This window comes from Aeromonas sp. QDB20, assembly GCF_027707805.1.
GTDB lineage: Bacteria > Pseudomonadota > Gammaproteobacteria > Enterobacterales > Aeromonadaceae > Aeromonas > Aeromonas dhakensis.
Genome location: NZ_JAPCJC010000006.1, coordinates 208,954 through 324,296 on the forward strand (window position 1 = coordinate 208,954; position 115,343 = coordinate 324,296).

General features: G+C 62.6%; 105 protein-coding genes and 2 tRNA genes (2 of these 107 only partly in view). 41 read left to right on the forward strand and 66 right to left on the reverse strand.

The annotated features are described in order from the left end of the window. From PG897_RS10115 to PG897_RS10135, 5 genes are all read right to left on the reverse strand, one after another. On the reverse strand, window positions 1–512 hold the 5' portion of the coding sequence (locus tag PG897_RS10115) for a L,D-transpeptidase family protein (RefSeq protein WP_043170235.1). It extends 415 nt beyond the left edge of the window; the window shows 512 of its 927 coding nt (coding positions 1–512); its start codon is at window positions 510–512; the stop codon falls past the left edge of the window. A gap of 276 nt (window positions 513–788) precedes the next feature. After that, window positions 789–2,072, reverse strand: coding sequence for a nucleotide disphospho-sugar-binding domain-containing protein (locus PG897_RS10120; protein ID WP_270828976.1), 1,284 nt, complete (start codon window positions 2,070–2,072; stop codon window positions 789–791). Then, entirely contained in the window at window positions 2,072–2,947 is an 876-nt protein-coding gene (locus PG897_RS10125; protein ID WP_043170239.1) for a TauD/TfdA dioxygenase family protein, read from the reverse strand. Before PG897_RS10125 ends, PG897_RS10120 begins: the two co-directional genes overlap by 1 nt. A 10-nt stretch (window positions 2,948–2,957) precedes the next feature. After that, entirely contained in the window at window positions 2,958–3,932 is a 975-nt protein-coding gene (locus PG897_RS10130; protein WP_042006910.1) for an L-tyrosine/L-tryptophan isonitrile synthase family protein, read from the reverse strand. 525 nt (window positions 3,933–4,457) lie between these two features. Then, entirely contained in the window at window positions 4,458–5,306 is an 849-nt protein-coding gene (locus PG897_RS10135; RefSeq protein WP_043170246.1) for a patatin-like phospholipase family protein, read from the reverse strand. 140 nt (window positions 5,307–5,446) lie between these two features. Here PG897_RS10135 and PG897_RS10140 point away from each other — a divergent pair, with 140 nt between their 5' ends. The 3 genes from PG897_RS10140 (at window position 5,447) to fumC (ending at window position 9,324) form a co-directional block, all read left to right on the forward strand. Next, window positions 5,447–6,811: an endonuclease/exonuclease/phosphatase family protein gene (locus PG897_RS10140; RefSeq protein ID WP_201881989.1), complete on the forward strand. Its 1,365-nt coding sequence runs from the start codon at window positions 5,447–5,449 to the stop codon at window positions 6,809–6,811. Between the two features lie 316 nt (window positions 6,812–7,127). Then, complete coding sequence (gene pepE / locus PG897_RS10145) at window positions 7,128–7,856, forward strand: dipeptidase PepE (RefSeq protein WP_019839529.1); 729 nt, start codon at window positions 7,128–7,130, stop codon at window positions 7,854–7,856. A gap of 73 nt (window positions 7,857–7,929) precedes the next feature. Beyond that, window positions 7,930–9,324, forward strand: a complete 1,395-nt coding sequence (gene fumC, locus PG897_RS10150) for a class II fumarate hydratase (protein WP_019839528.1) — start codon at window positions 7,930–7,932, stop codon at window positions 9,322–9,324. A gap of 67 nt (window positions 9,325–9,391) precedes the next feature. On the opposite strand, the gene PG897_RS10155 is transcribed toward fumC, so the two are convergent. Next, a complete protein-coding gene (locus PG897_RS10155) occupies window positions 9,392–9,766 on the reverse strand; it encodes a DUF1090 domain-containing protein (RefSeq protein WP_017765149.1) in 375 nt (124 codons plus the stop codon). Between the two features lie 177 nt (window positions 9,767–9,943). Here PG897_RS10155 and PG897_RS10160 point away from each other — a divergent pair, with 177 nt between their 5' ends. Both PG897_RS10160 and PG897_RS10165 read left to right on the forward strand, forming a co-directional pair. Then, on the forward strand, window positions 9,944–10,297 hold the full coding sequence (locus PG897_RS10160) for a DsrE/DsrF/TusD sulfur relay family protein (protein ID WP_270828980.1): 354 nt from the start codon (window positions 9,944–9,946) through the stop codon (window positions 10,295–10,297). 134 nt (window positions 10,298–10,431) lie between these two features. Next, on the forward strand, window positions 10,432–11,514 hold the full coding sequence (locus PG897_RS10165) for a protoglobin domain-containing protein (RefSeq protein WP_010633118.1): 1,083 nt from the start codon (window positions 10,432–10,434) through the stop codon (window positions 11,512–11,514). On the opposite strand, the gene PG897_RS10170 is transcribed toward PG897_RS10165, so the two are convergent. From PG897_RS10170 to rlmE, 16 genes are all read right to left on the reverse strand, one after another. Next, window positions 11,508–12,728 (reverse strand): MFS transporter, encoded by a 1,221-nt coding sequence (locus tag PG897_RS10170; protein WP_324648622.1) that lies wholly within the window; start codon window positions 12,726–12,728, stop codon window positions 11,508–11,510. The two genes, PG897_RS10165 and PG897_RS10170, sit on opposite strands and share 7 nt — an antisense overlap. Before the next feature lie 125 nt (window positions 12,729–12,853). Further along, window positions 12,854–14,992: a polyribonucleotide nucleotidyltransferase gene (gene pnp / locus PG897_RS10175; protein WP_005298164.1), complete on the reverse strand. Its 2,139-nt coding sequence runs from the start codon at window positions 14,990–14,992 to the stop codon at window positions 12,854–12,856. Window positions 14,993–15,159: 167 nt separating this feature from the next. After that, entirely contained in the window at window positions 15,160–15,429 is a 270-nt protein-coding gene (rpsO, locus tag PG897_RS10180; RefSeq protein ID WP_005298162.1) for a 30S ribosomal protein S15, read from the reverse strand. 143 nt (window positions 15,430–15,572) lie between these two features. Next, window positions 15,573–16,523: a tRNA pseudouridine(55) synthase TruB gene (truB, locus tag PG897_RS10185; protein ID WP_019839525.1), complete on the reverse strand. Its 951-nt coding sequence runs from the start codon at window positions 16,521–16,523 to the stop codon at window positions 15,573–15,575. Between the two features lies 1 nt (window position 16,524). Beyond that, entirely contained in the window at window positions 16,525–16,959 is a 435-nt protein-coding gene (gene rbfA, locus PG897_RS10190) for a 30S ribosome-binding factor RbfA (protein WP_005298154.1), read from the reverse strand. Between the two features lie 55 nt (window positions 16,960–17,014). Continuing rightward, on the reverse strand, window positions 17,015–19,717 hold the full coding sequence (infB, locus tag PG897_RS10195) for a translation initiation factor IF-2 (RefSeq protein WP_005298153.1): 2,703 nt from the start codon (window positions 19,715–19,717) through the stop codon (window positions 17,015–17,017). A gap of 20 nt (window positions 19,718–19,737) precedes the next feature. Beyond that, window positions 19,738–21,240 carry a transcription termination factor NusA gene (nusA, locus tag PG897_RS10200; RefSeq protein ID WP_005298150.1) on the reverse strand — a complete coding sequence of 501 codons (1,503 nt, stop codon included), beginning with the start codon at window positions 21,238–21,240 and terminating at the stop codon, window positions 19,738–19,740. Window positions 21,241–21,254: 14 nt separating this feature from the next. Then, complete coding sequence (gene rimP / locus PG897_RS10205) at window positions 21,255–21,713, reverse strand: ribosome maturation factor RimP (RefSeq protein WP_005298148.1); 459 nt, start codon at window positions 21,711–21,713, stop codon at window positions 21,255–21,257. 166 nt (window positions 21,714–21,879) lie between these two features. Then, a tRNA-Met gene (locus tag PG897_RS10210) sits at window positions 21,880–21,956 on the reverse strand. Between the two features lie 92 nt (window positions 21,957–22,048). Further along, window positions 22,049–22,133: transfer RNA gene (locus tag PG897_RS10215), tRNA-Leu, on the reverse strand. Between the two features lie 7 nt (window positions 22,134–22,140). Next, a complete protein-coding gene (gene secG, locus PG897_RS10220) occupies window positions 22,141–22,467 on the reverse strand; it encodes a preprotein translocase subunit SecG (RefSeq protein ID WP_010633113.1) in 327 nt (108 codons plus the stop codon). Then, the gene (gene tpiA, locus PG897_RS10225; RefSeq protein ID WP_005298144.1) at window positions 22,468–23,232 is read right to left on the reverse strand and encodes a triose-phosphate isomerase; all 765 of its coding nucleotides are present in this window, start codon (window positions 23,230–23,232) and stop codon (window positions 22,468–22,470) included. It lies immediately after the preceding gene. A 131-nt stretch (window positions 23,233–23,363) separates the two neighbouring features. Then, a complete protein-coding gene (glmM, locus tag PG897_RS10230; RefSeq protein WP_005298142.1) occupies window positions 23,364–24,698 on the reverse strand; it encodes a phosphoglucosamine mutase in 1,335 nt (444 codons plus the stop codon). A gap of 17 nt (window positions 24,699–24,715) precedes the next feature. Further along, window positions 24,716–25,561, reverse strand: a complete 846-nt coding sequence (folP, locus tag PG897_RS10235) for a dihydropteroate synthase (protein ID WP_043170258.1) — start codon at window positions 25,559–25,561, stop codon at window positions 24,716–24,718. Between the two features lie 62 nt (window positions 25,562–25,623). Then, on the reverse strand, window positions 25,624–27,573 hold the full coding sequence (gene ftsH / locus PG897_RS10240; RefSeq protein ID WP_017765155.1) for an ATP-dependent zinc metalloprotease FtsH: 1,950 nt from the start codon (window positions 27,571–27,573) through the stop codon (window positions 25,624–25,626). 45 nt (window positions 27,574–27,618) lie between these two features. Beyond that, a complete protein-coding gene (rlmE, locus tag PG897_RS10245) occupies window positions 27,619–28,248 on the reverse strand; it encodes a 23S rRNA (uridine(2552)-2'-O)-methyltransferase RlmE (RefSeq protein WP_005298136.1) in 630 nt (209 codons plus the stop codon). Between the two features lie 97 nt (window positions 28,249–28,345). Between rlmE and yhbY the strand changes: the two genes are divergently transcribed. Both yhbY and PG897_RS10255 read left to right on the forward strand, forming a co-directional pair. After that, entirely contained in the window at window positions 28,346–28,642 is a 297-nt protein-coding gene (yhbY, locus tag PG897_RS10250; protein ID WP_005298134.1) for a ribosome assembly RNA-binding protein YhbY, read from the forward strand. Between the two features lie 105 nt (window positions 28,643–28,747). Next, window positions 28,748–29,341, forward strand: coding sequence for a hypothetical protein (locus PG897_RS10255; RefSeq protein ID WP_010633109.1), 594 nt, complete (start codon window positions 28,748–28,750; stop codon window positions 29,339–29,341). A gap of 47 nt (window positions 29,342–29,388) precedes the next feature. On the opposite strand, the gene greA is transcribed toward PG897_RS10255, so the two are convergent. From greA to pomA, 3 genes are all read right to left on the reverse strand, one after another. Beyond that, complete coding sequence (gene greA / locus PG897_RS10260) at window positions 29,389–29,865, reverse strand: transcription elongation factor GreA (protein WP_005298120.1); 477 nt, start codon at window positions 29,863–29,865, stop codon at window positions 29,389–29,391. A 154-nt stretch (window positions 29,866–30,019) separates the two neighbouring features. Beyond that, complete coding sequence (locus PG897_RS10265) at window positions 30,020–30,916, reverse strand: flagellar motor protein MotB (RefSeq protein WP_005298118.1); 897 nt, start codon at window positions 30,914–30,916, stop codon at window positions 30,020–30,022. 8 nt (window positions 30,917–30,924) lie between these two features. Next, window positions 30,925–31,683 (reverse strand): flagellar motor protein PomA, encoded by a 759-nt coding sequence (pomA, locus tag PG897_RS10270; protein WP_005298116.1) that lies wholly within the window; start codon window positions 31,681–31,683, stop codon window positions 30,925–30,927. Window positions 31,684–31,902: 219 nt separating this feature from the next. On the opposite strand from pomA, the gene xseB reads away from it, so the two are divergent. From xseB to dxs, 3 genes are read left to right on the forward strand one after another with little or no spacing between them, the layout of a single operon-like run. Next, the gene (xseB, locus tag PG897_RS10275; RefSeq protein WP_016351725.1) at window positions 31,903–32,154 is read left to right on the forward strand and encodes an exodeoxyribonuclease VII small subunit; all 252 of its coding nucleotides are present in this window, start codon (window positions 31,903–31,905) and stop codon (window positions 32,152–32,154) included. Next, window positions 32,155–33,045: a (2E,6E)-farnesyl diphosphate synthase gene (gene ispA / locus PG897_RS10280; RefSeq protein WP_043170260.1), complete on the forward strand. Its 891-nt coding sequence runs from the start codon at window positions 32,155–32,157 to the stop codon at window positions 33,043–33,045. It begins immediately after the preceding gene. Between the two features lie 21 nt (window positions 33,046–33,066). Next, window positions 33,067–34,932, forward strand: coding sequence for a 1-deoxy-D-xylulose-5-phosphate synthase (gene dxs, locus PG897_RS10285; protein WP_043170261.1), 1,866 nt, complete (start codon window positions 33,067–33,069; stop codon window positions 34,930–34,932). 78 nt (window positions 34,933–35,010) lie between these two features. Here dxs and PG897_RS10290 read toward each other — a convergent pair whose 3' ends face one another. From PG897_RS10290 to glyA, 15 genes are all read right to left on the reverse strand, one after another. Continuing rightward, window positions 35,011–35,952 carry an ABC transporter permease gene (locus PG897_RS10290; protein ID WP_010633105.1) on the reverse strand — a complete coding sequence of 314 codons (942 nt, stop codon included), beginning with the start codon at window positions 35,950–35,952 and terminating at the stop codon, window positions 35,011–35,013. Window positions 35,953–35,956: 4 nt separating this feature from the next. Further along, window positions 35,957–36,931, reverse strand: coding sequence for an ABC transporter permease (locus tag PG897_RS10295; RefSeq protein WP_010633104.1), 975 nt, complete (start codon window positions 36,929–36,931; stop codon window positions 35,957–35,959). Between the two features lie 99 nt (window positions 36,932–37,030). Then, a complete protein-coding gene (locus PG897_RS10300; protein WP_043170263.1) occupies window positions 37,031–38,587 on the reverse strand; it encodes an ABC transporter substrate-binding protein in 1,557 nt (518 codons plus the stop codon). A gap of 59 nt (window positions 38,588–38,646) precedes the next feature. Continuing rightward, entirely contained in the window at window positions 38,647–40,371 is a 1,725-nt protein-coding gene (locus PG897_RS10305) for a dipeptide ABC transporter ATP-binding protein (protein ID WP_043170265.1), read from the reverse strand. Window positions 40,372–40,881: 510 nt separating this feature from the next. Further along, a complete protein-coding gene (locus tag PG897_RS10310; protein ID WP_201881997.1) occupies window positions 40,882–41,376 on the reverse strand; it encodes a phosphatidylglycerophosphatase A family protein in 495 nt (164 codons plus the stop codon). Further along, on the reverse strand, window positions 41,373–42,332 hold the full coding sequence (gene thiL / locus PG897_RS10315) for a thiamine-phosphate kinase (RefSeq protein ID WP_010633101.1): 960 nt from the start codon (window positions 42,330–42,332) through the stop codon (window positions 41,373–41,375). The genes PG897_RS10310 and thiL overlap by 4 nt, the downstream gene beginning before the upstream one ends. A 196-nt stretch (window positions 42,333–42,528) precedes the next feature. Further along, complete coding sequence (gene nusB / locus PG897_RS10320) at window positions 42,529–42,942, reverse strand: transcription antitermination factor NusB (protein WP_005298096.1); 414 nt, start codon at window positions 42,940–42,942, stop codon at window positions 42,529–42,531. Between the two features lie 14 nt (window positions 42,943–42,956). Next, window positions 42,957–43,427, reverse strand: coding sequence for a 6,7-dimethyl-8-ribityllumazine synthase (ribH, locus tag PG897_RS10325; RefSeq protein ID WP_005298094.1), 471 nt, complete (start codon window positions 43,425–43,427; stop codon window positions 42,957–42,959). Between the two features lie 131 nt (window positions 43,428–43,558). Further along, entirely contained in the window at window positions 43,559–44,668 is a 1,110-nt protein-coding gene (ribBA, locus tag PG897_RS10330) for a bifunctional 3,4-dihydroxy-2-butanone-4-phosphate synthase/GTP cyclohydrolase II (RefSeq protein WP_010633099.1), read from the reverse strand. A gap of 141 nt (window positions 44,669–44,809) precedes the next feature. Further along, the gene (locus PG897_RS10335) at window positions 44,810–45,463 is read right to left on the reverse strand and encodes a riboflavin synthase (protein ID WP_017783741.1); all 654 of its coding nucleotides are present in this window, start codon (window positions 45,461–45,463) and stop codon (window positions 44,810–44,812) included. Between the two features lie 54 nt (window positions 45,464–45,517). Beyond that, on the reverse strand, window positions 45,518–46,627 hold the full coding sequence (gene ribD, locus PG897_RS10340; RefSeq protein WP_201885151.1) for a bifunctional diaminohydroxyphosphoribosylaminopyrimidine deaminase/5-amino-6-(5-phosphoribosylamino)uracil reductase RibD: 1,110 nt from the start codon (window positions 46,625–46,627) through the stop codon (window positions 45,518–45,520). Window positions 46,628–46,723: 96 nt separating this feature from the next. Continuing rightward, on the reverse strand, window positions 46,724–47,173 hold the full coding sequence (gene nrdR, locus PG897_RS10345) for a transcriptional regulator NrdR (RefSeq protein ID WP_005298086.1): 450 nt from the start codon (window positions 47,171–47,173) through the stop codon (window positions 46,724–46,726). A gap of 122 nt (window positions 47,174–47,295) precedes the next feature. Beyond that, entirely contained in the window at window positions 47,296–47,628 is a 333-nt protein-coding gene (locus PG897_RS10350) for an NIPSNAP family protein (protein WP_042049653.1), read from the reverse strand. 78 nt (window positions 47,629–47,706) lie between these two features. After that, window positions 47,707–48,180, reverse strand: a complete 474-nt coding sequence (locus PG897_RS10355) for a hypothetical protein (protein WP_042049652.1) — start codon at window positions 48,178–48,180, stop codon at window positions 47,707–47,709. A gap of 81 nt (window positions 48,181–48,261) precedes the next feature. Further along, window positions 48,262–49,515 (reverse strand): serine hydroxymethyltransferase, encoded by a 1,254-nt coding sequence (gene glyA / locus PG897_RS10360; protein WP_042049650.1) that lies wholly within the window; start codon window positions 49,513–49,515, stop codon window positions 48,262–48,264. Between the two features lie 420 nt (window positions 49,516–49,935). Between glyA and PG897_RS10365 the strand changes: the two genes are divergently transcribed. Then, the gene (locus PG897_RS10365; protein ID WP_017765166.1) at window positions 49,936–50,223 is read left to right on the forward strand and encodes a hypothetical protein; all 288 of its coding nucleotides are present in this window, start codon (window positions 49,936–49,938) and stop codon (window positions 50,221–50,223) included. Window positions 50,224–50,259: 36 nt separating this feature from the next. Here PG897_RS10365 and torS read toward each other — a convergent pair whose 3' ends face one another. Then, window positions 50,260–53,070: a TMAO reductase system sensor histidine kinase/response regulator TorS gene (torS, locus tag PG897_RS10370; protein ID WP_201881999.1), complete on the reverse strand. Its 2,811-nt coding sequence runs from the start codon at window positions 53,068–53,070 to the stop codon at window positions 50,260–50,262. 70 nt (window positions 53,071–53,140) lie between these two features. Between torS and torT the strand changes: the two genes are divergently transcribed. Together torT and PG897_RS10380 are read left to right on the forward strand one after the other, a co-directional pair. Further along, on the forward strand, window positions 53,141–54,193 hold the full coding sequence (gene torT / locus PG897_RS10375; RefSeq protein WP_201882001.1) for a TMAO reductase system periplasmic protein TorT: 1,053 nt from the start codon (window positions 53,141–53,143) through the stop codon (window positions 54,191–54,193). A gap of 22 nt (window positions 54,194–54,215) precedes the next feature. Then, a complete protein-coding gene (locus tag PG897_RS10380) occupies window positions 54,216–54,620 on the forward strand; it encodes a GFA family protein (protein WP_017765169.1) in 405 nt (134 codons plus the stop codon). 20 nt (window positions 54,621–54,640) lie between these two features. On the opposite strand, the gene torR is transcribed toward PG897_RS10380, so the two are convergent. Next, window positions 54,641–55,354, reverse strand: coding sequence for a two-component system response regulator TorR (gene torR / locus PG897_RS10385; protein WP_010633089.1), 714 nt, complete (start codon window positions 55,352–55,354; stop codon window positions 54,641–54,643). A gap of 155 nt (window positions 55,355–55,509) precedes the next feature. On the opposite strand from torR, the gene torC reads away from it, so the two are divergent. From torC to PG897_RS10420, 7 genes are all read left to right on the forward strand, one after another. After that, window positions 55,510–56,676 carry a pentaheme c-type cytochrome TorC gene (gene torC / locus PG897_RS10390; RefSeq protein WP_201882003.1) on the forward strand — a complete coding sequence of 389 codons (1,167 nt, stop codon included), beginning with the start codon at window positions 55,510–55,512 and terminating at the stop codon, window positions 56,674–56,676. A 27-nt stretch (window positions 56,677–56,703) separates the two neighbouring features. Next, window positions 56,704–59,196: a trimethylamine-N-oxide reductase TorA gene (gene torA, locus PG897_RS10395; protein WP_043170281.1), complete on the forward strand. Its 2,493-nt coding sequence runs from the start codon at window positions 56,704–56,706 to the stop codon at window positions 59,194–59,196. A gap of 98 nt (window positions 59,197–59,294) precedes the next feature. Next, window positions 59,295–59,963, forward strand: coding sequence for a molecular chaperone TorD (gene torD, locus PG897_RS10400; protein WP_043170283.1), 669 nt, complete (start codon window positions 59,295–59,297; stop codon window positions 59,961–59,963). A 4-nt stretch (window positions 59,964–59,967) separates the two neighbouring features. Continuing rightward, the gene (locus PG897_RS10405; RefSeq protein ID WP_043170285.1) at window positions 59,968–60,336 is read left to right on the forward strand and encodes a hypothetical protein; all 369 of its coding nucleotides are present in this window, start codon (window positions 59,968–59,970) and stop codon (window positions 60,334–60,336) included. Between the two features lie 169 nt (window positions 60,337–60,505). Continuing rightward, window positions 60,506–61,648, forward strand: a complete 1,143-nt coding sequence (locus tag PG897_RS10410; protein WP_025201255.1) for a hypothetical protein — start codon at window positions 60,506–60,508, stop codon at window positions 61,646–61,648. Further along, a complete protein-coding gene (locus PG897_RS10415) occupies window positions 61,635–62,258 on the forward strand; it encodes a hypothetical protein (protein WP_043170288.1) in 624 nt (207 codons plus the stop codon). Before PG897_RS10410 ends, PG897_RS10415 begins: the two co-directional genes overlap by 14 nt. Window positions 62,259–62,360: 102 nt before the next feature. Further along, window positions 62,361–64,811 carry a sensor domain-containing protein gene (locus PG897_RS10420; protein ID WP_043170289.1) on the forward strand — a complete coding sequence of 817 codons (2,451 nt, stop codon included), beginning with the start codon at window positions 62,361–62,363 and terminating at the stop codon, window positions 64,809–64,811. A gap of 33 nt (window positions 64,812–64,844) precedes the next feature. Here PG897_RS10420 and PG897_RS10425 read toward each other — a convergent pair whose 3' ends face one another. After that, a complete protein-coding gene (locus PG897_RS10425) occupies window positions 64,845–65,144 on the reverse strand; it encodes a hypothetical protein (RefSeq protein ID WP_043170291.1) in 300 nt (99 codons plus the stop codon). Window positions 65,145–65,314: 170 nt separating this feature from the next. Between PG897_RS10425 and acs the strand changes: the two genes are divergently transcribed. The 7 genes from acs to PG897_RS10460 all read left to right on the forward strand — a co-directional run bounded on the left by acs (window position 65,315) and on the right by PG897_RS10460 (window position 73,158). Further along, window positions 65,315–67,261: an acetate--CoA ligase gene (gene acs / locus PG897_RS10430; RefSeq protein WP_005298042.1), complete on the forward strand. Its 1,947-nt coding sequence runs from the start codon at window positions 65,315–65,317 to the stop codon at window positions 67,259–67,261. 265 nt (window positions 67,262–67,526) lie between these two features. Next, a complete protein-coding gene (gene aroQ, locus PG897_RS10435; RefSeq protein WP_005298040.1) occupies window positions 67,527–67,976 on the forward strand; it encodes a type II 3-dehydroquinate dehydratase in 450 nt (149 codons plus the stop codon). A 36-nt stretch (window positions 67,977–68,012) separates the two neighbouring features. Further along, on the forward strand, window positions 68,013–68,471 hold the full coding sequence (accB, locus tag PG897_RS10440) for an acetyl-CoA carboxylase biotin carboxyl carrier protein (RefSeq protein WP_005298038.1): 459 nt from the start codon (window positions 68,013–68,015) through the stop codon (window positions 68,469–68,471). 15 nt (window positions 68,472–68,486) lie between these two features. Beyond that, the gene (gene accC / locus PG897_RS10445; RefSeq protein WP_005298029.1) at window positions 68,487–69,827 is read left to right on the forward strand and encodes an acetyl-CoA carboxylase biotin carboxylase subunit; all 1,341 of its coding nucleotides are present in this window, start codon (window positions 68,487–68,489) and stop codon (window positions 69,825–69,827) included. A 79-nt stretch (window positions 69,828–69,906) separates the two neighbouring features. Continuing rightward, complete coding sequence (locus tag PG897_RS10450) at window positions 69,907–70,185, forward strand: YhdT family protein (RefSeq protein WP_010633080.1); 279 nt, start codon at window positions 69,907–69,909, stop codon at window positions 70,183–70,185. Continuing rightward, window positions 70,175–71,653, forward strand: a complete 1,479-nt coding sequence (gene panF, locus PG897_RS10455; RefSeq protein WP_201885149.1) for a sodium/pantothenate symporter — start codon at window positions 70,175–70,177, stop codon at window positions 71,651–71,653. The genes PG897_RS10450 and panF overlap by 11 nt, the downstream gene beginning before the upstream one ends. A 77-nt stretch (window positions 71,654–71,730) precedes the next feature. After that, the gene (locus tag PG897_RS10460; RefSeq protein ID WP_005298024.1) at window positions 71,731–73,158 is read left to right on the forward strand and encodes a PTS transporter subunit EIIC; all 1,428 of its coding nucleotides are present in this window, start codon (window positions 71,731–71,733) and stop codon (window positions 73,156–73,158) included. 2 nt (window positions 73,159–73,160) lie between these two features. Here PG897_RS10460 and PG897_RS10465 read toward each other — a convergent pair whose 3' ends face one another. Beyond that, complete coding sequence (locus PG897_RS10465; protein WP_017779917.1) at window positions 73,161–74,033, reverse strand: LysR family transcriptional regulator; 873 nt, start codon at window positions 74,031–74,033, stop codon at window positions 73,161–73,163. 100 nt (window positions 74,034–74,133) lie between these two features. On the opposite strand from PG897_RS10465, the gene PG897_RS10470 reads away from it, so the two are divergent. The 4 genes from PG897_RS10470 (at window position 74,134) to PG897_RS10485 (ending at window position 78,557) form a co-directional block, all read left to right on the forward strand. Further along, on the forward strand, window positions 74,134–75,150 hold the full coding sequence (locus tag PG897_RS10470; protein WP_043170295.1) for a zinc-binding alcohol dehydrogenase family protein: 1,017 nt from the start codon (window positions 74,134–74,136) through the stop codon (window positions 75,148–75,150). Window positions 75,151–75,676: 526 nt separating this feature from the next. Beyond that, window positions 75,677–76,555 carry a 50S ribosomal protein L11 methyltransferase gene (prmA, locus tag PG897_RS10475; RefSeq protein WP_005298012.1) on the forward strand — a complete coding sequence of 293 codons (879 nt, stop codon included), beginning with the start codon at window positions 75,677–75,679 and terminating at the stop codon, window positions 76,553–76,555. Between the two features lie 387 nt (window positions 76,556–76,942). After that, entirely contained in the window at window positions 76,943–77,920 is a 978-nt protein-coding gene (locus PG897_RS10480; RefSeq protein ID WP_043170296.1) for a D-2-hydroxyacid dehydrogenase family protein, read from the forward strand. Between the two features lie 73 nt (window positions 77,921–77,993). After that, a complete protein-coding gene (locus PG897_RS10485) occupies window positions 77,994–78,557 on the forward strand; it encodes a sugar O-acetyltransferase (RefSeq protein ID WP_043170297.1) in 564 nt (187 codons plus the stop codon). Window positions 78,558–79,106: 549 nt separating this feature from the next. Here PG897_RS10485 and PG897_RS10490 read toward each other — a convergent pair. Both PG897_RS10490 and PG897_RS10495 read right to left on the reverse strand, forming a co-directional pair. After that, a complete protein-coding gene (locus tag PG897_RS10490) occupies window positions 79,107–79,655 on the reverse strand; it encodes an NAD(P)H nitroreductase (RefSeq protein WP_024941480.1) in 549 nt (182 codons plus the stop codon). 106 nt (window positions 79,656–79,761) lie between these two features. Next, entirely contained in the window at window positions 79,762–81,783 is a 2,022-nt protein-coding gene (locus PG897_RS10495) for an NADPH-dependent 2,4-dienoyl-CoA reductase (RefSeq protein ID WP_043170299.1), read from the reverse strand. Window positions 81,784–82,093: 310 nt separating this feature from the next. On the opposite strand from PG897_RS10495, the gene sppA reads away from it, so the two are divergent. Beyond that, on the forward strand, window positions 82,094–83,938 hold the full coding sequence (sppA, locus tag PG897_RS10500; protein ID WP_201882011.1) for a signal peptide peptidase SppA: 1,845 nt from the start codon (window positions 82,094–82,096) through the stop codon (window positions 83,936–83,938). A gap of 60 nt (window positions 83,939–83,998) precedes the next feature. Here the strand turns inward: sppA and PG897_RS10505 are convergent, their stop codons facing one another. Beyond that, window positions 83,999–84,556, reverse strand: coding sequence for an NUDIX domain-containing protein (locus PG897_RS10505; RefSeq protein WP_201882013.1), 558 nt, complete (start codon window positions 84,554–84,556; stop codon window positions 83,999–84,001). Between the two features lie 6 nt (window positions 84,557–84,562). Then, window positions 84,563–85,363: a DUF2989 domain-containing protein gene (locus PG897_RS10510; protein WP_005297998.1), complete on the reverse strand. Its 801-nt coding sequence runs from the start codon at window positions 85,361–85,363 to the stop codon at window positions 84,563–84,565. Between the two features lie 197 nt (window positions 85,364–85,560). Between PG897_RS10510 and PG897_RS10515 the strand changes: the two genes are divergently transcribed. Both PG897_RS10515 and PG897_RS10520 read left to right on the forward strand, forming a co-directional pair. Next, a complete protein-coding gene (locus tag PG897_RS10515; protein ID WP_102988105.1) occupies window positions 85,561–86,991 on the forward strand; it encodes a glyceraldehyde-3-phosphate dehydrogenase in 1,431 nt (476 codons plus the stop codon). Between the two features lie 40 nt (window positions 86,992–87,031). Next, complete coding sequence (locus tag PG897_RS10520) at window positions 87,032–87,325, forward strand: YeaC family protein (RefSeq protein WP_017766723.1); 294 nt, start codon at window positions 87,032–87,034, stop codon at window positions 87,323–87,325. A gap of 255 nt (window positions 87,326–87,580) precedes the next feature. On the opposite strand, the gene ansA is transcribed toward PG897_RS10520, so the two are convergent. Beyond that, entirely contained in the window at window positions 87,581–88,588 is a 1,008-nt protein-coding gene (ansA, locus tag PG897_RS10525; protein ID WP_043170309.1) for an asparaginase, read from the reverse strand. Between the two features lie 513 nt (window positions 88,589–89,101). Between ansA and gltS the strand changes: the two genes are divergently transcribed. Next, a complete protein-coding gene (gene gltS, locus PG897_RS10530; RefSeq protein WP_005297985.1) occupies window positions 89,102–90,301 on the forward strand; it encodes a sodium/glutamate symporter in 1,200 nt (399 codons plus the stop codon). Window positions 90,302–90,486: 185 nt separating this feature from the next. On the opposite strand, the gene PG897_RS10535 is transcribed toward gltS, so the two are convergent. Continuing rightward, entirely contained in the window at window positions 90,487–92,358 is a 1,872-nt protein-coding gene (locus PG897_RS10535; protein ID WP_017780299.1) for a methyl-accepting chemotaxis protein, read from the reverse strand. A 254-nt stretch (window positions 92,359–92,612) separates the two neighbouring features. On the opposite strand from PG897_RS10535, the gene prfB reads away from it, so the two are divergent. Further along, window positions 92,613–93,711, forward strand: a protein-coding gene (gene prfB, locus PG897_RS10540) for a peptide chain release factor 2 (RefSeq protein WP_099358782.1) whose coding sequence is annotated in 2 segments (ribosomal slippage) — window positions 92,613–92,687 and window positions 92,689–93,711 — 1,098 coding nt in all. Because the reading frame shifts where the segments join, the coding sequence is not laid out codon by codon here. Between the two features lie 24 nt (window positions 93,712–93,735). Then, window positions 93,736–95,271 (forward strand): lysine--tRNA ligase, encoded by a 1,536-nt coding sequence (gene lysS / locus PG897_RS10545; RefSeq protein ID WP_043170311.1) that lies wholly within the window; start codon window positions 93,736–93,738, stop codon window positions 95,269–95,271. Between the two features lie 133 nt (window positions 95,272–95,404). Here the strand turns inward: lysS and PG897_RS10550 are convergent, their stop codons facing one another. After that, window positions 95,405–96,211 carry a PhzF family phenazine biosynthesis protein gene (locus tag PG897_RS10550; protein ID WP_043170313.1) on the reverse strand — a complete coding sequence of 269 codons (807 nt, stop codon included), beginning with the start codon at window positions 96,209–96,211 and terminating at the stop codon, window positions 95,405–95,407. Between the two features lie 198 nt (window positions 96,212–96,409). Between PG897_RS10550 and PG897_RS10555 the strand changes: the two genes are divergently transcribed. Genes PG897_RS10555 through PG897_RS10565 form a run of 3 tightly spaced genes read left to right on the forward strand, consistent with a single transcriptional unit; the run spans window position 96,410 to window position 100,708 of the window. Next, on the forward strand, window positions 96,410–98,200 hold the full coding sequence (locus PG897_RS10555) for an assimilatory sulfite reductase (NADPH) flavoprotein subunit (protein ID WP_043170314.1): 1,791 nt from the start codon (window positions 96,410–96,412) through the stop codon (window positions 98,198–98,200). Next, window positions 98,200–99,912 (forward strand): assimilatory sulfite reductase (NADPH) hemoprotein subunit, encoded by a 1,713-nt coding sequence (gene cysI / locus PG897_RS10560; protein ID WP_043170316.1) that lies wholly within the window; start codon window positions 98,200–98,202, stop codon window positions 99,910–99,912. The genes PG897_RS10555 and cysI overlap by 1 nt, the downstream gene beginning before the upstream one ends. Then, the gene (locus tag PG897_RS10565; protein ID WP_043170318.1) at window positions 99,902–100,708 is read left to right on the forward strand and encodes a phosphoadenylyl-sulfate reductase; all 807 of its coding nucleotides are present in this window, start codon (window positions 99,902–99,904) and stop codon (window positions 100,706–100,708) included. Before cysI ends, PG897_RS10565 begins: the two co-directional genes overlap by 11 nt. Before the next feature lie 91 nt (window positions 100,709–100,799). Here the strand turns inward: PG897_RS10565 and proX are convergent, their stop codons facing one another. The 7 genes from proX to PG897_RS10600 all read right to left on the reverse strand — a co-directional run bounded on the left by proX (window position 100,800) and on the right by PG897_RS10600 (window position 107,138). Next, window positions 100,800–101,801, reverse strand: coding sequence for a glycine betaine/L-proline ABC transporter substrate-binding protein ProX (proX, locus tag PG897_RS10570; RefSeq protein WP_201882015.1), 1,002 nt, complete (start codon window positions 101,799–101,801; stop codon window positions 100,800–100,802). Continuing rightward, window positions 101,798–102,952, reverse strand: a complete 1,155-nt coding sequence (gene proW, locus PG897_RS10575; protein ID WP_065016749.1) for a glycine betaine/L-proline ABC transporter permease ProW — start codon at window positions 102,950–102,952, stop codon at window positions 101,798–101,800. The genes proX and proW overlap by 4 nt, the downstream gene beginning before the upstream one ends. After that, on the reverse strand, window positions 102,949–104,145 hold the full coding sequence (gene proV / locus PG897_RS10580) for a glycine betaine/L-proline ABC transporter ATP-binding protein ProV (protein WP_201882017.1): 1,197 nt from the start codon (window positions 104,143–104,145) through the stop codon (window positions 102,949–102,951). The genes proW and proV overlap by 4 nt, the downstream gene beginning before the upstream one ends. 514 nt (window positions 104,146–104,659) lie before the next feature. Beyond that, window positions 104,660–105,154 carry a type 3 dihydrofolate reductase gene (folA, locus tag PG897_RS10585; RefSeq protein ID WP_017784135.1) on the reverse strand — a complete coding sequence of 165 codons (495 nt, stop codon included), beginning with the start codon at window positions 105,152–105,154 and terminating at the stop codon, window positions 104,660–104,662. A gap of 24 nt (window positions 105,155–105,178) precedes the next feature. Then, window positions 105,179–105,646 (reverse strand): threonine/serine exporter family protein, encoded by a 468-nt coding sequence (locus tag PG897_RS10590; protein WP_005297957.1) that lies wholly within the window; start codon window positions 105,644–105,646, stop codon window positions 105,179–105,181. A 118-nt stretch (window positions 105,647–105,764) separates the two neighbouring features. After that, window positions 105,765–106,562: a threonine/serine exporter family protein gene (locus PG897_RS10595; protein ID WP_005297956.1), complete on the reverse strand. Its 798-nt coding sequence runs from the start codon at window positions 106,560–106,562 to the stop codon at window positions 105,765–105,767. Window positions 106,563–106,796: 234 nt separating this feature from the next. Beyond that, window positions 106,797–107,138: a DUF3135 domain-containing protein gene (locus PG897_RS10600; protein WP_005297955.1), complete on the reverse strand. Its 342-nt coding sequence runs from the start codon at window positions 107,136–107,138 to the stop codon at window positions 106,797–106,799. 398 nt (window positions 107,139–107,536) lie between these two features. Between PG897_RS10600 and mog the strand changes: the two genes are divergently transcribed. After that, window positions 107,537–108,067, forward strand: coding sequence for a molybdopterin adenylyltransferase (gene mog, locus PG897_RS10605; protein WP_010633055.1), 531 nt, complete (start codon window positions 107,537–107,539; stop codon window positions 108,065–108,067). 31 nt (window positions 108,068–108,098) lie between these two features. Here the strand turns inward: mog and PG897_RS10610 are convergent, their stop codons facing one another. From PG897_RS10610 to PG897_RS10645, 8 genes are all read right to left on the reverse strand, one after another. Beyond that, window positions 108,099–108,512 (reverse strand): DUF2541 family protein, encoded by a 414-nt coding sequence (locus tag PG897_RS10610; RefSeq protein ID WP_042007479.1) that lies wholly within the window; start codon window positions 108,510–108,512, stop codon window positions 108,099–108,101. 90 nt (window positions 108,513–108,602) lie between these two features. Next, window positions 108,603–109,829, reverse strand: coding sequence for a beta-ketoacyl-ACP synthase (locus PG897_RS10615; protein WP_005297952.1), 1,227 nt, complete (start codon window positions 109,827–109,829; stop codon window positions 108,603–108,605). After that, entirely contained in the window at window positions 109,826–110,551 is a 726-nt protein-coding gene (locus PG897_RS10620; protein WP_042052118.1) for a 3-ketoacyl-ACP reductase FabG2, read from the reverse strand. Before PG897_RS10620 ends, PG897_RS10615 begins: the two co-directional genes overlap by 4 nt. A 9-nt stretch (window positions 110,552–110,560) precedes the next feature. Beyond that, on the reverse strand, window positions 110,561–111,022 hold the full coding sequence (locus tag PG897_RS10625) for an ApeP family dehydratase (protein WP_005297949.1): 462 nt from the start codon (window positions 111,020–111,022) through the stop codon (window positions 110,561–110,563). Continuing rightward, window positions 111,015–112,199, reverse strand: a complete 1,185-nt coding sequence (locus PG897_RS10630) for a beta-ketoacyl-[acyl-carrier-protein] synthase family protein (protein WP_201882018.1) — start codon at window positions 112,197–112,199, stop codon at window positions 111,015–111,017. Before PG897_RS10630 ends, PG897_RS10625 begins: the two co-directional genes overlap by 8 nt. Next, window positions 112,196–112,753, reverse strand: coding sequence for a DUF3261 domain-containing protein (locus PG897_RS10635; protein ID WP_099358795.1), 558 nt, complete (start codon window positions 112,751–112,753; stop codon window positions 112,196–112,198). The genes PG897_RS10630 and PG897_RS10635 overlap by 4 nt, the downstream gene beginning before the upstream one ends. After that, complete coding sequence (locus tag PG897_RS10640) at window positions 112,750–115,098, reverse strand: MMPL family transporter (RefSeq protein WP_201882019.1); 2,349 nt, start codon at window positions 115,096–115,098, stop codon at window positions 112,750–112,752. Before PG897_RS10640 ends, PG897_RS10635 begins: the two co-directional genes overlap by 4 nt. 50 nt (window positions 115,099–115,148) lie before the next feature. After that, window positions 115,149–115,343, reverse strand: the end of a protein-coding gene (locus PG897_RS10645) for an outer membrane lipoprotein carrier protein LolA (protein WP_201882020.1). It continues 420 nt past the right edge of the window; 195 of the gene's 615 nt are visible here — the last part of the coding sequence; its start codon lies beyond the right edge, outside the window — the gene reads right to left on this strand; its stop codon occupies window positions 115,149–115,151.

Here is a 115,343-nt window from a genome sequence, read left to right on the forward strand (position 1 = left end):
CAGACCGCAGGCAGGGTCTTGCCCTGGGCGGCATAGCGGCGACGGATGTTCTCGGTCGGGGTCCAGGTCGGGTTGGCACGCTTGCGCTCAACCTTGGTGATCCAGTTCTCCGGGGTGTTGACCCCCAGCTGGCCGATGCCGATGGGCAGTACCTGCACCACGTTCTTGCCTTTCGGGTAGTAGTAGAGACGCATCTCGGCCACGTTGATGACGATCCCTTCGCGGGGAGCGTTGGGCAGGATCAGCTGATGGGGAATGATCAGCTTGCTGCCAGCCTTGGGCAGGTAGGGGTCGACGCCCGGGTTGGCTTCCATGATGTTGGTCAGACCCAGCTGGAAGTCAGAGGCGATCTGCTCCAGCGGACGGTTGTCCGCGGGCACCACGTATTCCTGGTTCTCGCCGATCAGGCGGCTGTTGGCGGCGGGCAGCTGGTATTCAACGGCGGCAGCCTGCTGGCCGGCCAGTGCCAGCGTACATAAAAGAGCCGAAGCGGCAATGCGAAGGGGATTCATAAAATTCCTGTGTGGTTTCCTGTACCAAGTTGGCCGAAGGCCGTGTCATCCTCGGTTGCGCCGGGGCGCAAAGGTGGCGTCCGCGGTCGATTACCGAGCGCGCATTCTTTCCTGAGTCGGCCAAAATTTCAACGTCGAAAACGCTCTTTTTTGCATGAAAAAGCGCATCCGGCGCCACTGGCGCAGCCTGCTGTCATGATGGCCACGCTAGCAGCCACAAACTGAGCAGAAGCTGAACAAAAAGGGAGGCCGCCTGGCCTCCCCTTCATCACGGTATCAAGGTCGTCCGCCGAGCAGATCCGCCACGCTCGCGGCGATGGCGGCGCGGCCATCGAGCGCCGCCATCTCCTCGGCCAGCAGCCGCGCCCGGGCGCGGTAGCGCGGCTCGCCAACCACCTTGCGTACCGCCGTGGCCACCATGGCCGCCGTCGGCTCGTTGCAGTGCAGATTGATGCCGGCCCCGCTCCAGGCCACCCGGGTCGCCACCTCCGCCTTGTCCTCTCCGGTGCCCGCCACCACCAGCGGCACCCCGTGGGCCAGCGCGGACTGCACCGAACCGTAGCCGCCATTGGTCACCAGGGCGGCGGCGCGAGGCAGCGCCAGCTCGAACGGCACGTGGTCGGTGACGATGGCATTGGCCGGGATGGCATAGCCCAGCAGCGCCGGATCCCGCCCGCCGGTGGTCAGCAGCAGTTGCAGCTCGTCACCAGCCAGCCCCTGCATGGCCGGCAGCAGTAACTGCCCCAGATCCACGTTTGCCAGAGTGCCCTGGCTGACGATGACCAACGGCCGCTCATCGAGCCTCTCCCACCAGGGCGGCGGCGTCAGCTCAAGCCGGGGTGGCTGCAGTGAGCCGACATAACGGATCACCCCCTCGAGCTCCGGCCGCTCGTATTCAAAGCCGGCGCAGGAGAGCTGCAAGAAGGCATCGGGGGCCGTCACCATCACGTCGGTGAAGGGGGCCGTCAGCGGTGGCGCCCCCGCCTCGGCCAGGGCGGCATCGAAGCGCTGTTGCACCTCTCTTTGCAGTTGCCGGGTCGGCTCATCGAGCCAGGGCAGCTCGCCAAGGGAGCGGCGCAGCTCGGGGGGAATGCGTGGGCCGTAGAAGATGGCGTCCGGACTCGAGTAAGAGACAGGGTTCACCCCCAGCATCAGGATCGGCACCGGCCGGCCATGGGGCTGCTGCAGCAAGGGCAGCACGCCGTAGAAGCCGTTCTCCACCAGCAGCAGATCCACCCCCTCCGCCGCGATCAGCGCCCGCAGCTGCCTGTCGTGCTGCGCCATGGGGGCGGCGAAGAAACGCTTGAGCGCCAGCGCCATCTGGGCGGTACCGCTCAGGCTGGCCCGCTCGGGAAAGTGCCGCTCCAGCGCCCGGTAGTCAAAGTCCACCTCGGGGGCGAAGGGCACGAACTCGGCGCCGGTGTCACGGATGCGCTGCTCGAACAGGGCGCCGCACAGCATCAGCACTCTATGCCCCTGCGCCACCAGCAGACGGGCCACCGCCAGCATGGGATTGACGTGGCCCGGGGTGGCGGTGGCCGCCAGCAAAATGGTCGCCATCACGCCGCCCCTTGCGGCGCCAGCGCCGGGTTGAGGCAGACCGGGCTGGCCTGGATGTGGACCCGCTGGATGTGGCGCGCGGAGCGGGCGGTGAACCCCTCGCGGCCGTGTAGCAGGCCGAGGTTGTCGGCGATCACCACGTCTCCCCCTTGCCACTGGTGGGCATAGAAGTAGCGCGGGTCGTAGAGCCGCTGGTGCAGATCCTGCAGAAAAGCGGCCTGCTCGGCCGGCGCCACCCCCTCGATGTCGAGGGCATGCTGGTTGAGAAAACGCACTCCCTCGCGCGGCGGTTCGTTGTAGCGCAGCACCGTCTCGCCGCTCACCGGGTGGGGCACCAGCAGTGGCGAGCGCACCTGGCCGCCGTAGTGCACCACCTGCTTGATGCGATAGGTGATGTGCACCCGCTCCCAGCGGGCCAGCCGCTCGCCGTCGAGCTCGGTGAGCAGCTGGCGGGTATTGATGAAGGTGGTGCGCCCCCCTTCGTCCGCCGCCGGGGCGTGCACGCAGTGAAACAGCTGGAACTCGGGCAGGGTCGGCTTGTACATGCCGTCCCAGTGCAGCGGCACATAGCTGGAGTCGAAGATGTGATCGGTGGCGTTTTCGTGCTCCTTCACGTCCAGCACGGCGCCGAAGGGCCACATCATGATCTCGCCCCACTCCTCGCCGTAGCGGGTCAGCCGCTCGGCATCGGTGAAGCCCGACTCGAACCCGCGCAGGATCAGCACGCCGTGGCGGCGGGCCAGCTCGCGCAGCGCCTCGATAGCCAGGCTCTGCACCGGCTGGCCGTTGCGGGCCGGTTCAATCAGCAGGCCGAACGGGGCCTGTGGCAGGATGCGGCAGCGCTCGCCGCCGAGGGTAACGATGGATGCAGTCATGGGAAACTCCTCAGGCGGCGGCCTGCTTGCCGTTGATCAGGTAGTGGCTCGGACGGCCGTGGATGTGGACCAGCTCATGCTCCATCGCCAGCACGTCGCGCCGCTTCATCAGCACGAACTGGCCATCCAGGTTGGCCGCCACCCCGTGCCAGGGGGTGAGCCAGTCATCCCGGGTCGGCAGCATGTGGATGCCCATCTTCAGGCTGTGGCTCGCCTGGGGGTGGATGGAGAGGCGGATCGCCTCGGGGAAGCGCTCCGCCAGCAGGTTGCCCCAGGCGCGGCTGCGCTGGATCACCGCATGAGTGCGCCCCTTGGCATCCCGCTGCAGCGCCGTGTTGGAGAGCGGGGTGTCCGGCAGCTGGCTGTCTTCATAGAGGAAGCGGGTCATGGCGCGATAGAGGCGAATGCCCTCCTCGGTGCTTCTCACCTCCTGGGCAATCAGTTCCAGCGGCTCGGCGTAACGCTCCACCAGCTGTTCGCGCAGGGTGTCGAAGTCGCGGCTGGCGCAAAACTCGGCCATGCCCGCCACCATCCCCAGGTGGAAGACCCCGAGATGGGTCGCCCCCAGCTCCAGGATCAGCTGCTCGATATGGGCCTGATAGGCGTCGATGGCCGGATCCGCTACCCGGATGAGGTCACCGAACACGTGGCCGTCCGAGCAGATGAGGATCCGCATGCCGGGCGCGTAGTGCAGCTGGATGCGCTGGCAGAGGTGGTTGAGAAAACTGAGGGAGAGCCGCTCCGCCATGTCCGGCAGAGAGCCCAGCACCTTGTTAGGATTGGGCGACTTGGTGGGAAAGGCGGGCAACACGCAGAGGATGGTCTCGCCCCGCTCGATGAAGTCTTGCAGACGGGGGATCTGGATGGCGGCCACCTCTGCCTCCTCCTGCTGCCGATCCAGGATGGGATCGGGGAAGCGGCGGCGATAGGGCAACAGCTCGGCAAATATATTCTGGGCAATTTGATGGGAAGATAAACCACTCATTATTCCGGCTCCTTTGGCAGGATTAAAATCAATAAAGATGACTCTTTATCAATGCGTCCAGTCTCTGTTGTTATTATTTGCGTATCCGTTTGCTACCCAAACGAATCGAGAGAGGACAGTAGCCGAGATAAAGTCAGGCTATCAATTCGCCATTGATGTAAACAGCTTCAACCCTGCGCTAATAATCTTTACCGCATAAGCAATTCACATTTATCTATATGAATAAAAACAAAATAATTAATATTGAAGCGGTTACCAAAAACCCTTTTCCCAAAAAGTTCCCCAGCCTTTATTTTATTTGGTCACAAGTTGACTCAGCCATTATTTAGCAGCGCTTAATAATGATGGCGGCTCAACGGAATAATAGTGGCCATTTCGCCGAAAATATCGCAAGCAATTATTTATTCACATAATAAGCCGATGCGCCATGGCCGGGTTCCGGGATGGCGCAGACACAAAAAACCGGGTTGCCCCGGTTCTTTGCATCTCGTCCCAGCGACACTGCCTATGGTCGACCGAATCCCCTCAGGCCGGCACCGGCTCCGCCGCCAGATAGTCGAGGGCTGCCTGCCAGCCCATCCGGTAACCCTGCTCCAGCCTCGCCCGGTCGGTGGTCATGCGGCCGACCCGAAAGTTTGCCGGCGGCACTATGACCCGGATGCGGCAATCCGCCGGCGGCTGGCGGATGAAGTCGATGGCATCGTTGTAGCTTTGGTGACGCGACAGGCTGGCGCGAGCCAGCGCCGGCGTCTCGCGCAGCAGGTAGCGATGCAGGGCTGGCAGGCGCGGCGCCCGCTTGCGATAACCCAGCGGCCGGGAGAGCACCACTGTGATGTCGCGCGCCCCCTGCTCATAGGCGTGGCGCACCGGAATGGAGTCGGCCACCCCACCGTCCGTCATGGCCTCCCCGTCGATGCGCACGAAATCCCGGTAGACCAGCGGCACCGAGCAGGAGGCCTTGATCTGCTGCTCCAGCTCGGCGGCATTGGCCATGAGGTAGGCGGCCTGGCCGTCCGCTACCCGGGTGGTCACCACGGTCAGCGGCACCGGGTTGGCGGCAAAACGCGCCAGATCGAGCCGGCACTCGCGAATGGTAATGGCCCACAGCCAGTCGAGATCGAGCCAGTGGCCGCCACGCACGAACTTGGCCAGGTTGATGAACTCGGGACGGCAGGAGTAGTCGGTGATGACGTTGTGGTTGCGCCCCTGCTGGCCGGCCAGAAAGGCCGCCAGGTTGACCGCACCGGCCGACACCCCGATGCAGTGATCGAACGCCGTGCGCCCCTTGGCCAGAAACGCATCCAGCACCCCGGCGGCAAAAATGCCGCGCATGGCGCCCCCCTCGACCACCAGGGCCGTTTGTCGCCGACTCATCCCGCCTCCCCGTTTTGCTCTGTGAATGGTCTCACACTTTGGCCCATTCAGAGCCCGGCTGTCGACCGGGATCCCTATAATGGGCCCGCCTTCGCTCCCCATGAGCAAGGTATAACTTATTGATGCTACGGAATATTACAATGAAAAATATCAGCAAGTCCCTACTCGCGGCTGCCATTTCCCTCGGATTGATGGCAGGCTGTAACAGCCATAATGACTCCGAGACCCCGACCCCCATGGTTCGCTTCGCTACTTTCAATCTCTCCTTCGATCGCACCGCCGCCGGCATGCTCGCCGGTGAACTGGCCCTGAGCCGCACCGAGCAGGATGCCCTGCTGGCCCGCCTCGCCGACGGCACCTTGAACGGTGCCGAGAAGACCAAGGCCCTCGACGTGCAGCAGATCCGCAACATCGCCGAAATCATCCAGCGCACCCGGCCGGACGTGTTCCTGCTCAACGAATTCGACAATGACGGCAAGGGCAGCGACACCACGGACCTCAAAGCCTTCAACGACAACTACCTGGCCCATGCCCAGCACGACGAGGTGAAGGCCATCAGCTACCCAGTGCTGCAGAACTTCGCCACCAACACCGGCCTGATGAGCGGCCATGACCTCAACCTGGACGGCAAGGTCAACAACGGGCCGGACGACGCCTGGGGCTTTGGCAACTACCACGGCCAATACGCCTTCGCCGTGATGTCCCAGTACCCCATCGATACCAAGCAGATCCGCACCTTCCAGAAATTCAAGTGGAAGGACATGCCGGGCGAAACAAACCCCGTCATCGACGACTGCAACAATGCCAAGGCGCCGATCCCGGCCGGCCGCCAGTGCGGTGATGCTTGGTATGACGACGCCGCCTGGCAGGCCTTCCCGCTCTCGTCCAAGAACCACGCCGACGTGCCGGTGCGCATCAAGCGCGGCAACAAGGAGGAGGTGATCCACTTCCTCATCTCCCACCCCACTCCGCCCATCTTCGGCAACGCGGCGCGCCACAACGTCAAGCACAACCGGGCCGAAGTCGCCTTCTGGCAGGACTACGTGGAGACCGCCAGCTACATGGTGGATGACGCCGGCAAGGCCGGTGGCCTGCCCGCGGGTGCCAAGTTCGTCATCGCCGGCGATCTCAACGCCGATCCCCAGATTGGCGATGGCGATCTCACCGCCATTCAGGATCTGCACAACCATGTGCTGGTCAATCAGGCCGTCACCAACGGCGCCCTGATCCCGGTCAGCCAGGGCGGCCCCGAGTGCCTCGCCAGCCAGCCGGATCAGTGCAAGCGCAACAACAACCGCCCCACCCCGGAGCGCATCACCAGCAGCAGCGGCCTGCAGCTCGACCACGTGCTGCCCTCCGCCAATCTGAACGCGGTCGCCTCCGGCGTGTTCTGGCCGGCCAGCTTCGAGCCTGGCTATCACCTGGTGTATGACGCCAAGCTGGGCATCGCCAAGGGAGTCAGCTCGGATCACCGCCTGGTGTGGGTCGACTTCAAACTCGACTGATCACGCCAGACAGACCAAGGGGGCCTGCGGGCCCCCTTGTGCTTTTGTGGCCTCCGACGAAATTCAAAGAGGCCACTGACCCCGGATATCCTCTGCTCTGCAGCCTCATCGCGCCCATATGCCACCCGCTCGGCACCATGGCGCCTGTCGCAGGACCACCAGTGCCGGGCCTCTCTTTGGTCAAAAAACGGTCTCATCAGGGTACATGGCGAGTCGATCACAGAACCTGACGCCGGATCGGGCTAGAATGGGGGCTTCCGTCACCCGGCCTGGGCCGGTGACCTCTTCGCGCTTTCACTTATCGAGGACACGCTTCATGGAACTGCTTCTTCTCAGCAACGGCAAAGCCACCGAATGCCCGGGTCTGCTCGGATGGGCCCGGGATCGGGTGCAAACCCTGCTCGCCCGCAAACAGGTCAAGCGCATCCTGCTCATCCCCTACGCGGTGATCCGCAGCGACTGGGATGCCCGTGCCCTGGAGCTCAGCGAGAGCCTGGGAGTGGAGGCCATCAGCATCCACCAGTTCGACGATCCGGTGGACGCCATCCAGCAGGCGGAGGCCATCTTCATCAGCGGCGGCAACACCTGGCGCCTCAACCAGCTGCTGCACGAAAACGGCCTGGTGGTGCCCATCCAGCGCGCCGTGCGCGAGCGGGGCGTGCCCTATGTGGGCTGGAGCGCCGGTTGCAACGTGGCGACCCCGAGCATTCGCACCACCAATGACATGCCGGTCTGCAGCGCCGCCGTGCTGCCGGCACTGGGACTGTTCCCGCTGCAGATCAACCCCCACTACCTGGACGCCAGCATCAGCGGCCACATGGGAGAGACACGCGACGAGCGCCTGGCCGAGTTCTGCGCCATCAACCCGAGCGAGCACGTGGTGGCCCTGCGCGAGGCGAGCCTGCTGCAGGTCAGTGGCGAGCAGATCGAGTACTGGAGCGCCCGCGGCGAAGGCTTCAAGATCTTCAAGCACGCCGAGACCATCCAGGAGTTCAGCACGGCGGCGCCGCTGGCCGAGCTGACGCCGTTTCGCCCGCGCGGCTGATTGGCACTGACCGGCGGATAATTCGACAGGGGCGCAGGATGTCGCCCCTTTTTCGCAATGAAGGGAGAACGAGATGAAGAGCAGGAGTGAACACGACAGCTTCGGCGAAATAGCCGTACCGGCCGACCGGCTGTGGGGAGCCCAGACCCAGCGCTCCCTGCAGCACTTCGATATCTCCGGCGAGCGCCAGCCGATGGCGCTGATCCACGCGCTGGCCCGCATCAAGTCAGCCTGTGCCAAGGTCAACCACGCCAAGGGGCTGCTGCCCGCCCGCACGGCGCAGGCCATCATGAGCGCCGCCGACGAGATCCTGTGCGGCCAGCATGATGAGGAGTTCCCGCTGCGGGTATGGCAGACCGGCTCCGGCACCCAGACCAACATGAACCTCAACGAGGTGCTGGCCAACCGGGCCAGCGAGCTGCTCGGCGGCCCCCGCGGCGAGGGGCGGCTGGTGCACCCCAACGACGAGGTGAACAAGAGCCAGTCGAGCAACGACGTCTTCCCGAGCGCCATGAACCTGGCCGCCGTCACCACCCTCACCCGGCAACTGCTGCCCGCCCTGGCCACCCTGAGCGCTACCCTGGCCGGCAAGGCGGCTGCCTTCGACGACATCGTCAAGATAGGCCGCACCCATCTGCAGGATGCCACCCCGCTCACCCTGGGGCAGGAGTTCTCCGGCTGGGTGGCCCAGCTCGAGCAGGGGGAGCTCCATATCCGCGCCGCCCTGCCCCATTTGTGCGAGCTGGCGCTGGGGGGCACCGCCGTCGGCACCGGCCTCAACACCCCGCCCGGCTTCGCCGAGGCGGTGGCCGCCACCCTGGCCGAGCAGACCGGCCTGCCGCTGGTAAGCGCCCCCAACAAGTTCGAGGCGCTGGCCGCCAGCGACGCCCTGGTGCATGGCCACGGCGCCCTCAAGACGCTGGCCGCCTCCCTCATGAAGATCGCCAACGACGTGCGCTGGCTGGCGAGCGGCCCCCGCAGCGGGCTCGGCGAGCTGCTCATCCCGGAGAACGAGCCCGGCTCCTCCATCATGCCCGGCAAGGTCAACCCGACCCAGTGCGAGGCGCTCACCATGCTGTGCGCCCAGGTGATGGGCAACGACGTCGCCATCAACATCGGCGGCGCCAGCGGCAACTTCGAGCTCAACGTGTTCCGGCCGATGATCGCCCATAACTTCCTGCAGAGCGTGCGGCTGCTGGCGGACGGTATGCAGAGCTTCCACGATCACTGCGCGGTCGGCATCAGCCCGAACCAGCCCCGCATCGACGAGCTGCTGGCCCGCTCCCTGATGCTGGTAACGGCGCTCAACCCTCATATCGGCTATGACAAGGCGGCAGAGATCGCCAAGCGGGCCCACCATGAGGGGCTCAGCCTGCGGGAGGCGGCCATCGCCTCCGGTCACCTCACGGCGCAGCAGTTCGATGCCTGGGTGGTGCCGGCCGACATGGTGGGCCGGCGCGGCAGCTGAAGCACCCTGGCGGAAGAGACGAGATAAAAAAGAAGCCGGGCTGCGCCGGCTTCTTTTTATCGACAAATCAGGATTTGGTAAGCTTGCTGAGTGCGTCCAGCTCGCGCTGGGCGGCCAGCAATTTGGTCTGGGCCTCTTCCAGCTTGGCCTGCTTCTTGGCGATCTTGTCGGGCTTGCCCGTCACCCGGGCGTTCTGCAGCTCGACCAACCGCTCGTTGACCTGCTCCTTGAGCTCGGCCACCCGCTGCTGTTGCTCCTTGAACAGGCCCGCATCGGTGCAGTGGGTCTCGATATTGCGCAGGGCCCGCTCCAGCCCGGCCACCTGGTCCCCGTTGTCGTGCGCCTTGGCAATGGCCAGCTGCTCCTTGACGGCCTGCTGGCGCGCCTTGCAACCTACAGCCTCACTGCCATAGGCCTGACCGGCCAACAGCAGCATGCTCATTCCGATAACCTTCCACATAACGACCTCGTTCCCCTGTCATGTTTGATGGCCGCCTATCAGACCGTACTCGGCCGGCCGGGTCAAGGCGCGGGCAAACCGCTACGACAGAGTTTGTGCGACGTCACGCCAATGGTGGGCTGCTGGGTCTACAATGGCGACTTTCATGAGGAGTCTGTTATGAATCAAGAGATTGTCATCATCGCCAACGGCGCCCCCTATGGCAGCGAATCCCTGTTCAATGCCCTGCGCCTGGCCATCGCCCTGGGCGAACAGGGCGGTACCAGCCTGAAACTGTTTCTGATGTCCGATGCGGTCAGCGCCGCCCTGGTGGGCCAGGCCCCGGCCGAGGGCTACAACCTGCGCCAGATGCTGGAAATCCTGCTGGCCCAGGGGGTCACCATCCGCCTTTGCAAGACCTGTACCGATGCCCGCGGCATCACGGCACTGCCGCTCATCGAGGGGATCGAGATCGGCACCCTGCCGCTGCTGGCCCAATGGACCCTGGCCGCCCACAAGGTGCTCACCTTCTAGCACAAGGCAAAAATGGGCGCAGAGTTGATCTGTCACAACACTGCGCCATTTGAAAACCTGCTCCCGGCTGTTAATGTCTACACTGTCAATTACATAACAATGTGTGCGCCTTCATTTTTGCTCGGGAAACTGTCATGAACCCAACCGAACAGACGCTGCTGGAGCAGATGCGGATCACAGAGTTCGAAATCGCCCATCGCAAGGAGCTGCTGCTGCTAGACGAGCAGGATTTCCTCCTGCTCGCCAGCTATCGTCCCAAGATCGAGCCCCACATCGACGCCCTGGTCGACAAGTTCTACACCCTGCAGACCGGGATCACCGAGATTGCCCTGCTGATCGGCGATGCCGACACCCTGACCCGACTGCGGGCGGCCCAGCGCCGCTACATTCTCGACCTGTTCAGCGGCCTGTATGACCTGGAGTACGTCAACAACCGGCTGCGCATCGGGCTGGTGCACAAGCGGATCGGGGTGGAACCCAAGCTCTACCTGGCCGCCATCAACACCCTGAAAGGGCTGCTCATCGAGGATATCTTCACCCAGATCCCCAGCGAGCAGGAGCGGGTCACCATGCTCACCGCCCTCGACAAGCTGTTCCTGTTCGACATCACCCTGGTGTTTGAGACCTATATCCGTAGCCTGGTATCGGAGATCGAGTCCTCCAAGGAGAAATCCGAACTTTACGCCAAGGCGCTGGAGGAGAAGGTACGCGAACGCACCCAGCAACTGGAGGAGATGAGCCGGACCGATGCCCTCACCGGCCTGCTCAGCGTGCGCCATCTGCAGGAGAACCTCACCCGCACCCTGCGCACCTGCCAGCGTCGCTCCGAGCCTGTGGTCATCGCCTACCTCGACATCAATGACTTCAAGCAGATCAACGACACCCAGGGCCATCAGCGGGGGGACGAGATCCTGCGCATCGTCGGCGACTGCATTCGTCAGGTGTCGCGGGTGGAAGATAGCTGCTTCCGCTACGGCGGTGATGAATTCTGCCTGATCCTGCCCAACTGCAACGAGGATCAGGCCAGGGACGTCTTCCTGCCCCGTCTCAACAAGACACTGGCCGAACGGACCGGTGACGTGACCCTCAGCATAGGGCTGGTGCAGACCGGGCCGGTGCAGTTCGACGAGGGCAACAGTCTGATCCGACTGGCGGACGAGCGCATGTATGCCGCCAAGAAGGCGATGAAACAGGTCGCCCAGAAGGGTACTCACTGACCCGGGTTGGCCCGGGCCAGCTCGGGCCGTGGAATGCGGGCGCCCCACTCATAGAGCAGGAAGGTCAGCAGACAGAGCAGCGCCATCAATGCATAGAGCAGCTGCCCGTTCCACTGGGCAAGGATCCAGCCTCCCAGCAGGGCGCCGATGGCGCCACCCAGCCCGGCCAGCGCGCCGGCCCCGAAGTAGCTCCCCTTCAGATGCGGGGGCGACATCTGATCGATCAGCACGTTGAGCAGCGGGAACAGTATGGTCTCCCCCACGCTCAACATCAGCACGGCGCCGATCCAGTGCGACCACTGCTGCGGATCCCCCAGCGCAAACAGCACCTGAGCCCCCAGAAACAGGGTGATGCCGACCTGCAGGCGCACCTTGCCCGGCCAGCGGGCCAGCAGATGCAGCAGGGGAAACTGCAACAGCACCACGGTCAGGGCATTGGTGGCCACCAGGATGGCGATGAGGCTCGCCACCTCCGGGGTCCCGGCCCGGGTCAGGTACTGCACCAGCGGTGAGTGGAACTGGGAATAGACCAGGTTCATCAGCAGGTTGGCCAGCACCAGCAGCAAGAAGCCCCGATCCCGCCACAGCACCTTGATGGCCACCCGCAAGCCCAGCTCGTTGCCACGGGTCGCCGCAACCCTCCCTTGCGCAAATCCCCAGAGGAAGGCAGCCCCCAGCAGCAGATAGCTGCCGCTGAGCAGCAGGAAGGTCTGCTGCTGGGCATTGATGCCCAGGGTCACCCCCAGCAAGGGGCCGAGGGCCGCCCCCAGGTTGAGCAGAAAGTAACGCAGGTGCAGTGCCAGCTCACGGGCCTTGGCCGAAGCCAGACTATCGGCCATCAACGCCTTGCCGGGCGCATCGATGAGACCGGAGGAGAGGCCGCTGCCGAGCACCCCGAGCCCGAGCCAGAACATAGAGTGGGAAAAGCCGAGCAGACCGTAGCAGAGCACGGAGACCAGGCAGCCCGCCAGCAAGATGTTGCGCCGCCCCAGCTTGTCGGAGAGCCAGCCGCCATAGAAGCTGACCAAGGTGGAGATAGCCGCGGTCGCCCCCAGCATGGCGCCGATGGTGGTCGCCGAGAGACCATACTCCCGATAGAGCAAGATGGAGAGAAACGGCCAGACCATGTAATAGCTGGTGCGCACCATGAAGGTGCCCAGGATCACGGTCCAGACCAGGGGAGGAAACTGCCTGAGGAGGGCCCACGACATCACACTGCTCCTTGTTGCCCGTCGCGCGAGAAGCCTTTCGTTATAACAATGGGCCTCAAGAGAGACAACATCAGGCCACAAATATAAAAAAAGCCGACCCAGAGGTCGGCTTTTCACGGCTCGGCGACTTATTCGGCAGCCGGCTCTTCGACGGCAACGGCAGCCGGAGCGGCGGCAGCTTCGGTCGGGGCGTTCGCTTCCTTGATGGAGAGACGTACGCGGCCCTGACGGTCCACTTCCAGTACCTTCACCTTCACCACGTCACCGATCTTCAGGTAGTCGGCCACGTTCTGCACGCGTGCATCGGTGATCTGGGAGATGTGTACCAGACCGTCTTTGCCCGGCAGGATGTTGACGAAGGCGCCGAAGTCGGCCAGACGGACGACCTTGCCTTCGTAGATGCGGTTCACTTCGATCTCGGCGGTGATGGCCTCGATGCGGCGGATCGCTTCCTTGGCGGCATCACCATCAACGGCGGCGATGCGGACGGTACCGTCATCATCCAGCTCGATGTTGGTGCCGGTCTCTTCGGTCAGGGCGCGGATCACGGAACCACCCTTGCCGATGACGTCCTTGATCTTCTCCGGGTTGATCTTGATGGTGTGGATGCGCGGGGCGAAATCGGAGATCTCGGCACGCGGAGCCTGGATGGCTTCGTCCATCACTTTCAGGATGTGCAGGCGAGCACCACGAGCTTGCTTCAGGGCAATCTCCATGATCTCTTTGGTGATGCCTTCGATCTTGATGTCCATCTGCAGGGCGGTCACACCTTCGGTGGTACCGGCAACCTTGAAGTCCATGTCGCCCAGGTGATCTTCGTCACCCAAGATGTCGGACAGCACGACGAAACCTTCTTCTTCCTTCACCAGACCCATGGCGATACCGGCAACGGAGGCCTTGATCGGCACACCGGCGTCCATCAGCGCCAGGGAGGAACCACAGACGGAGGCCATGGAGGAGGAGCCGTTGGATTCGGTGATTTCAGACACCACGCGCACCACGTACGGGAACTCGTCGGCGCTCGGCATCACGGCAGCAACGCCGCGCTTGGCCAGACGACCGTGACCGATTTCACGACGTTTCGGGCTACCCATCATGCCGGTCTCACCGACGCAGTATGGCGGGAAGTTGTAGTGCAGCATGAAGCGATCGGCGCGGTTGCCGGTCAGCTCGTCAATGTTCTGGGCGTCACGCTCGGTACCCAGGGTCGCAACGACCATGGCCTGAGTTTCACCACGGGTGAACAGGGCGGAGCCGTGGGCACGCGGCAGTACGCCGGTGGCGACGGACAGGGCGCGAATCATTTCCGGATCGCGACCATCGATACGCGGCTCGCCACGAACGACGCGACCACGGACGATGCGGCTTTCCAGGCTGTGGAACTCTTCGCCGATCTTCTTGGCATCTTCTTCCACGCCGGAAGCGATCACTTGCTCAACCACGCGAGCCTTGATGGCACCGATGGTTTCGTAACGCACGGCCTTCTCGGTGATGCGGTAGGCTTCACCCAGCTCAGCTGTCGCCAGCTCGGCAACCTTGGCTTTCAGCGCTTCGTTGACGGCAGGCGCAGTCCAGTTCCACGGCTTGGTGCCGACGTCGGCAGCGAATTCGTTGATGGCGTTGATAACGGCCTGCATCTGCTCGTGACCAAAGACCACGGCGCCCAGCATCACCTCTTCGGAGAGGATGGCCGCTTCGGATTCCACCATCAGCACGGCGTTGGCGGTACCGGCAACCACCAGGTCCAGATCGCTCTGGGGCAGTTCGGTGGTGGTCGGGTTGAGCACGTACTGGCCGTTCATGTAACCCACGCGGGCTGCACCGATCGGGCCGCCGAACGGGATGCCGGAGATGGCCAGCGCCGCGGAGGCACCGATCATGGCAACGATGTCAGGAGAGACGGCCGGGTTCACGGACATGACGGTGGCAACCACCTGAACCTCATTGAGGAAGCCTTCCGGGAACAGCGGACGAATAGGACGGTCGATCAGACGGGAGATCAGGGTCTCGCCTTCGCTCGGGCGACCTTCACGACGGAAGAAACCACCCGGGATACGACCAGCAGCATAGGTACGCTCCTGATAGTTGACGGTCAGCGGGAAGAAATCACGGCCGTGATCGGCCTCTTTCTTGCCAACGACGGTCACAAATACGCAGGTATCGTCCATGCTGACCATGACGGCCGCAGTGGCTTGACGGGCCATCACACCGGTTTCCAGAGTGACGGTGTGTTGACCGTACTGGAATGACTTTACAATAGGATTCACGTGAATTTCCTTTTTACAATTTGGCGCTTTAAATTCGCGTGCAAGTATACTTGATTCGATGCAAAAGGTAAGCAGTGACACAAATTCTGTGATGGCGGCAACAGCCTGACGCACAATAAAAAAGGGGAACCCGGAGGTTCCCCTTTTTCGCGAAATCTGATGGTCGATTAACGACGCAGACCCAGCTTGGCGATCAGAGCAGCGTAACGCTGAACGTCTTTACGCTTCAGGTAGTCCAGCAGCTTACGACGCTGGGAAACCATGCGCAGCAGACCGCGACGACCGTGGTGATCCTTGGAGTGCTCCTTGAAGTGACCTTGCAGATGGTTGATCTGGGCAGTCAGCAGGGCAACTTGCACTTCGGGGGAGCCAGTGTCGTTGGCGCAACGAGCGTTGTCAGCAACGATTTGAGCTTTGATCTCAGCATTTAGAGACATGGTAATACTCCAGTAGAGTGTTTAAAGGTTCACAGCCAATCTCTAATTCAGCCGTGAAATGAGGGCGATATCATAATCGTCCCCGCCCCTTTTCGCAACGATAAAGACGCGCAACGGGCAAGCAACCTGATACCGCCGGAGGATCACTCCTCGTCGTGGTAGCGCACCAGACGCTTGGGCGCCACGCGTCCCTCGTCGTCGATCTCGCCAACCCCGATGAATTCGCGCTCCGGGCCGACCGTCATGCGGACCTGGCCGCTCTGCGGGCTGCCTGCCACCTGCACGGCCTGGCCCTGGTTCACATAGGCGGCCACGGCAGCCAGCATGTTCACCTCGGGCAGGGAGGCCACCGCGGTATCCATCGGCAGCAGCAGGGGATCCAGCTGCTCGCGCGGCGGAATGCTCTCAGCCTTGGCCTGCTCAAAGATGCACTCGAGCTGCTCCAGGGTCAGCATCCGCTCATAGGGGTAGCTGGCTACCTGGGTGCGGCGCAGCTGGGTGACGTGGGCGCCACAGCCCAGCACTTCCCCCAGATCGTCCACCAGGGAGCGAATGTAGGTACCCTTGCTGCAGTGCACTTCAAGTCGCACCTCATCCCCTTCAAAGCTCAGCAGTTTGAGCTCGAAGACGGTGATGGGACGGGCTTCACGCTCGATCTCGATGCCTTCACGGGCATATTCGTAGAGCGGACGGCCGTTGTGCTTGAGGGCCGAATACATGGACGGCACCTGCATGATGGGGCCGCGGAACTGGTCCAGCGCCTCGATCAGGGTACCCACGGCCACGTTCACCGGACGGGTGGAGACCACCTCGCCATCGGAGTCGCTGGTGTTGGTACGCTCGCCCAGCTTGGCGGTCACCTCATAGCGCTTGTCCGCCTCCAGCAGATACTGGGAGAACTTGGTGGCCTCGCCGAGGCAGATCGGCAGCATGCCGGTTGCCAGCGGATCCAGGGCACCGGTGTGACCGGCCTTGGCGGCGTTGTAAATCCGTTTGACCTTCTGCAACACATCGTTGGAGGTCAGGCCGGTCGGCTTGTCCAGCAGCAGGATACCGTGTACGTCACGGCCCTTGAAACGACGTCTACGAGACATCTCAGGCTTTATCCTCAGTAGTGTCATCCGGCGCGGCTTCGTCTTCTTCACGACCGGATTCGGCCATGCGACGCTTGTCTTCGCGGATGGTGTTGGTCACCAGGTTGGAGAGGCGCATCCCCTCAACCAGGGTCTGATCATAGAAGAAGCGCAACTCGGGCACCACGCGCAGGCGCATGGCGCTGCCCAGCAGGCTGCGGATGTAGCCGGCGGCTTCGGTCAGCGCCTTGAGCCCTTCCTTGATGCGCTCGGCATCATTTTCCAGCTGCAAGAAGGTGACATACACCTTGGCGTAATTGAGGTCACGGGACACTTCCACATCGGAAACGGTCACCATGCCGATGCGCGGGTCTTTTACCTCGCGCTGCAGAATGAGCGCGATTTCGCGCTGGATCTGCTGTCCGACCCGACGGGTCCGGCTAAATTCTCTGGCCATATTCTATCCTGCGATAAAAGGGGGCCGCGGCCCCCTATTTAATCTGACTCTTGGCTTACAGAGTCCGTTGGATTTCAACGGTCTCGTAAACTTCGATCTGGTCGCCTTCGCGTACGTCGTTGTAGTTCTTGACCGCGATACCACACTCGTAGCCGTTCTTGACTTCGTTGACGTCATCCTTGAAGCGACGCAGGGATTCCAGCTCGCCTTCATAGATAACCACGTTGTCGCGCAGAACGCGAATGCGGTTGGAACGCTTGACCACACCTTCGGTAACCATACAGCCGGCAACGGCGCCGAACTTCGGTGACTTGAAGACGCTGCGCACTTCGGCCAGACCGATGATTTCCTGACGGTACTCGGGGGCCAGCATGCCGCTCATGGCCTGCTTCACTTCGTCGATCAGGTCATAGATAACGGAGTAGTAACGCAGATCCAGGCTCTCGGCATCGATGACCTTGCGAGCAGAAGCATCGGCACGGACGTTGAAGCCCACCAGGATGGCACTGGACGCGGCCGCCAGAGTGGCGTCGGTCTCGGTGATACCACCCACGCCAGAACCGACGATCTTCACCTTCACTTCGTCGGTGGAGAGCTTGACCAGCGCATCGCAGATCGCTTCCACGGAACCCTGTACGTCGGCCTTGATCACCACGTTCACTTCGGACACTTCGCCTTCGGTCATGTTGGCGAACATGTTCTCCAGCTTGGCCTTCTGCTGGCGAGCCAGCTTGACTTCGCGGAACTTGCCCTGACGATAGAGCGCCACTTCACGGGCTTTCTTCTCGTCACGCACAACTGTGGCTTCGTCACCGGCAGAGGGAACGCCGGACAGGCCGAGGATTTCCACCGGCAGGGACGGACCCGCTTCCTTGATCTCGCGACCCAGCTCATCACGCATGGCGCGGACACGGCCGTATTCGAGACCGCACAGTACGATGTCGCCCTGACGCAGGGTGCCTTCCTGTACCAGCACGGTGGCAACCGGACCACGGCCCTTGTCGAGGAAGGACTCGATCACGACGCCGTTGGCCATGCCGTCAACCACGGCTTTCAGCTCCAGTACTTCAGCCTGGATAAGAATGGCTTCCAGCAGGTCGTCGATGCCTTCGCCAGACTTGGCGGAGACGTGCACGAACTGGCAGTCACCACCCCAGTCTTCGGACATGACGTTGTAGCGGGCCAGCTCGGTCTTGACGCGATCCGGATCCGCTTCCGGCTTGTCGATCTTGTTGACCGCAACAACCAGCGGCACACCGGCAGCCTTGGCGTGCTGGATGGCTTCGATGGTCTGCGGCATCACGCCGTCGTCAGCAGCAACAACCAGCACCACGATGTCGGTTGCCTTGGCACCACGAGCACGCATGGAGGTAAACGCCGCGTGACCCGGGGTATCCAGGAAGGTGATCATGCCGCTGTCGGTCTGTACGTGGTACGCACCGATGTGCTGGGTAATACCACCGGCTTCACCGGCAGCCACCTTGGCTTTACGGATGTAGTCCAGCAACGAGGTCTTGCCGTGGTCAACGTGACCCATGATGGTTACGACCGGCGCGCGCGGCTTGGCTTCGGAGGTCTCGTCACGATCGGACAGCACCGCCTCTTCCAGCTCGTTCTCACGACGCAGCACCACCTTGTGACCCATCTCCTCGGCGACCAGCTGAGCAGTCTCCTGGTCGATCACCTGGTTGATGGTGGCCATGGCACCCATCTTCATCATCACCTTGATGACTTCAACACCCTTGACGGCCATCTTGTTGGCAAGCTCAGCCACAGTGATGGTCTCGCCGATGATGACGTCACGGTTGACGGCGGCAGCCGGCTTGTTGAAGCCGTGCTTCATGGCATTCGGGGTAGCCACCTTGCCACGCTTGCCTTTACGGGCGCGCGGGTCACGGGAGTTGCGGTCGTTGCGATCGTCGTCGCGGCGACCGGCCTTCTTCGGCCCCTTGGCAGCAGCAGCGGTGCGGCGGCTGGTCTCTTCCTTGCGATCCAGTTCATCTTCAGCAGCCTGGGCGTGCTTGGAGGTGGTCACATGGTAATCGCTGCTCTCTTTGGCGCGAGCGGCTTCTTCTTCAGCCCAGCGGGCTGCGTTCTGTTCCGCCATGACGCGAGCCTCTTCGGCTTTCTTGGCGGCGAGTTCTTCAGCCTTTTGCAAAGCTGTTTGTTCCTGTTGGCGCTTCAGTTCTTCTGCTTCGCGCTTGGCCATCTTTTCTGCCTCTTGCTGAGCTGTGCTACTGGCTGCTTTGGCGGGCTGTTGAGCCTGTCGAGCCTTTTGTTGTGCCTCGATCCGCGCCTTTTCCTCAGCTTCACGACGAGCCTGCTCAGCCTCACGGCGAGCCTTCTCTTCAGCATCGAGACGAGCCTTCTCTTCGGCTTCGCGACGAGCTTTTTCTTCTGCTTCCAAACGCGCTTTTTCCTCGGCTTCCGCCTGACGCTGTTCATCTTCCAGCGCCGAGCGTCTTACATAGGTGCGAGACTTGCGCACTTCTACCTGCACTTCCTTGTTCTTGCCGCCAGTCCCCTGAACACTGATGGTGCTCTTGGTCTTGCGTTGCAAGGTCATGCGGGCAGGTGCGGCGACCTCGTCACCTCCATGCTGTTTCTTCAGGTGAGTCAGCAGAGTCTGTTTCTCAGACTCGCTGACCATGTCGTCGGCCTTGCTCTTGCTGATACCGGCATCGACAAACTGCTGGAGAAGACGATCAACCGGTGTGTCGATGTCAGTGGCAAGTTGTTTGACTGATACTTCTGCCATTCATTTTCCTCCGTTTGATCTTAACTAGACTGCTCTTCTCCGAACCAACAGATATTGCGAGCAGCCATAATCAGCTCACCGGCCTTCTCGGCGGTCAGCCCTTCGATATCAGCAAGGTCATCGATGCCTTGCTCTGCCAAATCTTCCAGGGTACCGATGCCGCGAGCGGCCAGGGCGTACGCCATTTCACGGCCGAGGCCGTTCAGATTGAGCAGTTCTTCGGAAGGTTCAACACCTTCAAAGGATTCTTCTTTGGCCAGCGCCTTGGTGGTCAGGGCGTCTTTGGCACGCTTGCGCAGCTCTTCGACCATGTCTTCATCCAGACCGTCGATGGCCAGCAGCTCGTTGACCGGTACGAAGGCGATCTCTTCCAGGGTGGAAAAGCCCTCTTCCATCAGCAGGCCGGCGAAATCGTCATCGATGTCGAGGGTGCTGGTGAACAGGTTCATGATGCGGTCGTTTTCGGCCTGGTGCTTGGCACGCATGTCCTCGACGGTCATCACGTTCAGTTCCCAACCGGTCAGCTGGGAGGCCAGACGCACGTTCTGACCGTTGCGGCCGATGGCCTGAGCCAGGTTGGCGGCTTCCACGGCGATGTCCATGGTGTGGTTGTCTTCATCGACGATGATGGAGGCCACATCGGCCGGCGCCATGGCGTTGATCACGTACTGGGCCGGGTTGTCATCGTACAGCACAATGTCGGCGCGCTCGCCGCTCAGCTCGGCGGAGACCGCCTGAACACGGGCACCGCGCATGCCGATACAGGCACCGATCGGGTCTATGCGGCGATCGTTGGTCTTCACCGCGATCTTGGCGCGGGAACCCGGATCACGGGCGGCGCCCATGATTTCGATCATCTCTTCGCCGATTTCCGGCACTTCGATGCGGAACAGCTCTTTCAGGAAGTCCGGGCTGGAGCGGCTGACGAACAGCTGGGAACCACGGGCTTCCGGACGCACAGCGTAGAGCAGACCGCGGATGCGGTCGCCCGGACGGAAGGTCTCGCGCGGCAGCATGTCGTCGCGGAAGATCACGGCCTCGGCGTTGCTGCCCAGATCCAAGATCACGTTGTCGCGGTTGCTCTTCTTGACCACGCCACTGATGATGGTGCCTTCTTTGTCCTTGAACTGGTCAACGACTTGTGAACGCTCGGCTTCGCGCACTTTCTGCACGATGACCTGCTTGGCGGTCTGGGTGGTGATGCGGTCGAAGGTGACGGAGTCGATCTGATCTTCAACATATTCACCGATCTGGATGTCCGGCTGCTCGATCTGCGCCGCTTCCAGGGTGATCTCGGCGTAGGGGTTTTCCATGGCGGCCTGATCCGCGATGACGACCCAGCGGCGATAGGTGTCGTAGTCGCCGGTCTTGCGATCGATCTCTACCCGAACTTCGATCTCGCCTTCATATTTTTTCTTGGTCGCCGTCGCCAGTGCGGTTTCCAGAGCCTGGAAAATCTTCTCGCGGGGAACCGCCTTCTCGTTGGACACTGCGTCAACGACCAGCAAAATCTCTTTATTCATATCCGATAGCCTCGTTAACCAAAGTTCGGCACTATGTTCGCTTTTTGGATATTGGTGAAAGCCAACACTTCGTCCTTACCATCTACCGTCAGAGTGATCATGTCGCCCTGCACGGCTTTGATTACGCCTTTGAACTTGCGGCGGTTGTTTGTTGCCATCCGAAGCGAAACCGCCGCCTCTTGGCCAACGTATTTTTCGAACTGGGCAACCTTGAACAGGGGACGATCCAGACCCGGGGAGGACACCTCGAGGTAATACTCCTCGGTGATGGGATCCTCGACGTCCATGATGGCGCCAACCTGATGGCTGACTTCTGCACAGTTCTCGACGCTCACGCCATGCTCGCCGTCGATGTAGACGCGCAAGGTGGAGTGTTTACCCGCACGGATAAACTCGATACCCCACAGTTCAAAACCCAAGGCAACGACAGGAGCCTCGAGCAGATCGGTCAAACGTTGTTCCAACGTAGCCAAAGTCACCCTCCGAAAAACAAAAAAAGGGCATAAAGCCCAGATAGAAATAGATTCAGAGTAAATTGCACATAACAAAAAGCCCCGATGTCAAATCGGGGCTTGGCGCTTTACCCTGATTGTCGCCTCGCAGCGACCGCCTTCCTGAGCGTAGGAAATGCGTGAAATTTGGTTGCGGGGGCCGGATTTGAACCGACGACCTTCGGGTTATGAGCCCGACGAGCTACCATGCTGCTCCACCCCGCGTCCGAAATCGTGCGAGATTATAGCCACTTCACTCTCGTCACACAAGACTGACTGGCTATAACACACCTGGTCACCCAGGCTTACTGCTTAATTGGTGCCGTGGGCGGGACTCGAACCCGCACACCCTAGAGCACTACCCCCTCAAGATAGCGTGTCTACCAATTCCACCACCACGGCAAAACTCTTACTCGGGAACGTCAGTGTCTTTCTTTACTGGCGCTTTGCTCTGCTCAACCTGTTGGGTCTGTTGCAGATTTTCCCATTCACTACCCTGTTTGACCTTGTTGCTGGACATAGAGCCAAGCACCAGGCTAATCAAAAAGAACAGAGTAGCCAAAATCGCTGTTGTTCGGGTCAGGAAACTGCCTGAACCACCGGAGCCGAATACGGTATTCGATGCCCCTGCGCCGAAGGAGGCGCCCATGTCAGCCCCTTTACCTTGCTGAATCATCACCAGACCAATCAGAGCCAGTGATACCAGCAGATAAACGACCAAAAGAATCTCGTACATTTAACTTGCACCCTTTGCCGCTTCAACAATTCCTAAAAACGTCTGGTCATCGAGACTTGCTCCACCAATCAGGCCGCCGTCAACGTCGGGCTGGGCAAACAACTCTCTCGCATTGGCCGGTGTCACGCTCCCACCATAGATGATTCTGACTTTCTCACCTATGACCGGAGTATCCTCCGCCAAGCGACCACGTATAAAGGAATGAACCTCTTGTGCCTGCTCGGGTGTGGCGCATTTACCTGTACCTACAGCCCAAATCGGCTCGTAGGCGATGATAGCATTATCGAAAGCCATCGCGCCATTTTTCTCTATGACGATATCCAGCTCTTCGGCAATCACCTCGAAGGTTCTTCTTGCCTGCCTTGCCGCACCCGACTCGCCCAAACAGAGGATTGGAACAAGTCCTGCCGACCTGGCTGCCGCAAACTTCTCTGCGACGATAAAACTGGTCTCACCAAAGAGACGCCTGCGCTCGGAGTGCCCTACCAATACGTAGCGACACCCTGCCTCGACCAGCATCTGACACGAGACTTCACCCGTGTAAGCGCCCTGTCTGTGCTGGCTCACATTCTGAGCCCCCAACTTCATCACCCTCTGCTCACCGAGCAGAGCGGCCGTGAAGTCGAGATGCACATGGGATGGACACAAGACCACGTCTACCTGCTCACCAATACCTTTCAGGCATTGACCGGCAAACTGCTCTAACTGCGACCTACTACCGTGTAACTTCCAGTTGGCTGCTACAAACGGCTTGCGATGTCCCATCGGCAACTCCCTTGCGAAAGCGGGGCTGATAATATCCAGAGGATTGTCAGCTGACAAGCGCTATTTTTAAATTTTTGAATCGTTTGAACAAGATACAACCAGGGCGGCTAAAAAGCCGCCCCATTTGTTCATTAAAACGCCGATTCAACCTGTTGTGCAATGCGTTGTGCCATATCGCGCACCTGTTGCTCGTGCTCCCCCTCCACCATCACGCGGATCAGGGGTTCAGTGCCGGACTTGCGCAGCAGCACACGGCCACGACCGGCCAGCTCCTGTTCCACCCTGGCCACTTCCTGCTGTACGGCGTCAGCCGCCAGCGGATCCTTGCCTTCGGCAAAGCGCACGTTGACCAGCACCTGCGGGAACTTGTTCATGCCGGAGCGCAGCTTGGCCAGCGGCATCTCCGCGGTACAGATGGCGGTCAGCACCTGCAGAGCGGCGACGATGCCATCCCCGGTGGTGGTCTGATCCAGGCAGATGATGTGACCGGAGTTCTCGCCACCGATGCGCCAGCCTTTCTCGTTCATCATCTCCAGCACATAGCGGTCACCCACTTTGGCGCGGGCGAACGGAATGCCCAGGGTCTGCAACGCCAGCTCCAGCCCCATGTTGGCCATCAGGGTGCCGACAACGCCACCCTTGAGGCGACCGTTACGCAGAGCATCGCGGGCGATGATGTAGAGGATCTCGTCACCGTCGATGATATAGCCGGTGTGATCCACCATCACCAGGCGATCGCCATCGCCGTCGAAGGCAACGCCGAGATCAGCCTTGCACTCCAGCACCTTGGCGGCCAGTGCCTCCGGGGCGGTCGAACCGACACCGTCATTGATGTTGAGACCATCCGGGCTGCAGCCGATGGCGATCACCTCGGCCCCCAGCTCGCGGAAAACGGAAGGCGCGATGTGATAGGTGGCACCATGGCCGCAATCCACCACCATCTTCAGCCCTTCCAGACTCAGGTTGGAGGGGAAGGTGCTCTTGCAGAATTCGATGTAACGACCGGCGGCATCGTCGATGCGCAGCGCCTTGCCAAGCTCGGCGGACTCCACGCACTTCAGTTCGTGATCCAGCTCGGCTTCGATGGCCAGCTCGACCTCGTCAGGCAGCTTGGTGCCATCAGCGGAGAAAAACTTGATGCCGTTGTCGTAATAGGGGTTGTGGGAAGCACTGATGACGATGCCTGCCTCGGCACGGAAGGTGCGGGTCAGGTAGGCAACGGCCGGGGTGGGCATGGGGCCCATCAGAATGGCCTTGAGACCGGCGGCGGAAAGACCCGCTTCCAGCGCCGACTCCAGCATGTAGCCGGAGATGCGGGTATCCTTGCCGATCAGCACCTTGCGGGTACCCTTCTTGGAGAGCACCTTGCCCGCGGCCCAGCCCAGTTTCATTACGAAATCGGGAGTGATCGGGTATTCACCCACCTTGCCGCGTACACCGTCGGTGCCAAAATACTTTCTTGCCATTGTCTGTTCTCGTTTTTTTATTTGGATATGAAATCTTGTCCCGTCATGACCATCCAGCCGGTGCGCAGAGCATCCATGGTCGCTCGCACGTCGTGCACCCGGATGATCCGGGCACCACGCTGCATCCCGACAAGGGCACAGGCCAGGCTGCCGGCCAGCCGTTCATCAACCGGGCGACCGAGCAGGTTGCCTATCATAGACTTTCGCGACATCCCGACCAAGAGCGGAAGCTGGTAATCGAGCAATGACTCCTGCTGTGCCAGCAGCTGATAGTTGTGCGCAAGGGTCTTGCCAAAACCGTAGCCAGGGTCCAGCAGCAGCTGTTCACGAGCGATGCCGGCCGTCAAACAGGCGGCGATCCGCTCGTCAAAGAAGGCTCTCACCTCCCCCAACAGATCATCGTAATGGGGCTCGGCCTGCATGGTTCTCGGTTGCCCCTGCATGTGCATCAGACACACGGGGACGTCGGCAGCGGCCGCCGCAGCCAGCGCCCCAGGTTCGAGCAGGGCTCGTACATCGTTGATAAGATGGGCCCCCGCCGCGCAGCCCTCCCGCATGACCGTTGCCTTGGATGTGTCGAGGGAGATCATCACGTCGAGCTCACGCACCATGTGCTCCACCACGGGAAGGACCCTGTCCAGCTCTTCCTGCTCGCTCACGTCGGGCGCGCCGGGACGGGTCGACTCGCCACCGATGTCGATGAGGGTTGCCCCTTCCGCCACCATCTGGCGCGCATGGGTCATCGCACGCTCCAGCTGGTTGAAATGGCCGCCGTCGGAGAAGGAGTCCGGCGTCACGTTGAGGATCCCCATGACGTGGGGACGTTCGAGGGAGAGGCTGAGCCCCTTGCTGATTAGCTGCATCTTCACTTCCATGGACATAAAGAAAAACCCCGGGGCCAGCCCGGGGTTTGTATCATCACGACTTATTTGGCAGGCAGGTCGTTGGCCTTGTCGATATCGACATCGGCAACCTGTTCCGCCTCGGTCACGGTCGGCTTGGGCTCGGGTGCCACAGTCGCACCACCCTGCGGGGTATCGCCGTGCTCGTCATGCCAGTTGCTGGGAGCACGCACTTCGCGACGAGCCATCAGATCATCGATCTGCTTGGCATCGATGGTTTCGTACTTCATCAGCGCATCTTTCATGCTGTGCAGCACGTCCATGTTATCCAGCAGGATCTGCTTGGCACGGTCGTAGTTGCGGTCGATCACCTGCTTGACCTCGGCATCGATAATGCGGGCGGTGTCATCGGACATGTGCTTGGCCTTGGCCATGCTGCGGCCGAGGAACACCTCACCATCTTCTTCCGCGTAGAGCATGGGGCCGAGACGCTCAGACATGCCCCACTGGGTCACCATCTTGCGGGCGATGTCGGTGGCACGCTCGATGTCGTTGGATGCACCGGTCGATACCTTCTCGGCACCGTAGATCAGCTCTTCCGCCAGACGGCCACCGTACAGGCTGGAGATCATGGACTCCAGATGCTGCTTGGAGTGGCTCCAGCGATCCTGCTCCGGCAGGTACATGGTCACACCCAGCGCACGGCCGCGCGGAATGATGGAGACCTTGTAGACAGGGTCATGATCCGGTACCACACGACCAATGATGGCGTGACCCGCTTCATGATAAGCCGTCATCTCCTTCTCGGACTCTTTCATCACCATGGAGCGACGTTCTGCGCCCATCATGATCTTGTCCTTCGCCTTCTCGAACTCGGCCATGGACACCACACGGCGGCTCTCGCGCGCAGAGAACAGAGCGGCTTCGTTGACCAGGTTGGCCAGATCGGCACCGGAGAAACCAGGAGTACCGCGGGCAATCAGCGCCGGGTTGACGTCATCCGCCAGCGGCACCTTGCGCATATGCACCTTGAGGATCTGCTCGCGGCCACGCACATCCGGCAGACCGACCACGACCTGACGGTCGAAACGGCCCGGACGCAGCAGTGCCGGATCCAGTACGTCAGGACGGTTGGTAGCGGCGATGACGATGATGCCTTCATTGCCCTCAAAGCCATCCATCTCGACCAGCATCTGGTTCAAAGTCTGCTCGCGTTCATCGTGACCACCGCCCAGACCGGCGCCACGCTGGCGACCGACGGCGTCAATCTCATCGATGAAGATGATGCAGGGGGAGGATTTCTTGGCCTGCTCGAACATGTCGCGTACCCGGGAGGCACCCACACCCACGAACATCTCGACGAAATCGGAACCCGAAATGGTGAAGAAAGGCACCTTGGCCTCACCCGCAATGGCCTTGGCCAGCAGGGTCTTACCGGTACCGGGAGGACCTACCAGCAGTACGCCGGTCGGGATCTTGCCGCCCAGTTTCTGGAATTTGCTCGGGTCGCGCAGATAGTCGACCAGCTCCTTGACCTCTTCCTTGGCCTCATCGCAACCGGCTACGTCGGCGAAAGTGGTCTTGATCTGATCTTCACTCATCAGGCGAGCCTTGCTCTTGCCAAACGACATGGCACCTTTGCCACCGCCGCCCTGCATCTGACGCATGAAGAAGACCCAGACACCGATCAGCAACAGCATCGGGAACCAGGAGATAAAGATGGAGGTGATCAGAGACGGCTCTTCCGGCTTCTCGCCCATCACTTTGACATTGTGATTGAGCATGTCGTTGAGCAGCTGGGGATCCGGCGCTGGGATGATGGTGGTGAAGCGTTCACCGGTGCGCTTGACGCCATTAATGACCTTGCCATCCATCCGTACTTCACGGATCTGCTCTTGGGTCACTTCTTTAACGAAGCTGGAATAGTCCAGCTGGCGACTGGTGGTATCGCTGGGGCTGAAGCTATTGAACACCGACATCAACACGACGGCGATGACCAGCCACAGGATTAGGTTTTTCGCCATGTCACTCAAATCAGTAACCTCGCAGACTGACAGTTAACGATGAAGGTTAGGGTACTACAGTTTAAAACCGGTAGCCACAATGTAGACTTCTCGTGAACGGGCACGAGACGAGTCTGGTTTACGAATCTTGACAGCAGAGAAAAGCTTACGGATTTCATTGAGATAGATGTCAAACCCCTCCCCCTGGAATACCTTGACCACGAAACTGCCGTTGGAACGCAGGACCTGATTGCACATGTCCAGCGCCAGTTCGACCAGATACATGGAACGGGCCTGATCCACCTGCTGGGTACCGCTCATGTTGGGTGCCATGTCGGACATGACGACGTCAACCTTGTCCGGACCGACCCGCTCAAGCAGGGCTCCCAGTACAGTTTCCTCCCGAAAGTCTCCCTGCAGGAAATCGACACCGGCGATGGAATCCATCGGCAGAATATCGCAGGCGATCACCCGGCCCTTGTCACCGACCTGATCGATGGCAAACTGGGACCATCCACCGGGGGCCGCCCCCAGGTCCACCACCGTCATGCCGGGCTTGAGCAGTTTGTCCTTACCCTGGATCTCGTCGATCTTGAACACGGCACGGGAACGCAGCCCCAACTTCTGGGCTTTCTTGACGTATTGATCGTCAAAATGCTCTTTTAACCAGCGGGTTGAACTGGGGGAATGTTTTTTCTGGGTCATGATTGTCGACTTTAAAAAACCACAAGGGTTATTAGTATTAAGGGCTAAGTGGGGGTAGAATACGCCCCTTTCAACCCTGACTTATGAAGAAATTGCCATGATTCTCAACAATAAACAGAAACAGTACCTCAAGGGCCTTGCCCACAGTCTGAAGCCGGTCGTCCTGCTGGGACAACACGGTCTGACCGAAGGTGTGCTGGCCGAGATCGATCTGGCGCTCAACCACCACGAGCTGATCAAGGTTAAGGTTGCGTCTGAAGATCGTGAGATGAAACAGCTGGTTATGGATGCCATCGTCCGTGAAACCGGCGCGGTGAAAGTACAGAGCATCGGCCACGTGCTGACCATCTACCGTCAGGCCAACGAGCCGAAAATCCAACTGCCCCGCAAGTAACAGGAAAGAGCATCGCTCTTTCCTCTCATTTTCTCTCTTCCCAAGTCGCTTGCCAAAGTAGTCGCCAGGCCCTTAACCTGCGATGAATACTCGTGGAAACCCGCTATGGATCACCATCAGATTCTCACCGAAGATGAACTGGCCATGCTACGGGACTTGGGAAACGATCAGGAGACGGCCGCCGGACAACCCCTGAGCGGTTATCTCGCCACTCCCCTGCTTGGCCTGTTGCAACGCGCCGACCAGCTGGTGCTGGAAGCCCGCTTCGCCGGACACCAGCTCCGTTTCCCACTGCGTTTCACTCAGGGCGATGACGGCTTCGTCGAACCACGCATCGCCGCCCCCGTCATCAAGGAGCTGGGTTACCCCCATCCGCGCACCTGGCGGCTGGATGAACAGGCCCGTTTCCAGATGGGAGAAGAGGACTACCTGGTGCACAGCCTGTCGCTGGACGGGCTGGTGGTGGAAGGCTTGCCGGCCGAGCTGGCCATGGATACCACGCTGGCAGGCACCCTGCTGATCGAAGGTCTCCCTCCTCTGCCCCTCAGCGCAGAGCCGGTCAGGCGGATCCACCGTCGCAACGGCATACAGGGCTGGGCACTGCACTTCCAGATGGCCAGAGAGGATCTTGAACAACTGCGCGGCTGGATGTTTCAGCGCCATCAGGACGCCTTCACCCAGGCTTATCAACCCCGCTGAATACAAACAGGGGAGCCGGGCTCCCCTGTTGCTGCCTGAACGCTACCTCAGAGGTAGGCGACTTCCAGGATCTCGTACTCCACGTCGCCGGACGGTGTCTTGACGATGGCGACATCGTCCACTTCCTTGCCGATCAGGGCGCGGGCTATGGGCGAATTCACGGAGATCATGTTCTGCTTGATGTCCGCCTCATCGTCACCCACGATGCGGTAGACCACCTCTTCTTCCGTCTCGCTCTTGAGCAGCGTCACGGTCGCCCCGAAGATGATACGACCATTGTTGGTCATCTTGGTGACGTCGATCACCTGGGCGTTGGAGAGCTTGCTCTCAATTTCCTGGATACGGCCTTCACAGAAGCCTTGCTGCTCGCGGGCAGCATGATATTCGGCGTTTTCTTTCAGATCACCATGTTCACGGGCATCTGCAATCGCTTCGATAATCTGCGGACGAAGCTCGGTCTTGAGATATTCGAGCTCTTCACGCAGCTTTTCAGCGCCGCGAACAGTCATCGGAGTATGATTCATAGTCGAAACCTGGGTTGCTTGAAAAGAGAAGCTGCGGCTATCAGAGAGAGCCGCAGCTGTCGGTTCGGATGAGGCATCTTAATATGAAGCCGGCACAAAATCCATGTCGGTCCCTGCGAGGCAGATCGCGCTTTGGCATCACAATTGTCTGTGACTATTTCTGCTCCTGGGCGCTGATCGGCGCAGATACCGTCGGTTTGCCCTGCATGATGGAGATCTCCACCCGCCGGTTCATGCGCCGGTTTTCCGGTGTCGTGTTGGGCACCAGCGGCTGAGTATCCGCCATGCCCTGCACCACCAGCCGGCTGCCATCAAAACCGGGCACCTTGATCATCTGGTGAGCCACCGCCACCGCCCGCTGGGAGGAGAGTTCCCAGTTGGACTGGAACAGCTCATCCTCAGTGGCCACGTTGTCGGTATGACCGGAGATGGTTATCTCGCCGGGGACATCCTTGAGCAAGGCGGCAACCTTGCGCACCACCGGCCAGAACTGGGGCTGCAGGAAGGCGGAACCCGCCGGGAAGGCGGCTTTCTCGCGGATCCGGATGATGATCTGCTGGCCCAGCGCCTCAATCTCGATCGCCCCATCCTGGATCTGCGCCTTCATCTGATCCGCCAGCGCCTTGGCCAGCGCATTGGACTGCTCCTGCTGCTGTTTCTGCGCCTCCTGCTGGGTATCGCCCCCCACCAGCTTGTCTTCGCTCTTGTCATGACCGCCAGCCTTGTCGGCGTCACCGGGCTGGAATTCCAGCTCGGTCTGGGTCATGTCGATAGTCTGCTGCATGATGGTATCGATGGGTGTTGGTTCCGGGCGACCCGGTCTGAACTCCTGGGCAATGACGGAGGTTCCCTTGGGGATGTCCTTCACCTCGAGAATGTTCTGCACCCCGAACGCCTTCTCCATGGAGCCGGCAATCTGCTTGAACTTCTGCACATCCATCTCGGCAAACGAGAGCAGCAGCACGAAGAAGCACATCAAGAGCGACATCAGATCGGCGAAAGTCCCCATGTAACCGGGCAGCCCGGGGGGTGGACATTTGCAATCAGACATACATCCCCCTATTCATCGCCATTGTTGCGTTTCGACTGGTTGAGGTAGTTCTGCAACATGGACTGGATCACCCGCGGGTTCTGGCCATCCTGGATGCCCATGATGGCGTCCAGCACCAGGCAGCGACTCAGCTTCTCCTCACCGCTGCGCAGCTCCAGCTTGTCGGCGATGGGGATGGCAAGCATGTTGGCCTCAATGGCACCGTACAGGGTGGTGAGCAAGGCTACCGCCATGGCCGGGCCGATGGATTTGGGATCGCTCATGTTGGCCAGCATGGCCACCAGCCCGACCAGGGTACCTATCATCCCCATGGCCGGCCCCAGATCCCCCAGCGACCGAAACACCTTGATGGCGATGACATGGCGCTCGGCGGTGAGCTCTATGTCTTTTTCCATCACGGCACGGATGACGTCGGCGTCGTGACCGTCCACCAGCATGTCGATGCCCTTTTTCATGAAGGGGTTGGGCACCTCGGCCGCTTCCAGCGCCAGAAAACCGCCCTTGCGGGCCGCATCGGCCAGCTCGACTGCCTTGACGATCAGATCGTCGAGCTTGTCTCCCTTGTACATGAATGCCTTGCCGGCCACCTTGAACGCCATCAGGAACTGGCCGATGTTGAACTTCATCATGGCGATAAAGATGGAGCCTAACACCGTGATGCAGATTGAAGGAACGTCAATGTACATCCCCACAGGGCCACCCAGCAGCATGCCATAGATGACCACCCCAAATCCCAGCACTATGCCAATCAGACTACCTAGATCCACATCCCTACTCCTGTCAGCTGAAATTTGTTGTATCTGTAGTTTGTTGAATTTTCTGCTATTGGCTCACCAGCGGCAAGGGCCGCTACCATTTTCCCCTTTGGAAGATGGCTTATTATCGGCCACTTTTCCGAGAGTTTAAGCCGACAGCATTTTTCTGCCTCCCCCCTGCCCGCCGTCGATGTTAAGATAAGCCGTTTTTTTCAATCCCCGAGGATGGACATGGCCAGTAAAAAAATCGACCGCCTGAGTTTTGATGCCACTCTGGAAGAGCTGGAAACCATAGTTCATCAACTGGAACAGGGCTCCCTGCCGCTGGAAGAGGCCCTCAAGCAGTTCGAACAGGGCATTCACCTGGTGCGCGCCGGCCAGCAGAAGCTGGAGCAGGCTGAGCAGAAGATCCAGATCCTGCTGACTCAGGCCGATGGCAGCGAGCAGGCAGTTCCCTTCCAGCCAGAGCAAGGAGAGGAGTGAGTGACGCTGGACGATTTTTCCCGCCTGCACCGGCAACGTATTGACGACCGTCTCTCTGCACAACTTGAATCCTTGCCGCCCATGGCCCCCCGCCTGCGCGATGCCATGCGCTATGGCCTGCTGCTGGGCGGCAAACGGGTGCGCCCCTTTCTGGTCTACGCCGTCGGCGAGATGCTGGGCGTCAAGAGCGAGCTGCTGGACGGCCCCGCCGCCGCGGTGGAGTGCATCCACGCCTACTCCCTGCTGCACGACGATCTGCCCGCCATGGATGACGACGATCTGCGTCGCGGTCAGCCGACGGTACACAAGGCATTTGATGAAGGCACCGCCATTTTGGCCGGTGACGCCCTGCAGACCCTGGCCTTCGCCATTCTGGCTGATCACCCGATGCCGGACTCGCTGCTGGGCAACCGGGTGCGAATGCTGAGCCGGCTGGCCCGCGCCTCCGGCTATCTCGGCATGTGCGGTGGCCAGGCGCTGGACCTGCAAGCGGAAGGGCGCCAGATCACCCTGGCCGAGCTGGAACAGGTACACCGCCACAAGACCGGAGCCCTCATCGAGTGCGCCGTGGCGCTTGGCGCCCTGTGCAAGGCCGACGTGGATGAAACCACCCTGAGCGCGCTGCAAAGCTATGCCGCCGCCATCGGTCTCGCCTTCCAGGTGCAGGATGACATCCTCGACATCACGGGCGATACCGCCACCCTCGGCAAGCGGCAAGGTTCCGATCTGGCGCTGGAAAAGAGTACCTATCCGGCACTGCTTGGGCTCGACAATGCCCGTGAGCTGGCTCGCGAACTGCATGGTAAAGCCTTAACAGCCTTGCAATCTTTGCCCTACAATACCGACATTCTGGAAGCGTTTGCCGATTACATCATCGAGCGAACCCACTAAACGCTGGATAACAGTAACAATATGAGCGTTGATATAAGCAATTTCCCCAACCTGGCCCTCGCGGATACGCCGGTCGAGTTGCGATCCCTGCCCTTCGAGCGACTGCCCGTGCTGTGCAACGAACTGCGTGAATATCTGCTGCGTTCGGTGAGTCGCTCCAGTGGCCATCTTGCCTCCGGGCTCGGCACCGTCGAACTGACGGTGGCGCTGCACTACGTCTATAACACCCCGTTCGATCGGCTGGTGTGGGACGTGGGCCACCAGGCTTATCCCCACAAGATCCTGACCGGTCGCCGCGATCGGATGCAGAGCATCCGCCAGAAAGACGGTCTGCACCCCTTCCCTTGGCGCGGCGAGAGCGAATATGACGTGCTCTCCGTCGGTCACTCCAGCACCTCCATCGGTGCGGCGCTCGGCATGGCCGTAGCGGCCGAGAGCGAAGGGCTGGGGCGCAAGGTGGTGGCGGTGATCGGCGATGGCGCCATCACCGCCGGCATGGCGTTCGAGGCACTCAATCACGCCGGCGATGTCCACAAGGACATGCTGGTGGTGCTCAACGACAACGAGATGTCCATCTCCGAAAATGTCGGGGCACTGAACAACCACCTGGCCCGCATCATGTCCGGCAAGCTCTACACCACCATCCGCGAGGGTGGCAAGAAGGTGCTGGCCGGCCTGCCGCCGGTCAAGGAGCTGGCCAAGCGGGCCGAGGAGCACCTCAAGGGAATGGTGGTGCCCGGCACCCTGTTCGAGGAGTTCGGCTTCAACTACATAGGTCCCATCGACGGCCACGATATCAATGCCTTGGTCGAGACCCTGCGCAACATGCGCAACCTCAAGGGGCCGCAGCTGCTGCACGTCAAGACCAAGAAGGGCAAGGGCTATGAGCCTGCCGAGAAGGACCCCATCGGTTATCACGGCGTGCCCAAGTTCAATCCGGACGAGTGCACCCTGCCCAAGGCGAGCGGCGGCAAGCCGAGCTTCTCCGCCATCTTCGGCCAGTGGCTGTGCGACATGGCGGCCAAGGATGAGCGGCTGGTCGGCATCACCCCGGCCATGCGCGAAGGCTCCGGCCTGGTGAAGTTCAGCCAGCAGTATCCGGATCGCTACTTCGACGTGGCCATCGCCGAGCAGCATGCGGTCACCTTCGCTGCCGGTCTCGCCATCGCCGACCAGAAGCCGGTGGTCGCCATCTACTCGAGCTTCCTGCAGCGCGCCTACGACCAGCTGATCCACGATGTGGCGCTGCAAGAGCTGCCGGTACTGTTCGCCATCGACCGGGCCGGTCTGGTGGGAGCCGACGGCCCGACCCATCAGGGGGCGTTCGATATCAGCTTCCTGCGCACCGTGCCCAACATGATGATCATGACCCCGTCCGACGAGAACGAGTGCCGTCAGATGCTCTACACCGGCTACCAGTGCAACGGGCCGGCGGCGGTACGCTACCCCCGCGGCAGCGGCACCGGCGTCCAGGTGGAGAGCGAAATGCAGGCGCTGGCGCTCGGCAAGGGGCGGATTGTGCGTCAGGGCAAGGGCACCGCCATCCTGGCGTTCGGCACCCTGCTGCAACAGGCCAAAGCGGCTGCCGAGGCGCTCGACGCCACCCTGGTGGACATGCGTTTCGTCAAGCCGATGGACGAGGCGCTGGTGCTCTCCCTGGCCGCGACCCACGATCAGTTCGTCACCCTCGAGGACAACGCCATCATGGGTGGCGCGGGCTCTGCGGTGAACGAGCTGCTGATGCGCAGCAAACAGTGCAAGCCGGTGCTCAACCTCGGCCTGCCGGATCGCTTCGTGGAGCAGGGTACCCAGGAGGAGATCTACGCTCTGCTGGGGCTCGATGGCGCCGGCATCCAGCGCAGCATCGAGCAGTGGCTGCAGGCTTGATCCCTCAGCACACATAGCAAAAGGGCGCCGTTATGGCGCCCTTTTCGTTTGTCTGTCTCGTTTGTTTATCTGTGACCATCAGCCCTTGTAGAGCTTGGGATTGAACACATCCCGCAGCCAGTCACCCAACAGGTTGATGACCAGCACCAGCACCACCAGGCAGATGCCCGGGAAGGCGGTGATCCACCAGGAGCCGGAGAAGATGTAGTTGAAGCCCACGCTGATGAGCGAGCCCAGCGACGGCTGATCAACCGGCATCCCCAACCCCAGGAAGGAGAGAGCCGCCTCACTCATGATGGCGTTGGCCACCTGCACCGTGGAGATGACCAGGATCGGCGACAGGCAGTTGGGCAGAATGTGGCGGAACATGATGCGCGGGGCACGAAAGCCCATCACCTTGGCCGCTTCCACATACTCCTTTTTCTTCTCCGCCAGCACCGAGGCGCGCACGGTACGGGCGTACTGCGGCCACTCGGCGATGCCGATGATCACCACCAGCATCAGGATGGCGAACTTAGAGTAGAACTCGGAACCAAACGTCGCCTGGAAGATGGCAGAGATGATGATCGCCACCATCATGGTGGAAAACGACAGCTGCACATCGGCAAAGCGCATCAGCAGGCTGTCGATGCGGCCACCGAAGTAGCCGGCCAGCAGGCCGATGACGATGCCGAGCACCAGCTGCAGCCCCACCGCGAACAGACCTATGGTGAGCGAGATGCGGGCGCCATAGAGGATGGTGCTCCAGATGTCGCGACCCTGGTTGTCGGTACCGAGCCAGAAACGCTCCTCACCCCCTGCCAGCCAGGAGGGCGGCAGTTCGGCATCCATCAGATCGAAGCTGGTCTGGTCATAGACGTTGTACGGGGCGAGCCAAGGCGCCAGCATGGCGGCCAGCACGAATACCACGAACACCGCAAAGCTGAACATGGCTACCTTGTCCCGCAGGAAGTAGTAGACGATGTCGGAATTTTTGAATCGAGCCCAACGGCTTGGGCTTGCAGTTACTGCATTGCTCATGTGCTTACCCCTTAGCGGTCAAGTTGACGGTCGGGTTGATCAACCCGTAGAGCAGGTCGACCAGGGTATTGGTCACCACGAAAATGAGCCCGACGAAGATGACGTAGGCGGTGATGAGGGGCGTATCGACCCGGTGGATCGCCTCGAGGAACAAAAAGCCGGTCCCCGGCCACTGGAACACGCTCTCGGTCAGTATGGTGTAGGCCACCATGGTACCGATCTGCACGCCGCCAACGGTAATGACCGGCAGCATGGTGTTCTTCAGGGCGTGCTGATAGTAGACCTTGTTGTTGTCCAGCCCCTTGGCGCGGGCGAACTTGACGTACTCGGAGGAGAGCTGCTCCAGCATCTCGGAGCGCACCAGCCGGATGAACAGCGGCAGCATGATGGAGGAGAGCGCTACGCAGGGCAGGATCAAATGCTTGATGCCGTCCCAGGTGAAGAAGCCCGACTCCCAGCCCAGCAGATTGTAGGTCTCGCCGCGGCCATAGGCCGGCAGCCAGCCCAGCTGGATGGAGAAGAGGTACATCAGCATGATGGCGGTCAGGAACACCGGGATCGAGATGCCGATGCTGCTCCCCGCCATGATGATCTTGGTCGGTATGCTGTGCGGGCGGATCGCCGAGTAGACCCCAAGCGGAATGGAGACCACCACGATGATGAGCGCAGCGCCAAACACCAGCTCAAGAGTAGCCACCAGCTTGTCGAGGATGACCTCGAGGGCTGGTCGCTTGAAGAAGTAGGAAGTACCCAGATCCCCGTGTACCGCGTTCTTCAAGAAGCGGCTGTATTTGACGAGGAAAGGATCGTTGAGGCCCATCTTCTCGCGCAATTCGTGGCGCTGGGCTTCGGAGACGGATTGTCCCACCAGCTCGCGCAGCGGATCCCCCAGATTGTCCTGGATGGAGAAGGCGACCAGGCTGATGACGAACATCACTATCACGGCCTGATAGAACCGTTTCAGCAGGAATGTAAACATGCTTGTCCTTCTACGTGGCCTGTGTCATGGCACAGGCTTCTGTTAGCAGGCGGGGTGGCCGGCTGACCACCCCGCCCCGTCCTTCCTTGCGACTTGCGCTTACTTGCCGACCACCAGGTCACCCAGGTAAGGGAAGTTCATTACGTTGACCACCGGCTTGATGTCGGCGTTCTTCTTGGCGCCGTAGGCCAGATCTTCCCAGTGCAGCGGCACGTAGGCGGCGTCGTCGATCAGCATGGCTTCGACCTTCTTCAGCATCTCGGCGCGCTTGGCCGGGGCGGTCTCGGCGTTGGCCTGCTCGACCAGCTTGTCAGCCTCGGCGTTGGCATAGCCGGCACAGTTGTACTGGCCCATGCCGGTCTTGGCATCCTTGGTGAAGGTCAGGAACTCGAAGAAGTTCGCGGTATCTTCGGTGTCGGAGTGCCAGCCGATCAGCTGCATGTCCGCGGCGCACTTGTCAAACTCCGGCCAGTACTGGGCCACTGGCATGGTCTTCAGATCCACCTTGATGTTGATCTTGGCCAGCATGGCGGAGACGGCCTGGGCAATCTTGACGTCGTTGACGTAGCGGGCAGCCGGGGAGATGAAGCTCATCTTGAAGCCCTTCTCGTAGCCGGCTTCCTTCATCAGCTCCTTGGCCTTGGCCAGGTCATACTGGGGCTTGAGCGCCTCGTTGTGACCGGCATAGCCTTTCGGGCTCAGCTGGCCGGCGGGGGTGCCAAAGCCCTTGTTGATCTTCTCGACGATACCAACCTGGTTGATGGCGTAGTTGATCGCCTGACGCACGCGCTTGTCTTTCAGCGCCGGGTTGGTGTTCTGGTTCAGCTCGATGATGATGGCGCGGGTACCGGACAGGGTCACCAGCTGGGTGTCCTTGCCATTCTTCACGCGTTCCAGATCGTTCGGCGCAACCGGGTAGATCATGTCCACGTCGCCACCCAGCAGGGCCGCCACGCGGGTGGCGTCTTCCTTGATGGGGACCACGGTCAGGTTGTCAACGTTGCCCTTGGAGGCCTTGTCCCAGTAGTTGGCGTTGCGCACGTACTCCAGCTTCACGCCCTGCTCGCGGAATTTGACGCTGAACGGGCCGGTACCGGAGACGTGGGTGGAGGCGTAGGAGTCGCCGTTCTTGACGATCTCGCCCTTGTCCTTGCCCGCCTCTGTCTTGCCGGTATAGAACTTGGAGTCCATCGGGAAGATGTAGGTCACGGTCTGCAGCACCAGCGGGAACGGCTTGGCGGTGACGAGATCCACTGTGTACTCATCGACCTTCTTCACTTCGGCGATGGGGTCGAAGATGGCCTTGAAGTCGACGGAGGACTTCAGACGGTTGACGGTCCACACCACGTCGTCGGCGGTGAAGTCGTTGCCGGAGTGGAACTTGACGCCCTTGCGCAGGAAGAAGCGGACGGTCTTGTCGTCAATGCGCTCATACTTCTCGGCCAGGCGCGGCTCGAACTGCAGGTCCTGGGTGTAACGCATCAGGGGGTCGAACACCAGGTGGGACATCTCCAGGGTCTGACCGGAGAGCTGCTCCTGCGGGTCCAGCGAGGTGGCGTCAGAGGCGACACCGACCTTGATGTCGACAGCGGAGACGTTAAAGGCGAAACCAGCGGCAAACAGCGCCAGTGCAATCTTGGACAATCCTTTTTTCATTGTTTTCTCCATGCTTTTGGTTTTTTTATTGACATAGATACCGGCGAGCCGGTGCTTTCCTAGCTTGCGATTTCCAGCCCCTCGCGGGACATTCCCTTGAACTCCGGCATGAGGGAGATCAGCTTGCGGCTGTACTCATGCTCGGCATTGGTAAACAGTTTCTCGGTCTCGGCCACCTCCACCAGGTGACCATGCTGCATCACCCCGATGCGATCACACATCTGGCGGATGACCGGCAGATCGTGGCTGATGAACAGCATGGTGAGGCCAAGCTCCTGCTGCAGATCCTTGAGCAGGTTCAGGATCTGGGCCTGCACCGACACATCCAGCGCCGAGGTGGGCTCGTCGCAGATGAGGAAACGGGGCCGGGTCGCCAGGGCCCGGGCGATGGAGATGCGCTGACGCTGGCCACCGGAAAACTCGTGGGGGTACTTGACCCCGGCGCCGCGGCCGAGGCCAACGTGATCCAGCAGATCCCCCACGATGCCGGCGATCTGGCTCTCGCTGCTCGCCAGCTTGTGGAAGCGGATCGGCTCGGCAATGATGTCGCGCACCTTCATGCGCGGGTTCATCGACGAATAAGGGTTCTGGAACACCATCTGCATCTGGCGACGCAGCGGGCGACGCTCATGCTCACCCTTGAGGGCGGTGAGATCGATCCCCTCGAAGAAGATCTTGCCGGTATCGGGCGGATAGAGGCCGGTGATGGCGCGGGCGATGGTCGACTTGCCGGAGCCAGACTCCCCCACCAGGCCGAAGGTCTCACCCTCGAAGATCTCGAAGCTGATATTGTTGCAGGCCCGTACATACTGGCGACGGCTCGGGAAGAAGGAGTCCTTGGTGACGAACTTCAGATCCACGTTCTCCACCCGCAACAGCGCCCCTTCATAGGCGCGTTCGTCCTGGCTCTGACCGAGCCAGTGGGTCTTGAGATCGATGCTGGTATCCGCCGCACCGGCATCCTCGATATAGGAGACCAGCGGGAAGCGCACCAGCTTCACATCCGAGCGGGGCACCGCCGAGATGAGGCTGCGGGTGTAAGGGTGGTTGGGGCGACCCAGCACCTGTTCGGTGGTGCCGAACTCCACCAGATCGCCGCGATACATGACCGCCACCTTGTCGGTGACGTTGGAGACCACGCCCATGTCGTGGGTCACCAGCATGCAGCCCACCTGCCGCTCCTTGCAGAGGGTGCGGATGAGCTGGAGGATCTGATCCTGGATGGAGACGTCCAGCGCCGTGGTCGGCTCGTCGGCGATGATGAGCTCAGGATCACCGGAGAGGGCGATGGCAATCACCACCCGCTGGCGCATGCCACCGGAGAACTGGTGCGGATACTGCTTGATGCGCAGCTCCGGGCTCGGGATCCCGACCGCCTTCATCAGCTCGAGCGCCTTGGCAAAGGCCGCGTCACGTGACAAGTCGGTGTTGGCGAGGATGGTTTCAACCAGCTGATGTTCGACGGTGAACAGCGGGTTGAGGGAGGTCATGGGATCCTGAAAGATGAAACCGATGCGCGAGCCGCGAATGGCCCGCATCTCGTTCTGGCTCTTGCCGGAGATGAGCTCGCCATTGAGGTAGATATCGCCACGGGCGATGCGACCCGGCGGGCTCAGGAGATCGATGACGGCGTTGCCGATGGTGGACTTGCCGGCGCCGGATTCACCCACGACACCGACTATCTCCCCTTTTTCGATGGAGAAAGAGAGATCCTTCACTGCGGCCAGTACCCCGTAGCGGGAGGGATACTCGATCCGCAAGTTTTTCACTTCGAGCAAGGACATGGTTACCTCTGCGGGGGACATCCGTCCCAAATAATTCGTCCGTAAATCGGCCGCAGATGCCGGTCGTGCCTTGGCGTGATCGTGAGTGTTTGATATGACGACTAAACGCTCAATCCATGAGACAACGAAACCAGCGATCCGGGCGGGTTTTTTGCATTTTTTTGGAATAACCCGCGAGTAACTTAGACGGTTTGACGGCGAGTGTAAATGATCGGGTTATACAATTTCGCAATACTTTGCTCAGTTAGCAGCCAGCACAGCAGTCATAAATGATGACTACAATCACATATCCAGACTTAATGACCACATAAATGACGTTTTAGTGCTTTTACTTTCAACAAGGGTGTAACAGGCGGGAATATTCACTATTGACACAATAGTCTCAAGCCTCGAATGAGTAGTGAATATTTATGTGAAATGATTTTTTAACGGCAGCATATGCCGATGAATGAAAACTAAACAGAGATAAATAGGGGAATGCCAGCGCTGCATTCCCCCTCGTAATCCCCGTCACCCCAGCCAGTATGCCAGCGATTGCATACAAAACAGGGCGAACAGGGCGGCGATGAGATCGTCGAGCATGATGCCGAAGCCACCGTGGATGCGGCGATCAAACCAGGAGATGGGCCAGGGCTTGAGCACGTCGAACAGGCGAAACAGCACGAAGCCGGCCAGGACCCACTCCCAGCCGGCCGGCGCCGCTATCATGGTGACGCCAAAGCCGATTACCTCGTCCCAGACGATGGCGCCGTGATCCGGCATGCCGATGGCATCGGTGGCGCTCTGACAGATGCGGATACCGACCAGGAACCCGACTACCAGCAAGGCGATGAACCAGAAGGTCGGCAAGTCGCTCACCAGCAGATAGAGGGGGATGGCGGCCAGCGTCCCCATGGTGCCGGGCGCCTTGGGCGAGAGGCCGGAGCCAAAGCCCACCGCCAGGAAGTGGAGCGGGTTCCTGAGGTTCAGCCGCTTCAGCTCGGGCTTTATCATGAACCAGCTCATGCGAAATGATCCCACCCTTTCAGCGTCAGCTCGACCGGCTGCTCGCCGTGCAGATAGTCGATGCCGGGCTCACCGGCCAGGATCCGGCCGATGCGGGTGAACTTGACGCCGCAGTTGGCCAGCGCCGTGTCCAGCGCGCCGCGATGCTCCTCCGGCACGGTGAAACAGAGCTCGTAGTCATCGCCACCGGCCAGCGCCAGCTGCCAGGCATCCTGCTCGCTCACCGCATCCTGCAGCACGGGTGAGAGCGGCAGCAGACCGAGATCGATCTGGGCCCGCACGCCGGACGCCTTGAGCACGTGGCCGAGATCCGAGGCCAGGCCGTCGGAGAGATCCAGCGCGCTGCTGGCCAGTCCGCGCAGAGCCTGGCCTGCCAGAATGCGGGGATGGGGGTGGTCGAGGCGCGGCAGCACGGCCGCCAGCTGGTTCTCGTTGAGGGTGCGCTTGGCCAGCAGGTGGGAGAGCGCCAGCGCGGCATCGCCCAGAGTGCCAGTCACATAGACACCGTCACCGGCCTTGGCACCGCTGCGCAGCAGGGCACGGCCGGCCGGCACCGAGCCCTTGACCGATACCGTGATGGAGAGCGGGCCGCGGGTCATGTCCCCGCCCACCAGCGCCACATTGTAGTATTCGGCAAGCTCGAGGAAACCTTCCGCAAAACCGGCCACCCAGGCTTCGTTGACGGTGGGCAGGGTCAGCGCCAGCGATACCCAGCGCGGCTCGGCGCCCATGGCGGCCAGATCGGAGAGATTGACCGCCAGCGCCTTGTAGCCGAGATCGACCGGATCCATGTCGGGAAAGAAGTGTACGCCGCTCACCAGGGTATCCGTGCTCACCGCCAGCTGGGTGTCGGGGGGCAGGGTCAGCAGGGCGCAGTCGTCTCCAGGGCCCATCACCACGTCCTTGCGGGCGTGGGGGACCTTGAAGTACTTATCAATCAGCTCAAATTCACCCATACAGTAAAAAGCCAGCGATTAAGCTGGCTCCTCTATTAGATGCTGTTGCGGCTCTTGCTGCGAGACCGTGCTCAAGGCTGGTCGCTGCCGGGCTCTTCATGTATTGCCATACACGCCGGCCTGGCGCTGCGCTTCACCTTGCTGACGACGGCTCGCGACAGAGCATCGATCAGCATGGAATGCTGATGAACAGGGATCAGCGCTTGTCCAGCGACTTGATCACCTTGTCCAGTACGCCGTTGACAAACTTGTGGCTGTCATCGGCGGCGAAGGCTTTAGCCAGCTCGATCGCTTCGTTGATCACCACGCGCGGCGGAACATCATCACGACGGGTCAGCTCATAGGTCGCCAGACGCAGGATCGCCTTGTCCACCATGTCCACTTCTTCCAGCGGACGGGAGAGGAAAGGTGCGAAGACCTTGTCCAGCTCGTTGCAGTGGAGGGCTACCCCGAACAGCAGATCGCGGAAGTAGTTCAGATCCACACCCTTGGTGTCCTGATCGATCTTGAACTGCTCTTCGATGTCGCCCACGTTGGCCTTGGTCATCTGCCACTGGTAGATGGCCTGGGTGGCGCAATGGCGGGCCTTGCGGCGCTCAGACGGTTTCAATGCATTTCTCCTCGTTACACGTCCAGTTCTTTCAGGACGTTGATCATTTCGAGCGCTGCCAGTGCAGCCTCTGCACCCTTGTTACCCGCCTTGGTACCTGCACGCTCGATGGCTTGTTCAATGTTTTCAGTGGTCAGTACGCCGAAGGCAACCGGAATTTCATATTCCATCATTACCTGGGCCATGCCCTTGCTGTTCTCGTTGGCGACCAGATCGAAGTGGTAGGTGCCGCCACGGATGACGGTGCCGACTGCCACGATGGCGTCATAGTTGCCGCTCTTGGCCAGTTTCTTGATGACCAGCGGCATTTCAACCGCGCCCGGCACTTTCACCAGGGTCAGGTTGCTGTCCTGTACCTGGCCTTGACGCTTCAGTACGTCCAGTGCACCACTCACCAGGCTGTCGTTGATGAAACTGTTGAAACGAGCAACGACAATCGCAACGCGCGCTTCAGGAGCGGCGATATTTCCTTCGATAACCTTCATTGGAAATCCTGTATCTGTGAAAGCAAAAGGGCCGGAGTCAAAAGTGCGCACATTCTAGCACAACAGACCCACGACAAAAAACCATGGCCGCAACGGGCGGCCATGATGATGATTTCAGCCGTATGCGGCGCTTACTCGCCGACGTACTCCACCACTTCCAGGCCGAAGCCGCCGAGGGCGTGATACTTCTTCGGCGAGCTCAGCAGGCGCATCTTGCCCACCCCCAGCGCCTTGAGGATCTGGGAGCCGACGCCGACCCGGCGCGAGGTTCCCTGCCACTTGGCCCCTTCCGGCGCCAACCCCTTGTCGGCGGCCTCAAAGCCCTTGACCCGTGCCAGCAGCTCGGCGCCGTGGGCTTCCGCCCCCAGGATCACCAGCACCCCGCCCTCGTCGGCGATGCGGGCCATGGATTTGGGCAGCGGCCAGCTGCGGGCGGCGTGGCGGTCGGTCTGCAGCAGATCGCTCAGCACGTCGTGCAGATGGACCCGCACCAGGGTTGGCTGGTCGGCACTCACCTCGCCTTTTTTGAGGGCGAAGTGCACCTGGTTGTCGATGGTGTCGCGGAAGGTGATGAGGTCGAACTCGCCATATTCGGTGGGCAGCTTGCACTCGGCCACCTTCTCGACTGTGGTCTCATGCTGGTTGCGGTACTCGATGAGATCCGCAATGGTGCCAAGCTTGATGCCGTGCTGCTCGGCGAAGATCTCGAGATCAGGGCGGCGCGCCATGGTGCCATCCTCGTTCAAGATCTCGACGATGACGGAGGCGGCCTCGTAACCGGCCAGCCGGGCCAGGTCACAACCCGCCTCGGTGTGGCCGGCGCGAGTCAGCACGCCGCCATCCTGGGCCATCAGCGGGAAAATGTGGCCGGGTTGCACCAGATCGGAAGCCTTGGCATCGGGCGCCACTGCCGCCTGCACGGTGACGGCCCGGTCGGCGGCGGAGATGCCGGTGGTTACCCCTTCGGCCGCTTCGATGGTCACGGTGAAGGCGGTCGAGAACTGGGCGTTGTTGCGGTCGACCATCAGCGGCAGCGCCAGCTGCTTGCAGCGATCCCGGGTCAGGGTCAGACAGATGAGCCCCCGGCCGTAACGGGCCATGAAGTTGATATCTTCCGGGCGGACACAGGAGGCGGCCATGATGAGGTCCCCTTCGTTCTCCCTGTCTTCGTCATCCATCAGGATCACCATCTTGCCAGCCTTGATATCGGCAATGATTTCCTGGGTCGTGCTCAGCGCCATGGGCTACTCCATCAACATGCTTCGGGGATTGAGCCAGTCGGCTCGACGTGATACTGCCTATTGTGCTCTAGATGGGGCACGCGGGGCCCCATTTCAATCGGAGCGGGATCACAGAAAAGCGTTTTTCCCGCCGAGGATCCATCACAGGAAACCGGAGCGGGCCAGCTTCTCCAGGGTCAGGGTGGAGGCACTGCTCTCCTGGCGCTGACCCGTCATCAGCCGCTCCAGATAGCGGGCTATCTGATCCACCTCGAGATTGACGCTCCTGCCCGGCTTCCAGCCGGCTATGGTGGTCTCCTGGGCGGTGTGGGGCACGATGGTCAGCCGGAACAGATCCCCCTGCACGGCGTTGACGGTGAGACTGATGCCATCCACCGCGATGGAGCCCTTCTCGGCGATGTAGCGGGAGAGCTCCGTCGGCGCCTTGATCCAGTACTCGATGGCACGGCCACTGCTGGAGACGCTCTTGACCTCCCCCACCCCGTCCACGTGGCCGGAGACCAGGTGACCGCCGAGGCGGGAGGTGGGCATCAGCGCCTTCTCGAGGTTGACCCGATCGCCCACCTTAGCGGCAGAAAAACCGGTGCGAGAAAGGGTTTCCAGCGACACGTCGGCGGTATAACGCTTGTCGCCCAGGGCAATCACGGTAAGACAGACACCATTGGTGGCGATGGAGTCGCCCAGCTTGACATCGCTGAAATCCAGGGTGGGCGCGTGCACGGTGAGGGCCATGTCTTCGCCCTGGCGACGCAGCTCGGCCAGGGTTCCCACCGCTTCGATAATTCCGGTAAACATGCAGATCACCTTGCTGATGACGGGGGCGGCAATGCCCCCTTTAATATTGATAAATCAGGCTATTTTGGCGGTAATACGAATATCCTGGCCAACCATGCGCACATCCTTGATGTTGAGCTTGGGAGCCTGGAACAGCCGGGTGAGCCCGGGCAGATGGAACAGGCCGCGCCCCTCATCCCCCATCAGTTTGGGCGCCTGATAGAGCACCAGATCGTCCACCAGCCCCTTCTCCAGCAGGGCGCCGCACAGGCGTGGCCCCGCCTCCACCAGTACCGAGTTGAGGTTCTGTTTGGCCAGCAGCATGAACAGGCTGACCAGATCCAGCTTGCCATCCAGCAGCGGCACCTCCAGCTGCTGCACCCAGGCTGGCCAGTCGCCGTCCGCCTTGTGGCGGGCCAGCAGCACCGGGCTCTCGCTCTGGAACAGAGGCAGATCCGGGGTCAGCCGGTTTTGCGAGTCGACGATGACCCGCAGCGGCTGGCGCAGGGTCTCTTTGGGATAGGCGGCCTTGACCGAGGGGGGCAGCTCGTCCCAGCGCACGGTCAGGGAGGCGTTGTCCGCCAGCACGGTTTCGGCGCTGGAGAGCACCGCATCGTGGCGGGCCCGCAGTCGCTGCACGTCGCGGCGCGCCTCCGGGGAGGTGATCCACTGGCTCTCGCCGCTCGCCATGGCGGTGCGACCATCCAGGCTGGCACCGAGCTTGACCGTCACCTGCGGGAAGGCGGTACGCATCCGCTTGAAAAAGCCCGGGTTGAGCGCCTCGGCCTCGGCAGCCAGCAGACCGAAATCGGTCTTGATGCCCGCCTCGGAGAGCATGCGCAGGCCGCGCCCCCCTACCTGAGGGTTGGGGTCCACCATGGCGGCCACCACCCGGCTCACGCCGGCCTTGATCAGCGCCTCGGCACAGGGTGGGGTGCGACCATGATGAGAGCAGGGCTCCAGGGTCACGTAGGCGGTGGCGCCGCGGGCCTCTTCACCGGCCGCGTGCAGGGCATAGACCTCGGCATGGGGCTCGCCGGCCCGCTGATGCCAGCCCTCTCCCACCACCACGCCAGCCTTCACCAGCACGGCACCGACACAGGGGTTGGGCGCCGTGGTGTAACGGCCGCGGCGGGCCAGTTCGAGGGCCCGGCTCATCCATTGGTAATCGTCTTGACTAAACATCTGGGCTCCTCTGACAGCACATCCAGGCTTACGCAATATCGTAGGTTCGATTAGCGCAGCGTAATCGAACGCGGCAACCTGGTTTGGAAGAAAGACTCACTTCTCCAGCTTGGCGATCTCTTCACCAAACTCACGAATGTCTTCAAAGCTGCGATAGACGGAGGCAAAGCGGATATAGGCCACCTTGTCGAGCCCCTTGAGCTCGTCCATCACCAGGTTGCCCACCAGCTCGGAGGCCACTTCGCGCTCACCGGTGGCCCGCAGGCGGGATTTGATGTGGTTGACCGCCTTCTCGATGGCCTCCATGCTCACCGGCCGCTTCTCCAGTGCCCGCAGGATGCCGGCACGCAGCTTGTCTTCGTTGAAAGGCTCGCGCGAGCCGTTGGACTTGATGACGCGGGGCATGACCAGCTCGGCCATCTCGAAGGTCGTGAAGCGCTCGTGGCAGAGCAGGCATTCGCGACGGCGGCGTACCTGATGGCCTTCGGCCACCAGACGGGAATCGATCACCTTGGTATCTACCGCACTACAGAAAGGGCAATGCATCGGACCTCCGGCGTTGACGGAAAAGGGCGCCGACCACCGGGGCCGGCTCTAGGCCGGCCAGTGTAGCACGGCCATCCGGAACCGGTAAAAGCCCGTGAAAACAAGGGAAGTGACAGATGCCATCAGCAACCACGAAGTGCATCAATGGCGACATCAGGCAGCCAGAGCACTGTATTGGTGTCGCTCTCTATCAGCTCGACGATGGCTTCTCTCGGACCTTTTCTCCATGCATCCGTGGCATAGAATGCCGCCTGTGAACGGTTCAGATCGTCAAGATCATCGTAAGCCCGCATCAAAAAATAGACGTCCGGATGGTGCAAGGAAGGGCCATGGTTCACCACATCCATTCCCCACTCGCGGTGCAGCGGCAAACTCTGCTCTGCAACCAACCTATGAAACTCTGCCCGACTACCGGCCTTGAGCCGGTAGTTTCGGATCTCCAGCACTCTCTTCATTGAGCTATCTCCTGCCATCCGTTTCTTGAACATCAGAGCTGTTTTAGGCGCCCATCCCAGTCATCCATTCGACCGGGCTCAGTCATCATAAGGCAGGGTATCGGGGTCACAATCCTGATAGTCGGGCGCCGGATCCACGGCAAAGCGGCGCGCCTCGATGTGGCTGTGGCCCAGCATCAATGCCTTGCCCACCCGGTGCATGCCGTCCATCACCCGACCTGCGCTGTCCAGCAGGATGGGATAGGCGAGATCGGCCGCCATCATGAGCTGGCAATGCTCCACCACGCTGCGCACCGTGGGGCTGGCGGCGCCATGGCCGTACCAGTGCAGCTGGTCGAGCTCGGCAATCTCACCGAGTGCCACCGCCTGCACCGGCAGATCGCGGCTCAACCACACCAGCCGGCGCACGTCCCAGGCCAGCAGCCCCTGTTCGCTGGCGCGAAAATGGTACTGGGCACGGATCGCCTGCCTGAGCGCTGCCGACGCCAAGTCCCTCTCAGCGTTGCCCCCGCTCCCTGTGCCCTGCAACTGCTCTTTGCTGTGCTGACTCATAGCCCCTCTCATGTTGCCAGACGCCACAAAAAACAATGCCACCCGAGGGTGGCATTGCGGTTCAACCTGAAAGCGGGTCGATTATGCGTAAACCGGGAAACGGCGGCAGATATCCAGCACCTTCTCGCGCACGGTGGCCAGCACTTCGTCGTTGTCGTGGTTGTCCAGCACGTCGCAGATCCAGTGGGTCAGCTGGATGGACTCGGCTTCCTTGAAGCCGCGGCGGGTGATGGCCGGGGTACCAATACGCACACCGGAGGTGACGAACGGGGAACGCGGATCGTTCGGCACCGAGTTCTTGTTGACGGTGATGTTGGCTTTGCCCAGCGCAGCATCAGCATCCTTACCGGTCAGCTCGCGGCCGATCAGGTCAACCAGCATCAGGTGGTTGTCGGTGCCGCCGGAGACGATCTTGTAGCCGCGCTCGATAAAGGTGGCAGCCATCGCCTTGGCGTTTTTGACGACCTGGGCCTGATAGGTCTTGAACTCGGGCTCCAGCGCCTCTTTGAAGGCAACGGCCTTGCCGGCGATGACGTGCATCAGCGGACCACCCTGACCACCCGGGAAGACGGCGGAGTTGAGCTTCTTGTAGAGCTCCTCGTCGTCAGCGGCGGAGAGGATCAGACCACCGCGCGGACCGGCCAGGGTCTTGTGAGTGGTGGAGGTGACCACGTGAGCGTGGGGCACCGGGTTCGGGTAGACGCCGGCGGCGATGAGGCCAGCCACGTGGGCCATGTCGACGAACAGGTAAGCACCGATCTTGTCGGCGATTTCGCGCATGCGAGCCCAGTCGACAACGCCAGAGTAAGCGGAGAAGCCGCCGATCATCATCTTCGGCTTGTGCTCAACGGCCAGACGTTCCATCTCGTCGTAGTCGATCTTGCCGGACTCGTCGATGCCGTAGGGGATGATGTTGTACAGCTTGCCGGAGAAGTTGACCGGGGAGCCGTGAGTCAGGTGACCGCCGTGAGCCAGGTTCATACCCAGCACGGTGTCGCCCGGTTGCAGCAGGGCCATGTAGACGGCGCTGTTGGCCTGGGAGCCGGAGTGCGGCTGCACGTTGGCGTAGGTGGCACCGAACAGCTCTTTGGCGCGCTCGATAGCCAGGGTTTCAACCACATCCACATACTCGCAACCACCGTAGTAGCGCTTGGAGGGGTAACCCTCGGCGTACTTGTTGGTCAGCTGGGAGCCCTGGGCTTCCATGACGCGGGGGCTGGTGTAGTTCTCGGACGCAATCAGCTCGATATGCTCTTCCTGACGACGGGTCTCGTCTGTGATGGCCTGCCACAGCTGGGGATCATAGCCGGCAATGGTCATGTCACGTTTCAACATCCGTTTCTCTCCTGAAAATCGTTTGCGCGATAGGTGAAGTGGGCAGGCGCATTGTAACGTGAGCTGGATCAAAGAGACAGTCCAACCACCCAAAAAATTGTTTAAAAAATGTAAAATGCGTCGCAAATTTCACACCGCCCAGGCGGGCTGCGACCCGCCGGCAAGCCCACGCCAGCCTGGCCAATCCCCCCTTCATCCGCCACCGATACACTCGGCCAACAGCCGGAGCATGGCTCATCAGCCGGCCAAAACCAGAGCCAGATCATGGATATAGCATTTACTAACAGATAACATCTTTAACAGGCACAGCAGTTGCCCGGCGCGCAGGCCGGCAACGTAAGGGCCCCTCACCGCATCCGGTCAACTGCTGCTCGCGTCACCCTCTTGTCTTGTCACACCGCAGACTCACGGGAGTAAGCCATGCTGGATAACTTGATGCTGTTTCTGATTATTTCGGTATTCGCGCTGTTCTACTGGATCTACTACACCGGCAGTCGCAAGAGCCCTTTCACCACCCAATGGGACCAGTTGCCCACCCGCGAGCAGTATCTGGCGGCCCACCCGGACGCCATCGACGGCGACATCCTCTTCTGCATTCACTGCGGCCATCATCAGCAGCTGGATGTGGGCCTGGTGCACCAGGCCGACTTCCGCCGCCAGCACCTCTGCGCCCAGTGCAGGCAGCCGCTCTACCGCGAAGAGCAATAACTGTCCTGAGCGGGCATGAGCCACGCCCCCTTGCTGCTAATCCGGCAGATGCTTCGCCTGCCACGCCCGCAAACCGGCCAGCGCCTGCTCAAACGGCCCGGCCAGCGCTCCCCCATCCAGCAGCCCCTGCTCCACGGCGGCGCACTGCGCCGCGAAATCATCCAGCCCGAGCGCCAGGGCGCTGCCCTTGAGCCTGTGCGCCAGCGCGCGCTGCGCTTCCCCTTCGCTGTGCGCCAGCTCGGCCACCAGGGGCGCCCCCTGCTCGGCAAACAGAGCGATGAGCTGGCGAATGCGCTGACTGCCGAGCAGGGTCAGATCCGCCTCCAGCACCCGGTTGGCGGTCCCGGTACCAGCGAGCGGCTCGTCCGCCGCTAGGGGAGGCACCTCCTCCCCTGCTGACAAACGGTCGATGGCCGCGGCCAGCGCCCCCAGCCGCACCGGCTTGCCGACGAAATCGGCAAACCCCGCCGCCAGACAGGCGCGCACATCCTCCGGGTACATCTGGGCCGAGACAGCGATGGCGGGCAGGCCGCAGCCATGCTCCTCCTCGCTGATGGCCACCAGATCCTCGCGCAGGGTCATGCCATCCATGTCCGGCAGGTTGATGTCGAGCAGAGCCAGCTCGAAGGGGCGCTCGGTCACCCGCGCCAGCGCGCTGCGTCCATCCTCGGCCAGGGTGACCCTGTGGCCGAGGCGCACCAGCATGCCCTCGGCCACCAGCCGGTTGATCTCGTTGTCCTCCACCAGCAGGATCTCCCGCGGCTGGCCGAGGCGCACCGGCTGGGCGCTAACCGGCAGCTGGGCCGCCGAACGCTGCAGCGGCAGGCTGAAGCTGAATTCACAACCCAGTCCCGGCTCGCTGGAGAGCATAAGCTCTCCCCCCATGGCGGCCACCAGCCGGCGGCTGATGGCGAGCCCCAGTCCCGTGCCCCCCTGATGGCCCATGTCCCGCTTGCGCTGGCGGAAGGCCTCGAACACCGCCTCCTGCTCCCCGGCCGGGATGCCGGGGCCGGTGTCTTTCACCACGAAGCGGATGCAGGGCTCGGCGCAGGGACCCGCGCAGGCCAGCGGCGCCACCACCAGGGTGATGCGCCCCTCGCCGATGAACTTGACCGCATTGCCCAAGAGGTTCGCCAGCACCTGGCGCAGCTTGCCCACGTCCCCCTCCACCACGGGGGGGAGCGAAGGGGCATACTCCAGCGCCAGCGTCACCCCTTTCGCATCGGCCCTCGGCCCGAACAGGGCGATCAGCTCCTCGGCCAGCGGGCGCAGGGAGAAGGGCTCGCGGCGCGCCTCCACATGGCCCGCCTCGATTTTGGAGTAGTCGAGAATGTCGTTGAGGATCTCCAGCAGGGATTCGCCACTCTGCTCGATGGCGGCCAAGTAGCGCTGCTGGGTCTCGTTGAGGTGGGTGTCCTCCAGCAGGGTGAGGCCACCGAGGATTCCGTTCATGGGGGTGCGGATTTCGTGGCTCATGGTGGCGAGGAACACCGACTTGGCCCGGTTGGCCTGCTCCGCCTCGGCGCGGGCCAGCCGCTGCTTCTCCACCTCTTCGTTGAGGCGCGCATTGGCGTGGCTGAGCTGCTCCGTGCGCTCCTCGACCCGCGACTCCAGCTCCCGCTGGTAGCGGCCAAGCTCGATGGCGTTGTCACGAAACACCTGCAGCGCCCTCCCCAGCTCCGCCAGCTCGTCGCGTCCCGCTTCCCCGACTGGCATCAGAGGCGCCAGATCTCCCCTGGCCAGCCGGCTCATCCCGGCGACGGCACGCTGCAACGGCCAGACGATGCGACCATAGACCATGCGCCACATCAGCAGGATGAGTAGCACCAGGGTGAGCAGGCCGATCACCATCAGGGCCTGCTCCAGCAGCTTGAGGCGCTGGCTCAGAGCCTGCTGGCTCTCTCCCAGGGAGTCCCGGGCCTGGTTCACCAGGGTGCCGACCTCGCGGTTGAGGCTCTCCATCAGGGCCTCGTTGGCGGCGGCCAGCACCCGCAGCGCCTCCCCCTTGCCGAGCCAGTCGCTGCGCAGCTGTACCAGCCGATCGCTCTGCTCCAGCTCGTCCAGCGCCCGCTCCACCGCCTGGCGGCGGGCCGGATCCGTCACCGCTCCCGCTCGCAGCCGCAGGATGGCCAGCTCACGACGCACCTCCTGCAGCAGGGTCAGCAGCCCGGCCTGCCGGTCGCTGCGCCAGATCTCCTCGATGCGCTGCTGCTGCATCAGGGTGCGGTGGCGCAGCTCCGTCATCTGCTCCAGCCAGTCGAGATCCTGCTCCAGCAGCCGGTCGATCGCCCCGCCAGCGGCGTGCCCCTGCAGTGAATAGAGGGAACCGAGCCCCGCCACCATCACGGTTTCGGCGTTCTCCATCTGGCTGCGGGCCAGCTCCGCCACCTGACCGGCAGCCACCACCAGCCGGGAGCGCAACGCGCTACCGTCGGCCATGAGTGTCAGCCGCTCTCCAACCAGCCAGCCCTGCTGGCCCAGGTTGCCGATGATGGTCTGGCTGAGGCGATGCAGCTCGTCAGACGCCGCCTTGCCGCCACCATGGCCCAGTTGCTCCAGCACGTGCTGCATCTGCTGCCCCTGCAGGGTGAGCAACCGCCCCTGATGCTCCCGCTCCTCCTCGCTGGTCGCGGAGGCCAGCAGGTGGGAGGAGCTCTGGATCTCGCCGCCGAGCCGCGCCAGGGTGCGGGCCAGCTCCTGATCCGCCAGGGTCTGCTGCACCCCCTGCTCCAGCTGGCGCAGGTGGCTGAGCCCGAACCACCCCAGCAGGGAGGCCCCCAGGGTCAACAGCGCCATCAGGGAGAAGGCCAGCAACAACTTGCCGCCCAGGCCGGAAAAGATTCTCACGCGAAGCCCCTTGGTTGTGGTCGACTTTGACCGGATAATATGGCCCCACACTTTAACAAAACCCCCGGCCATGCGAAGCGTCTGTCTCTCCCTGTTGCTCCTGCTGCTCCCGGCCTGCGTCCTCGCCTTCGAGGTGGATCACTGGCCGGACGGCGCCTTCGGCGGCCAACCGGTCCGTTTGAACTGGCAAGGGCCCGCCCCCGTCACCCGTCCCCTGACCCTGTGCGCCCTCTATCCCCATCTGCGCGACGCCTACTGGCTGTCGGTCAATCAGGGCATGGTGGAGGAGGCCAAGCGGCTCGGCGTGAAGCTGCGTATCCACGAGGCGGGGGGCTATGGCGCCCTTGCCGAACAGCGCCACCAGTTGCAGCAGTGCGTGAGCGAGGGGAGCGATGCCATCCTGCTCGGCGCGGTGAGCTACGACGGGCTCGGCGAGGCAATCAGCGCCAGCCCGCTGCCGGTGTTCGGCCTGGTCAACGACCTGCCCGCCGGACTGGTCAAGGCCAAGGTGGGGGTCTCCTGGTATCAGATGGGCTGGCAGATGGGCCACTGGCTGGCCAAGCGCCACCCTGCTGGCAGCCCGCCGGTGACGGTGGCGCTCTTTCCCGGCCCGCAGGCGAGCGGTGGCAACAACTTCGTCGAGCCCGGCTTTGCCGCAGCCATCCAGAGCAGCGCCATCAGGCTGGTAACCACGGCGCGCGGTGACAACAGCCGCGAGATCCAGCGCACCCTGGTGCAGCAGACCCTGGCCCGCCACCCCGACCTCGACTATCTGGTGGGGGGCGCCATCGCCGCCGAAGTGGCGGTCAACGAGCTGGCGCAGCGCCAACTCACAAAACCCCAAGTATTGAGCACCTACTTCAGCCACGGGGTGCAACGCGGCCTGCGCCGGGGCAAGGTCCTGGCCGCCAACAGCGATCAGATGCGCCAGCAGGGGCGCCTTGCAGTGGCCCAGGCGGTCTGCCTGCTGCAAAGACCCGAGGCCGGCGAGCAGCAGTGCCCGCGGGTGATGGGCCCCCCCATCCTGACTCTGGAGGCCCCTCTGGCCAATCCCGCCGATTCGCTGTCCGATGGCACCTTTCGCCCCGTCTACCGGGTCGGCGTCGACGCCAGCAGCAACTAACCAAGCACTCAAGGAGATAGAGATGAACACATTGCATGCGAGCTGCCTGTGCGGTGCCGTGGCCCTGACCCTGCCGGATCAGTTCGACTACATGGGCAACTGCCATTGCTCCGAATGCCGCAAGTTTTCCGGGGCGGACTACGCCTCGGTCGGCGGGCTGGATGGTGACAAGGTGACCATCGCGAAGGGGAGCGAGGCCATCGGCCGCTACCAGAAATCGGACGAGACCAGCCTCGCCTTCTGCCGCCACTGCGGCTCCAGCCTGTTCAGCCAGAAGCGCAGCACGGGCAAGATCAATCTGCGGCTGGGGATACTGGACGAGGCGCCGAGCCAGAAGCCCGCGTTTCACATCTTCGTCGGCTCCAAGGCGCCCTGGCACCAGATAGGGGATGACTGCCCGCAGTTTGACACCCGGCCATCGGCCTGAACGCCCCGCAAAGCAGAGGGTCAGGCGGCCAGCTCGCCGGCGAACAGGTAGCCTTCCCCGTGCACGGTGACAAACAGCTGGGGATCCCGGGGATCCTGCTCCATCTTGCCGCGCAGGCGGCGGATCAGCACGTCTATGGTGCGATCGCTCGGGCCATCGCCCCGGTGGCTGGTGAGGGCCAGGATCCGCTCCCGGCTCAGCACCCGCCCGGCGTTGGCGATAAAGGCCACCAGCACCTCGTACTCCGCCTTGGTCAGGCGCACCGGCACCCCGTCACGGCTGAGCTGGCGGCGGGGGATGTCGAAGCGCCAGGGACCGAAGCGCACCGCATCGTCCGCCACCGCCGGCTCGCTCGGCTGGGCTGCGGCCAACGAGATGCGCCATAGCAGGTTCTTGACCCGCACCAGCAACTCTCTCAGTTCAAACGGCTTGGTGACATAGTCGTCGGCCCCCATCTCGAGGCCCACTATTCGGTCCACTGCATCGCTGCGGCCGGTCACCAGGATGATCCCCACCGTGCTGCGGGCGCGCAGCTCGCGGGTCAGCAGCAGGCCATCCTCCCCCGGCAGGTTGATGTCCAGCATCACCAGCGCCACCTCCTGCTCGGCCAGCACGGCCCGCATCTCCTGGCCGTTCTCGACCGCGGTCACCCGATAGCCCTCCCGCTCGAAATAGCCGGTCAGCTTCTCGCGGGTCACGACATCGTCTTCAACAACCAGAATGTGGTGGCTCATGGGCAGGTTCCGCAGGGTTAGACAGAGTTCAACATGGGGGAATTATTCTATTCATAATTTTTCATAAATACCCCTATTTCGTTAATTTTCGGCGGCAGCCCTGTTCACAATGCCTCCCTATCATGGCCTCCATCAAAAAAGCGATGTGAGAGAACATGATGAAAAAACTGTGGCATTTCCTGCGCACCCCCAGCCGCCGCTGGTCGGTATTGGCGCTGGTGCTGGCGGGCGTCGGGGTCACCCTGGCCGGCAGCATCGGCTTGCACTACGGCTTCGAGAAGACCAGTACTCTCGAGTTCTGTATCTCCTGCCATACCATGAAGGACACCGTCTACCCCGAGTACAAGGAGTCCATTCACTTCAAGAACGCCTCCGGCGTCCAGGCCATCTGCACCGACTGCCACCAGCCGAAGGACTTCGTCGGCAAGGTGGCCCGCAAGATGGAGGCGGCCAACGACCTCTATCAGCAGTACATAGGCCACAGCATCGACACCCAGGAGAAGTTTGAGGACAGGCGTCTGCACCTGGCCGAGAAGGTGTGGGCCCGCATGAGCAGCCAGAACTCCAAGACCTGCAAGTCCTGCCACAGCTACGACAACATGGATCACGCCAAGCAGTCCCCCGCCGCCGCCCTGGCGATGAAGGATGCCGCCGCCAAGAACATGAACTGCATCGAGTGCCACAAGGGCATAGCCCACGAGCTGCCGAACATGGCGGGCGGCTTCCGTGCCACCTACGCCACCCTGGCAAGCGATGCGCAAGAGGCACCGGCCGCCGAGACCCTCTACACCCTGGGCGAGAAGGATCTCTACGAAAACGAAGAGAGTACCGATCCGGTCGGCAAGCTACTGCCCGCCTCCCGCATCGAGGTGGTGGCCCGCAGCGGCGATCGCCTCAAGGTGACCATCGAAGGCTGGCGCGAAACCGCAGGCAAGGGTCGCGTGCTGAGCGAGTACATGGGCAAGCGGGTCTTCGTGGCCACCATCCGTGACGAGCTCAGGGCGAACGAGCAGATCCTGAAACAGGAAACCGACAGCGCCACTCATATCGAGTGGGAACAGGTGCAGGTGCAGGCCTGGGTCGATGGCAAGGGCCTCGAATCCTCCCTCAAGCCGATCTGGGATTATGCCGGCGAGATGTACAAGTCCACCTGCAACTCCTGCCACGCGGCGCCGGATCCGGCTCACTTCACCGCCAACGGCTGGATCTCTGGTCTCAAGGCCATGTCCGCCTACTACCGCCTGAGCAAGGAAGAGGAGCGCACCCTGCTCAAATACCTGCAAAACCATGCCGCCGATACCGGTGGTCAGGGCAGCCACTAAGTCCGGATTTGAGAAAGGAATAACAAGATGATCAATATTTCCCGTCGTGGTTTTCTGGGTGGCTTGCTGGCCAGCGGTGCCAGCGCCCTGATCGGCCCCTCCCTGCTCGGTCGCGCCGTGATGGCCGCCGAGTCCGGCGAAAAACTGGTGCAGTCCGGCTCCCACTGGGGCGCCTTCCGCGCCCGTGTGGTCGATGGCCGCTGGGTCGAGACCCTGCCGTTCGAGCATGACAAGCATCCGACCGAGATGCTCAAGGCCCTGAGTGAAGTGGTCTACAACCCCTCCCGCATCCGCTACCCCATGGTGCGGCTGGACTGGCTGCGCAAGGGCCACCAGTCCGACACCAGCGAGCGCGGCCAGAACCGCTTCGTGCGGGTGACCTGGTCCCAGGCGCTGGACTTCTTCTATCACGAGCTGGAGCGGGTGCAGAAGACCCATGGCCCGAGCGCCCTCTACGCCGGTCACTCAGGCTGGCAGTCGGTGGGCAAACTGCACTCCGCCGGCGCCATGCTGGGCCGCGCCATGAACCTGCACGGTACCTATCTGGCCAAGGCCGGTGACTACTCCACCGGCGCCGCCCAGGTGATCCTGCCCCACGTGGCGGGCGCCATGGAAGTGTACGAGCAGCAGACTTCCTGGCCCCTGGTGCTGGAGCACAGCAAGACCATCGTCATCTGGGGTTCCGATCCCATCAAGAACCTGCAGGTGGGCTGGCTGGTGCCGGATCACAGCGTCTACGAATACTGGGCCCAGCTGAAAGAGAAAGTGGCCAAGGGCGAGATCAGGGTCATCAGCGTCGACCCGGTCAAGTCCAAGACCCAGAAGTACCTCAATTGCGATCAGGTTACCCTGAACCCGCAGACCGACGTGCCCCTGATGCTGGGTATCGCCCATACCCTCTACAGCGAAAAGCGTCACGACGAGGCGTTCCTGAAGAACTACACCACCGGCTTTGACAAGTTCCTGCCCTATCTGCTGGGCACCAAGGATGGCCAGGTGAAGGATGCCGAGTGGGCTTCCGCCATCTGTGGCGTGCCTGCCGACACCATTCGCGAGCTGGCGCGCACCATGGCCAGCGGCCGCACCCAGCTCATCGGCGGCTGGTGCGTACAGCGCATGCACCACGGCGAACAGTACGCCTGGATGCTGGTGGTACTGGCCTCCATGCTGGGCCAGATCGGCCTGCCGGGCGGCGGCTACGGTTTTGGCTGGCACTACAACGGAGCGGGCACCATCACCTCCAGCGGCCCCATCATGTCCGGCTTCAGCTCCGTCATCCCCGGGGTCAAGCCGCTGCACGACGGCGACTGGAAGGGCTACTCCAGGTTCATCCCGGTGGCCCGTTTCGTCGACTGCATCCTGAACCCGGGCAAGCAGATTGCCTTCAACGGTCAGACCATCACCTACCCCCAGATGAAGATGGCGGTGTTCTGCGGCAACAACCCGTTCCACCACCAGCAGGATCGCAACAAGATGATCGCCGCCTGGCGCAAGCTGGAAACCGTGGTGAGCGTGGATCACCAGTGGACCGCCAGCTGCCGCTTCGCCGATATCGTGCTGCCGGCCACCACTACCTATGAGCGGGATGACATCGAGCAGTGGGGTTCCCACTCCAACGCCGGCATCCTGGCCATGCACAAGGTGGTCGAGCCGCTGTTCGAGGCGCGCGACGACTACGACATCTTCGCCGATCTCTGCCGTCGCTTCGATCGCGAGGCCGAGTTCACCGGTGGCAAGAGCAAGCTGGAGTGGATCCAGAGCATCTATGACGACGCCCGCCTGCAGGGCCGCGGCATCGGTATCCGCCTGCCCCGCTTCAGCCAGTTCTGGCACGGTGAAGGCTTCGTCAGCTTCCCGGCGGGCCAGCCCTGGGTGCGGCACGAGTCGTTCCGCAAGGAGCCGGATCTGGAGCCGCTGGGCACCCCGTCCGGCCTCATCGAGATCTACTCCAAGACCATCGCCGACTACGGCTACGCGGATTGCCCGGGCCACCCGGTCTGGATCGAGCCTTACGAGCGCTCCCACGGCGGTCATGGCAGCCAGCAGTTCCCGCTGCACCTGCAATCCTGTCACCCGGACAAGCGCCTGCACAGCCAGCTCTGCTCCTCCGATGCCTACCGTGCCACCTACACGGTGCAGGGGCGCGAGCCGGTCTACATGAACCCGCAAGACGCCAGGGCGCGCGGGCTCAAGGACGGGGATCTGGTGCGAGTCTTCAACGGCCGCGGTCAGGTGCTGGCCGGTCTGGTGGTGAGCGAAGACTACGCCCCCGGCGTGGTGCGCATCCAGGAGGGGGCCTGGTACGGCCCGCAGGAGGGCGGCAAGGTGGGGACCTTGTGTACCTATGGCGACCCCAACGTGCTGACCGCAGATATCGGCTCCTCCAGCCTGGCGCAGGCCACCACGGCCCACACAGCGCTGGTGGAGATCGAGAAGTTCCGCGGGCAGGCGCCGGCCGTCACCGCCTTCGGAGCGCCGGAATCCGCCAAGGGCATAGATCCCATGTTCCCGGCACTGTGACCCGAGGGGACGAAAGTCACCCCTTGAGTTTCCTTTATTTTTAAAGTCGTTAGAATCGGGAGCCTCTATGGCTCCCGATTGTCATCCACGGAGGATAAATGCAGGAATTCATGGCTACCAGCGAACGCCGGGCCGAGCTTTACTGGTGGTTCTCCACCCTGTTCGCTGCCGAGCTCAGTGATGCACAGATCGCTGAATACGACACCTACGACGTGCGCAGCTTCTTGAAGAGCCTCTCCACTCTCGATCCGATGCGCGAGGCGGTGGCCGAACTGAACGAGGCCATCGCCCGCCTGCTGGTGCGCCCGGATCGCCAGCTGGAGCTCTCCGCCGACTTCGCCGGCCTGTTCCTGGTCGACCCCAAGCAGGGGGCTCTGCCTTACGAATCGCTCTATCGCGGCGAGGGCAAGCTGCTGATGCAGGCCCCCATGAGCGAGATGCAGGCCCGCCTCGATCGCCTCGGCATCAACGTCAGCGACAAGTACAAGGAGCCTGCCGATCACCTGGCCATCGAGCTGGATCTGATGGGCAACCTCATCATCCGTGCCGCCGAGGCGACCACCGCCGCCCAGCGTGAAAGCTGGCTCGGCGAGCAGGAGTCCCTGCTGCACGGCCACCTGCTGGGCTGGTTCGACAAATTCGAAACCGCCTGCCGCGCCGCCGACCAGTTCGGCTTCTACGGCGCCAGTGCCCGGCTGCTGGGGGTATTCCTCAAGATGGATGCCAACTACCTCAGCCTGGTCAAACCGGCGCAAGCCGCCGACTAAGCCGATGAAGACAGCCCTGCTTCTCATTGCATGCTGGCTGCTGGCCCTGATCCCGCAGGATCAGGGCATTACTCCCCTCGTCGCCCTGCTGTTCAATCCGGACCGGGAACTCTACGGCACCGCCCAGCTCACCGGCTTTGCCGGCATACTGCTGACGCTCTATCTTGCCAATCTGGGCGTCGAGGTGGTGCTGCGCCGCCGCTTCCAGATAGCGGGCATGCTGGCCCTGCTGGCCTCCTGGATCGATTTCATCAATAGCAGCGGCACCGAGAGCCACTGGTTGCTGCTCTACGCCATGGCGCTGCCGTTTCACGTGGTCGGCTGGCTGGTCCTGGTGCGCGGCATCCAGGCGTTTGGCCGCCAGAAAGGCTGAAAAAGCGCCAAAACTATTACAAATCATGACAGCCCGATCCCCCCGGTTGCCCTTGTGGCAAGGTCAGCGGGGTAATTGCGGGTAACATTCGCTTACATTCAGCTCCCGTTCAGTTTCACGACAACCGCTATAGTGCCGCTCCTTTTCCGACCGATACAGGAGCATCAGCATGCCTCCACAGGATGCGCGCATCACGGGCCTCGATCTGCTGCGAGGGCTCGTCATCTTCATGGCCGTCTTCGAGCACTACACCGGCTACCTCAACTACTGGTACATCGACTTCTTCAATCGGGAGCACGCCCTGTGGGACAGCTTCTACCTCTCCCACAAGGCGATGGCCGGTCAGCTGCTGCCCATGGATCATCTGACGGCCCAGGTGTCGGCCTGGCTCATCCCCTGGGTCAGCCAGATCTACCTGGCGCTGGCCGCCTTCAACCTCAGTCGCCGTGATCAGGCCAGCTTCAGACCGCAGCTGGGCGGCAAGCTGGTGCTGTTCGCCAGCATCATACTGGTGCTCTATGTGGAAGGACTGGTCATCGCCCCCAACTTCGGCGAGGCGATCTCTTTCTATCCGGTGATGCTGTGGATGTGCCTGCTGGCGCTCTTCTCGCTGGTCTACGCCTGGTTCGGCATCCGCGGCATGCTGCTGCTGACCCTGCTCAGCCTGCTGCTGGATCAGCTCGGCGTGCAGGATCTGCTCGGTCACCTCGATGGTTGGATGAAGCTGCACGTGCACCCCGACTACGAGCTGGATGCCCGCCTCGACCTCTTCATGGCCAGCGGCTGCTTCGGCTTCCTCTACGGCTGGTGCTGGCATCAGCGGCCCCAATGGCGGGACCGCCTCAACACGCTGGTGCTGACGCTCTCGCTGGTGGCGCTGGCCTGCTATCTCATGTTCGGCGAGACCAGCACGGTCGAGCTCAGCGACATCTACGCCAACGAACACGAACTGGCGATGGACATGGTCGGCCGCGCCGGCATCTGGGGAATGGAGTTTCTGGTGATCGGGGCCGTGCTCTGGCTGCATCAACGCAACATTCGCCTCTGCTGGCGCCCCCTCAACTGGATCGGCATGTACTCGCTGACCGTCTTCATCTTCCACAAGAGCATCTTCGTGCACCTGTGGGGCCCGCTCCTGCTGTGGTGGACCGCCCGCCAGGGCACCATCCTGCCCAACAATTTCGGCCTCATCATGGCGCTCAGCGCTACCAGCGTGCTGCTCATCTACGCCTTCCAGCGCTCCGGCATCATCTGCCACCTGATGGGCATGCATCAGGATCGGGACTGGGTGCGGCTCTATGGCAACAAATAAGCACTGGCTGGTGCTGCTGCTCCTGGCGCTGCCGGTCTGCGCCAAGGAGCTGGCCATCGGCGGTCAGTGGCAGCTGGACAGCAAGCAGGCGGGCAGCGGCAGCAGCGACAGCACCCAGTTCTGGGTCGGCTACGAGCGGGAGACCCAGGTCGGCCTCATCTTCGCCGACGGCCAGAGCGCCGGGGTGGCGCTGCCGCTCTACGACAAGAGTTTTATCGCCCTCGGCGTCAGTCCGATGGAGGTGATTGACCGTACCCGCTTCAGCGCACTCTGGCGCCTGGGCTGGCAACTGGATGACGATCACCAGCTCACCCTGGGCCAGCTCTATGACGTCAGCGGGCGCTATGGCCAGCTCTGGTACATGGAGCACAGCCTGCCGCTGCCTGCCGAGCTCTCCCTCAATCTCTGGCTGACCCGCGGCAGTCAGGCCCACATGGCCGCCTATGGGGCGAACGAAGGCTTGCGGGACTGGGGGCTCACGCTGGAGCGCAGCTGGTGCTGGCAGAAATGGCGCCTTGGCACCGAGTTCGGCGCCAAGCAGTGGCTCATCAAGGAGCATGACTGGCAGCCGGTGATCAACCTCACCCTGAGCTACCACTTCGGAAAATAACCAAATTGGGGGCAAATGAGCCCCCACCTCTTCCCTCCAGTAGGCTTCATGCCATACTGACAACACCTCAAATGACAAAACAGTCAATTCCGGAGTCCCGTGATGGGGAAAGAGCTTTTCGACGCCATGCCCGATCCGCCGCAGGCGGGGCAGTTGAGCGTGAACGAGCTGCAGCAGCTGTTCGAACTGGCCCCGTTTGGCATAGGCATCTTCGATCGCCACTTTCGCTGCCGCAGCGTCAACCAGACCCTGGCCGACCTCAACGGCCTCTCCCGGGAGGAGCACTATGGCCACACCCTGCGGGAAATCGTCCCGGCCCTGGCCCCCGTGCTGGAGCCCCTGTTCCAGCAGATCATCAGCAGCGGCGTCCCCCGGGTCGAGCTGAACCTAAGCGGCCATACCGCGGCCCATCAGGGCCAGCAACGCCACTGGCAGGCGATCTACAGCCCCATGCTCGACGAACAGGGCGTGCCCGACGGCATTCTCACCATAGTGCGCGACGTGACCGAACAGGTCGAGTCGCAGCGGCGGCTGCAACTGGCCATGAACGCCGGCCGGATCGGAGTGTGGGAGTGGCACATCAAGGAGGACAGACTGCAGTTTGACGGCCGGGTCGAGCAGCTGCTCGGCACCGCCGCCAGCGAGTTTCAGGGGGGAATGGATCAGTTCATCAAGCGCTTCGACCCTCTCTCTGGCGAGCAGCTCAGGGCGGCGCTCAAGGGCACGGCCCCCATTCATCTCACCCTCGGTTATCTGGGGCCCGATCAGCAGCGAGGCTGGGTCGACATCCATGCCGATCACGTGGCGGCCAGCGAACATCTGGGGCGACGCATCACCGGGGTGATCCACGACGCCACCGATCGCTGCACCCAGGAAGACAAGCTGCGCCAGGCCAACGTGGTGTTCGAAACCGCCGCCGAAGGCATCATCATCATGGATGGCCAGCGCCAGATCATCTCGGTCAACCCGGCCTTCTGCAGCATGACCCAGTACGAGGAGGACGAGGTCGTCGGCAAGTCACCGGAAGCCATCATGCACCCGCGCCGCCACACCGACATCGACTACCCCTGGCACACCCTGCTGCCCGGCAGCCACGCCTGGCATGGCGAGATGATGTGCCTGCGCAAGGATGGCGGCTACTTCACCTCCTGGCAGCATGTCAGCGCCGTCCACGACAGCCGCCACAACACCACCAACTATGTCATCGCCTTCTCCGACATCAGCGCCATTCGCAAGGCCGAGGCACAGCTCAACCACCTCGCCTATCACGATCCCCTGACCGAGCTCGGCAACCGCAACCTGCTGCAGGAGCGGCTTGAGCTGGAGATCAAGACCGCCCACCTCAACCGGCAGCAGCTCGCCTTGCTGTTTATCGATCTGGACGGCTTCAAGCTGATCAACGACACCCTGGGCCACCGGGCCGGGGACGAGCTGCTCAAGCTGCTGGCCGAGCGCATTCGCCGACTGCTGCACCACAACGACGTGGCGGCCCGGCTGGGGGGCGACGAGTTTCTGGTGCTGATCCCCTACTTCGAGCAGCCGGAGGAGCTGGCCAGGCTCGCCGAGCAGCTGCTGGCCCGCCTGCGCGAACCGGTCGAGCTGGATCACGAGCGGGTGGCCGTCTCCGCCAGCATCGGCATCGCCCTCTATCCGGAACACGCCACCACCCCGGACACCCTGGTCAGTGCCGCCGACAGTGCCATGTACGAGGCGAAGAACCAGGGCCGCAACGGTTACCTCTTCTATACCCCGGACATGACGGAGCAGACACGGGAGCGACTGAGCATGGAGCAGGGGCTGTTCCAGGCCATCGAGCAGCAGCAGCTCTGCATCCTCTATCAACCCATGACGGATCTGGCCAGCAACCAGCTGAGCGGGCTGGAAGCCCTGCTGCGCTGGCAGCACCCCAGCGAGGGCATGATAGGGCCGACCCGCTTCATTCCGGTGGCCGAGGAGTGCGGCCTTATCGAGCAGATTGGGGAGTGGGTGATGCGTACCGCCTGCCAGCAGGGGCAAGCCTGGCTGGCCGCAGGGCTGGCGGTGCCCAGACTGTCGGTCAATGTGTCGGTACGGGAGATGCGCTCGGCAGGTTACGTGGAGCGGGTCGCCGCCATCCTGGCCGAGACCGGTTTTCCGCCACAACGGCTGGAGATAGAGGTCACCGAGAGCATCATCCAGCGGGTCGACCAGAGTCTGCAGCTGTTCAAGCGGCTGAAGGAGCTGGGGGTGCAGATCGCCATCGACGATTTTGGCACCGGCTTCTCATCCCTGAGCCTGCTGAAAAGCCTGCCCATCGATCGGATCAAGATAGACAAGACCTTCGTGCAGGCGCTGCCCGATGACAAGCACAGCCGGGAGCTGTGCCGCACCATTGTCAACCTGGCCGACAGCCTGGGCATGATGGTGACCGCCGAAGGGATAGAGACCCAGGCCCAGCGCCAGTTTCTGCAATCCCTCCACTGTCAGGAGGGGCAGGGCTATCTGTTCAGCCATCCGCTGGCCGAGCCCCATCTGGCGGCGCAGCTGGCATCGGGCAGGAATCACTGGTGCTGAGCCCCGCGCCAGGGGGTGACAGCCACAGCCAACTCAATCGTTGAAGGTCAGCCTGGCGTCCCACCCTTCGTCCTGCTGCCGGCGTGACTCTTCCAGCAAGGAGTCCTGCGGATAGGAGGACTTTTTCTCCCCGAGGGTGACGGACACCGGCGGCTTGCGCGCCAGCCATGCTTCGCTCAGCTGGCCGCTGATGTGATCCCGCAGTGAGGGTGAATCGGGCTGTGTCGGTGTCAGTTCAAGACCGTTGGCATGGGGGGCGGCCAATGTGGCCTCATCGGTGGCCTTCGGGGCCTCGAACTGCCAGAGGGAGGAGCAAAGAAGCAGGGTCAACACGGGGGCTGTCTCCATCGGTAAAAGCGACGTTTTACCCAATCGGCGATGAATTGTCATCGACGCGACTGTAAGCGGATGTTGCCATCTATCCAAAAGTCTAATTGCCCTCCCCCGCCAAAGGTATAAGTTGTTATCCAATCATTACAAAAATGTATTCAAAGGAGTGACACATGAGCGAGAGCAAGGTCTACCCGGTCAAAGCCCACATCAGCCAGGGCGCCCTGCTGGACAAGGCAGGCTATGAGGCCATGTACCAGGCCTCGGTGCAGAACCCGGATGCCTTTTGGGGCGAGCAGGGCAAGATCCTCGACTGGATGAAGCCTTATACCCGGGTCAAGAACACCTCCTACGATCCGGGCCACGTCTCCATCAAGTGGTATGAAGACGGCCTGCTCAACGTCTCTGCCAACTGCCTGGATCGCCATCTGAGCGAGCGCGGCGACAAGGTCGCCATCATCTGGGAAGGGGACAACCCGGCCGAGGATCGCAAGCTCACCTATCGCGAGCTGCACACCGAGGTGTGCAAGTTTGCCAACGTCCTGAAGGCACAAGGGGTGCATCGCGGCGACGTGGTCTGCCTCTACATGCCCATGGTGCCGGAAGCGGCCATCGCCATGCTGGCCTGTACCCGCATCGGCGCCGTGCACAGCATCGTCTTCGGCGGTTTCTCGCCAGAAGCCCTGGCCGGTCGCATCATCGACTCCGGCTCCACCATCGTCGTCACCGCCGATGAGGGGCTGCGTGGCGGCCGCCCGGTGCCGCTCAAGAAGAATGTGGATGAAGCGCTCACCAACCCGGAGACCAAGGTCAGCAAGGTGATCGTGCTCAAACGTACCGGCGGCAACATCGCCTGGCACAACCACCGCGATCTGTGGTGGCATGAGGCAACGGCTGCCGTCAGCAGCGACTGCCCGCCGGAGGCGATGGGGGCTGAAGACCCGCTGTTCATCCTCTACACCTCCGGCTCCACCGGCAAGCCCAAAGGGGTGCTGCACACCACCGGCGGCTATCTGGTCTATGCCACCCTCACCTTCAAGTACATCTTCGACTACCACGAGGAGGACATCTACTGGTGTACCGCCGACGTGGGCTGGGTCACCGGCCACTCCTACCTGGTCTACGGGCCACTCGCCAACGGCGCCACCACCATCATGTTCGAAGGGGTGCCCAACTACCCGGCGACCAACCGCATGAGCCAGGTGGTGGACAAGCACCAGGTCACCATCCTCTACACCGCCCCCACCGCCATCCGCGCGCTGATGGCCAAGGGCAACGAGGCCGTTGAGGGTACCTCCCGTTCGAGCCTGCGCATCATGGGCTCGGTGGGCGAGCCCATCAACCCGGAAGCCTGGGAGTGGTACTACCGCACCATAGGCGACGAGCGTTGCCCCATCGTCGACACCTGGTGGCAGACCGAGACCGGCGGCATCCTCATCAGCCCGCTGCCCGGCGTCACCGACCTCAAGCCAGGCTCGGCCACCCGCCCCTTCTTCGGCGTGCAGCCGGCGCTGGTGGACAACATGGGCGAGCCGCTGGAGGGGGCCACCGAGGGCAACCTGGTGATCACCGACTCCTGGCCGGGTCAGATGCGCACCGTATTCGGCGATCACGAGCGCTTCGAGCAGACCTACTTCTCCACCTTCCCCGGCCGCTATTTCACCGGCGACGGTGCCCGTCGCGACGAGGATGGCTACTACTGGATCACCGGCCGGGTGGATGATGTACTGAACGTCTCCGGTCACCGCATGGGCACCGCCGAGATCGAATCCGCGCTGGTGGCTCATCCCAAGATCGCCGAAGCGGCGGTGGTGGGCGTGCCGCACGAGATCAAGGGTCAGGGCATCTATGCCTATGTCACCCTGATCGCCGGCGAAGAGCCGAGCCGGGAGCTGCATAAAGAGGTGAAGGAGTGGGTCCGCAAGGAGATCGGCGCCATCGCCACCCCGGACGTGATCCACTGGGCCGAGGGGCTGCCCAAGACCCGTTCCGGCAAGATCATGCGGCGAATTCTGCGCAAGATCGCCACCGGCGAGACCGACAGCCTGGGGGATATCTCCACCCTGGCGGATCCGGGCGTAGTGGACAAACTCATTCGCGAGAAGTCCGAAGCCGCCTGATCCCGTCTGCCTTTTGCCTCCAAAGCCGGCCCTGTGCCGGCTTTGTCATTCCTGCCAGTGAGTGTTTTGACAGCCGACCTAATAGAGCAAAAAACAGACAGATGTAGAGATTAGACCAGTAAAATGCTGCTAATTTTCACGAAATCAATATAATTGCGAAATCTGTGTGCCAGTGCACACCGATTTGAGCAGAAAATGGCTAGATTTCTGGTAGTCCACAAGATAGCTGACAGATAGCAGCATTATCATCGAGGATGTACTCAATATGTCGCAAAAACACCGAATTCTCCTGCTCAACGGGCCAAACCTGAACCTGCTGGGCAAACGGGAACCGGGCATCTACGGCAGCAAGACGCTCGATGAGATCGTCGCCGATCTGACGCTAAGTGCCGGCGAACTCGGGGTCACACTGGAACACCTGCAATCCAACGCCGAACATGAGCTGGTCGGCCGCATCCACCAGGCCATGGGTCAGGTGGACTTCATCATCATCAATCCGGCCGCATTCACCCACACCAGCGTCGCCATCCGCGATGCGCTGCTGGGTGTGGCCATCCCCTTTATCGAGGTTCACCTGTCCAACGTCCACGCCAGGGAACCCTTCCGTCATCACTCCTATCTGTCTGATGTCGCCAAGGGGGTCATTTGTGGGCTGGGGGCCGATGGCTACCAATTCGCTTTAACCGCGGCCGTGCACCAGTTGCGCGCGGCTTGATAATCACTGATCAGATAAAGAAGAAAGAGAATGCTAATGGATATCCGCAAAATCAAGAAGCTGATTGAACTGGTTGAAGAGTCCGGCATCGCCGAACTGGAGATCTCCGAAGGTGAAGAGTCCGTTCGCATCAGCCGCAACTTCTCCGGTCAGGTGACCGCTGCTCCACAGATGATCATGCCGCAGGTTGCTGCTCCGGTAGCCGCTCCTGTCGCCGCCGCCCCGGCCGCCGCAGCACCTGCTGCCGACGCCACCCCGGCCGGTCACCTGATGCGCTCCCCCATGGTCGGTTCCTTCTACCGCTCTTCCAGCCCGGAAGCCAAGCCGTTCGTGGAAGTGGGCCAGCACGTCAATGTCGGCGATACCCTGTGCATCGTCGAAGCCATGAAAATGATGAACCAAATCGAATCCGACAAGGCCGGCGTGATCAAAGCGATCCTGGTTGAAAATGGTCAGGCCGTCGAATTTGACGAGCCGCTGTTCATCATCGAATAAGGGAAATCGCCACCCATGTTGGACAAAGTAGTCATCGCCAACCGCGGTGAAATTGCCCTGCGGATCCTGCGCGCCTGCAAAGAGCTCGGGATCAAGACAGTGGCCGTTCACTCCACCGCCGACCGGGAGCTCAAGCATGTGCTGCTGGCCGACGAAACCATCTGTATCGGCAAGCCGGCCAGTACCGACTCCTACCTCAACGTGCCGGCGATCATCGCCGCCGCCGAGGTGACCGGTGCCGTTGCCATTCACCCCGGCTACGGCTTCCTCTCCGAGAACGCCGACTTTGCCGAAGTGGTCGAGAAATCCGGCTTCGTCTTCATCGGCCCGCGCGCCGAGACCATTCGCCTGATGGGTGACAAGGTCTCCGCCATCGAGGCGATGAAGAAGGCGGGCGTACCCTGCGTACCGGGCTCCGACGGTCCGGTTGACAGCGATGCCAAACACAACGCCGCCATTGCCAAGCGCATCGGCTACCCGGTGATCATCAAGGCCGCCGGTGGCGGTGGTGGTCGCGGCATGCGCGTGGTGCGCAGCGAAGCCGAGCTGGCTGCCGCCATCGCGCTGACCAAGTCCGAAGCAGGCCAGTTCTTCAAGAACGACATGGTCTACATGGAGAAGTACCTGGAGAACCCGCGCCACATCGAGATCCAGGTGCTGGCAGACGGCCAGGGCAACGCCCTCTATCTGGGCGAGCGCGACTGCTCCATGCAGCGTCGCCACCAGAAGGTGGTCGAAGAGGCACCGGCGCCGGGCATCACCGCCGAGATGCGCAAGTTCATCGGTGAGCGCTGCGTGCGCGCCTGTATCGAGATCGGCTACCGCGGTGCGGGTACTTTCGAGTTCCTGTACGAAAACGGCGAGTTCTATTTCATCGAGATGAACACCCGTATCCAGGTAGAGCACCCGGTTACCGAGATGGTCACCGGCGTCGACCTCATCAAGGAGCAGCTGCGCATCGCCGCCGGCCAGCCCCTGTCGATCACCCAGCAGGACATCCGCATCCGTGGCCACGCCATCGAGTGCCGGATCAACGCAGAAGACCCGGCCACCTTCATGCCGTCTCCTGGCCTGATCCAGCGCTTCCACGCGCCGGGTGGTCTGGGCGTGCGTTGGGACTCCCACATCTACGCCGGCTACAAGGTGCCGCCCTACTACGACTCCATGATCGGCAAGCTGATCTGTTACGGTGAAAACCGCGACGTCGCCATTGCCCGCATGCGTCAGGCGCTGGACGAGCTGGTGGTGGAAGGGATCAAGACCAACGTCTCCCTGCAAAAAGAGATCATGAAGGACGAAAACTTCCAGCACGGTGGTACCAATATCCACTACCTGCACAAGAAGCTGGGTCTGTAAGACTCGCGTCCGCAGATCTTCTGCTGAAAAAGGGCCATGGCGACATGGCCCTTTTTTGTTATCCTTGCGCCCCTCGAAATTGTCGGAGGCCAAGGTGAACCGTTTTGCGCTCGCTCGTCGGGAAGCAGCACTCTGCCTGCTGCTGACCCTGCTCTACTTCCTTGCCTGGTATGGCACGGCCTATTTCATCCCCGAAGAGATCGAATTCTGGGATATGCCGCTCTGGTTCCTGCTCAGCTGCATTCTGATGCCGCTGCTGTTCATCGTGCTGTGCGGCCTGATGGTGGATCGCCTGTTCGTGGACATCCCCCTCGACTCCCAACCCCTCGATGACAAGGAGCCGCCCCATGAATCTTGAGCTGCTGCTGCCGCTGTGCATCTATCTGGTGCTGGTGCTGGGGGTCGGTTTCTGGGCCAGCCGCCACCGGGTGGGCGGTGACTTCGTGCAGGAGTACTTCATCGGCAACCGCAGCATGGGCGGCCTGGTGCTGGCCATGACCCTGGTGGCCACTTACACCTCGGCCTCCTCCTTCATCGGCGGGCCGGGTGCCGCCTACAAGATTGGCCTTGGCTGGGTGCTGCTGGCGATGATCCAGCTGCCCACCGTCTGGCTCACCCTGGGGGTGCTTGGCAAGAAGTTCGCCATCATCGCCCGCCGGGTCAATGCGGTGACCATCAACGACATGCTGTGGGCCCGCTACCAGAGCAGGGCCGTGGTGGTGCTGGGCTCGGTCACCATCATCCTCGCCTTCATCGCCACCATGGTGGTGCAGTTCATCGGCGGCGCCCGCCTGCTGGAGACCGCCACCGGCCTCTCTTACCAGCAGGGACTCTTGCTGTTTGCCGGCTGCGTGCTGCTCTACACGGTGATCGGCGGCTTTCGCGCCGTGGTGATGACGGATGCGCTGCAGGGGATCATCATGCTGATCGGCACCGGCGCCCTGCTGGCGGGGATCCTGATCGCGGGGGATGGTTTGCCCAACCTTATCCACCAGCTCAAGGCGATCGATCCCAAGCTGGTGAGCCCGCAGGGGGCCGGCGACATGCTGACCCAGCCCTTCATGCTGAGCTTCTGGGTACTGGTCTGCGTCGGGGTGGTGGGACTGCCCCACTCGGCCCTGCGCTGTTTTGGCTATCGCGACAGCAAGGCGCTGCACCGCGGCATCCTGATCGGCACCATCGTCAGCGCCTTCCTGATGTTCGGCATGCACCTGGCCGGGGCGCTGGGCCGCGCCATCCTGCCCGGCATGGACAGCCCGGACAAGATCATGCCCTCCCTGATGATGGAAGTGCTGCCCCCCTGGCTGGCCGGGGTCTTCCTGGCGGCCCCCATGGCGGCCATCATGTCCACCATCGACTCCCAACTGATCCAGGCCTCCGCCACGTTGGTGAAGGATCTCTACCTCAACTACCTGAGCCCGGAGAAGGCCGGCCAGGAGAAGCTGGAGGTACGGGTGCCGCGCCTCTCCCTGCTCTGCACCCTGATCCTGGGTACCCTGGTGCTGCTGGCGGCGCTGCAGCCCCCCGAGATGATCATCTGGCTCAACCTGCTCGCCTTCGGTGGCCTGCAGGCGGTGTTCCTCTGGCCGCTGGTGCTCGGCCTCTACTGGTCACGGGCCAACGGCCCGGGAGCCCTGGCCAGCATGGTGTGCGGCATTCTCTGCTACGGCATCTTGAGCCAGTGGGGGATCAAGCTGGCCGGCCTGCACGCCATAGTGCCGAGCCTGGCGCTGGGGCTGATCGCCTTCGTGCTGGTCAGCCTGCTCACCCCGGCTCCGAGCCAGAGCGTGCGGCGACTCTTCGAACCTTGTTCAGAAATGGATTAATAAAGGGTTCCGAAACTATCCCAAAATGGGTGCTTTAAGGGTAAACTGTGCGCCATGTCACAAAACAGTGCGCCCTTATGCCCGTCCAGAACGCCAGACAGATCCTGACCCAAGCCCTGCAGCGACTCGGTTACGCCCTGTTGCTGCCGGTCTCCATCCTGCCGCTGGCCGCGCTGCTCTATCGGCTCGGCCAGCCGGACGTGCTGGATCTGGCGGTACTCTCCCTCACCGGTCGCGCCCTGTTCAGCCAGATGCCGCTTATCTATGCGGTGGCCATCGCCTTCGGGCTGAGCCGCCAGGGCGAGGGGAGCCAGGCGCTGGCCGGGGCGGTCAACTTCCTGCTGCTGAGCTCGGCGCTCGGCACCCTGGCCCCCGGCCTGCACAGCGACATGATCTGCGGCCTGCTGGCGGGATTGACCACCGCCATCGTCTACCCCTGGCTCAAGCGCCACCCCATGCCCCACTGGCTGCGGCTGGTCAACGGCGATTTCACCAGCCTGCTCGCCTCGGCGCTGGCCTGCCTGCTGCTGGCCTTCCCCCTCGCGCTGCTCTGGCCGCTGCTGGAGCAGGGCATCACCCTGCTCGCCTCTGAACTCCTCACCACCCCGCTCGGCGCCTTCTGCTACGGCGTGCTGAACCGGCTGCTGATCCCGCTCGGTCTGCACCAGGTGCTGGGCAGCCTCATCGGGCTGGGAGAGAGCAACCTGCAGGCGCTGGCCAGCGCCCAGCCGCTGCACGAAGGCTATGTGGCCGGGCTCTACCCCATCATCATGTTCGGCCTGCCTGGCGCCTGTTTCGCCATCTGGCTGCACCGCCAGCGCATGCAGCGACTGCCGCAGGGGGGATTGCTGCTCACCCTGGCGCTCACCTCGGCGCTGGTGGGCATCACCGAACCCATCGAGTTCCTGTTCGCCTTCACCGCCCCCTGGCTGTTTCTGGCCCACGCCCTGCTGACCGGCCTGTCACTCGCCACCTGCAGCGCGCTCGGCATCAAGGTGGGCAGCTACTTCTCCGCCGGCCTGCTGGATCTGGTGCTGAGCTACCACGCCGGCGAGCACAGCTTCTGGCTCATTCCGGTCGGCATCCTGTTCTTCGTCGCCTACACCCTGCTGTTTTATCAGCTGCTGGAGCGCACGCCCCTCAGCCTGCCGAGCAAGCCCATCGCCCCGGAGCACCCACGGCTGGCGAGCGTCGCCCCCTCCGACCCCCAGATGCTGGCGATCCAGTACCTCAAGGTGCTGGGGGGCATGGACAACCTGCAGGCGATGAGCGTCTGCCTGACCCGCCTCAGCCTGCGGGTACGCGACATCTCGCTGGTGGATCAATCCCGCCTGCTGGGGCTGGGCTGCCTCTCCTGGATCCAGCTCAATGACCATCAGCTGGTACTGGTGCTGGGCCCCAACGCCAGCCTGATCGAGGGGCAGATCCGCATGCTGGCGGAACGCCAGTCGGTGCCGCTCGGCCTCAAGCCCAATCAGGAGTCGGCCGGCCAGAGCGGCTGGTAGCCTCAGGCAAACGGCAGGCGCTCGGCCACAAAATCCATCAGGCTGCGCAGGGCGGGGGCCAGGTGCTCCCGGCTCGGGTAGATGAGGTAGAAGGGGTTGGGCGGCACGGCGAGCTCGGGCAACACCTTCTGCAAGCGGCCACTCGCCAGATCCCCTTCGCAGACGTGATGGGGCAGCAGGGCAATTCCCCCTTCATTGATGGCCAGCTCCCGCAGCGCCAGCAGGCTGTTGCTGATGCAGGCCCCCTGCGGCCGCCAGCCCCCCTCCTGCAGCGGCCACACCGGCAGCGACGTGTGCACCAGGCAGGCGTATCGACCCAGCTCGCTCAGCTGTTGCGGCATGCCGTGGGCCGCCAGATAGGCGGGGGCCGCCACCAGATGGCGCGGCACCTGACCGATGCGCCGGCAGATGAGGCTGGAGTCTTTCAGCGGCGCCGCCCGCAGCGCCAGATCGTAACCCTCCCCCACCAGATCGAGCTGCTCATCGCAGAGGGTCAGCTCAAGCACCACCTCGGGATAGAGGGCTCGAAACTCCGCCAGGATCCGGCCGAGCAGCAGGGTGCCAGTGGCCTCGGGGGCGGTGATCCGCACCCGCCCGGCCGGGGCCGCGCGCAGCCGCGCCATCGCCAGATTGGCGCTGCGGGCCAGCGCCAGCAGCGCCCGGCACTGCTCCACATAGACCTCTCCCTGCGGGGTCAGGCTCAGCCGGCGGGTGGTGCGCTGCAACAGGCGCACCCCGAGCTGGGATTCGAGCCGCGAGATCTTCTGGCTGACCGAGGATTTGGGCATGCCAAGCAGCTCGGCCGCGCCGGTAAAACTGCCCTGCTCCACCACGGTGGCAAACAGCCCCATCAGCTCCAGTTCGACATTGTTCATATATTCAAACAGTCTTTACCAATTACCCATCTTAATCTGAATAATCAACCAGACTAGAGTGGCTGGCAATCCCCATCCAACCGATTTGAAAGGAACTGCCATGAAAGCCATCGCCCTGACCCACTATCTGCCGAGCGATCATCCCGACTGCTTTATCGAGGCCAATCTGGCCGACCCGACGCCGGGCCCGCGCGACCTGCTGGTGCGGGTCAACGCCACCTCCATCAACCCGGTCGACACCAAGGTGCGCGCCCCCAAGGCCAAGGTCGAGAGCAGCCCGCGGGTGCTGGGCTGGGACGCCGTGGGCGAGGTGATCGCCGTCGGCCGCGAGGTGACCCTGTTCAAGGCGGGCGACCGGGTCTGGTATGCCGGCGACATCAGCCGCCCAGGCAGCAACAGCGCCCTGCAACTGGTGGATGAGCGCATCGCCGCCCTCGCCCCCGCCAGCCTGAGCGACCTGGAAGCGGCCGCCCTGCCGCTCACCGCCATCACCGCCTGGGAGACCCTGTTCGAACGCATGAGCCTCAGCCGCGAGAGCCGCGGACGACTGCTCATCATCGGCGGCGCCGGCGGGGTCGGCTCCATCGCCATCCAGCTGGCCCGCCAGCTCACCGGCATGGAGGTGATCGCCACCGCCTCGCGCCCCGAAACCCGGGCCTGGTGCCTGCAGATGGGGGCCCACCAGGTGGTGAGCCATCACCAGTTGCAAGAGGAGCTCACCGCCCTCGGCATCAACCAGGTGGACGCCATCTTCTGCACCAATGCCACCGAGCAGCACTGGGATGCCATGGCCAGCCTCATCAGCCCGTTCGGCCATATCTGCACCATCGCCGAATCGAGCGAGCCCTGGGATCTCTCCCTGCTCAAGAGCAAGAGCGTCACCTTCAGCCAGGAGTTCATGTTTACCCGCTCCCTGTTCCAGACCCCGGACATGATTGAGCAGCACAACCTGTTGGGGCTGGTCGCCGCCCTGGTGGATCAGGGCGTGGTCAAGAGCACCCTCAGCAAGGTGGTACCCGAGCTGACCCCGACGACCCTGGCTCAGGCCCATGCCGAGGTGGAAGCCGGCCGCATGGTGGGCAAGCTGGTGATCGACATGAGCCGGTTCGGCAACTAATCCCTTATGGGTAAAAACTGCACCATCATGGGGTGAACTCACCAGTGACAAGCCCCATCACTGCACAGCACATATCAGGCAACAGACAGTCACCACGCAGCTTCACCATAAAAAAGCCAAAAAAAAGGGGCCATCCCGCCGGGATGGCCCTAAATACCTGAACGTTGGGGTAACAATCACACACATATCCTTATGCAGGACCTCTGAACCTTTGCAGCTAGTGTGCCAATCTCGCCCCCCTCCCCGCTTTCTTGCCACATTGTGCCCTGCCACCGAGGTCTGCAGCCCCGGGCCACTCTGCGGGCAAAAAAAAGCCACCCGAAGGTGGCTGAAAAAGATGACGGAACTTTCCTAGAGCAAAGCATTCAGCGGGAACAGGTTGCTTCCCGTCACCCAATGAGGAATACATGAACCGTGCCAACTCGGCAAAGCCTGCCTCCTCCACCACACTGCATGGGCAAACCACGACAGCACACGCCCATGATGATAGAATCCCGCGGTTTCACATTTATGAAGAGTCGACGCCATGCCCTGGATACAAATTCGAATCAACGCCACTGCCAAGACCGCAGACAAGGTGAGCAACATGCTGCTGGGGCGTGGTGCCCAGGCGGTGACCTTTATGGATGCCAAGGATGTGCCCGTCTATGAACCCATGCCGGGTGAAACCCCGCTGTGGGGCGAGACCGAAGTAATGGGGCTGTTCGACGCCGAAACCGATCCGGCGCCCACCATCGCCTTCTTCCAGCAGATCTTCGGTGAAGACGTGGGCTACAAGGTGGAGCAGCTGGAAGACAAGGACTGGGTGCGCGAGTGGATGGATCACTTCCACCCCATGCAGTTCGGTGAGCGGCTGTGGATCTGCCCGAGCTGGCGCGACGTGCCGAACCCCGATGCGGTCAACGTCATGCTGGACCCGGGTCTGGCCTTCGGTACCGGTACCCACCCCACCACGGCGCTCTGCCTGCAGTGGCTGGACGGGCTGGATCTGGCTGGCAAGACAGTGGTCGACTTTGGTTGCGGCTCCGGCATCCTCGGCATCGCCGCCCTGAAACTGGGCGCGGCCCGGGTCATCGGCATCGACATCGATCCGCAGGCCATCCAGGCCAGCCGTGACAACGCGATGCGCAATGGCGTCGCCGATCAGATCGAACTCTACCTGCCGGCGGATCAGCCGCAAGATGTCGAAGCGGACGTGGTGGTCGCCAACATCCTGGCCGGCCCGCTGCGCGAGCTGGCGCCGCTCATCGCCGGCCACGGCAAGGCGGGCAGCCTGATGGCCCTCTCCGGCGTGCTGGAAAGCCAGGCGCCGGAGCTGGAGACCATCTACGGCCAGTGGTTCGAGATGGACCCGACCGCCGTCAAGGAAGAGTGGTGCCGCCTCTCCGGCCGCAAACTCGGCTGATAAGCAACAAGCCATGGCGGCTGCCAACCCATCGGCCGTAAACTCGGCTGATAAGCAATAAGCCACAGCGGCAGCCAACCCATCGGCCGTAAACTCGGCTGATAAACAACTAGCCACAGCGGCAGCCAACCCATCGGCCGTAAACTCGGCTGATAAGCAACAAGCCACGGTGGCTGCCAACCCATCGGCCGCAAACTCGGCTAAGCGGCACTTGCCAAACTATCAACGGGGCTCCCACACGGGAGCCCCGTCTGTTTTCGGTCCGCCGGCGGCAACCGCTTCTTCGCTGATTCCACCACCCAGCGCCATACATGCTCATTTGACCACACAGCTCACCCCGTTTCCGGTAGGATAGGCCGCCAGTCCCCCTTGAGACACGGAGTGCTTATGCGGATTGCCATACTGGATGACTATCAGGATCAGGTGCGTCATCTACCCTGCTTTACCCGCCTGGCGGGCCACGACGTCACCATTCTCACCCGAAGCGAACCTGACCCCGAGCGCCTTGCCGCCAGGCTGGCAGGGGTGGAGGCGCTGGTGCTCATCCGCGAGCGCACCCGCATCGACGAAGCCTTGCTGCGCAGGCTCCCCTCCCTTCGGCTCATCAGCCAGACCGGCAAGATCAGCCAGCATATCGACCCCCTCCTGTGTCAGCGCCACGGGGTGGCCGTCGCCGAAGGCATCGGCAGCCCGGTGGCGCCCGCCGAGCTCTGCTGGGCCCTCATCATGGCGGCCTCCCGCCACCTCCCGGCCTATTGCCATGCCCTCGCCCAGGGGCAGTGGCAGCAGTCCGGCACACTGGGGCTGGGGCGTACCTTGCAGGGGCTGACGCTCGGCATCTGGGGCTACGGCAAGATTGGCAGACTGGTGGCCGGTTACGGTCGGGCCTTCGGCATGTCGGTGCTGATCTGGGGTAGCGAGGGCTCCCGCCGGCAGGCCGAGCAGGATGGCCATGCCAGCGCCAGTGACAAGGAGAGCTTCTTTCGCGAGGCCGACATCCTCTCTTTGCATCTGCGCCTGAACGAGGCCACCCGTGGCTGCGTGACCCGCGCCGATCTCGCGCGGATGAAGGCCGACTCCCTGCTGGTCAACGTCAGTCGGGCGGAGCTTGTCGAGCCCGGCGCCCTTTATGCCGAACTCGCCGCCAACCCCACCCGGCGTGCAGCGCTCGACGTGTTCGACGCAGAGCCCGCCACGGCGCAGAGCGAGCCTTTGCTGCACCTGCCCAATGTGCTGGCCACGCCCCATCTCGGCTATGTGGAGCGCAACAGCTACCAACTCTACTTTCAGGCCGCCTTTGACAACCTGATTGCCTTTGCCGAGGGCAGACCGACCAATCTGGTGCTGCCCGTAGCGGGCCGCTGATCACGGTTATCCGGCGACCGGGCCGCTAGCATGTGTAACCCAGGCGCCACAAAGACAAGCCACAGGAGCCCCCATGACCGAGTACGACAAGATGATCGCCAGCCAGCCTTACAACTGCATGGCACCGGAACTGGATCTGCTGCGCCGGGAGGCGGCCCGCCTGTACCGCCGCTTCAATCGCAGCGACGAGGAGGATGAACAGCTGGCGCTGCTGCAGCAGATCGTCGGTGAGCTGGCTCAGGGCGCCTTTATCTGCCCGCCCCTCTACTGCACCTATGGCCGCCACATCTATCTTGGCGAGCGCAGCTACATCAACATGGGGGCCACCCTGCTGGACAACGCCCCCATTCGCATCGGCGCCGAGGTGATGATAGGGCCGAACGTGCAGATCTACACCGCCGCCCATGCGCTGGACGCCGATGAGCGGACTCAGGGGGTCGAGACCGCGCTGCCGGTCACCATCGAGGACCGGGTCTGGATCGGTGGCGGCGCCATCCTGCTGCCCGGCGTCACCATAGGGCGGGAGGCCATCGTGGGCGCCGGAGCCGTGGTCACCAAAGACGTGCCGGCCGGCGCCCGGGTGGCCGGCAACCCGGCCCGCGTGCTGCCCGCCAAAGGCAAGACGCCGGTAAGCTAGCGGCGCGCGCCGGGCGCTACGGAATTAAGGGGATCGGCGCCTGAAAAGCGCCCATAAAAATGAAGCCCAATGTCATCAAGACCATGCTGGCCTGTAAAAAGGCGACCTTTCCGGTCCTAGGAGGTTGAGGGTACCGGTACCTAAAAAACGCCCAAAAAAATGAAGCCCAATGTCATCAAGACCATGATGGCCTGTAAAAAGGTGGGGTTGCCGGTATCAGGGAGTTAAGGGGACCGGCACCTGAAAAACACCCATAAAAATGAAGCCCAATGTCATCAAGACGTTGGGCTGTAAAAAGGTGCTACGGAATTGCGACTCTCATCGCAGAAAATTAGAAGGGGTCACCTTCTAAACTGGCACAGGGATATTAACGAGGCGCAAACGTTTTACATAGCGTAATAAACCAGGATTGAGAACGGCATCTCACTATTTAAAAAATTCCCTGCCAGCCACGGCCTGCCTCTTGGCAATCCTTCAAATATCAGTACAGCCTGTCGCCAGAAACAAAAAAGCCCTGACAAGTCAGGGCTTTATCGACAGTTCATCGGACTAGAAGCGGCGCACGAATTCGCTCACCGGCAGCTCGCGCAGCTTGCGGGCCTCCAGCATGGGGGTGCCGAGGTAGAGGAAGCCCACCAGCTGATCGTCTGTACCAAGGCCAAGGCCGGCCTGGATCTGCTCGTCAAAGATAAACCAGCCGGAGCGCCAGATGCCGTTGAAGCCCTGGGCCTGGGCCGCCATCTGCATCGCCATCAGGGCGCAGCCGGCGGAAAGCTCCTGCTCCAGTCGCGGCACCTTGGGGTGCTTCTGATGGCGGGTCGCCACCGCGATCACCAGCGGTGCGCGCAGCGGTGCTTCCCGGCACTTCTTGATGCTCTCTTCATCCTCACCGCGGCTACGGGCGGCTTCCGCCAAAAGGGTGCCCAACCGCTCGCGGCCCTCCCCTTCGAACAGGATGAACTGCCAGGGGGTCAGGGTGCCGTGATCCGGCGCCCGCAGCCCGGCTTTGAGGATATTGTCGAGTATCTCGCCGGCGGGAGCCGGCTCGGCCAGACGGCCACAGGAGTGGCGGTTGAGTAACAGGTGGAGGGCATCCATGAGCAGTTCCTTGTCAGGGGCTATGATGGCGCTACCTTAGCACAGCACCGTATGAAGAAAACCCCTGAGCCTCAGGGGTTTGTCGCAATACATGGCGGCCCGTCGACTAGATGACCGCCGCCAGCTCGGCCCCCTGGCGGATGGCGCGCTTGGCGTCCAGCTCGGCGGCCACATCGGCCCCGCCGATGATGTGTACCGGCTTGCCCGCCGCCTGCAGACCGGCCTGCAGCTCCTTGAGGGGTTCCTGGCCGGCGCAGATGATCACCTGATCCACCGGCAGGCACTGCTGCTGGTCGCCCACCCGGATGTGGAGCCCCTCGTCGTCGATGCGCAGGTACTGCACGCCGGAGAGCATCTCCACCTTGCGGTTCTTGAGCACGGTGCGGTGGATCCAGCCGGTGGTCTTGCCCAGGCCGTCGCCCACCTTGCTCTCCTTGCGCTGGAGCAGCCAGATCTGGCGCTCGGGGGCGTCGATCACCGGGGTCGTCAGACCGCCGCGCTCGCCGAGCTGCTTGTCGATGCCCCACTCCTTGAGCCAGTGATCCCGGCTCTGGCCCCCATCCGCCCGTTTTTCCACCAGATATTCGGCCACGTCAAAGCCGATGCCGCCGGCCCCGATCACCGCCACCTTCTCGCCCACCGGTTTGTGATCCCGCAAGACATCGAGGTAACTCATCACCTTGGGATGCTCGATACCCGGAATGTTGGGGGTGCGCGGGCGGATGCCGGTGGCGAGGATCACCTCGTCAAAGCCGCCGCCAAGCAGGCTCTCGGCGCTCTGGCGCTGACCCAGATAGAGCTCGACGCCGCACTTCTCCAGCCGCTTGGCAAAGTAGCGCAGGGTTTCGTGAAACTCCTCCTTGCCCGGGATCTGCTTGGCGAAGTTGAACTGGCCACCGATCTCGCTCGCCTGATCGAACAGGCTCACCTGATGGCCACGCTCGGCAGCGTAGCAGGCAAACGCCAGCCCGGCCGGACCGGCCCCCACCACCGCCAGCTTCTTGGGCTGGGGCACCCGGCCGAAGTTGAGCTCGGTCTCGAAGCAGGCACGCGGATTGACCAGGCAGGAGGCACGCTTCTGCTTGAAGATGTGGTCGAGGCAGGCCTGGTTACAGGCGATGCAGGTGTTGATCTCGTCCGCCCTGTCTTCGGCCGCCTTGATGACAAATTCAGGGTCGGCCAGGAAGGGGCGCGCCATGGAGACCATATCCGCCTCGCCGCCCGCCAGAATGCGCTCGGCCACCTCGGGGGTGTTGATGCGGTTGGTGGTGATGAGCGGCACCTTGAGGTGTTTTTTCAGCTCCGCCGTCACCCAGCTGAAGGCGCCGCGCGGCACGCTGGTGGCGATGGTGGGAATACGCGCCTCGTGCCAGCCGATGCCGGTGTTGATGAGGGTGACCCCCACCTGCTCCAGCGCCTTGCCAAGCGCAATCACCTCTTCCAGGGTCGAGCCCTGCTCCACCAGATCCAGCATGGAGAGGCGGAAGATGATGATGAAATCCGGCCCGACCCGCTCGCGGATGGCGCGGACAATCTCCACCGGGAAGCGCATGCGGTTTTCGCTGCTGCCACCCCAGCCGTCGGTGCGCTTGTTGGTGCGCTCGCAGATGAACTGGTTGATGAGGTAGCCTTCCGAGCCCATCACCTCGACCCCGTCGTAGCCCGCGCTCCTGGCCAGTTGCGCGGTGGCGGCGAAGTCGCGGATGGTGCCGCGGATCTGCCGTTCGCTCATGGCGCGCGGCTTGAACGGAGAGATGGGGGCCTTGAGGGCACTCGGCGCCAGGCTGAACGGATGATAGGCGTAGCGGCCGGCATGGAGGATCTGCAGCGCTATCTTGCCCCCTTCCTGATGCACCGCACTGGTCACCTTCTTGTGCTTGGCCACCTGCCAGGGAAAGCTCAGCTGGGAGCCGTGGGGCACCAGCCGACCGCGCAGGTTGGGGGCGATGCCGCCGGTCACGATGAGGCCGACCCCGCCCCGGGCCCGCTCGCCATAGAAGGCGGCCAGCTTGTCAAAGCCCCCCTTCTCCTCTTCGAGGCCGGTGTGCATGGATCCCATCAACACGCGGTTGCGCAGCTGGGTAAAGCCCAGATCGAGGGGGGTCAGCAGGGTCGGGTAACGGCTCATCATGAACTCCTTGTCGGGGCCGGGCTGGATGGCACCACGCCCATCCCCCGCCGTCCGGACTCAGGCCTGGAACAAGGCGGCAGCATGGGTGGGCGGCTCACAGGGCCTCCAGTTAATTTTTTGTTATCAAACCGAGGCTAGAGTAAAGAATCAAAAATGCTTTTTCAAACAAATGTTTGGACAATTTTTCGGCGAACAGACGTGTTCCGAACTCACCGGCTCCAATCCTCTCCAAGCGGAAATGGCATTTCACCGGCCAACTGGTTAATAATGGCGCTTCCCTCCCCATTAACAGGGCGATAACGCGACTATGTCTATTTTCAAAGGTCTGGGTTGGCTGTTTCGCAGCCTGTGGCGCCTGCTCAATTTCACCCGGCTGATGCTGGTCAATCTGCTGTTTCTCGTCGTGGTCTTGATCATCGTTTTCAGCGTCAGCCAGAAAGAGGCCCCCAGCGCCCCCATCGAAGGGGCCCTCACCCTCAATCTCTCCGGCGTACTGGTGGAACAGCGCTCGCAAACCGACCCCACGGTGCAGCTGCTGCGCCAGGTGGACAACAGCGACGAGCTGCCCAGCGAGATCGTCCTCTCCGATCTGCTGTGGGCCATCAAGAACGCCAAGGATGACGATCGCATCAAGGCACTGGTGATCAAGCCCCAGGGGCTGCAGGGCACCAGCTTCTCCAAACTGCAGGAGGTGGCGAGCGCCATCGATGCATTCAAGGAGAGCGGCAAGCCGGTCATCGCCATGGCCGACTTCTACACCCAGGGCCAGTACCTGCTGGCCGCCCACGCCGATCACGTGCTGCTCAACCAGAGCGGCGCCGTGGTGATCGAGGGGCTCGGCGTCTACCAGACCTACTACAAGTCGGCGCTGGAGAAGCTCAACATCACCCCGCACGTGTTCAAGGTCGGTACCTACAAGTCTTTCGTCGAACCCTATACCCGCGACGAGATGTCCCCCGAGAGCAAGGAAGCGAACCAGCGCTGGCTGGATCAGCTGTGGCAATCCTATGTGGCCGACGTGGCCGAGCAGCGCGAAATCGAACCGGACGCCGTGGCGCCGGGCAAGGATCGCTTCCTCGAGCTGTTGCGCAAGGCCGGCGGCAACGCGGCCAACTACGCCCTCGACAACGGCCTGGTGGACCAGCTGGCAACCCGCGACGAGATGACCCAGGCGGTGATCAAAGAAGTGGGCGAGAGCGATGACCACGGCTGGAAGGGGGTTGGCCTCAAGGAGTACCTGGCCGCCATTCCGAACCAGTATCCCCAGAGCGGCAAGGATGAGGTGGGCCTCATCGTCGCCAGCGGCGCCATCATGGATGGTGTCCAGCCTGCCGGCACCATAGGCGGTGACAGCCTCTCCGATCTGCTGGCCGATGCCCGCCGCGATGACAAGGTGAAGGCCGTGGTGCTGCGGGTCGACAGCCCGGGCGGCAGCGCCTTCGCAGCCGAGCAGATCCGCGCCGAGCTGCTGGCCCTCAAGCAGGCCGGCAAGCCGGTGGTGATCTCCATGGGCAGCTACGCCGCCTCCGGCGGTTACTGGATCTCCGCCGATGCGGACAAGATCTTCGCCTCCCCCACCACCCTCACCGGCTCCATCGGGGTGTTCGGCATGTTCGCCACCATCGACAAGGCACTCTCCCAGTACGGGGTGCACACCGACGGTGTTGGCACCACCGATTATGTCGGCGTCGGCCTGACCCGGGCCCTGCCGGAACACGTCGGCCAGGCGATCCAGCTGAACGTGGAAGATACCTACCAGCGCTTCGTCGGTCTGGTGAGCAAGGGCCGTGGCCTGAGCCCGGAAGAGACCGAGAAAGCGGCCGAGGGCCGGGTCTGGACCGGCCAGGACGCCAAGGCACTGGGCCTGGTGGACGAGTTTGGCGATCAGGAGGCGGCCATCAAGGCGGCAGCCGAGCTGGCCAACCTCAAGGAGTGGCAGGTCGCCCCCATCGAGCAGGAAGAGTCGGCCAAAGACAAGTTCCTGCGCCAGCTGTTCGACAGCAGCGCCCAGGTGCTGGCTTCGCACCTGCAGAGCTGGCTGCCGGCCGGCCTTGGCAAGGCGCTGGTGGAGGTGAACCGCAGCCTGGACCCGCTGACCCGCTTCAACGATCCGCAGGGCACCTACGCCCTCTGCCCGGTCTGCACACCCTGATCGGCAACCAACGCAAAAAAACCGCCAATCGGCGGTTTTTTTTTGGTGCAGTGAAAGTACTCAGCCCAACAGGCCGGCACCGTGCCAGTGCTGCAGTTCGGCCAGCACCCGCGTCTCCCGCGCCGTCCACTGGGGGCAGGAGCCCGCCAGCTGGGTCTTGTTGGTCTGCAGCGCCTCGGCCAGCTCGAACCAGCCGGGGGTGAAGCCGAGCCTTATCTCGTAGGGCTGGGGCCGCGGCTCGCTCCAGTTCTCCCCCACCTGACAGAGGTAGTAGAAGGAGCGGATGCAGTAGGCGTCGTAGTCGGTCTCGCGGGCCGGACGGTACTCCCGCGTCTGCCCGAGCAGGGCGCCGACCGCCACCAGTTCGGCGCCGCACTCTTCGCGCAGCTCGCGGGCCAGGGCCGTGTTGTGGCACTCGCCGTGCTCGATGCCGCCACCGGGAAACATGAGATCGCCGTTGACACTGGAGTGCACCAGCAGCAGCTGGTCGCCACGCAGCACGATGGCCCGGGCGGTGACCCGCTCCAGCTGGCGGCCATCCGTATTGACCCGGCCGTGGGTGAGCCGGATATCGAAGGGGTGCGGCCAGTCGCTGGCCAGAGGTTCAATGTGGTTCATCAGGACTCAGGGACGATAGGTTCCGCTTTTCAGCTGTTCGACCAGGATGGCGGCCTGGCTGTCCAGACCCTCCTGCTGTTGTTTGCTCAGGGAGTGGTAGAGGCTGAAACGGCTGGCCGACACCTCGGCGGCGTTCTGGAACGACTCGCTCACCTTGCCCCACAGATAGGCCTGCCCGTACTCCTTCTGGCCCATGTAGAGGGTGCTGAGGGAGGTGAGGATGCGGCCGTTCACCTGATCCCCTTCCCGGTAGAGAGAGAGGGCGTGCTGCATCAGCGCGATGGCCTTTTGCGGCTCGCGCTTGGCATAGATGCCCCCGAGCGCCAGCTGCAGTTCGGGCTCCTCGAGCGCGGGCTGCCCCTCCAGCGCCAGAAACTGCTGGCGGGCCAGCTCGTTGGTGTTGTTGGTCCAGTGCCAGAGCAGCAGATAGGGATCCTTGGCGTTGCGGGTAGCAGCATCGAGCTGGGCCAGCTGGTCGCCAGCCGCCAGCATCCCCTCCACCCGCGGGCTCTTCTGCTCGCGGGCCCGCTTGTACTCGATGTTGGTGGAGCGCTCGGCACACTTGAGATAGCGCTCCAGGCTGCGCATCAACTCGTACTGATGCCGCTCCGTCTGCTCCGCCTGCAGGTAGTAGCGAGCCCGGATGATGTCGCTGCGCTCGTAACGACACCAGCCGTCGTCCACCAGATCCTGACAGAGGGCCGGATAGTTGGCACAGATGTTGTGGATCCTGTCATCGTCACAGGCGGTAAGCACCAGGCCGCAACAGAGGCCGAACAGCAGGGTTCTAGCTGGAAAAGGGGTCATGGTTCACATCTTGTTGGTAACAATTGCAGCCCGCTATAGCCACCCTTGGCTAGCAAACGAATTACATATCCATTACAATGCGCGCGCCGTATAAGGCCGCGACTGCAGAATAATATAACGAAATATACACCCCTACACTGATCTGCATTCGACGAATTTCTATTTGCCCCAACAACGTGAAATAAAGGATCTGGTTAATGACCCACGAGCACTATCTGCAGGCGTGGCAGGAGAGCCAGGAGCTCGCCGAAGCCATGCAACCCCTGATCGGTCGCCTCTACCGTCAGCAAGGGATCGAGATCACCATCTTCGGCCGCCCGCTACAAAACGCCTCCACCATCGATATCCTCAAGGCCCACCGGGTCGTTCGCCGCCACCAGGGAGCCCCCCTCCCGATCCAACAGAGCTTTCCCCTGCTGCAAGCCATCCTGGCCCTGAACCCGACCGCCGCCGAGATCGATCTGGGCAAACTGGCCGTGGGTTACTGGCAGGATCACCAGGATGAAGCCGGCATCGACGACTACCTGCGTGCCAAGCTGGCACCGGCCCTGGGTCGCGGCGTACCGGCTCCGACCGACGTGGTGCTGTACGGCTTCGGCCGCATCGGCCGTCTGCTGGCCCGGTTGCTGATCGAGCGCACCGGCGCCGCCAACTCCCTGCGCCTGCGCGCCATCGTGGTGCGCGGCGGTCGCGATGGAGATCTGGAGAAGCGTGCCAGCCTGCTGCGCCGTGACTCGGTACACGGCCCCTTCAACGGCTCCATCGAAGTGGATGTGGAACGCAGCGCCATCATCGCCAATGGCACCTTCATCCAGGTGATTTACGCCAACAGCCCGGCCGACATCGACTACACCGCCTACGGCATTCACGATGCGCTGATCGTCGACAACACCGGCGTCTGGCGTGACGAGGCGGGTCTGTCCGAGCACCTCAAGGCGCGCGGCGCCGCCCGGGTGCTGCTGACCGCTCCCGGCAAGGGGGAGATGAAGAACGTGGTGTTCGGGGTCAACCACGAGGTAATAGGCCCGGATGACAAGATCATCTCCGCCGCCTCCTGCACCACCAACGCCATCACCCCGGTGCTCAAGGTGATGCAGGACAAGTACGGTATCCGCCACGGTCACGTGGAGACGGTCCACTCCTACACCAACGACCAGAACCTCATCGACAACTATCACAAGGGCGAGCGACGCGGTCGCAGCGCGGCCCTCAACATGGTGATGACCAGCACCGGCGCCGCCAAGGCGGTGGCCAAGGCGCTGCCCGAGCTCAAGGGCAAGCTGACCGGCAACGCCATCCGGGTGCCTACACCCAACGTGTCGCTAGCCATCATCAACCTTTCGCTGGAACAGACCACCGATCGGGAGAGCCTCAACGCCTATCTGCAGCAGATGGCGCTGAGCTCTGCCCTGCATCGCCAGATCGACTTCAGCGCCAGCACCGAGCTGGTCTCCTCCGACATGGTGGGCTCCCGCTTTGCGGGCATCGTCGACTCCCAGGCCACCATCGCCGAGGGGGATCACTGCGTGCTCTACGTATGGTATGACAACGAGTTCGGGTACAGTTGTCAGGTAGTGCGGGTGATGGAGCAGATGGCTGGCGCAGTCCGCCAGGATCTACCGGTCTGATCCCGATTCGTCATGGCTCAATGTGCAAGGAGAAGGCCGGATGTCGTTTCAACAAGGTGAGTTTTTGCAAGCAATCAGGCAGATGCCCAAAGAGGTGTACGAACGCCTCAAGACGGCGGTCGAGCTCGGCAAGTGGCCTGATGGCAAGCCGCTCACCGACGAGCAGAAGGCCACATCGCTGCAGGCCGTGATGGCCTGGCAGGCGATGCACCTCGACAACCCCGAGCACATGAACATCGGCCGTGACGGCGAGATCGTGATGAAGAGCAAGAGCGAGCTCAAGCGCCAGTATCGCGACGAGGAAGAGATAGTGCGGGTCGACCTCAGCCACTGAGGCAGGCCGCACGTCACCTATCGCGGTAACGAAACGAAAGAGGGGAGCCATAATGGCTCCCCTCTTTTTTCCTCTATATGCAGGATGACTCATCCCCCTCATCCCCGGCCCTTCTCCCACCAGGGGAGAAGGGAGCTAGCACGCACCTGCTAACAGTAAGCGGGCCACCTGCCGGCGATCTTCATGGCAAGCTTCGCGGCCAACAGCACCTCGAGCTATCCCCTCTCCCGCTGGGAGAGGGTGAGGGGGAACCAGTCAGGGGGTCAGCTCACCCCGCAGGGACTGCTGCATAAGCTCGCGGATGCGCGGCGCCGGCAGATCCTGGCTCAGCAGGAAGTGCAGCTTGGTCAGCGCCGCCTCGGCGGTCATGTCAAAGCCCGAGATGACCCCGGCGCGCGACAGGGCGTTGCCGGTGGCATAGCCCCCCATGTTGACCTTGCCGTGCAGACACTGGCTCAGGTTGACGATGATGACGCCACGCGCCGATGCCTCGGAGAGCAGCGCCAGCATGGCCGGATTCTGCGGCGCATTGCCCACCCCGAAGGAGAGCAGGATCAGCGCCCGCACCGGCTGCTGCAGGATGTTCGCAATCACCTCGGCCGAGATGCCGGGATAGAGAGTCACCACGCCGATGGGTTGAGGGGTGATGTCGTGCAGCACCAGCGGCCGCTCGGAGGGCACATCCAGCTCGCCAGCCTCCAGCGAGATGGCGATGCCGGCGTTGAGCAGCGGCGGGTAGTTGGGCGAATCGAAGGCGTGGAAGCCGTCGGCGTGCACCTTCTTGCTGCGGTTGCCGCGATAGAGCTGGTTGTTGAAGAACAGCGTCACCTCGTGGATCGGGTAGTTGGCCGCAATGTAGAGGGCATTGAGCAGGTTCTGCTGACCGTCGGAGCGCAGCTCGGCGAGCGGGATCTGGGAGCCGGTAATGATCACCGGCTTGTGCAGATCTTCGAGCATGAAGGAGAGCGCCGAGGCGGTGAACGACATGGTGTCGGTGCCGTGCAGGATGACGAAACCGTCGTATTTCTCGTAGTTGTCACGAATGTCCTCGGCGATGCGCTGCCAGTCCGCCGGCGTCATGTCGGAAGAGTCGATGAGGGGCGCATATTCGTGAATATGGTAATCCGGCATCTCGGGACGATGGAACTCGGGCATCCGCGCCAGACAGTCTTCCATGAAACCCGCCATCGGCACATAGCCGTGGTCGGAACGCTGCATCCCTATGGTGCCGCCTGTGTAGGCGATATAGATGGACTTCTTCACACCCTCTCCTCTTTGATGGGCACAACAGCCGCGAATCGTGGCTCAAACTGGACGAAACGGTGGCATAGACTGCCTGCCGCATTCGCCATGGGCCGAAAGCCCGCACATGATAGCGCGCCAGGCTGCCGGCTCACATCCCACCAGTGCCGTCCGCGGGCCAAAAACCGCCGAATTATAGGGACTGGCGCCCCAAATGACAGCCAGGAAATAGCCCTCACCCCGGCTTGCACCGCGACCAACCCGATAGTGTTAAATTTCACAACAAACACAATGAGCGACCATTTATCTGACAAATGTGGATATAAGTGGTGTTTTTTGCTACTATCCGCTCGATTTTTCATAAATCTCATCTGGATGCCTGATCAATTCAGGCCCGCACCGGTCCCATTCTTACGTGGGGCGGGGGCATGGCGCCCCTTCTTTGTTGGCACCTGAGCCACACTGTTTTTATCCCGGCTGAATCTGTGAGTCTGCATCAACGAAAGACACAGCCAATCAACATGGGAGTACTGAATGCTACAACTTGATTCCTACGCCACCCTGGTCGCAGCCACCCTGGTGTTGCTGCTCGGTCGTCTGCTGGTGACCCGAGTCGGGCTGCTGCGCACCTTCAACATCCCCAAACCGGTTGCCGGCGGCCTGGTGGTCGCCCTGGTGCTGCTGCTGCTGCGCTCCACCCTGCAGATGGAGCTGCAGTTCGATACCAGCCTGCAAACCCCGCTGATGCTGGCGTTCTTCGCCTCCATCGGTCTCTCCGCCGATCTCGCCAGCCTCAAGCGCGGCGGCAAGGCGGTGCTCACCTTCCTGCTGGTGGTCACCGGCCTGCTGCTGGTGCAAAACAGCCTGGGGGTGGGTCTGGCCACCCTGCTCGGCCTGGATCCCCACATGGGGCTGCTGGCCGGTTCCATCACCCTCTCCGGCGGCCACGGCACCGGGGCGGCCTGGGGCGCCACCTTCACCGAGAAGTACGGGGTGCAATCCGCCGCCGAGCTCGCCATCGCCTGTGCCACCTTCGGCCTGGTGCTGGGGGGCCTGATCGGTGGTCCGGTGGCCCGCTATCTGGTGAAGAAGGTGCAGGTGCCCGGCGAGGAGCACAACCGGGACGACGCGCCACAAGGCTTCGAGATGCCGGACATGGAGCGCCCGCTCACCACCTTCAGCCTGATCGAGACCCTGGCGCTGATCGCCATCAGCCTGAAGGGGGGCGAGATGCTCTCCGCCTATCTCAAGGGCGGCGCCTTCGAGCTGCCAGTGTTCGTCTGCGTGCTGTTCGTCGGCGTGCTGCTGCGCAACGTGCTGACCCTGCTCAACTGGCACGAGGTGAGCGACCGCGAAGTCTCTCTGCTCGGCAACGTCAGTCTGTCGCTGTTCCTGGCGATGGCGCTGATGAGCCTGCGACTGTGGGATCTGGCCAACCTGGCGCTGCCCATCTTCATCCTGCTGGCGGCCCAGACCGTGGCCATGGCGCTCTACGCCATCTTCGTCACCTTCCGGGTAATGGGCCGCAACTATGATGCGGCCGTGCTGGCAGCGGGCCACTGCGGCTTTGGCCTGGGGGCCACCCCCACCGCCATCGCCAACATGCAGGCCATCACCCAGCGCTTCGGTCCCTCCCACCTGGCGTTTCTGGTGGTGCCCATGGTGGGCGCCTTCTTCATCGACATCATCAACGCCATGGTGATCAAGCTGTTCCTGGCACTGCCCTTCCTGTAATTCCTTTCCCGTCAGACGTATATGAACAGAGCCCACCCCCTGGTGGGCTCTGCCATTTCTGCTCGCCAGCTTCTCTGCACCACTTCCTTCATGGATAGCCGTGGCGAGACCCATAAACAAAAAGCCCCGCACTCGGCCGAGTGCGGGGCTTGGTCATGGCGGCCGTGTTCGCCGCGTTCAAGCACTTACAGGATAAAGGTCGAGACCTGCTTGTTCAGGTCGGTGGCCCGCCCCTTGAGGCTCTCGGCCTGATCCAGATCGCGCATGGCGGCGGCGGTGATCTCGTCACTCACATCCTTGATGGCGGTGGTATTCTGGGTAATCTCGCCGGTCACCTGGGTCTGCTCCTCGGCGGCCGTGGCGATCTGGCCCGCCATGTCGGAGATGAGGCTGACTGCCTGGGTGATCTCTTCGAGCGCAGCGGCGGCGGCATCGGCGTCTTTCACGCTGTTGTCCGCCAGCCCCTGGCTGGTCTGCATCAGGCTCACCGCACGGGCCGTGGTCTGCTGCAGGGTCTCGATGGTGGACTGGATCTCCTGGGTGGAGTCCTGGGTACGGCGCGACAGCACCCGTACCTCGTCCGCCACTACCGCGAAACCGCGACCCTGTTCACCGGCGCGGGCCGCCTCGATGGCCGCGTTCAGCGCCAGCAGGTTGGTCTGCTCGGCGATGCCCTGAATGGTGGAGAGGATACCGGAGATGGCCTGGGCGTGGCGGCTCAGCTCGCCGATCACCTCGGTCGCCTGCCCCACTTCCTCGGCCAGACCGTTGATGGACTGACGGGTCTGGTTCACCAGCATCTTGCCCTGCTCACTGCTCTGGGCGGACTGCTGGGCCGCGGCGGCGGTGTTCTCGGCGTTGCCGGCGATCTCCATGGTGGCGCTCGCCATCTCGGTGACGGCGGTGGCGACCATGGTCACCTCCTGTTGCTGGCGCTGCAACTCGTCCACGGCGGCCTGGTTGGTCACCAGACTGCGCTCGGCATCGGCGTTCAGCTCGTTGGCCAGCTGGCGGATGTTGCCGATCAGCTGGTGCTGGCTGCCGACGAAGCGGTTGAAGCTGTTGGCCAGCTGACCCACCTCGTCGTTGGTGTCGATCTTGATGCGCTGGGTCAGATCGCCGTTGCCGTCGGCGATGCGGGCCAGCGCCTGGGAGACCTTGCCGAGCGGGCCGAGCAGCAGGCTGACCAGCCAGGAGATGGCGAGGATGCTGCCCACCAGCACCAGCAGGGCCAGGCCGAGCTGGGTCATCAGCAGGGAAGAGAGCGGCGCCTCCAGGGTCTCCTTGTCCAGCACCAGCACCAGCTCCCAGTCGGTGTCGGGGATATCCACCGCCCACAGCAGCTTGTCGCGCCCTTCGCCGTCGAAGTAGGCCGGCACCAGGCTGTTGCTGGTCTTGCTCTGCTCGATCAGGGCATTGGTCAGATCGTTGTCGATCTCGGTGGCCGGTTTCATCGCCTTGGCGGCGTCCTTGTAGGCGATGACGGTGCCGTCCTTGTGCATCATGATGGCGAAACCGTCGGCCGGCAGCTTCATCTTGGTGACGTCTTCCACCAGCGAGGCGATGGAGAGGTCGCCACCGACCACGCCGCCCTGCGCCGGCTGGGCCAGGGTCACCACCATGATGTTGTAGGCCACGTCAAGGTAAGGCTTGGTGACGATCATGCCACCCTTGCCCATCGCCTCCTGATACCAGCCGCGGGAGCGGGGATCGTAACCGTCACGATTGATGGAGGGATCGGAGTCGTTCATCTTGCCGCTGCTCTCACCAAAGTAGGTGAGCTGGAAGCGGCCGGAGACTTGCGCCTGTTGCAGGGCGTTGAGGGGTTCGGCACCGGCCTTGTTGCCGAGCGCCTGAATGACGTCGCGACGGGCAGCAAGCCAGTCACTGACGCTGGCGGCCTGCTGGTTGCCGAGGCGTTGCACCTGTTCCTGACTGCCTTGCAGCAACAGGGACTTCTGGCTGGTATAGCTCTGCCAGGAGAGCAGCAGGATCACCAGCGAGAGGGCGATGACCACTGACAACAGTATCTTCTGCTTGAGTGATAGATTTTTCATCATGCGTTCTTCTTATGGAGGTCAGGAACAGGATTTCCCAAAAAGTGCACAGCACTGCGTAGTTATTAACGACCCGTCGGCACAAAACTGAACCGGAAAATGGGGCGGTGGGCGATATTTTCCACCGAGTTGGGGAAAACTGCACCAGAAATTGACTACCGGGCACGCACAAGGACAGCCGACCCTGTTTATTCCTTCCACAATTGGCTAGAATATCCCGTTTTTAAATCACATCGACCCCGAGAGTTTTCACGATGTTTGAAGTCAATCCTGTATTAAACAAGCTTAAGGAGCTGTCTGAGAGGACCGAGCTGCTTAGGGGGTACCTTTGACTATGACGCCAAGAAAGAGCGTCTGGAAGAGGTCAACGCCGAGCTGGAACAGCCGGATGTATGGAATGAACCCGAGCGCGCACAGGCGCTGGGCAAAGAGCGCGTAGCGCTGGAAAACGTAGTCGGCACCATCGACACCCTGACCCAGGGGGCTGACGACGTGGCCATGCTGGTCGAGCTGGCCGTGGAAGGCGAAGACGAAGATACCTTCAACGAAGCCGTGGCCGAAGCCGACGTGCTGGAGTCCAAGCTGGTGGACCTCGAGTTCCGCCGCATGTTCTCCGGTCAGCACGATCCTTCCGACTGCTACATCGACATCCAGTCCGGCTCCGGCGGTACCGAGGCCCAGGACTGGGCCAACATGGTGCTGCGCATGTACCTGCGCTGGGGCGATGCCCACGGCTACAAGCCCGAGCTCATCGAATGCTCCGAAGGCGACGTGGCCGGCATCAAGTCCGCCACCATCAAGTTCACCGGTGAGTACGCCTTCGGCTGGCTGCGCACCGAGACCGGCGTGCACCGTCTGGTGCGCAAATCACCGTTCGATTCCGGTGGTCGTCGCCACACCTCGTTCTGCTCCGTGTTCGTCTACCCCGAGATCGACGATGACATCGACATCGAGATCAACCCGGCCGACCTGCGCATCGACGTCTACCGTGCCTCCGGCGCCGGTGGTCAGCACGTCAACCGGACCGAATCCGCGGTACGTATTACCCACATTCCCACTGGGGTCGTGGTACAGTGCCAGAACGATCGTTCCCAGCACAAAAACAAAGATCAGTGTATGAAGCAGCTGAAGGCCAAGCTCTACGAGCTGGAAATTCAGAAGCAGAATGCCGAGAAGCAAGCCCTCGAAGAGACCAAGTCCGACATCGGCTGGGGCAGCCAGATCCGTTCCTATGTGCTGGATGATGCGCGCATCAAGGATCTACGTACCGGCGTCGAAACCCGCAATACCCAGGCGGTACTCGACGGCGATCTGGACAAGTTTATCGAAGCTAGCCTGAAGTCAGGCCTGTAAAAAAACAGAACAGCAGGAATCACCATGTCTGAACAAACCACCACTCCGGAAGTCGACCAAACTCTCGAACTGAACAACGAGATGCAGGAGCGTCGTTCCAAGCTGGCCGCCTTGCGCGCCCAGGGCAACCCCTTCCCCAACGACTTCCGTCGTGACCACCTCTCCGGCGATCTGCACGCCGAGTTTGGCGACAAGAGCGCCGACGAGCTGGCCGCACTGGGTAAACGGGTGAAGATTGCCGGTCGCATCATGACCCGCCGGATCATGGGCAAGGCGTCTTTCGCCACCCTGCAGGACATGGCAGGCAAGATCCAGGTCTACGTCACCCGTGACGACCTGCCGGAAGGCTTCTACAACGAGCAGTTCAAGAAGTGGGATCTGGGCGACATCGTGGGTGTCGAAGGTACCCTGTTCCGCACCAACACAGGCGAACTCTCCGTTCACGTCTCCGACATTCGCCTGCTGACCAAGGCCCTGCGCCCGCTGCCCGAGAAGCACAAAGGTCTGACCGACCAGGAAGCCCGCTGCCGTCAGCGTTACCTGGATCTGATCGCCAACGAAGAGTCCCGCAAGACCTTCGTGACCCGTACCAAGGTCGTGGCCGGTATCCGCAAGTTCCTGAACGACAAGCGCTTCATGGAAGTGGAAACCCCCATGATGCAGGTCATCCCGGGTGGCGCCTCTGCCCGTCCGTTCATCACCCACCACAATGCGCTGGACATCGACATGTACCTGCGTATCGCTCCGGAACTCTATCTGAAGCGTCTGGTGGTCGGTGGCTTCGAGCGTGTCTACGAGATCAACCGCAACTTCCGTAACGAAGGTATCTCCGTTCGCCATAACCCCGAGTTCACCATGCTCGAGTTCTATATGGCCTACGCCGACTACATCGATCTGATGGATCTCACCGAAGAGATGCTGCGCACCCTGGCGCAAGACATCCTGGGCGACACCAAGATCCGTTACGCCAAAGAGGGCGAAGAGGGCCTGACCATCGATTTCGGTCAGCCGTTCCAGCGCCTCTCCATGGTTGACTCCATCCTGAAGTACAACCCGGATGTGACCCGTAACGATCTGGCGACCCTGGAGAAGGCCACCGCCGTCGCCAAGCGCCTGCACATCGAGCTGATGAAGAGCTGGGAGCTGGGCCACGTGATCACCGCGATCTTCGAAGAGACCGTGGAACACATGCTGCTGCAACCGACCTTCATCACCGAGTACCCGGCCGCCGTCTCTCCGCTGGCCCGTCGCAACGACCAGAACCCGGACGTCACCGACCGCTTCGAATTCTTCATCGGCGGCCGCGAGCTGGCCAACGGCTTCTCCGAGCTGAACGATGCGGAAGATCAGGCCGAGCGCTTCCAGGCTCAGGTTGACCAGAAAGCCGCCGGCGATGACGAAGCTATGTTCTACGACGCCGACTTCGTGACCGCGCTGGAACACGGTCTGCCGCCGACTGCCGGTCAGGGTATCGGTATCGACCGTCTGGTGATGCTGTTCACCAACAGCCACACCATCCGCGACGTCATTCTGTTCCCGGCTCTGCGTCCACAAAAGTAAGCGCCGCAGGCATAAGGCCGTAGCAGCGCTGCTGCCGTCCATGACAATCAAAACGCCCCGCCACTGCGGGGCGTTTTTTTATGGCGGGCACAAACCGGTGTGGCGAACACTCAATCCGCCGCCAGTCTGGCACTTATGAGGCTGGCGGCAACAGCCACGCCCCCTGCCACAGGGTGACGGCCTGACCCGCCATCAGCACCCGATCTCCCTGCAGTTCTAGCCGCAGCTCCCCGCCCCTGGCCGAGATCTGGCGGGCCCGCAATTGCTGTTTGCCGAGCCGTTCGGCCCAGAAGGGCACCAGAGCGCAGTGGTTGGAGCCGGTCACCGGATCCTCGTCTACCCCGACCCAGGGGGCGAAGTAGCGGGAGACGAAGTCATGGTCCGGATCACGCGAGGGCGCCGTCACCATCAGGCCGCGACCGGGCAGCGCGCGCAGGGCCTGAAAATCTGGGCTGAGCGCGCGGACCTCCTCCTCGCTGGCGAGCTCCAGCAAGAACTTGGCGCCGGCCGCCAGAATTTGCAACGGCTGGCAACCGACCGCCGCCGCATAGGCGGGATCCAGAACGAGCGGCGCCGGGGCAATGCGCGGGAAATCGAGCCAGATCCACTCCCCTTCGCGCCGGGCCAGCAGCTCGCCGCTGCGGGTCTCGAAGCCAATGACCTCATCCTCAGCCACCGCCCCCGTCTGCCACAACACATGGGCCGCCGCCAGGGTGCCGTGACCGCAGAGATCCACTTCCAGCTCGGGGGTGAACCAGCGCAGCTGGTAGCGGGCCCGGCCCAAAGGCACCAGAAAGGCGGTCTCCGACTGGTTGAACTCGGCCGCCATGGCCAGCAGGGTGGCATCCGGCTGGCTCGGCCCCAGCGCCACCACCGCCGGGTTGCCGCCAAAGGGGTTCCTGCTGAAGGCATTGACATGAAACAAGCTGATGATCGACATTCACGCTTCCTGTGTGGGTAATACGGGCTCATTCATCGCCTTTTATACCATGAGAACCCTGTCGACCTGAGTCGCCTTGCGACCCTCTCCATCGCCTTTTTAATGCAGTAATAGAATAAAAAAGACATTTTTATTCTTTGTTGTTATCCATCACACCCCTTAACCTGACCAAAAATCAGACCATGGAAGACGTGTGTGATGCAATTGAAGGACTCCCTGACCAACCTGACTCCCCTCTCTGACGAGCAGCAGCGACAGCTGAGCCAGGCGCTATCGACCCTCAATACCCAGCAACTGGCCTGGGTGAGCGGTTATCTCTACGGTCTCTCCCAGGCGGGCAGCCAGCCTGCCGTGACCGGGGCAGCCGCCGCCGCCCCCAGCGGCAATCTGACCATTCTCTACGGCTCCCAGACCGGCAACGCCAAAGGCGTGGCCAGCGCCATCAAGGCGCAGGCCGAAGCCCGTGGCCTGCCGGTAACCCTCACATCTATGGCGGACTACAAACCCAAGCAGCTCAAGAAAGAGACCCATCTGCTGGTGGTAGTGAGCACTTACGGGGAGGGTGAACCGCCGGAGAGCGCGGTCGATCTGTACGAGCAGCTCAAGAAGGGCAAGGTTGGCAAGCTGGAAGGGCTCAAGTTCGCCGTGCTGGGGCTGGGTGACAGCTCCTATGAGTTCTTCTGCCAGACCGGCAAGGACTTTGACAGCCTGCTGACCAAGGCCGGCGCCGATCGGGTGCATGAACTCGCCAGCCTGGACGTGGATTATCAGGATGCCGCCAAGGCATGGGGCGAACAGGCGCTCAACGCCATCGCCGCCACCCTCTCTGCCGGCCCCGCCGGCAGCAGCGTAGCCAGCGCGGTCCAACAGGCGGTCGGCCACAGCCAGTACAGCAAGGAGAACCCCTTCCCGGCCAGACTCTCGGTCAACCAGAAGATCACCGGCCGCGACTCGACCAAGGATATCCGCCATATCGAGATCAGCCTCGAAGAGTCCGGCATCCGCTACCAGCCGGGCGATGCCCTCGGCATCTGGTTTGACAACGATGCCGACCTGGTCGGTGAGGTCTTGGCGCTGGCTGATCTTTCCGGCGACGAGGCCACCGCCCGCGGCAGCCTGCGCGAGGTGCTCAGCCGCGAGCTGGAGCTGACTCGCTTGCACGGCGGCTTTATCACCGGCTTGGCAGAGATCTCGGACAACGCGGCGCTCAAGGATCTGGCCGGTGACAAGGCCCAGGTCAACGCCCTGGTGGCCAGCGCCCAGGTAGTGGATGTGCTCAAGCGCTTCCCGACCGCGCTCACAGCCGAACAGCTGCTGGGCCTGCTGCGCCCGCTCACTCCGCGCCTCTACTCCATCGCTTCCAGCCAGAGCGAGGTGGAGGAAGAGGTGCACCTGACCGTCGGCGTGGTGCGCTACCCGCAGGAAGACGGCACAGTGCGCAGCGGCGCCGCCTCCTCCTACCTGGCGGACCGTCTGCCAGAAGATGCCGAGGTGCGGGTATTCGTGGAGCACAACGACAACTTCCGCCTGCCGCAAAACCCCGACACCCCCGTCATCATGGTGGGCCCTGGCACCGGCATCGCCCCCTTCCGGGCCTTCTTGCAGGAGCGGGAAGCGCAAGGGGCCGACGGCAAGAACTGGCTCTTCTTCGGCAATCCACACTTTACCCAGGATTTCCTCTATCAAGTGGAGTGGCAGCGTTATGTGAAGTCGGGCCTGCTGTCGAAGATCTCCCTGGCCTTCAGCCGGGATCAGGCCAACAAGATTTATGTGCAGGACCGCCTGCGCGAGGCAGGGCTCGAGCTCTACCAGTGGCTGGAAGCAGGCGCTCACTTCTATGTGTGCGGCGACGCCAATCATATGGCCAAAGATGTGCAGGAAGCCCTGCTGGATGTGATTGCCGAACATGGCCAGAAGAGCCGTGAGGAAGCAGAAGAGTATCTGAGCGAATTGCGTCGTGCCAAACGTTATCAAAGGGATGTCTATTGATGAGCAAACAAGTTATTCCAGGACCGGTGGAAGGACCGCTGGCCGACAACGAACGTCTGAAACGCGAGAGCAACTTTCTGCGCGGCACCATAGAGCAGGATCTCAAGGACCCGCTCACTGGCGGCTTCAACGGCGACAACTTCCAGCTGATCCGCTTTCACGGCATGTATCAGCAGGATGACCGCGACATTCGCCCCGAGCGCGCCGCCCAGAAGCTGGAGCCCCTGCACAACGTCATGCTGCGTGCCCGCCTGCCCGGCGGCATCATCACCCCGGCCCAGTGGCTGGTGATCGACAAGTTCGCCGAGGAACACAGCCTGTACGGCAGCATCCGCCTGACTACCCGCCAGACCTTCCAGTTCCACGGGGTACTGAAGCGCGACATCAAGCTGATGCACCAGACCCTCAACAGCACCGGCATCGATTCCATCGCCACCGCCGGCGACGTGAACCGCAACGTGCTGTGCACCAGCAACCCGGTGGAGTCCGAGCTGCATCAGGAGGCCTACGAGTGGGCCAAGAAAATCTCCGAGCACCTGCTGCCCAAGACCCGCGCCTACGTGGAGATCTGGCTGGACGGCGAGAAACTGGGGGGTGACGAGGAGCCGATCCTGGGCTCCAACTACCTGCCGCGCAAATTCAAGACGACCGTGGTGATCCCGCCCCACAACGACGTGGACATCCACGCCAACGATCTCAACTTCGTGGCCATTGCCGAACACGGAAAGCTCGTGGGCTTCAACGTGCTGGTGGGCGGGGGTCTGGCCATGACCCACGGTGACACCACCACTTATCCGCGCAAGGCGAGCGACTTCGGCTTCGTGCCGCTCTCCCACGTGCTGGAGGTGGCGGCCGCCGTGGTCAGCACCCAGCGCGACTGGGGCAACCGGGTCAACCGCAAGAACGCCAAGACCAAGTACACGCTTGAACGGGTGGGGGTCGAGGCCTTCAAGGCCGAGGTAGAGAGTCGTGCCGGTATCCAGTTTGGGCCGGTTCGCCCCTACGAATTTACCAGCCGCGGCGATCGCTTCGGCTGGGTCGAGGGGATCGACGGCAAGCACCACCTGACCCTGTTCATCGAGAACGGCCGCCTGCTGGACTTCCCGGGCAAGCCCCTCAAGACCGGTATGCTGGAGATCGCCAAGGTGCATCAGGGGGACTTCCGCCTGACCGCCAACCAGAACCTCATCATCGCGGGCGTCCCGGCCGGCGAGAAGGCCCGCATCGAGGCGCTGGCGCGCCAGTACGGCCTGCTCGATGACGGCGTGAGCGAGCAGCGCAAGCAGTCCATGGCCTGCGTGGCCCTGCCCACCTGCCCGCTGGCGATGGCCGAGGCCGAGCGTATGCTGCCGGCGTTTGTCACCGACATCGAGGGACTGCTGGCCAAACACGATCTCGCCGATGACGCCATCATCTTCCGGGTCACAGGCTGCCCCAACGGCTGCGGCCGCGCCATGCTGGCGGAGGTGGGTCTGGTGGGCAAGGCACCCGGTCGCTACAACCTGCACCTGGGTGGCAATCTGGAGGGGACCCGCATTCCGCGCCTCTATCAGGAGAACATAACCGAGCCGCAGATCCTGGCCGAGCTGGACGCCCTGATCGGCCGTTGGGCCAAGGATCGCAACCCAGGCGAGTGCTTCGGCGACTTCGTCATTCGCGCCGGGATCATAGCCCCGGTCATCGACTCCGCGAGGGACTTCTATGCAGCCTGATCAGACCGATACAGAGCGGCTGGCGCGCACCGCCGACGGCCGGCTCGACCTCGACGCCCTGCTGGCCTTGAGTCGCGAGGAGCAGGTCGAGGCGCTGGCTCCCATCAACCGGGCGCTGGACGCCATGAGCGCCCCCGAGCGGGTGCGCTGGGCCCTGGCCAACCTGCCGGGGGAGCATGTACTGTCGTCGAGTTTCGGCATCCAGGCGGCGCTGATGCTGCACCTGGTGAGCCGCGAGCGGGCAGACGTGCCGGTGGTGCTGACCGATACCGGTTATCTCTTCCCCGAGACCTACCGTTTCATCGACGAGCTGACCGAGCGTCTCGCCCTCAACCTCAAGATCTACCGGGCCGCGCTCACCCCGGCCTGGCAGGAGGCCCGCTTCGGCCTCCTGTGGGAGCAGGGGGTGGAGGGGATCACCCGCTACAACCAGCTCAACAAGGTGGAGCCGATGGACCGCGCCCTCAACGAGCTGGGCGCCCGCACCTGGTTCTCGGGCCTGCGCCGGGAGCAATCCGGCAGCCGGGGCAAGCTGCCGGTGCTGGCCATCCAGCGCGGTCGCTTCAAGTTCCTGCCGGTGATCGACTGGAGCAACAAGGACGTCTTCTACTACTTCAAGGAGTTCGACCTCCCCTACCACCCCTTGTGGGAGCAGGGTTACCTCTCGGTCGGCGACGTGCACACCACCGCCAAGTGGGAGCCCGGCATGAGCGAGGAGCAGACCCGCTTCTTCGGCCTCAAGCGCGAGTGCGGCCTGCATGAGGAAGGTGGCGAGAGCGACGGCTCCGGCATCTGAGCCAGACGTTCCACCCGCACGGCTCCCATAAAAAACGCCCGGCAACTGCCGGGCGTTTTTCTTTGCGCAAAAAAGCGAGCTACCGCCCTCATTACCTGGCGGCGGCGCGCGCCTGGGTCAGCCAGTCGTTCACCAGCGCCTCATGGCCCTTGAGCCAGGCATCGGCGTGACGCTCCACATCCGCCGGCTTGTTCTGTCCCTTGTTCATCAGGCCGTTCTGCACGTTGATGTCATTGAGCGGCAGCTTGACGATGGAAAAGAGCTTGGCGGCCGCCGGGTTGGCCTCGGCGAACCGCTTGTTGGCGACGATGTGCATGGTGTTGACCGGGAAGCCGTAGTTCTTGCCGTTCGGCAGCCGGGTCTTGGCCGCATCAGGGCCATCGGCAGGCACCTGCAGCCACACCACATCCCGGCCGGGCACCAGCTCGCTGCTGAGCCAGTAGGGAGTCCAAGTGTAGTAGAGCACCGGCTTGCCGCTCTTGAAGCGGGCCTGGGTATCGGCGATCAGCGCCGCATAGTTGCCCTGCTTGTGGGTGACGGTGGGGGTCAGCCCGAACTCGGCCAGATGGCGGTTGATCGCCTCTTCGCAGCCCCAGCCCGGGTTGCAACCGATGAGATCGGCCTTGCCGTCGCCATCGCCGTCAAACAGCGCAGCCAGATTGGGATCCTTGAGCTGTCCCAGGTTGGTGATGCCATAGCGGGTCGCGGTCTGCTTGTCGATGAGATAACCCTGAGCGGCCCCGGCCACATAGGTGCCCTCACGGAAGAACACCTTGTCGCCGCCAGCCTGTTCGTACTTGTTGTTTTGCAGCGGTATCCAGTTGAAGGCCAGAAAAGTGCCATCCCCCTGTGCTACCGAGGCGTAAGCCACGTTGTAGTCCACCTCCTGAGCCGGCAGGACGACATAGCCGAGGCGCGCCATCAGCTTGCTGACCAACAGGGTCTGAAAGCTCTCCTCCGGCAACGAGCTCTGCAGGGGCTGAACGCGCACGCCCTCCCCCGGCAGCTCGGTACTGGCCATGGCGAACGGGCCGAACAGCTGGGCGCTCAGCAGCAGGGAGCCCAGGGTCAGCCTTTTGGTGATCAGTCTCATGCATTTACTCCTTTGTAATCGATTGGCTTGTCGCGACCGAGCAGGCGCAGCAGCAGGGCGGCGGGGCCGCGCTGATACCAGCGTCCGGTCCGGCTGCGATCCGGCTGTCCCATCGCCTGGGTCAGGCGGTCGAGCACGATGGCCAGCAGCACTATGCCGAGGCCGCCGATGGAGGCGAGCCCCATGTCGAGCCGGCCGATGCCGCGCAGCACCATCTGGCCGAGGCCCCCTACCGCGATCATGGAGGCGATCACCACCATGGAGAGCGCCAGCATCAGGGTCTGGTTGACCCCGGCCATGATGGTGGGCATGGCGAGCGGCAACTGCACCTTGAACAACAGCTGGGAGGGGCTGGCACCGAACGAGTGAGCCGCCTCCACCAGATCGGCGGGCACCTGGCGAATGCCCAGCATGGTGAGCCGGATCATCGGCGGCAGCGCAAAGATGACGGTCACCACCACCCCGGGCACGTTGCCGATGCCGAACAGCATCACGATGGGGATGAGGTAGACGAACGCCGGAGTGGTCTGCATGGCATCCAGCAAGGGCCGGGTCCAGCGTGACAGTCGCTCGCTCCGCGCCAGCAGGATGCCGGCCGGCAACCCTAGCAAGACGCAGAAAAAGAGCGAGGTCAGCACCAGCGACAGGGTCACCATGGCATCGGACCAGGCGCCAATAAGCCCCACGATCACCAGCGAGACCAGGGTCCCCAGCGCCATGCGGCCGTTCACCAGCTGCCAGGCGATCAGGGTCAGCAGGCCGATCATCAGGGTGGAGGGCACCGTCTGCAGCAGATGGGTCATGCCGTTCAGGGTCAGCTCCACCGGCGCGCGGATCAGCTGGAACAGCGGTCGCAGGTTCTCCACCAGCCAGCCGATGCCACCCTCGACCCAGCTGTCCAGTGGCACCAGCGCCTGCTGGAAGGGATCCAGCCAGTCGACGGCAGCTGTGGTGTCCACCGTCTCGATCTGGTTCTGCCAGTCGGTGGCGGCGGTGGCGGTATCGCTCCAGGGATCGGCCACCTCGGTGGCACTGGAAGCCGTGGCGCCCCAGGGGTCTGCCGCCACCTCATCGGCACGCAGGGAGGGGCTCGCCAGCAGCACCAGAGCCAGCAGCCCGCTCAGTAAAAAATGGGGATTCATCCGCTTCATGCCGGGGTACTCCTGTCCAGAGTGTTCAGCAGGTTGGCCTTGGAGATGAGGCCCAGATAAGTGCCATCCTCCTCGACCACGGGCACCTGACAGGGGGCGGCCGCCACCTGGCTGATCAGTTCGTTGAGGGCGGTGTCCGCCAGGATGGGCTGGATGTCCGCCAGCAGCGCCTGCTCCAGGCTGCCTTTGGCCCTGACCGCCTGACCGAGCGACTCCACCGAGACGACCCCGATGAAGCGGCGCCGGCGATCCACCACGTAACCGAACTCTCGCTCCTGCTCCTTGAGCTGGCGCAGGGCGTTGCCCGGCCCGTCGGTGGTGTGCTTCTTGATAAGCGGCATCTGCTTGCGGCTGGCCACGTCGCGGGCGCTGAACACATGGGCCAGATCCACCCCACGAAAGAAGGCGCGCACATAGTCGTTGGCGGGCTGGTTGAGGATCTCGTCCGGGGTGCCCACCTGCACCAGCTGACCATCCTGCATGATGGCGATGCGATCGCCGATGCGCATCGCCTCGTCCAGATCGTGGGAGATGAAGACGATGGTGCGCTGCTGGCTGGCCTGCAGCTTGAGCAGCTCGTCCTGCATCTCGGTGCGGATCAGCGGATCCAGCGCCGAAAAAGCCTCGTCCATCAGCAGGATGTCGGGGTCGTTGGCAAGGGCGCGGGCCAGGCCGACCCGCTGCTTCATGCCGCCGGAGAGCGCATCTGGGAAGGCATCGATCCACGGCCCCAACCCCACCTGCTGCAGCGCCTGGCGGGCGCTCTGCTGACGTTCCGCCAGCGGCACCCCGGCCAGCTCCAGCCCGAAGGCGGTGTTTTCCAGCACGCTCAGGTGCGGCATCAGGGCGAAGGACTGGAATACCATGCTGATCTTCTTGCGCCGCACCTGACGCAGCTCGCTGTCGGAGATGGCGGCAATGTCCTCGCCATCGATCAGCACCTGGCCTCGGCTCGGCTCGATCAGCCGGTTGAAGAGACGCACCAGGGTGGATTTGCCCGAGCCGGAGAGGCCCATCACCACGAAGATCTCCCCTTCGTCGATGGCCAGATTGACATCCTGGACCCCCAGGGTCTGCCCGGTTTTTTGCAGTATGCTGGCGCGGTCATGGCCTTTGGCCAGCAATTTGAACGCTTTTTCCGGCTGATCGCCGAAGATTTTGTAGAGTGATTTGACCTCGAGTTTGACTGTCATATTGTCCTTTTTTCTTGGCCGACGGGCTGCCTGGCAAACCATCGAACGTGAGCCAATTACTTTTAACCCTAAGCAATTAACAACAAAAACAAAAGAACCATAAGAGTCTCAACAAAAGGATTAATTTTTAATTTATTGATTTTTAAAGACTATTTTAAGGCATAAAAATGCACTCATGTGTAATGAAACCCTGTCATTCCAACCGAACAAATCAATACAACCCCATCAAAATCAACGACAGATAGGTATGTAACGCGAGAAAAATAGAGCAATAATGGGAGGGGAAAGGAGGGAACATGTCTCTCATTAGCGGGTCAATATATTTAGTTACAACACTAACCATAATATTGTCATTCGCTGCCGCACTGCCACTGTGAAATAGAAGCCTGAGGTGTGGCGGGTCCACACTATGGCACATCGCTATATCTGGGCATTCAATCCCTGTCCCGGACAGCAAAAAGGCCCCTTGTGCAACACAAGGGGCCTTTCATCAACCGGGGAAATCCGCCAGCCGTCAGCGCCGCTGCCAGGTCTCGAAGCGGTAGGGGTAAGCATTACGTTCATCCGCAGGATGAGATTCTTCTTCCAGCAGTTCCCAGTCGGTATGATCCAACACAGGAAAATGGGCATCCCCATCAACTTCAAGTTCAATCTGAGTCAGATAGAGGCGTTCTGCCCTAGGTAGCAGCTGTTCGAAAAGATGCCCGCCGCCAATAACCATAAGTTCTTCCACTGAGTCTTCACGACCTAATAACTCTAATGCAGAACTAACAGAATCAATCACTTCTACACCATCAACCCGGTAATCCGGGTTGCGGCTGATCACCAGATTGCGGCGCCCGGGCAGCGGCCGCCCGATGGATTCAAAGGTCTTGCGACCCATCAACACCGGTTTACCGAGAGTGATCCGCTTGAAGTGGGCCAGATCCGCCGGCATATGCCATGGCATCTGGTTGTCCTTGCCGATCACGCGATCGTGGGCCACGGCGGCAATCATGGAAATCTTCACGGTATCAGCCTCTCACTTCACCATTCATATAATGGGGCGGTTACGATACACGACCAGGGACGGGATCGCTAGACCGAAACTCAAAGCCCCCACGATAAACAGCGCCTTGAGGCCGTTCTCCACCGCGCTCTGGATAAGCTCCATGGTCACCCCGGAGATATTGAGCTCCACCACCGCGATCATCGCCTTGAAGGCGTAGCTGCCCGGGATCATGGGGATGATGGAGGCGACGCTGAACACAGGGCGCGGCGCCAGCAGCCGGCGCGACCAGTAGACGCAGACAAAACCGACCGTGGTCGCCGCCGCCAGGGTGGCCCACTCGATGGGCATGCCATGGTGAATGAGCAGGGTGCGCAGGCTGTGAGCCAGGGCGCCGCCCATGGCGCAGTACTTCAACATCCGTGGTGGCACGTTGAACAACATGGCAAAGCCCACCGCCGGAATGGCCGACCAGAAGGCGTCCTTGGCCAGCAGCCAGAGCAGATCCATCATGGCACCCTCCCCCAGCTTCCGGTCACCGACATGGCGAGAATGATCCCGATATGGTTCCGTGCGCTGATGGATAGCCGGTTTGCCCCGATCAACAGGATCGATACAGCGTCAAAGATCTTCATACCTTCCACCCCCAGATGCCGGTCACCGACATGGCGAGGATGATGCCTATCGCCGCGCTGATGGTGAGCAAAGTCGCCGTGCCCCAACGGGCCAGCCCCATGTTGAAGTAACCCTTCACCATGTCGGAGACCGCGTTGATGAGCGGAAAGCCCGGCACCAGCAGCAGTACGCTGGCCGCCATGGCGAGATAGGGCTGGGCCCCCCAGTTGAAGAAGGTCGCGCTGGAGGCGAGCAGGGTGGCGATAAAGCCGGTGGTGGCAAAATTGATGAGGGGGCTGTGGTGATGACGCGCCATCAGCTGGCGCGCCCGCATGGCAACCGAAGCCGAGAAGCAGGTCACCAGGAAGATGGGCCAGTCACCGCCAAACAGCAGACTGAAGGCACCACAGGAGAGCCCCACCATGGGCACCACCAGCCAGGGGTGATAGTGAAACGGTACTATGGCCTCCAGGCGCTGACGCACTTCCCGCGCGCCGATCAGATCCTTCTCCGCCATGATGCAGATGCGCTGGATCTCGCACACCACCTGCATGTTGATGCCGTGCTCGCGCACCCGCCGGGTGGTGGTGACGCAACTGCCCTGATAGAGGCTGGTGAGCACGATGGCGCTGGAGGAGATGGCCATCTCGACGCTCTCCAGCCCGAGCGCCATGCCGAGCCGGACCGTGGTCTGCTCTATGATGCGACTCTCGGCGCCGAACTGGGCCAGCATCTGGCCCACCTTGACGATGATCCGGGTGATCTCCGTCTGCTGTTCCCGCGACAGCACCCGCCTTGGTGTGATACTTCTCATAATCCCTTCGAGTCGTAGCAAATTAAAAAAGTGTCGCCATGTTAGCCTAACTATCGGCGCCGTTCATCTACACATATCACGCCAATAAACAAACTCAAATAAAATAAAAAGCGACACAAAAATACATCAAATAGATTACAAATCACCCCAAACTGTTCAACGCCAGTCAGATAGTCTCACCCGGAAACTACAACAATGGCGGGAATATATTAAAATGACTTATCCGGAATAATATTATTTTTTCTTGCGATAATAATCACTGAAATAGAGGATGTTGTTCTCTTTATATTCCGGTAACGGCTCGACATAATCAGGATTATTGAGCTGAACCATTTCACAACGCATGGAATAAAAGGAGTCGTGCATCATGGCGGCAATCCGGATGCAGCTGTCCATGTTGTTCTTGGCCAGCTGGCGCTGACAGTCGATGCGAAATTGCAGGCCGCGCAGGCGCATTTGCTGCTGCGGGCTGACCCTGTCTATCAGACCTTCTATCTCTTGCTGAAGCAACTCGTCGAGCCGCTCAGGCTCCGCCACCGCCAGCCGTTTCAAGGTATCAAAATCAGGCAACTCCATATGCCCTCCCGCGGCCAGCCGCTGCATGGTGATACTCAAACAACAACAATCGGTTCATATTTTAACCAATCGCTTCAGGTGTTATATAAGCCGAACCCCGCAGCGGTTCAATCCATGAGGCCGGCTTTCCCCTCCCGCTGCGCCAAAAGATGACGGCGCAGCGAAAACCCGACCCGGTTATTCGTTATGGATCAAGCGATTATTCCTGAATATCGATGACGAATGCGTTTATACATTTTTGGCACGGCAATATGCCGATGTTATGTCTTATTGAAAGGAAGTGGCCAATATAGTTTGCCATTTGACGCTCGCCTTCGCGCCGCGATCTGGCTGGTTTAACATATCTTGCTGATTATGTTATTTTATTTGCCACTTATAGCGGCAACCAAGAGCAGACCATGAGCAAGGCAAGAATCGGTATCGTCACCGTCAGCGATCGCGCCAGTGCGGGCATCTACGAAGATCTCTCCGGCAAGGCCATCATCGACACCCTGAACGCCTATCTGACCTCGGAATGGGAACCCCTTTATGAGGTGATCCCCGACGAGCAGGAGCAAATCGAGGCAACCCTGATCCGGCTGGCGGACCAGGAGCAGTGCAGCCTCATCGTCACCACAGGTGGCACCGGGCCGGCCAAACGGGACGTCACCCCGGAGGCGACCGAGGCGGTGTGCGATCGCATGATGCCGGGCTTTGGCGAGCTGATGCGGGCCGAGTCCCTCAAGTTCGTGCCGACCGCCATCCTGTCGCGCCAGACCGCCGGTCTGCGCGGCAGCTCGCTCATCGTCAACCTGCCGGGCAAGCCCAAGTCCATCCGCGAATGTCTGGATGCGGTCTTCCCCGCCATCCCCTACTGCATCGATCTGATGGAAGGCCCCTATCTCGAGTGCGACGAGGCCGTCATCAAGCCGTTCCGCCCGAAGAAATAAAAGCTGGGCGGGGATTTGCCCCGCCCTTTGCTTATTTGCGGCCGTACACCTTGACCCCAGCCCGACTCCCTTCCGAATTGCCGTATACCTCGATCCGCTTGATGCAGAGCCGGCTGCCGAGGGATTTCCACTCCGACTCCTGATCCTCTCTCAGATCCTTGCCGAAATAGAGGGTCTTGCTGCGATCATTGCCATAAAACACCTTGACCCGCTCCAGGGTTAATTCCCGCCCAGCCTTGACCATGATGGATTTGGTCGGCCGGCAGGCGAGCATGGGAATGATGGCGGGATGATCGCCGACCCCGAGCAAAATGGTCTTGCCCAGCCGAAATTCATCATCGGCCATGGCCGGGGCGGCCAGCGCCCACAACAAGGTGGATAACAGAACGCCATGAATGACGCGCAGACGCTTGGCGGAAAAAGAAAAAGCAGATAACACAGACATGATGCCTCCCGAAAAAAAACGGGGGGCATATTAATTCATCAAGGCTAAACCCAGCCTGTACCGGCGCCCTGCCAGGCAGGGCACCGACACTCAGGACCAGCGTTTGAAGATGAGGGAGGTGTTGATGCCGCCAAAGGCGAAGTTGTTGGACATCAGGTACTCCACCGCCAGCGTGCGACCGCTGCCCACCACGTGATCGAGCGGGGCGCAGGCCGGATCCGGCTCGGTCAGGTTGATGGTGGGGGCAAACCACCCCTCCTGCATCATCTCCAGCGCCAGCCAGGCCTCGATGGCGCCGCAGGCCCCCAGGGTATGGCCGAAGTAGCTCTTGAGGGACGAGATGGGGGTGCGGTCGCCGAAGATGGCGGCGGTGGCGTGACTCTCGGCGATGTCGCCGCGCTCGGTGGCGGTGCCGTGGGCGCTGATGTAGCCGATATCCTCAGGCTGGAGCCCGGCCTGGGCCAGCGCCATCTCCATGCAGAGCTGCATGGTCTCCTGCTGGGGCTGGGTCACGTGGGCGGCATCGCAGTTGGTGGCAAAGCCCACCAGCTCGGCGAGGATGGTGGCACCGCGCGCCTGCGCATGTTCCAGCTCCTCCAGCACCAGGGTGCCGGCCCCCTCGCCTATCACCAGTCCGTCCCGCTGTCGGTCAAACGGACGCGGCGCCAGCTCCGGGTTGTCGTTCATCTGGCTGGTGGCAAACAGGGTATCGAATACCACGGCCTCCGACGGGCAGAGCTCCTCCGCCCCGCCAGCCACCATCAGGGTCTGGTAGCCGTGCTTGATCGCCTCAAAGGCGTAGCCGATGCCCTGGCTGCCGGAGGTACAGGCACTGGAGGTGGGAATGACCCGCCCGCGCAGGCCGAAGAACAGCCCGGTGTTGACCGCCGCCGTGTGCGGCATCATCTGCACATAGGTGGTGGCCGTGATGCTGGCGGTGCTCTTGTCGTTGAGCATGACCCCGAAGGCGCGGATGGGGTCCGTGCTGCCGGTGGAGGAGCCGTAGGCGATGCCGGTGCGCCCGTCGGTGAGCACCGGGTTGTCCAGCAATCCCGCCTGCGCCAGCGCCAGCTCGGTGGCGACGGTGGCCAGTGCCGAGACCCGCCCCATGGCGCGGGTCTTCTTGCGCGGATAGTGGGCCGGCAGCGTGAAGTCCGGAATGGGGGCCGCCAGCCGGGTGTTGAGGCCGTCGTAGATGGCCCACTCCGGCATGTTCACCACCGCATTGCGCCCCGCCTGCAGGCGGGCCCGCACGCTCGGCCAATCCTGCCCGAAGGCGGTCACCCCGGCCATGCCGGTGACTACGACTCGCTTCATACCATGCCCCCGTTGATGGAGATGACCTGGCGCGTGACATAGCCGGCGATGTCGGACATCAGATAGGAGACCAGACCGGCCACCTCGTCGGCCTGCCCCATCCGCTTGAGCGGAATGATCTTCATCGCCTCCGCTTTCACCTCCTCGTCCACCATGCCGGTGTCGATGAGGCCGGGGGCCACGCAGTTGACGGTGATCTTGCGCTTGGCAAGCTCGAGGGCCAGCGCCTTGGTGGCCCCCATGATGCCCGCCTTGGCGGCGCTGTAGTTGACCTGGCCCCGGTTGCCCATCAGCCCGGACACCGAGGAGATGGTCACGATGCGCCCGCCCCGGCGCAGGCCGATCATCGGCATGATGCAGGGCTTGAGCAGGTTGTAGAAGCCGTCCAGGTTGGTGTGCAGCACCCCGTCCCACTCCTCGTCGGTGAGAGCGGGGAAGGCGCCGTCACGGATGATGCCGGCGTTGCAGACCACGCCGTAATAGGCGCCGTGCTCGGCCATGTCGGCCTCCAGCCGCGCGCGGCACCCCTCGCGATCCGCGATGTCGAACTGGAGCAGACGCCCCTCTCCCCCGGCCGCCTGCAGGCTGGCCAGAGTGGCTTCGGCACCGGCCCGATCGCTGTGGTAGTGCACCACGATGGAGAAACCGTCGGCCGCCAGCTTGAGGGCGATGGCGCGGCCTATCCCCTTGCTGGCGCCCGTGACCAATACGCTAGAGATCATGAAGCTTCCTCAGGCTAACAAATCGGACAATTCGCCGGGACTCGGCTGGTAGGTGGAGAGCCGCGCCTGGGCGCACTCCTCCCCCTCCAGCAGGATCCGGCAATCAAAACTGGCCATGCCGCCGTCTTGCAACAGGCAGCACGCCTCTATGGTGAGCAGGCTGCCGGCCATGAAGGCGGGGCGCAGGCAGCGATACTTGCGACTGCCGAGCAGCATGCCGATGCGCACCGGCTCACCGCGCAGGCGCCCCTGCATGCCGGCCCAGGCGGCGATGGTCTGGGCCATCAACTCGATGCCGACCCAGCCGGGCAGATTGCCCTCACCATCCAGCAACAGGGCATGGCGGGCGCCGATACGGGTCTCGCAGCGCGCCTGCTGGGCATCCGCAGCGCAGAGCCGGTCCAGCAGCAGCATGGGGGCCTGGTGGGGCAGCAGGGTCTCGATGGCGGGCAGTGAACCTGACTCATTCATGGTGAACGCTCCCAAACAGCAGGCTGACATTGTTGCCACCGAAGGCAAAGGAGTTGGAGAGCACCCGGGGCGCCGCCAGTGGCACCTCGCCGCTCACCAGCCGGATGGGGGCCAGCACCGGATCCGCCGTGGTCACCCGCTGGGGTGGCAGCGGCAGAGCGCGCTCCAGCAACAGGCAGGCGAGCGCGGCCTCGATGGCTCCCGCCGCCCCCAGGGTGTGGCCGGTGAGCGGCTTGGTGGAGCTGCAGGACACCTCGGCACCAAACAGCCGGTGCACCGCCTGGCTCTCCATGGCGTCGTTGAGGCGGGTGGCGGTGCCGTGCAGGTTGACGTAGCCCACCTGCGCCGGCGTCAGGCCCGCTTGGGCCAGTGCCATGCGCATGGCCGCCTCGGCGCCAACCCCGTCTGGATGGGGCGCCGAGATGTGCCAGGCATCGGAGGACTCCCCCGCTCCCAGCAGGGCCAGCGGCGCAGGCGTGCGGCTCAACAGAAACAGCGCCGCCCCCTCGCCGATGTTGATCCCCTGGCGAGTCTCATCGAACGGCTGGCAGCGCGCACAGCTGAGGGACTCCAGGCTGTCAAAGCCGTTGAGGGTGAGCCCGCACAGGCTGTCGGCACCGCCCACCAGCACGGCGTCTGCCAGCCCGGCCGCCAGCAGCCGCTGGCCGCTGATGAAGGCGCGCGCGCTGGAGGAGCAGGCGGTGGAAATCGTCCAGGCCGGCCCGCTCAGGCCGAGGTGGCGGGCCAGAAATTCCGACGGTGAACCCAGCTCCTGCTGACGGTAGTCAAACTCGGGGGGCACGGCCTCCCCGCGCCGGGCAGCCGCCACCGCCAGCTCGGCCTCGCCGATCCCGGCGGTGCTGGTGCCAAGCACCAAGCCGACACGGTCGCAGCCAAAGGTGGCTAGCGCCTCATCGAGGGCGGGCCGGATCTGGGCCAGCGCCGCCAGCAGCAATTGGTTGTTGCGCGAGGCGTAGGGGGCCAGCGCCGCCGGGATGGCCGGCAACTCCCCTTCCACCCGCCCGACCGGGGTCAGCCGGCCATCCAGCAGCGGCGCCCGGTAACGATCCAGCGGGCTGATGCCCTCTCTCTGCCAGGCCAGCAGCGCCTCGGCGCTGGCATCACGCCCCGTCCCCAGTGCCGAGACGAGGCCATAGGCGGCGATATAACAGCTCATTGGCTCAGGGTCTCCAGTTGCAGGCGGTAGTTGAACACGTGTTGCTGCAGGCCGACCGGCTCGCGCACGCCGTCGGCGTCGCGATAGCGGATCTCGGTGACCAGGGTACCATCGGGGGCGCGCAGCCGGCGCAGCAGCCCCTCGTCACGCAGCGTCCAGCCCGGCGGCAGCTGCGGCTGCCAGCTGGCGAGCGGCCAGTAGCAGAGCATCACGTCCGCCAGCACCTGGCTCACCGGTGGCATGCCGCTGGTGAGCAGCGGGCTGAGCTGGCGGGTCTCGATGCCCTGCTGGTCATAGCGCACCAAGAACAGCCGTACCCCGCTCGGGGTCAGCCCCACCAGGGTCAGCTGGTGGCCGTCCGCCTCCAGCACCGTCATCAGCTGGTGGTTGCTCCCCCCCACGCTGGCGGTCAGCAGTTGCTGGCGATAGAAGGGGGCGGCCAGCACGGGGGCCGGCAGCGTCATGACGGTCCCCTTGTCGAGATAGGCGGTGGGGGTCGGCTGGCTGCTGCAACCGGTCAGCAGCAGGATGACGAACACGAACAAGGCTTTCATGATGAGGTTGGCTCCCGGCCATGTGGCCCCGGCAACTGCGGTCGACCCCGGTCCAGTACCAGGGGCGAGAGCAGGAAGGCGGTAAAGATACCGCCGCTCAGCACCAGACCAAAGCCCGCGATGGCGGGGGTGTGACTCAGCGCCAGCAGACCGAAGGCCAGCTGGGTGGTGAGGTTGGCCAGCAGGATGGCGAGCAGGGTGGAACTCTGGCGCGCCACCCCGTTCCCGCTATGGGCAAAGAAGAGGCCGTAGTCGATGCCGATGCCGAAGATGAGGCTGAGCGCCAGCACTCCGAACAGGGTGAGCGGCTGGCCGCAGGCGGCGAGCAGCGCCAGCCCCATGGCCAGCGCAATCAGGTTGACCAGCAGCACCCGGGCCGCTCGCGCCGCCCCCATCCGCCGCCACAGCAGCAAGGCCACCAGCGCGATGGCCACCGACAGCAGCTCCGCCAGCTTGATGCGGTAGTGGGCGAACAGCTGGCTCCACTGGCTGCGCTGATCCTGCCAGTAGACCCCTGACTCGGCCGCCGCCAGCGCCGTCAGGGCTCCTTCGTCTACCACCCCTACCAGCGGCACCCAGATGGCAACACGGCCATCCGCCAGGGCGTGCCACAACAGGCGGCTCCCCTCGCTGACCGGGCTGGCCAGCCAGGCGGCCGGGGTCAGCCAGTGTGGCTCGCGCACGGGCGGCTGCAGCGGCAGGCCGGCCGCCTTGAGCCGGCTCACCACCTCTGGCAACAGGGCCCGGATGGCGGCGGCATCCTCCTGCTGGCGTGCCAGCGAAGGCAGCCAGTGGGCCAGCGAGACGAACGCCTGCAGCGCACCGCGCTGTTGCAGCTCGGCCAGCCGGCCATCGAGCCGCTCCAGCCGTTGCAGTGCCTGCTCGCCGTCCGCACCCGTCACCAGCAAGCCCTGCATGCCCCCCTGCTGACCGGTGAGGGCCTGGATCCGCTGCTCCTGCCCCTGCAACGCCACCGGCAGAGGCTGCAGCCGGCGGATGTCGTCATCCACCTGCAACCGGCTGATGCCGAGGGCCGCCAGCAGCAGGCAGCAGAGCGGCAGACCGATGCGCAGCAGCGGGCGCTGCTGCCAGGCCAGCAGCCAGCCCTGCAACCAGCGCTGGCCCCAAAGCGGCCTTGTCGGCAGCGGGCCGGCCCAGCGCGGAAACAGGCAGAGCACCGTGATGAAGGCGCTGAACAACCCAGCCAGCGCGCACACCGCCAGCTGCTGCAAGCCGGGGAAGGGAGCGAACCAGAGCAGGCCATAGCCGATCAGGGTGGTCAGCACCGCCAGCGACAGGCTTGGCAGCAACTTGAGCCGGGTCTGGTGCGGTGTCTCGTCGTCGCCGTGCAGCCGCCGCTCGCACAAAAAGTGGATGGCGTAGTCGATGGCGATGCCGATGAGGCTGCTGCTGATCACCAGGGTGAAGACGTGGATCTCGCCGAACAGGATGAGCACTGTGCCGAGCCCCCACATCAGCCCTACTCCGATGGGCAGCAGGGAGAGCAGCAGTGCCCGGGTGGAGCGAAACACACCCCAGATGAGCAGGATGACCCCGACCATGGAGCCCAGCCCTATGGTGGAGATGTCCTGCTGGGCCAGCTGGCTGGCATGCTGGCTGTAGAAGAGGGTGCCGCGGCGCAGCAGCTCGGCGCCTGGATAGGCCTCGGCGAGGCGCTGCTCGGCCCCGGCCAGTTCGCTCAGCAGCGCCTGGTTGCGCTGGATGTCGAAGGCGGAGAGATCCAGCTCGGCGCGCACCATGTACCAGTCGCGCCCCGCCTTGTCCCGGCTCACCAGCCAGCCCTCCTTGAGCTGCATGGGGGCGCGGGCCTCGGCCAGCACCCCGGCCCGGGTCAGCAGCAGAGGGTCGCTCTGCCACTCGGCGCGGGAGACACCGCCGAAGGGGGAGTAGATCTGGCCGAGCACCCACTGGCTCCACCCCTCGGCCCCCCCGGCAAGCCGGGCCCGGCTCGCCGGATCCAGCCGCTGCCAGGCCAGCTCGTGCAGATAGCTCTGCCAGGCGGGGGCCAGCTCGGGCTGATACCCCTTGATGCGGGACAGGGCTGGCAGCTCGCCGAGCTGCTGCGCCCAGAAGGTGGCGGCGGCGCGCCCGTCCTGGCCGGCGGGCAGGCTCAGCAGCCAGACCAGCTGGCGGTCGAGCTGCTGCAGCAGACCCTGCTGCAGGGCAGGGTCCAGATCGCTGCGGGACTCGTGGGGCAGCAGATCCATCAGGCTGGTGTTGATGCGGCTGTGGGGCAGCTGCCAGGCAAGCACAGCCGCCAGCAGCAGACAGAGCCCGATCCAGAGGGTCCCGAGCCGGCGCCAGGTGGTTTCAGCGTGCAGCAAGGTGGGCTCTCCTCGTCCCGGCGGGAGCGGTTCGCTGGCGCAGCGGGATACTAGTGGACAGCAAAGCGGGCCTGCTCCTCAGGGGTCAATGGCAGGGGGCGCTCGCGCCAGCCGCTGAAGCGAATGCGGGTGCTGTCACCCTGCTTGTCGGCGATGAGCAGCTGATCCAGCTGCCCCTGCCCGCTCAGGGTGAGGCTGGCGAACACCTTGTCGAGCGGCGCCAGGGTCGGCACCAGCACCAGTTG

Coding starts and splice junctions, on each gene's coding strand:
- cysI (WP_043170316.1), top strand. CDS start 98,200: ATGAGCAAACAAGTTATTCCAGGACCGGTGGAAGGACCGCTGGCCGAC.
- PG897_RS10590 (WP_005297957.1), bottom strand. CDS start 105,646: ATGATGGATCTGCTCTGGCTGCTGGCCAAGGACGCCTTCTGGTCGGCC.
- torR (WP_010633089.1), bottom strand. CDS start 55,354: ATGAGCCACCACATTCTGGTTGTTGAAGACGATGTCGTGACCCGCGAG.
- acs (WP_005298042.1), top strand. CDS start 65,315: ATGAGCGAGAGCAAGGTCTACCCGGTCAAAGCCCACATCAGCCAGGGC.
- PG897_RS10480 (WP_043170296.1), top strand. CDS start 76,943: ATGCGGATTGCCATACTGGATGACTATCAGGATCAGGTGCGTCATCTA.
- ribH (WP_005298094.1), bottom strand. CDS start 43,427: ATGAAGGTTATCGAAGGAAATATCGCCGCTCCTGAAGCGCGCGTTGCG.
- tpiA (WP_005298144.1), bottom strand. CDS start 23,232: ATGGGACATCGCAAGCCGTTTGTAGCAGCCAACTGGAAGTTACACGGT.
- proX (WP_201882015.1), bottom strand. CDS start 101,801: ATGAGACTGATCACCAAAAGGCTGACCCTGGGCTCCCTGCTGCTGAGC.
- PG897_RS10620 (WP_042052118.1), bottom strand. CDS start 110,551: ATGATCTCTAGCGTATTGGTCACGGGCGCCAGCAAGGGGATAGGCCGC.
- torA (WP_043170281.1), top strand. CDS start 56,704: ATGATCAATATTTCCCGTCGTGGTTTTCTGGGTGGCTTGCTGGCCAGC.
- thiL (WP_010633101.1), bottom strand. CDS start 42,332: ATGGGTGAATTTGAGCTGATTGATAAGTACTTCAAGGTCCCCCACGCC.
- PG897_RS10460 (WP_005298024.1), top strand. CDS start 71,731: ATGCCCGTCCAGAACGCCAGACAGATCCTGACCCAAGCCCTGCAGCGA.
- PG897_RS10625 (WP_005297949.1), bottom strand. CDS start 111,022: ATGAATGAGTCAGGTTCACTGCCCGCCATCGAGACCCTGCTGCCCCAC.
- PG897_RS10415 (WP_043170288.1), top strand. CDS start 61,635: ATGGCAACAAATAAGCACTGGCTGGTGCTGCTGCTCCTGGCGCTGCCG.
- secG (WP_010633113.1), bottom strand. CDS start 22,467: ATGTACGAGATTCTTTTGGTCGTTTATCTGCTGGTATCACTGGCTCTG.
- PG897_RS10505 (WP_201882013.1), bottom strand. CDS start 84,556: ATGAACCACATTGAACCTCTGGCCAGCGACTGGCCGCACCCCTTCGAT.
- dxs (WP_043170261.1), top strand. CDS start 33,067: ATGAGCGTTGATATAAGCAATTTCCCCAACCTGGCCCTCGCGGATACG.
- PG897_RS10610 (WP_042007479.1), bottom strand. CDS start 108,512: ATGTCTGTGTTATCTGCTTTTTCTTTTTCCGCCAAGCGTCTGCGCGTC.
- panF (WP_201885149.1), top strand. CDS start 70,175: ATGAATCTTGAGCTGCTGCTGCCGCTGTGCATCTATCTGGTGCTGGTG.
- proW (WP_065016749.1), bottom strand. CDS start 102,952: ATGAAGCGGATGAATCCCCATTTTTTACTGAGCGGGCTGCTGGCTCTG.
- folP (WP_043170258.1), bottom strand. CDS start 25,561: ATGCAGCTAATCAGCAAGGGGCTCAGCCTCTCCCTCGAACGTCCCCAC.
- PG897_RS10420 (WP_043170289.1), top strand. CDS start 62,361: ATGGGGAAAGAGCTTTTCGACGCCATGCCCGATCCGCCGCAGGCGGGG.
- rbfA (WP_005298154.1), bottom strand. CDS start 16,959: ATGGCCAGAGAATTTAGCCGGACCCGTCGGGTCGGACAGCAGATCCAG.
- PG897_RS10165 (WP_010633118.1), top strand. CDS start 10,432: ATGAACCCAACCGAACAGACGCTGCTGGAGCAGATGCGGATCACAGAG.
- PG897_RS10355 (WP_042049652.1), bottom strand. CDS start 48,180: ATGAGTCAGCACAGCAAAGAGCAGTTGCAGGGCACAGGGAGCGGGGGC.
- PG897_RS10155 (WP_017765149.1), bottom strand. CDS start 9,766: ATGAGCATGCTGCTGTTGGCCGGTCAGGCCTATGGCAGTGAGGCTGTA.
- torT (WP_201882001.1), top strand. CDS start 53,141: ATGCGAAGCGTCTGTCTCTCCCTGTTGCTCCTGCTGCTCCCGGCCTGC.
- PG897_RS10290 (WP_010633105.1), bottom strand. CDS start 35,952: ATGAGCAATGCAGTAACTGCAAGCCCAAGCCGTTGGGCTCGATTCAAA.
- PG897_RS10470 (WP_043170295.1), top strand. CDS start 74,134: ATGAAAGCCATCGCCCTGACCCACTATCTGCCGAGCGATCATCCCGAC.
- PG897_RS10495 (WP_043170299.1), bottom strand. CDS start 81,783: ATGAGCCGTTACCCGACCCTGCTGACCCCCCTCGATCTGGGCTTTACC.
- aroQ (WP_005298040.1), top strand. CDS start 67,527: ATGTCGCAAAAACACCGAATTCTCCTGCTCAACGGGCCAAACCTGAAC.
- nusA (WP_005298150.1), bottom strand. CDS start 21,240: ATGAATAAAGAGATTTTGCTGGTCGTTGACGCAGTGTCCAACGAGAAG.
- PG897_RS10140 (WP_201881989.1), top strand. CDS start 5,447: ATGAAAAATATCAGCAAGTCCCTACTCGCGGCTGCCATTTCCCTCGGA.
- PG897_RS10555 (WP_043170314.1), top strand. CDS start 96,410: ATGCAATTGAAGGACTCCCTGACCAACCTGACTCCCCTCTCTGACGAG.
- PG897_RS10335 (WP_017783741.1), bottom strand. CDS start 45,463: ATGTTTACCGGAATTATCGAAGCGGTGGGAACCCTGGCCGAGCTGCGT.
- PG897_RS10405 (WP_043170285.1), top strand. CDS start 59,968: ATGAAGACAGCCCTGCTTCTCATTGCATGCTGGCTGCTGGCCCTGATC.
- PG897_RS10485 (WP_043170297.1), top strand. CDS start 77,994: ATGACCGAGTACGACAAGATGATCGCCAGCCAGCCTTACAACTGCATG.
- ribD (WP_201885151.1), bottom strand. CDS start 46,627: ATGTTTAGTCAAGACGATTACCAATGGATGAGCCGGGCCCTCGAACTG.
- PG897_RS10295 (WP_010633104.1), bottom strand. CDS start 36,931: ATGTTTACATTCCTGCTGAAACGGTTCTATCAGGCCGTGATAGTGATG.
- PG897_RS10465 (WP_017779917.1), bottom strand. CDS start 74,033: ATGAACAATGTCGAACTGGAGCTGATGGGGCTGTTTGCCACCGTGGTG.
- PG897_RS10365 (WP_017765166.1), top strand. CDS start 49,936: ATGCTGGATAACTTGATGCTGTTTCTGATTATTTCGGTATTCGCGCTG.
- PG897_RS10125 (WP_043170239.1), bottom strand. CDS start 2,947: ATGACTGCATCCATCGTTACCCTCGGCGGCGAGCGCTGCCGCATCCTG.
- PG897_RS10520 (WP_017766723.1), top strand. CDS start 87,032: ATGTCGTTTCAACAAGGTGAGTTTTTGCAAGCAATCAGGCAGATGCCC.
- accC (WP_005298029.1), top strand. CDS start 68,487: ATGTTGGACAAAGTAGTCATCGCCAACCGCGGTGAAATTGCCCTGCGG.
- PG897_RS10600 (WP_005297955.1), bottom strand. CDS start 107,138: ATGGAGTTGCCTGATTTTGATACCTTGAAACGGCTGGCGGTGGCGGAG.
- PG897_RS10160 (WP_270828980.1), top strand. CDS start 9,944: ATGAATCAAGAGATTGTCATCATCGCCAACGGCGCCCCCTATGGCAGC.
- pepE (WP_019839529.1), top strand. CDS start 7,128: ATGGAACTGCTTCTTCTCAGCAACGGCAAAGCCACCGAATGCCCGGGT.
- PG897_RS10635 (WP_099358795.1), bottom strand. CDS start 112,753: ATGAAAGCCTTGTTCGTGTTCGTCATCCTGCTGCTGACCGGTTGCAGC.
- gltS (WP_005297985.1), top strand. CDS start 89,102: ATGCTACAACTTGATTCCTACGCCACCCTGGTCGCAGCCACCCTGGTG.
- fumC (WP_019839528.1), top strand. CDS start 7,930: ATGAAGAGCAGGAGTGAACACGACAGCTTCGGCGAAATAGCCGTACCG.
- PG897_RS10265 (WP_005298118.1), bottom strand. CDS start 30,916: ATGTCTGATTGCAAATGTCCACCCCCCGGGCTGCCCGGTTACATGGGG.
- PG897_RS10305 (WP_043170265.1), bottom strand. CDS start 40,371: ATGTCCTTGCTCGAAGTGAAAAACTTGCGGATCGAGTATCCCTCCCGC.
- rlmE (WP_005298136.1), bottom strand. CDS start 28,248: ATGACCCAGAAAAAACATTCCCCCAGTTCAACCCGCTGGTTAAAAGAG.
- PG897_RS10120 (WP_270828976.1), bottom strand. CDS start 2,072: ATGGCGACCATTTTGCTGGCGGCCACCGCCACCCCGGGCCACGTCAAT.
- glyA (WP_042049650.1), bottom strand. CDS start 49,515: ATGTTGAAACGTGACATGACCATTGCCGGCTATGATCCCCAGCTGTGG.
- PG897_RS10595 (WP_005297956.1), bottom strand. CDS start 106,562: ATGAGAAGTATCACACCAAGGCGGGTGCTGTCGCGGGAACAGCAGACG.
- PG897_RS10630 (WP_201882018.1), bottom strand. CDS start 112,199: ATGAGCTGTTATATCGCCGCCTATGGCCTCGTCTCGGCACTGGGGACG.
- PG897_RS10300 (WP_043170263.1), bottom strand. CDS start 38,587: ATGAAAAAAGGATTGTCCAAGATTGCACTGGCGCTGTTTGCCGCTGGT.
- PG897_RS10550 (WP_043170313.1), bottom strand. CDS start 96,211: ATGTCGATCATCAGCTTGTTTCATGTCAATGCCTTCAGCAGGAACCCC.
- yhbY (WP_005298134.1), top strand. CDS start 28,346: ATGATTCTCAACAATAAACAGAAACAGTACCTCAAGGGCCTTGCCCAC.
- proV (WP_201882017.1), bottom strand. CDS start 104,145: ATGACAGTCAAACTCGAGGTCAAATCACTCTACAAAATCTTCGGCGAT.
- rpsO (WP_005298162.1), bottom strand. CDS start 15,429: ATGTCTCTAAATGCTGAGATCAAAGCTCAAATCGTTGCTGACAACGCT.
- greA (WP_005298120.1), bottom strand. CDS start 29,865: ATGAATCATACTCCGATGACTGTTCGCGGCGCTGAAAAGCTGCGTGAA.
- PG897_RS10380 (WP_017765169.1), top strand. CDS start 54,216: ATGAACACATTGCATGCGAGCTGCCTGTGCGGTGCCGTGGCCCTGACC.
- sppA (WP_201882011.1), top strand. CDS start 82,094: ATGTCTATTTTCAAAGGTCTGGGTTGGCTGTTTCGCAGCCTGTGGCGC.
- PG897_RS10535 (WP_017780299.1), bottom strand. CDS start 92,358: ATGAAAAATCTATCACTCAAGCAGAAGATACTGTTGTCAGTGGTCATC.
- PG897_RS10615 (WP_005297952.1), bottom strand. CDS start 109,829: ATGAAGCGAGTCGTAGTCACCGGCATGGCCGGGGTGACCGCCTTCGGG.
- torD (WP_043170283.1), top strand. CDS start 59,295: ATGCAGGAATTCATGGCTACCAGCGAACGCCGGGCCGAGCTTTACTGG.
- PG897_RS10310 (WP_201881997.1), bottom strand. CDS start 41,376: ATGAGCTGGTTCATGATAAAGCCCGAGCTGAAGCGGCTGAACCTCAGG.
- lysS (WP_043170311.1), top strand. CDS start 93,736: ATGTCTGAACAAACCACCACTCCGGAAGTCGACCAAACTCTCGAACTG.
- mog (WP_010633055.1), top strand. CDS start 107,537: ATGAGCAAGGCAAGAATCGGTATCGTCACCGTCAGCGATCGCGCCAGT.
- PG897_RS10350 (WP_042049653.1), bottom strand. CDS start 47,628: ATGAAGAGAGTGCTGGAGATCCGAAACTACCGGCTCAAGGCCGGTAGT.
- prmA (WP_005298012.1), top strand. CDS start 75,677: ATGCCCTGGATACAAATTCGAATCAACGCCACTGCCAAGACCGCAGAC.
- PG897_RS10510 (WP_005297998.1), bottom strand. CDS start 85,363: ATGACCCCTTTTCCAGCTAGAACCCTGCTGTTCGGCCTCTGTTGCGGC.
- infB (WP_005298153.1), bottom strand. CDS start 19,717: ATGGCAGAAGTATCAGTCAAACAACTTGCCACTGACATCGACACACCG.
- PG897_RS10130 (WP_042006910.1), bottom strand. CDS start 3,932: ATGAGTGGTTTATCTTCCCATCAAATTGCCCAGAATATATTTGCCGAG.
- ribBA (WP_010633099.1), bottom strand. CDS start 44,668: ATGGCGCTGAGCACGACCCAGGAAATCATTGCCGATATCAAGGCTGGC.
- torC (WP_201882003.1), top strand. CDS start 55,510: ATGATGAAAAAACTGTGGCATTTCCTGCGCACCCCCAGCCGCCGCTGG.
- PG897_RS10515 (WP_102988105.1), top strand. CDS start 85,561: ATGACCCACGAGCACTATCTGCAGGCGTGGCAGGAGAGCCAGGAGCTC.
- accB (WP_005298038.1), top strand. CDS start 68,013: ATGGATATCCGCAAAATCAAGAAGCTGATTGAACTGGTTGAAGAGTCC.
- glmM (WP_005298142.1), bottom strand. CDS start 24,698: ATGGCAAGAAAGTATTTTGGCACCGACGGTGTACGCGGCAAGGTGGGT.
- PG897_RS10255 (WP_010633109.1), top strand. CDS start 28,748: ATGGATCACCATCAGATTCTCACCGAAGATGAACTGGCCATGCTACGG.
- PG897_RS10565 (WP_043170318.1), top strand. CDS start 99,902: ATGCAGCCTGATCAGACCGATACAGAGCGGCTGGCGCGCACCGCCGAC.
- PG897_RS10490 (WP_024941480.1), bottom strand. CDS start 79,655: ATGGATGCCCTCCACCTGTTACTCAACCGCCACTCCTGTGGCCGTCTG.
- PG897_RS10410 (WP_025201255.1), top strand. CDS start 60,506: ATGCCTCCACAGGATGCGCGCATCACGGGCCTCGATCTGCTGCGAGGG.
- truB (WP_019839525.1), bottom strand. CDS start 16,523: ATGTCTCGTAGACGTCGTTTCAAGGGCCGTGACGTACACGGTATCCTG.
- nrdR (WP_005298086.1), bottom strand. CDS start 47,173: ATGCATTGCCCTTTCTGTAGTGCGGTAGATACCAAGGTGATCGATTCC.
- xseB (WP_016351725.1), top strand. CDS start 31,903: ATGGCCAGTAAAAAAATCGACCGCCTGAGTTTTGATGCCACTCTGGAA.
- PG897_RS10135 (WP_043170246.1), bottom strand. CDS start 5,306: ATGAGTCGGCGACAAACGGCCCTGGTGGTCGAGGGGGGCGCCATGCGC.